Source organism: Pseudomonas sp. GW821-FHT09D08 (assembly GCF_059416305.1).
The window spans coordinates 342,316-453,941 of record NZ_JBWKOX010000004.1 but is presented as its reverse complement, the minus strand read 5'-3'; the positions used below and the strand labels follow the sequence as shown (position 1 = coordinate 453,941).

Genomic DNA, 111,626 nt, shown 5'->3' with positions numbered 1-111,626 from the left:
AGCGGCGTGCCGTTCGACAAGCACTATGGCGACCAGGCCGAGACCTATATCGAAGGGGGTTACGAGCAGGCGCATTTCAGTGATGAGGAAGTCACGGCCAATACCCGCGGCACGCTGAAACTGCTGCCGGCGCGATAGCTCCTTGGAAATCGGTCAACCTGTGGAAGGGGCTTAGACCGGTGCCGCAAAATTGAGCCGGAACTGTTGCGGCGTCACACCCAGCCGGCGGTTGAACACGCTGCGCATGTGCTGGGCATCGCGAAACCCGCATTGATAGGCCACGGTTTTCAGCGGCGCATGCGTGCTTTCGAGCATCACCCGCGCGGCATCCACCCGCGCCCGTTCGACAAACTCCGCTGGCGTAATCCGCGCCTCACGGGCAAACACCCGGGAGAAGTTGCGCGCGCTCATGTTGGCGGCCTTGGCCAGGTCGGCGATGGTCAGGTCGCCCGTCAGGTTCGCCAATACGTATAACTGCACCAACGCCACCGCCGAGGTGGTTTCGGTGTGGGGTGTGAGGAACGGACTGAACTGCGACTGCCCGCCGGAGCGCTGGGTGAACACCACCAGGCGCTTGGCCACGCTCAATGCCACTTCCGGGCCGTGGTCCTGGGCCAGCAGGTACAGCGACAGATCGATGCCTGCGGTGACGCCCGCCGAGGTGTAGAGATTGCCATCCTGTACGTAGAGGCGGTCGGCTTCGACCTGCGCGCGCGGGCACAAACGCGCCAGGCCTGCCGCATCATTCCAATGGGTCGTGACGGTTTTTCCATCCAGCAACCCGGCGCGCGCCAGCATGAAGGCGCCGTTGCAGATCGAACCAAAGCGCTGCGCCCGGGCGGTTGCGCCACGCAGCCAATCATCGAACGGCGCGCCGAGATCTTCGAAGGGCAATTGCGGGCCGCCGGCAACCAGCAGCAGGTCATAGGCTTGCAGGGCTTCGCTGTAATGCCGGTGGGCTTGCAATGCCAAACCGTTGGAGGCGGCCATGGTGCCATGGGCAAGCCCGATGACCTCGATCCGGTAGTGATCCTGAGGCGGCAGAAATCGGTTGGCTTCGCAGAACACATCCATGGGGCCGCTCACATCCAGTGACTGGACGCCGGGGAAGATCAGGATGGCGACGGTTTTGTGCATGCTCACGGACACCTTTTTCAGCTGAATAAAATGCAAACCCTGTGGGATTTTCCCAGGCTTCGAGAGTGATATCGCCGGCTACACCCTAGCTGATTTTGCCTTGGCACGATGTCGCGGCAGATTGGCCGGGATCGCACCCTCGTGACCATGGCCGCTTAGCGGGCGCGCGACCAGACTGAAGGCTTTCCAGAGGAGAACCACCATGACCACCACCATCGCCGGTATCAAGATCCCGGACAGCGCCCTGGCCAGGGCCACCACCGACTACATCCGCGACATTGAGTCCGACCTGCTCTACCACCATTCCCGCCGGGTGTTCCTGTTCGGCGCATTGAGCGGTGAACGCAAGCAACTGGCCTACAACCCGGAGCTGCTCTACGTCGGCGCCATGTTCCATGACCTGGGCCTGGTGGCAGGCCATCGCAGTGATGACCAACGCTTCGAAGTGGACGGCGCCAACGCCGCCGCGGCCTTCCTCAAGCCTTACGGGCTGAGCGACGACGATATCGAACAGGTGTGGCTGTCTATCGCCCTGCACACCACGCCGGGCGTGCCGCAGCACCTGCGCCCGACCGTGGCACTGGTGACCGCCGGTGTGGAAATGGACGTGCTGGGCATGGACTACGCCGCGCTCAGCAGCGTGCAGCGCGAAGCCGTGGTGCATGCGCATCCACGCGGTGAAGGGTTCAAGGAGTGCATCATCTGCGCGTTTGCCGACGGCTTGCGCCATCGCCCGCAGACCACGTTCGGCAACGTGAAGACCGATGTGCTGGTGGATCAGGAACCGGGGTTCAAGCCGATGAATTTTGTCGAGGTGATTCGCAAGTCGCCGTGGTTGGCGTAGCGGAGTTGAAATGCGATCAAATGTGGGAGAGGGCTTGCCCCCGATTGCTGAGTGTCAGTCACTGCATCTATTGACTGATCCACCGCCATCGGGAGCAAGCCCCCTCCCACATTTGGACCGCACAGACCTTTAGACCGGCGCTGGAGCCCGACGCTTGTCCGGCTGCTGCCAGCCATCGGCGGCGGCTTCTTCAATCGCCTGCTGGATCGCCTTCTTGCGCATTTCTTCGGCACGCCGGCTGAAGAACCACACCAGGAAGGTCACCAGCGACACTGCCAGCAGAATCAGGCTGGCCACGGCGTTGATCTCGGGTTTAACCCCAAGGCGCACGGCCGAGAACACTTCCATCGGCAACGTCGTCGAACCCGGCCCCGAGACGAAGCTGGCCAGTACCAGGTCATCCAGGGACAGTGCGAACGACATCATGCCGCCCGCCGCCAACGACGGCGCGATCATCGGGATGGTGATCAGGAAGAACACCTTCCACGGCCGCGCCCCCAGGTCCATCGCCGCTTCTTCGATCGACAGGTCCAGCTCACGCAGGCGCGCCGATACCACCACCGCCACATAAGCGGCACAGAACGTGGTGTGGGCGATCCAGATGGTGACGATGCCACGCTCCTGGGGCCAGCCGATCATCTGCGCCATGGCCACGAACAGCAGCAGCAGCGACAGACCGGTGATCACTTCCGGCATCACCAACGGCGCGGTCACCAGGCCGCCGAACAGCGTGCGGCCCTTGAACTGGCTGATGCGCGTCAGCACAAACGCCGCCAACGTACCCAGGGCCACGGCGGCCACCGCCGTGTAGCAGGCGATTTCCAGGGAACGTGCCACCGAGCCCATCAACTGGGTATTGTCCAACAGGCCCACGTACCACTTGATCGACCAACCGCCCCACACCGTCACCAGCTTGGATTCGTTGAACGAGTAGATCACCAGGATCAGCATCGGCAGGTAGATGAACAACAACCCCGCCACCAGCATGAAGCTTGAGAAACTGACGCGCTTCATATCTTGCCCTCCATCTCTTTGGCTTGGCTGCGGTTAAACAGAATGATGGGCACGATCAGGATCGCCAGCATCACTACCGCCAGGGCAGACGCCACCGGCCAGTCACGGTTGTTGAAGAATTCTTGCCACAACACTTTACCGATCATCAGGGTTTCCGGGCCGCCGAGCAGTTCCGGGATCACGAACTCGCCCACCACCGGGATAAACACCAGCATGCAGCCGGCGATGATGCCGTTCTTGGACAGCGGCACGGTGATTTTCCAGAAGCTGTTGAAGGTGCTCGAACCCAGGTCCGATGCGGCTTCCAGCAGGCTCTGGTCATGCTTCACCAGGTTGGCGTACAGCGGCAGGATCATGAACGGCAGGTACGAATAGACCACGCCGATATACACCGCGATGTTGGTGTTGAGGATCTGCAGCGGTTCGTTGATCAACCCCATGGACATCAGGAAGCCATTGAGCAGGCCGTTGTTGCTGAGGATGCCCATCCACGCATACACGCGGATCAGGATCGCGGTCCAGGTCGGCATCATGATCAGCAGCACCAGCACGGTCTGCATCTCTTTGCGCGCGGTGGCAATGGCATAGGCCATCGGGTAGCCGATCAGCAGGCACAGCAGCGTGCTGAAGAACGCCATCTTCAGCGAGCCCAGGTACGCCGCGATGTACAGCTCATCACCTGCCAGCAGACTGTAGTTGGCCAGGTTCAGCACCACCTGCAGCTTCTGCTCGACGTAAGTGTAGATCTCGGTGTACGGCGGAATCGCCACGTCGGCTTCGGCGAAGCTGATTTTCAGGACGATGAAAAACGGCAGGGCGAAAAACAGGAACAGCCACAGGAACGGAATCCCGATGACCACCTGCTTGCCGCTGGGGACGATGCGGTGCAAGCGCCGCTTGAGCTTCTTCATGTTCATGTGCGCAGTACCACGCCGCTATCGTCTTCCCACCACACGTAGACCTGGTCACCCCAGGTTGGGCGCTGGCCACGGCGTTCGGCGTTGGCGACGAAGGACTGCACCAGCTTGCCGCTTGGCAGCTCGACGTAGAACACCGAGTGGCCGCCCAGGTAGGCGATGTCGTGCACCTTGCCGCTGGACCAGTTGTGCTCGCAGGTCGGCATTTCGGTGGTGACCAACAGTTTTTCCGGGCGGATGGCATAGGTCACCGACTTGTCTTCCACCGAGGTGGCGATGCCGTAGCCCACGTAGATGTCGCGGTCCAGGTCCGGGCACTTGAGCACCGCGTGACCTTCGGCGTCATCCACCACCTGGGTGTCGAAGATGTTGACGTTACCGATGAATTCGCACACCAGGCGGCTGGTCGGCGTCTCGTAGATGTCGATCGGGCTGCCGATCTGGGCGATCCAGCCCAGGTGCATGATCGCGATGCGCTCGGCCATGGTCATGGCCTCTTCCTGATCGTGCGTCACCATCACGCAGGTCACGCCGACGCGCTCGATGATCTCCACCAGTTCCAGCTGCATCTGCGAGCGCAGCTTCTTGTCGAGGGCGCCCATGGGCTCATCGAGCAGCAGCAGTTTCGGGCGCTTGGCCAGTGAGCGGGCCAGCGCCACCCGCTGACGCTGGCCACCGGACAACTGGTGCGGCTTGCGTTTGGCGTACTGGCTCATCTGGACCAGCTTGAGCATTTCGGCCACGCGGGCATCGACTTCGGCCTTGGGGATCTTGTCCTGTTGCAGGCCGAACGCGATGTTCTGCGCCACGGTCATGTGGGGGAACAAGGCGTAGGACTGGAACATCATGTTGATCGGCCGCTCGTAGGGCGGCATGTCGGTGATGTCCACGCCGTCGAGGTAAATCCGACCTTCTGTCGGGCGCTCGAAGCCTGCGAGCATGCGCAGCAGGGTGGACTTGCCCGAACCCGAACCGCCGAGCAAGGCGAAGATCTCGCCTTTCTTGATTTCCAGGGACACATCGTCCACGGCAATCGTCTCGTCGAACTTCTTCGTGACCCGGTCGATTTTGACCAGCACCTTTTTCGGTGTCTGGTCGCCCTCGAGGGCTTTCTTATAGGCGCCGGAGGCAACTGCCATTTACGAAACTCCCAAAAAAAAGAGTGCGGTTCGCCCGAGGCGGGCGAACCTTGGATAGTTTGAGCCTTACTTGCCCGTCTTGACCTTGGTCCAGCTACGGGTCATTAAACGTTGCACTTTCGGGGGTAGCTCGAAGTTGACGAATGTCCGGTCGAGAACCGCCTGCGGTGGGTAAACCGCTTCGTCGGTGCGTATCGATTGCTCCATCAGTTTGTCCGCCCCTGGGTTAGGGTTGGCGTAACCGACGGTGTCACTGACCTGGGCGATCACCTCAGATTGCAGTAAATAGTTGATGAAGGCGTGGGCTTCCTTGATGTTGGTGGCGTCCTTGGGGATCGCCAGCACGTCAAACCACAGGTTGCCGCCTTCCTTCGGAATTGCGTAGGCGATGTTCACGCCTTTGCCCGCTTCGCTTGCACGAGCCTTGGCCTGGAACACATCGCCGGAGAACCCGGCGGCCACGCAGATGTTGCCGTTGGCCAGGTCCGAGATGTATTTGGAAGAATGGAAGTAGGTCACGTAGGGCCGCACTTTGAGCAGCTTTTCCTCGGCCTTCTTGTAGTCTTCAGGGTTGGTGCTGTTAGGGTCCAGGCCCATGTAGTTGAGCACCGCCGGCAGCATTTCATCCGCCGAGTCCATGAACGACACACCACAGGTGGCCAGCTTCTTCATGTTTTCCGGTTCGAACAGCACGGCCCAGGAGTCGATCTTGTCGACACCCAGCACTTCCTTCACTTTGTCGACGTTGTAACCGATGCCGTTGGTACCCCACAGGTACGGCACGGCGTACTGGTTGCCCGGGTCGTTCTTCTCCAGGCGCTTGAGCAGCACAGGGTCCAGGTTGGCGTAATGAGTCAGCAGCGACTTATCGAGTTTCTGGAACGCCCCGGCCTTGATCTGCTTGCCAAGGAAGTGGTTGGACGGCACTACCACGTCATAGCCGGTACGCCCGGCCAGTAACTTGCCTTCCAGGGTTTCGTTGGAATCAAACACGTCATACACGGGTTTGATGCCGGTGGCCTTTTCGAAGTTGGCCAGGGTGTCGGGACCGATGTAATCCGACCAGTTATAAATATGCACGGTCGGTGCGGCCTGCACGCTGACAGCCAGCGTGAGACCTGCACCTACCAGCAAGGCTTGGCGAAACAAAGAAATTGGCAAGTGGAGGTCCTCTTAAATAGTTGGGCCCAAAGTTGTTGCCCGGCAACAAAACCGGCGCGCAACTTACCCTCGATAAACCGATCCGGCAAAACTTTCTGTCATTTATTTGTTTCATTAACCACCGCGGGGTGCGCGGTGGTTAATGAAGGCCGGTTTATTTACCGGATTTGATCTTGGTCCAGCTGCGTGTCATTTCACGCTGGGTCGCAGCCGGCAAGTCCGCAATGGCGTAGAGCTTGGCTTGCACATCCGCTGGCGGGTAGATGCCCGGGTCATTGGTGATGTCTTTGTCGACCAGTGCGGTGGCCTTCTCGTTACCGTTCGGGAAACGCACGCTGTTGGTGATCGAAGCCATGACTTCCGGCTTGAGCAGGTAGTTCATGAACTTATAAGCGGCATCGACGTTTTCGGCATCTTTAGGGATAGCGACCATGTCGAAGAAGCTACCGGCACCTTCTTTCGGAATGTCGTAGGCCACCTTGACCTTGCCACCGGCTTCAGCCGCACGGGACTTGGCCTGCTGGATGTCACCCGAGTAACCCACGGCTACGCAGATGTTGCCGTTGGCCAGGTCGGAGATGTACTTGGACGAGTGGAAGTAGCCGATCGAAGGCCGGATTTTCAGGAACAGGTCTTCGGCTTGCTTGAGGTCGGCCTTCTTCTGGCTGTCGGTTGGCAGGCCCAGGTAATGCAGCGCGACCGGCAGCATTTCGGTCGGCGAGTCGAGGAAGCTCACGCCGCAGCTTTTGAGCTTGGCGATGTTTTCCGGCTTGAGCAGCACGTCCCACGAATCGATCTTGTCCACGCCCAGCGCGGCCTTGACCTTGTCCGGGTTGTAGCCGATGCCGATCGAACCCCACATGTACGGGAAAGCGTGCTTGTTGTCCGGGTCGCTGACCGACACGGCTTTAAGCAGGGAGGTGTTCAGGTTGCCGTAGTTGGGCAGCTTGGACTTGTCCAGCTCCTGATAGACACCGGCCTTGATCTGCTTGGCGAGGAAGTTGTTCGACGGTACGACGATGTCGTAGCCGGACTTGCCTGCCAGCAACTTGGCTTCGAGTGTCTCGTTGCTGTCAAAAACGTCGTACACCACTTTAATGCCCGACTCTTTTTCAAAGTTGGCGATGGTGTCCGGTGCAATGTAGTCGGACCAGTTGTAGACGTGCAGCACTTTATCGTCGGCCTGGACCGCGCCCGCCATTGCGCCCATCAGGGACAAGGCGAGGAGGGTCTTGCCAGCGTTCTTCAAACCTAATGCCTTCATTTGGTGATGCTCCAATTTTTCTTTTTTGGGCCACGTTCTTTTATGTTCAGCGACCCTTCCAGAGGGCAGCAAAACAGGGCGACAGTCTGGCAAGTTCAGGGGCCGGCTTTCAACCAAAGCCCCTGCATTTATAACTGCCCGGTGCGCTGCGCACTGAGCCTAGCACTTAGCCCTGCAATGCCGCCAAAGTCAGGTCCAGGCACTGACGAGCCTTGGTCACCAGCTCGTCGATTTCAGTCTTGCTGATCACCAGAGGCGGCGAAATGATCATGGTGTCGCCCACGGCGCGCATGATCAGGCCATTCTCGAAGCAGAAGGTTCGGCAGATCATGCCTACGCCACGGCCCTCGTAACGCTTGCGCGTCGCCTTGTCCTGAACCAGCTCAATTGCACCAAGCATGCCGACACCGCGCACTTCACCCACCAACGGGTGATCCGCCAGCTCCCGCAGACGTTTCTGCAAATACGGTGCCGTTTCGTCGTGGACGCGGTTAACGATTGTTTCATCGCGCATGATGCGGATGTTTTCCAGGGCCACGGCCGCCGCCACCGGGTGACCGGAGTAGGTGAAACCGTGGTTGAAATCACCGCCTTCGTTGAGCACGGCCACCACGTCGTCGCGCACGATCAGGCCGCCCATGGGGATGTAGCCCGAGGTCAGGCCCTTGGCGATGGTCATCATGTGGGGCTTGAGGTCGTAGAAATCGCTACCGAACCACTCACCGGTACGGCCGAAACCGCAAATCACTTCGTCGGCCACAAACAGGATGTCGTACTTGGCGAGGATTTCCTTGATGCGCGGCCAGTAGCTGTCCGGCGGCACGATCACGCCACCGGCGCCCTGGATCGGCTCGGCAATAAAGGCACCGACGTTGTCCACGCCCAGCTCGAGGATCTTCTCTTCCAGTTGGTTGGCGGCCCAGACCCCGAACTCTTCGGGGCTCATGTCGCCGCCTTCGCCGAACCAGTACGGCTGGGCGATATGGACGATGCCCGGGATCGGCAAGTCGCCCTGCTCATGCATATAGGTCATGCCGCCCAGGCTGGCGCCAGCCACGGTGGAGCCGTGGTAGCCATTCTTGCGGCTGATGATGGTTTTCTTGTTCGGCTGGCCCTTGATCGCCCAATAGTGGCGGACCATGCGCAACATGGTGTCGTTGCCTTCGGAACCGGAACCGGTGAAGAACACGTGGTTCATGCCGGCAGGCGCGATGTCGGCAATCGCCTTGGCCAGCTCCAGCACCGGCGGGTGAGCGGTCTGGAAGAACAGGTTGTAGTACGGCAGTTCTTTCATCTGCCTGGCGGCGGCGTCGGCCAGTTCATCGCGACCGTAACCGATCGCCACGCACCACAGGCCGGCCATGCCGTCGAGGATCTTGTTGCCTTCGCTGTCCCACAGGTACACGCCGTGGGCTTTGGTGATGATCCGTGGGCCTTTCTCTTTCAATTGCTTGAAGTCGCTGAACGGCGCCAGGTGGTGATCACTGCTCAAGGCTTGCCATTCACGGGTTTGCGGGTTGTTGCTGGACATACCAATCTCCTAGACTTTTCAGTGAGGGGCGCGCGGGTTGCCCCGTGTGCCCGGCGCATCAGACGGCGAAGAGCAGGAATTCCCGCTCCCACGAACTGATCACGCGCTTGAAGTTTTCATGCTCGGCCCGCTTGACCGCGACGTAGCCTGTGATGAATTTCTGACCCAGGTATTTCTCGATGGTCTTGCTGTTTTCCATGCGTTCCAGGGCGTCTTCGATGGTCAACGGCAGGCGCAGGTTGCGGCGCTCGTAACCACGCCCCACCACCGGGGCGCTCGGGTTATGGCCTTCGACCATGCCGATGTAGCCACACAGCAGGCTGGCGGCAATCGCCAGGTACGGGTTGGCGTCGGCGCCCGGCAGGCGGTTTTCGACGCGACGGTTCTGCGGGCCGGCATCCGGTACGCGCAGGCCGACGGTGCGGTTTTCTTCGCCCCATTCCACGTTCACCGGCGCCGAGGTGTCGGGCAGGAAGCGGCGGAACGAGTTCACGTTGGGGGCAAACAGCGGCAGCAACTCAGGGATGAACTTCTGCAGGCCGCCAATGTGGTTGAGGAACAGCTGGCTCATGGTCCCGTCTTCATTGGAGAAGACGTTCTTGCCGGTGGCGATGTCGATGATGCTCTGGTGCAGGTGCATGGCGCTGCCGGGCTCGCCGGTCATCGGCTTGGCCATGAAGGTGGCCGCCACGTCGTGCTTGAGCGCGGCTTCACGCATGGTGCGCTTGAACACCAGGATCTGGTCCGCCAGGGACAGGGCATCGCCGTGACGGAAGTTGATTTCCATCTGCGCCGTGCCGTCTTCATGGATCAGGGTGTCGAGGTCCAGCTCCTGCAGCTCGCACCAGTCGTAGACGTCTTCGAACAGCGGGTCGAATTCGTTGGCGGCTTCTATAGAGAAGGACTGGCGGCCGGTCTCCGGGCGCCCGGACCGACCGATCGGCGGTTGCAGCGGGAAGTCCGGGTCTTCGCAGCGTTTGGTCAGGTAGAACTCCATCTCCGGCGCCACGATGGGCTGCCAGCCTTTGTCGGCGTAGAGCTTGAGGACTTTCTTGAGCACGTTGCGCGGCGACAGCTCGATCGGGTTGCCTTGCTTGTCGTAGGTGTCGTGGATCACCTGGGCGGTCGGCTCGATGGCCCAGGGCACCAGGAACACCGCGTTCTGGTCGGGGCGGCAGATCATGTCGATGTCTGCCGGGTCGAGCAATTCGTAATAGATGTCGTCTTCGACATAGTCGCCGGTCACGGTCTGCAACAGAACGCTCTCGGGCAGGCGCATGCCTTTTTCGGCGATGAACTTGTTGGTCGGCGAGATCTTGCCCCGGGTGATACCGGTCAGGTCGCCAATCATGCATTCGACTTCTGTGATCTTGTGGTCTTTCAACCAATCGGTGAGCTGGTCGAGGTTGTTACTCATAAATGCCTCTGGGCTGGGTTTCCTGGCATCCATTAAAGGCCAGGCGTTGGTTGACGCAGCATCCGCGTCGTTTTTTCGTTCAGGGTAGGAGCTTACCTGCCATTTGCTGCAGCGTTGCATTCCTCAAGCCAAAGTCGTGCAGAATCATGAGCGGCCGCGCGGATGGCAGCCGGTCAGTGGCAGTCGAGGAGGCAAAAAAGAGAGCGGATGGGCCGTCAAGAATATTGGCCGGTGCGTGGGCATTCACGCGGGACGAACGGACTGCGGACAAAGCCTGGCTGAAGCAGGCTGAGACGCCGATTGGCGGCAGGCGAGACATGAAGCACCCCGGTATTATTGCTGTTATGGGTTTGAATCGAGCTTAGCCTTGTTCATTTTTTTACACAACACCCCCGTAAAAAATACAACACGGCCCGCTCAAGCCTGCGAGTCCCAAGCCGGTCAAACCGAAAAAACCGCCCCAAAAAGCCCCAAAAGTGCGGTCACGGCGCTTTTTTAGGGCAAAAAAGGCCTCGCTTGACTTCGGCATGCCGTTCGGGTTGACTGAAACCAGAAAAGATCAATGATTGATATTTTTAACAACAAAGGTGTTGCATCATGTCGGTACCCCCGCGTGCCGTTCAGCTTAACGAAGCGAACGCGTTCCTTAAGGATCATCCTGAGGTTCTGTACGTAGACCTTCTAATTGCGGATATGAATGGTGTGGTGCGCGGTAAGCGCATCGAACGCACCAGCCTCCACAAGGTTTACGAGAAGGGCATTAACCTGCCTGCCTCTTTATTTGCCCTGGATATCAATGGCTCGACGGTGGAAAGCACCGGCCTGGGCCTGGACATCGGTGATGCTGACCGAATCTGTTATCCGATCCCTGACACCCTGTGCAATGAACCCTGGCAAAAGCGCCCTACCGCGCAACTGCTGATGACCATGCACGAACTTGAAGGTGAACCTTTCTTCGCCGATCCGCGCGAAGTGCTCCGCCAAGTTGTAAGCAAGTTTGACGACCTCGGTCTGACCATCTGCGCCGCCTTCGAGCTTGAGTTCTACCTGATCGACCAGGAGAACGTGAACGGCCGCCCACAACCGCCCCGCTCGCCGATCTCCGGCAAACGCCCGCACTCGACACAGGTCTACCTGATCGACGACCTCGACGAATACGTCGACTGCCTCCAGGACATCCTGGAAGGTGCCAAAGAGCAAGGCATCCCGGCCGACGCCATCGTCAAGGAAAGTGCCCCGGCGCAGTTCGAAGTGAACCTGCACCACGTGGCCGACCCGATCAAGGCCTGCGACTACGCGGTACTGCTCAAGCGCCTGATCAAGAACATCGCCTACGACCATGAGATGGATACCACCTTCATGGCCAAGCCTTACCCAGGCCAGGCAGGCAACGGTTTGCACGTACACATCTCGATCCTGGACAAGGACGGCAAGAACATCTTTGCCAGCGAGGATCCCGAGCAGAACGCCGCATTGCGTCACGCGATCGGCGGTGTGCTCGAGACCCTACCCGCCCAAATGGCGTTCCTGTGCCCTAACGTCAACTCCTACCGTCGTTTCGGCGCACAGTTCTACGTGCCGAACTCGCCGTGCTGGGGCCTGGACAACCGCACCGTGGCGATTCGCGTACCGACCGGCTCGTCCGACGCCGTACGTATCGAACACCGTGTGGCCGGTGCCGACGCCAACCCTTACCTGCTGATGGCTTCGGTCCTTGCAGGCGTGCACCACGGCCTGACCAACAAGATCGAGCCGGGCGCACCCGTGGAAGGCAACAGCTACGAGCAGAACGAACAGAGCCTGCCGAACAACCTGCGCGATGCCCTGCGCGAGTTGGACGACAGCGAGGTGATGGCCAAGTACATCGATCCTAAATACATCGATATCTTCGTCGCCTGTAAGGAAAGTGAGCTGGAAGAGTTCGAACACTCCATCTCCGACCTTGAGTACAACTGGTACCTGCATACCGTCTAAACGACGGCTGCATTGACTGTGGTGCGGGCTTGCCCCGCGCTGGGCTGCGTAGCAGCCCCCAACACAGGCGCCGAGTTCTTTCTGAAGGAACTCGGCGTTTTTTATGGGGGCCGCTTCGCAGCCCAGCGCGGGGCAAGCCCGCTCACCACAACAAGCGGTATGGATCATCCCCAGGCTCTGCGTACAATGCCCGCTGCCTTGTAGGAGACTTCCATGCCCACCCGCCCCGCCGCCCCTCGCAAACCCCGCGCCCGCAGCCAGGCACGGATCGACGCGATTCTCGATGCAGCCCGCACCTTGCTGGCCGCCGAAGGCGTGGCGAGTTTGTCGATCTACAGCGTGGCCGAGCGCGCGCAGATCCCGCCGTCGTCGGTGTATCACTTTTTCGCCAGTGTGCCGGCGCTGCTGGAGGCACTGACCGCCGATATACATGCAGCCTTCCGCTGCGCCATCCAGGCCCCCATCGAGCATGATTCACTCAAGCATTGGCGCGACCTGTCCTACATCGTCGAACAGCGCATGCTGACCATCTACAGCAACGACGCCGCCGCGCGCCAGTTGATCCTGGCCCAGCACGGGCTGACCGAAGTGACCCAGGCGGACCGCCAGCATGATCTGGAGCTGGGGGATTTGATGCTGGAAGTGTTCGACCGCCACTTTGAAGTGCCGAGTTTGCCAACCGATGTGGATGTGTTTGCGCTGGCGTTGGAATTGAGTGATCGCGTGTATGCGCGTTCGGTGCATCAGCATGGGCTGATTACGCCGCGTATGGCGGAGGAAGGGATGCGGGTTTTTGATGCGTATGTGGGGCTGTATTTGCCGGCTTACCTGCCCAAGCGCTGAGTTTTGTGCTGGCCGGACTGGCCTCATCGGGGGCAAGCCCCCTCCCACAGTTTGATCTGTGAACACATTCAGAATGTGGGAGGGGCGGTGCGACGATTCGACTTGCCCCCGATGACGGCCTCAAGAGCGACGCAAATCACAACTTGGCGATCGACACCTCAGTCGACTTCACAAAGGCAATCACTTCGCTGCCAATCACCAGCTCCAGCTCTTTGACCGAGCGGGTGGTGATCACGGACGTGACGATACCGGATGCAGTCTGCACGTCGATTTCCGACAGCACGTCGCCGACGACGATTTCCTTGATGGTGCCTTTGAACTGGTTACGCACGTTGATGGCTTTAATAGTCATGGTGGACTTCCTTCGTAGGACAAGTGAGTTATTGAGCCCAACGCAATTGCGTAGGCAGCGGTGAAACAGGTTCGGGTTCCGGCGGCGTGCCGGGCAACGACAGCACACGGTTAAGTACTTGCGCTTCCAGTGCGGCCAGGCGATGTGAGCCTCGGGCCCGTGGGCGCGGCAGGTCGACGATCAGGTCGAGGCCGATTTCGCCGTCTTCGATCAGGATCACCCGGTCGGCAATGGCCACGGCTTCGCTGACGTCATGGGTCACCAGCAACACGGTGAAGCCGTGTTTTTGCCAGAGGTTTTCGATCAGTTGCTGCATCTCGATACGGGTCAGGGCGTCCAAGGCGCCCAGCGGTTCATCGAGCAGCAGCAGGCGCGGCTGGTGGATCAAAGCACGGGCCAGGGCCACACGCTGCTTCTGGCCACCGGACAAGGCCGCCGGCCACTCATTGGCACGCTCGGCCAGGCCTACCGCTTCCAGGGCTTCCAAGGCTTTAGGGCGCCAGTTGCCTTTGAGGCCCAGGCCGACGTTGTCGATGATCTTTTTCCACGGCAGCAGGCGCGCTTCCTGGAACATCAAGCGCGTGTCTTCAATCGCCTCGCTCAGCGGCGCCGAACCGGCCAGCAGCTCGCCGCCGCTGGCTTTGTCCAGGCCGGCCAACAGGCGCAGCAAGGTACTTTTACCGCAGCCACTGCGACCGACCACGGCCACGAACTGGCCCGCCGGAATGTGCAGATCGATTTCCTTGAGTACTTCCCGCGCGCCGAAGGCCTTGCGCAATTTGCGCACCGCCAGGGGAATCCCCTTCAGCAGGCGCGGAGGTTGTTGAGCCGTCATGCCGCACCTCCTTTATTCACTTGGTAAGCCGGGTGCCAGCGCAGCCATACACGCTCCAGACCGCGCGCGGCCAAATCGGCCAGCTTGCCGAGGATGGCGTACATCACGATGGCCAATACCACCACGTCGGTTTGCAGGAATTCGCGGGCGTTCATCGCCAGGTAACCAATGCCGGAGCTGGCAGAGATGGTTTCCGCCACGATCAGCGTCAGCCACATAAAGCCCAGGGCAAAGCGCACACCCACCAGGATCGACGGCAGAGCACCCGGCAGGATCACTTGCCAGAACAGGCTGAAACCGGACAAGCCGTAGCTGCGCGACATTTCCACCAGCGCCGGGTCGACGTTGCGGATGCCGTGGTAGGTGTTCAGGTAGATCGGAAACAGCGTGCCGAGGGCCACCAGGAAAATCTTCGCGGTCTCGTCGATGCCGAACCACAGGATCACCAGCGGAATCAGCGCCAGGTGCGGCACGTTGCGGATCATCTGCACCGAGCTGTCCAGCAGGCGTTCACCCCACGTCGACAGGCCGGTGATAAACCCCAGCGCCAGGCCGATGCTGCCACCGATCACAAAGCCCAGGCCGGCACGCCAGCCACTGATAGCCAGGTGCGTCCAGATTTCGCCGCTGCGCACCAGGTTGACCCCAGCCTCAATCACCGCGCTGGGCGCCGGCAGGATGCGTGTCGACAACCAACCCGCCGACACCGACAACTGCCACACCGCCAGCAATAGAATCGGCAGCACCCAGGGCGCCACGCGATGGCTCAATTTTTCAAGGTTCATGGCGCCGCCTCAGCTCTGTGACGCAGCTTTGGGAAGGATGTCGTTGGCGACCATTTCGCCGAACGGGCTTACGTAACCGGCGCTTTTCGGCAACTCGGGACGTTCGATATCCAGATGCGGGAACAGCAGCTCGGCGACCCGATACGATTCTTCCAAGTGTGGATAACCGGAGAAGATAAAGGTGTCGATGCCCAGCGCTGCGTACTCCTTGACCCGCTCCGCAACCGTCGGGCCATCGCCCACCAGCGCGGTGCCCGCACCGCCACGCACCAGGCCGACGCCGGCCCACAGGTTGGGGCTGACTTCCAGGTTGTCGCGGTTGCCGCCATGCAAGGCCGCCATGCGCTGCTGGCCGACGGAATCGAAGCGCGCCAGGGAAGCCTGGGCACGGGCGATGGTGTCGTCGTCGAGATGGGAGATCAGTTTGTCGGCTGCTTTCCAGGCCTCTTCGTTGGTTTCGCGCACGATCACATGCAGACGAATGCCGAAGCGCACGGTGCGCCCGAGTTTCGCCGCCTTGGCCCGCACCTGCTCGATCTTCTCGGCGACGGCGGCCGGTGGCTCGCCCCAGGTCAGCACCATCTCCACCTGTTCGGCGGCGAGGTCCTGGGCCGCTTCGGAGGAACCGCCGAAGTACAGCGGCGGGCGCGGTTGCTGGATCGGCGGGTAGAGCAACTTGGCGCCTTTGACGCTGATGTGCTCGCCGTCGTAATCCACGGTTTCGCCTTCCAGCACGCGGCGCCAGATGCGGGTGAACTCCACCGAAGCCTGGTAGCGCTCTTCGTGACTGAGGAACAAGCCATCGCCGGCCAGCTCTTCCGGGTCACCACCAGTCACCAGGTTGAACAGCGCGCGGCCGCCGGACAGGCGGTCCAGGGTCGCGGCCTGACGCGCCGCCACCGTCGGGGAAATGATCCCGGGGCGCAGCGCGACAAGGAATTTCAAACGCTGGGTCACCGGGATCAGCGAGGCGGCCACCAGCCACGAGTCTTCGCAGGAGCGACCGGTGGGGATCAGCACCCCGCCGAATCCCAGGCGGTCAGCGGCCTGGGCCACTTGCTGCAGATAACCGTGGTCGACGGCGCGAGCGCCTTCGGCGGTGCCAAGGTAATGGCCGTCGCCGTGGGTAGGCAGGAACCAGAAAATAGTGAGGCTCATGGAGTTGTCTCCTGAAGAAATCGGATTACGGCGCTTTAGCCACGGCAGCCGGTGGCGTCCAGATCACGTCCTTGATGCTCAAGGGCTTGGGGATCAATTTGAGTTGGTAGAAGCTGTCGGCGATTTTCTGCTGGGCCGCCACCACTTCCGGGGTCAGGAACAGCGCGCCGTAGCCCTGGCGTTTCACCGAGGTCAGGGTGATGTCTGCCGGCAGGCCCAGCAGCGGCGCGACTTGTTCGGTCACTTCCTGGGGGTTGGCCTTGGACCACTCGCCCACCGCGCGCACCTCTTCGATCAGCGCCTTGACCACTTCCGGATGCTTTTCGGCGTACGGCTTGGTGGCCAGGTAGAACTGGTGGTTGTCGGCAATGCCGGTGCCGTCACGCAGGGTGCGCGCTTGCAGTTGTTTCTCGGCGGCGGCCTGGTACGGGTCCCAGATCACCCACGCATCCACACTGCCACGCTCGAAGGCGGCACGGGCATCGGCGGGCGGCAGGAACACGGTCTGCACGTCGGTGTATTTCAGGCCGGCATCTTCCAGGGCACGCACCAGCAGGTAGTGCACGTTGGAGCCTTTGTTGAGCACGACTTTCTTGCCCTTGAGCTCGGCCACCGATTTGATCGTCGAGTCTTTCGGCACCAGGATCGCTTCACTGGTTGGCGCTGGCGGCTCGTAGGCCACGTAGAGCAGGTCGGCACCGGCGGCCTGGGCGAAGACCGGCGGGGTTTCGCCGGTGACACCGAAGTCGATGGAGCCCACGTTCAGGCCTTCGAGCAATTGCGGGCCGCCGGGAAACTCAGTCCATTGGACGTTGACGCCTTGGGCCGCCAGGCGTTTTTCCAGGGTGCCCTTGGCCTTGAGCAGCACCAGGGTGCCGTATTTCTGGTAACCGATCCGCAGGGTCTCGGCAGCTTGGGCCTGAACAATGGCGCCGAAGGACACAGCCGCAGCAAACAGTGCGACCAGACCACGACGCAAGATGACAGTGCGCATGGCGCTCTCTCCAAATAATGCGATGAGGGGGTTGGCTGCACCTGCTTGGCCGTTGGCGGCTGAGTAAGGTGAGTACATCTCTATAACGGTGAGGCTGACTTAAATGCTCCAGCGAGCACTCAACAAACGTTCATTCAACACATGCGGGTCCAGCGGTTTCGGGCGACGGGCCATGGCGCCATAAAGCGTCTCCAGGGCCTCGTGCAAACGGTGTTCGAGGACCGGTACCAGTTGTGCCTGGGCACTGCCTTCGCCGTAGGCGATCTGGCTGTCTTCGGCAAAGATGCCGTGGAGCAGCTCCTGGGCTTTGAGGGCCGACAATACCGGCTTCAGGGCGTAATCCACCGCCAGCATGTGGGCGATGCTGCCGCCGGTCGCCATCGGCAACACAACCTTGTGGGCCAAGGCGCGCTCGGGGAGCAGGTCGAGCACGGTTTTCAACGCCCCGGAGAACGACGCCTTGTACACCGGCGTGGCGATCACCAGGCCATCCGCGTTAGCCACCTGTTGCAGCAGGTCGATGACCTTGGGGCTGTCGAAGCGTGCATGCAGCAAGTCTTCAGCCGGGAACTCCCGTATCTGGTAACTCACCACTTCAACGCCTTTGTCTTGCAACCACTGACGGGTTTTTTCCAGCAAGACCCCGGAGCGGGAACGCTGGCTGGGACTGCCTCCAAGTGTTACGACCAACATGCAGGAATTCCTTGAGCAAGTGCCGGCGGTTCGCTGTGTGGCGATGGCGCCAAGATGGAACAGACCTTATCAGCAGATTCATATATCTATAAATCTTATTTTTTCATTTGTTTATTCTTTAAATGCATATGAGGTTTGTAGGTCCCCAGGCGAAAAAAAAGGCCGTAGAAACGGCCTGAAAACCCCTGCTGTGATTCAGTTTCAACGATTGGGCTGTGGAGTAAGCCGCAAATACGGCTTCACCGCCCGATAACCCTTCGGAAAGCGCTTCTTGATCTCTTCCTCATCCTTGAGCGACGGCACGATCACCACTTCATCACCGTCCTGCCAGTTGGCGGGGGTGGCGACTTTGTAGTTGTCGGTCAGTTGCAGCGAGTCGATGACCCGCAGGATTTCATGGAAGTTACGGCCGGTGCTGGCCGGGTAGGTGATGGTCAGGCGGATCTTCTTGTTCGGGTCGATCACGAACAAGGAACGCACGGTGAGGGTGTCACTGGCATTCGGGTGGATCAGGTCGTAGAGGTCCGAAACCTTGCGGTCGGCGTCAGCCAGGATCGGGAAGTTGACGACGGTGGTCTGGGTTTCGTTGATGTCTTCGATCCACTTGTGGTGCGAGTCCACCGGGTCCACCGACAGGGCAATGGCCTTGACGCCGCGCTTGGCGAACTCGTCCTTGAGCTTGGCGGTGAAGCCCAGCTCCGTGGTGCACACCGGGGTAAAGTCCGCCGGGTGGGAAAACAACACACCCCAGCTGTCGCCCAGCCATTCGTGGAAACGAATCTTGCCGGCGCTGGAATCCTGTTCGAAGTCGGGGGCGATATCGCCCAGTCTTAGGCTCATGGTGTGGCTCCTGGTGAGTGCTTATGGAGCCCACTGTGCATGGATTGCGGATTATTTAAAAAGAATAAATATCGATTTATCTAGACGATAAAGGAATATTAAAAATCTGTTCATTGGACGCGGGAAAGGGCGAGGCGCAACATCGTTTCCAAGGTTCGAGAAGGCCTTGAGACGCTGTACAAAGAGGGGTTCAGGAAGGGCTTGCGGGGGTTTAGCCCGACTTGAAAAGCAAGACACCTTGCCCGGCATGCGCCGGGCAAGATTTTACGGTCTTACAACAGCTTCACGCGACTAGAACAGTGGCAGCGAGTAGCTGACGATCAGGCGGTTTTCGTCCTGGGAACGGGTGTTCGCCAGGTCGGTGCGCCACATAGCGTTTTTCCAGGCAACGCCGAGGTTTTTCAGCGGACCTTCTGGAATCACGTAGGCAACGGTGATGTCGCGTTCCCACTCGGACTGGCCGGTGGTTTCAGCACGCCCGTTGTTGTTGGCGATAGTGTCGATGTCGCTACCTTTCAGGTAAACAACACCAGCAGTCAGGCCAGGTACGCCAACTTTGGCGAAGTCATACGCGTAGCGAGCTTGCCAGGTACGCTCGCCGGCACGGGCGAACTTTTGGATCTGCATGTCGGTAGTCAGGTAAGCCGACGAACCGTCACCCTGGTTCAGCCAAGGGAAGTCGCTGCTGCCGTTGCTGACTTGATAACCACCACCGAAGGTGTGGCCAGCAACGGTGTACAGGAACAGGCCGCTATACAGGTTGTTGTCGACTTTGCCTTTGCCGGCGTTGAAGCCGTTGTAGTTACCGTTGGTGTAGTAAGCGGGAGTGTTGCCGTTCAAGCCATCATCAGTGCTGTGGAAGTAACGCAGGTCAGACTTCAATACGCCCGGGCCGATCGACCAGTTGTGGGTCAGACCGAGGAAGTGCTGCTTGTAGAAGTCTTCCAGATTGCCGTAGTAGTACTGGGCAGTCAGGTCCTTGGTGAGTTTGTAGTCACCACCCGCGTAGTAGAACTTATTGACGAACTTGCCTGCACTGTAATTAGAGCTACCGTTGGCACCGCCGAGCGACAGATTTTCGTTGTTGCTGGAGTTACGGCCTTTGGCCTTTTCGACCTGACCAGCAACCAGAGTCAAATCCTTGATGTCGTTGGTAGTGATCTGGCCACCTTGGAAAGTTTGCGGCAGCAGACGACCGTCGTTAGTCACGATAACCGGCAACTTAGGCTGCAGAGTACCCAGCTTCAGCTCGGTTTGGGAGATCTTGACCTTGCCGGTCACGCCCAGGCTGGCGAAATCGTTAACCGCAGTATCGCCATCGCTTGGGAACACAGTACCGCCAGATGCGGTGCCGTTGTAGTTACCGTGATCAGCACGGCTCGAATCCAGGCGAACGCCGTACAGACCGATTGCATCAACACCGAACTGAACAGTGCCTTGGGTGTAACCCGAGATGAAACGCAGATCGAAGCCTTGGCCCCATTCAGCATTTTTGCTACGCGTGTTAGAGGCGCTACCAGTAGCAGGTGCATGCCCATCACGGTTATCAGTGTTGATGTAGAAGTTACGCAGACCCAGTGTGGCCTTGCTGTCTTCGATGAAACCGGCAGCGCCTGCTTGCTGAGCGATTACGCCCAAAGCTACAGACAGTGCCAAGGTGGACTTCTTCATGTACCGCTCCTCTCGTTTCTAATTTTTGTATTTCTTTGGTCTCGGGTCTGACGCCCTCGATCCACAGATGCGCGATTAGCACCGGATAGTGACTGACAAGTCAATCGTAACCTTGTGTGTCTACTACCTTCGTCTAACCACCGTTGATTTGGTCCCTGCAGGGTAATGAGTTTTTCATACACCCAAAAAGAATTATTTCATTCTTTTTCATACGATTCAGGAATAAGACTTTCCGTGACGTGGACAGGCCAGCATAGACCACTCGCCACACAAGCTAATTCCTAAAGGGTATTTGTTAGAGCTTTTTTAGATCGATTAGTGTGCCCACGCTGTTGCATACGTCACCCACGATCAAAAAGGCGACGCCATCATGGCCAAAGGCACATCCTCCCGTCAATTTGTTACAGTTTTTGTGTCACTAATCGTTTCTTTTGCTGTCCAAGCCGCCCATTCGACGATTCAGGTGTTTGTAAGCGCCCACACTCTATCCATAGCCGCCCACCTGTTATCGGCGTCAGATCAAGAATGCTTAAACTTTAGTCGTGCGTGACGGCAGGCTCTTACACGAGCCTGCCCGGTGAATTGGGGGTAGGGTTCTACAAGGCCTTCTCGAAAATCTTCGAGTTACGCTGGTAGTTGTACAGCGAGGCCCGTGCCGAGGGCAGGCGATCCACGCTGCTCGGCACAAAGCCACGCTCACGGAACCAGTGGGCAGTCCGCGTGGTAAGCACGAACAGCGTCTTCAACCCCTGCGCCCGCGCGCGGGTTTCGATACGCTCCAGCAGCTCGTCACCCCGCCCGCCGTGGCGGTACTCCGGGTTCACCGCCAGGCATGCCAGCTCACCCGCGTCCGAATCGGCGATCTGATACAACGCCGCACAGGCGATGATCATGCCTTCGCGCTCCACCACGCTGAACTGCTCGATCTCACGCTCGAGCACTTCCCGCGAACGGCGCACCAGGATGCCCTGTTCTTCCAGCGGGCTGATCAGGTCGAGCAAGCCGCCGACGTCTTCAATCGCCGCCTCGCGCACCCGTTCGAATTGCTCCTGGGCCACCAGCGTGCCGCCGCCATCGCGGGTGAACAGTTCGGTGAGCAAGGCACCGTCTTCGGCGTAGCTGACGATGTGGCTGCGCCCTACCCCGCCGCGACAGGCCTCGGCAGCCGCATCGAGCAATTCGGACTGGTAGTTGCTGCTGCCCAGGCGTTGCAGGTGTGCCGGTACTTGTTGCGGGCGCAATTCGCGGACCAGGCGGCCATTTTCATCGATCAGGCCGAGATCAGCGCCGAACAGCAGCAGTTTGTCCGCCCCCAGGTCGATGGCGGCGCGGGTGGCGACGTCTTCGCAGGCCAGGTTGAAGATCTCCCCCGTAGGCGAATAGCCCAGGGGCGACAGCAGCACAATGGAGCGCTCATCCAGCAGGCGATTGATGCCCTTGCGGTCGACCCGGCGCACTTCGCCGGTGTGGTGGTAATCCACGCCTTCAAGCACGCCGATAGGCCGCGCCGTCACCAGGTTGCCGCTGGCCACCCGCAGGCGCGAGCCCTGCATCGGCGACGAGGCCATGTCCATCGACAGGCGCGCTTCGATGGCGATACGCAGGTGGCCGACCGCGTCGATCACACACTCCAGCGTCGCGGCATCGGTGATGCGCATGCCTTCATGGTAAGTCGGGACCAGGCCACGCGCTTCAAGGCGCGCTTCGATCTGTGGGCGCGAACCGTGCACCAGCACCAGACGCACGCCCAGGCTGTGGAGCAGCACCAGGTCGTGGACGATATTGCCGAAGTTCGGATGATCCACACCGTCGCCGGGCAACATGACCACAAAGGTGCAGTCGCGGTGGGCGTTGATGTAGGGCGAAGCGTGACGAAGCCAATTAACGTAGTCGGGCATGGAACCTGGGCCTGTAATAAAAAGCAGCCGAAAAAGGATGAGTCGTGAAAACGCACAGCGGGCTGATGGTTATCGTCGGAACAGGCTTGGCGACACGCTCGCTCTCCTTATGTACGAATGGACAGGGGTTAATTTACGCAGGTTTCAGGCAGTAATGTTCGATCAGTTCCCGCAATAGACGCACTGTAGGCGTCAAGCGTGACATTTCGAGGTATTCGCCCGGTTGGTGGGCACAGGCGATGTCGCCAGGGCCGAGCACCAGGGTTTCACAACCAAGGCGCTGAAGATAAGGCGCTTCGGTGCCGAACGCTACTGCTTCGGCACGATGCCCGGTCAATCGTTCCGCGACCCGCACCAACTCGGCGTCTTCGACCTGCTCGAACGGCGGCACTGCGGGGAATAACGGCGCGTAGTCGATCTTGACCTTATGGCGCTCGGCCAGGGGTTCGAGCTTTTGCCGGATCGCCGCACGCAGCACTGCGGGGTCCATGCCCGGCAAGGGCCGCAGGTCGAATTCCAGGGAGCATTGGCCACAGATGCGGTTGGGGTTGTCGCCACCATGGATACAGCCGAAGTTCATGGTCGGTTGCGGCACGCTGAATTGCGCGTTGCGGTACTCGCGCTGCCAGGCCAGGCGCAGGCCGCGCAGCTCGCCGATGGCGTCATGCATGGCTTCCAGGGCGCTGTGGCCCAGGCTTGGGTCCGACGAATGGCCGCTTTGGCCGAGAATGTCGATGCGCTCCATCATCACGCCTTTGTGCAGGCGGATCGGCTTGAGGCCGGTCGGTTCACCGATTACCGCCGCCCGGCCCAGCGGGCGCCCGGCTTCGGCCAATGCCCGGGCACCGGACATGGAGCTTTCTTCATCGCAGGTGGCGAGGATCAGCAACGGTTGCTTGAACGGTTGGCCCAGCAGCGGCAACACCGCTTCAATCGCCAGCGCGAAAAAACCCTTCATGTCGCAACTGCCCAATCCTACCCAGCGGCCGTCGACTTCCGTCAGCTTGAGCGGATCGGTCTTCCACAACGCAGCGTCATAAGGAACGGTGTCGCTATGGCCGGCCAATACCAGGCCCCCGGGGCCGGTGCCAAAGCTGGCCAGCAGGTTGAATTTGCCGGCGCTGACCGGTTGGATGTCAATGGAGAACCCCAGGTCGCCCAACCAACCGGCGAGCAAATCGATCACCGGTCGGTTGGTCTGGTCGAGAGACGCCTGGGTGCAACTCACCGAAGGCGCGGCAATCAGCGCGGCGAACTGCTCTTTCATGGACGGCAACGGCATACGCGGTCTCCCTACTTCCCGGATGAGCCCCACTATAGAGGCATCTGCACGAGACAATAAACCGTTGCGGCGCGTTGCCGGGCTCAGTCCTGTACACTGCACGACCTTGGCAGCCACTCTTTTCCCCGGCTGCGCTCCCGATCCTGGATTTTCCGGCCATGCAGAAAGAAACCGAAATCAAGCTCCGCGTCAGCCGCGAAACACTCGCCGCGCTGCGTGAGCACCCGCTACTGAAAAAACGCAACAAAAGTGGCTGGGAACGCCGTGAGTTGATGAACCAGTACTTCGACACCCCCGAGCGTGACCTGGCCCAGGCCAAAGTCGCCCTGCGCCTGCGCAAGGACGGTGACGAGATTATCCAGACCCTCAAGACCCGTGGCCAAAGCGTCGCCGGCCTGTCGGAACGCAATGAGTACAACTGGGACCTGCCCAAGGCCAAGCTCGACGTGAAGAAACTCGACGGCGATTGCTGGCCCGAGCAACTGGCCGAGCTGGACAAAAAGACCCTCAAGCCGATCTTCACCACCGACTTCGTGCGCGAGCGCGCCGAAATCGCCTGGGGCCGTGGCAAGGCCAAGGTGGTGATCGAAGCCGCCCTGGACCTGGGCCATGTGGTCGTGGGTAAGCAGAAAGAAGAAATCTGCGAGCTGGAACTCGAACTGCGCGAAGGCGAGCCGGCTGCGCTGCTGGAGTTGGCCGCCGAGCTGGCCGCCACCCTCGCACTGATGCCGTGTGACATCAGCAAGGCCGAGCGCGGCTACCGCCTGTACGACGCCAGCAGCTACTCCCTGAGCCTGCCGGCGCCGCAGATCCACGCCGAAATGCCGCTGGACGACGCCTTCGCCGCAATCATGTGGCACCTGCTCGGCAGCAGCCAGCGCCTGGCCGAGCAATACCGCTTCAATGGCCACTGGCGTCTGCTGCAGGACTGGGTCGACAACCTCGGCGAACTGCGCGCCCTGATCGGCAGCCTCGGCCAGGCAGCACCGCGTCAATCCACCAGCGAACTGCGCAGCGCACTCGATGCACTGCTGGAAGACTGGCGCCCGCTGGTCCAGGCCGGTGACGACGACGAAGACATCCGCAAAGCCGCACCCGAGCAGTTTGCCGAAGAATTGGACGACGTGCGCTGGGGCTTGTTCTCGCTGAGCATGTCACGCTGGCTGATGGCCCGCACCTGGACTGCCGACCGCAACGTGCGCGGCAACCGCCAGGGCGCCGCGCAAATCACCAACTGGCTGCCGCGCCTGCTGGCCGACGATGCCGTCGCCCTGCAACTGCCGCGCTACCAGCAGCAACCGGAAGACCTGGCCGAGCAACTGCCGCGCATCGAACGCATCCAGGCCTGGCTGCACCATGCGCGTAACGTGGTGGACATTGCGGAACTGGATCGCTTGTACGGCGAGTTGAACAAGCTGGCGCAACTGGCCAACCAGCCGATCACCGACGAGTCGCTGGATGCGCGCATGCATCAGGCGATTGCGGTGTATCAGAACCGTGCCTGGAAGACCCTGCTGCGCCTGTAATATCGCCATCGGGGCCTAGCCCCCGATGAGGCCGATCCTGTCAGCGCAATACTGGCAGGCTGGTGGTCGACTTGATCTCGGACAGCGCCACTATCGAGTTGACCTCCTGAATCCCCGGCACCATGGATAACTTCTCGAAGAAAAACCGCTCGTACGCCTCAATGTCCGACGTCACGATGCGCAGCAGAAAATCCACCGCCCCCATCAGCACATAGCACTCCAGCACTTCCGGAAACCCACGAATCGCGTCGGTGAACTCGGTGAAGTTGGATCGGCCGTGGGCGTTGAGTTTGACCTCGGCAAAGATCTGCGTATTCAGGCCGATCTTCTTGCGATCCAGCAGAGTGACCTGGCCGCGAATCACTCCTTCTTCCTTGAGCCGCTGGATGCGTCGCCAGCACGGCGACTGGGACAGGCCGACCTGTTCGGCGATCTGCGCGCTGGACAGCGAGGCGTCCTCTTGCAGCAGGGCCAGGATGCGGCGGTCGTAGGCGTCCAATTCGCTGTGCATAAAAATACCTTGAAGGCTGTCTTTTCTGAATTGAACGATTCGATTAATCGCAAATTATGCCCATCTTAGATAAGAAATCTCCCGAAGCGAATGTAAAAATTTCTCCAATCGAATCTGGAGAGGCAGCATGCATGCCGTCGAAACCACCTACCCCATGACTCGCGTCGATGCGTGGGCTGCCAGCAGCGCCCATTGCCAGGCGCATTACCGGATCGTCGCCGAGGCGGAGCCCGATGTGTTGTGTCGGGTCCTCAACTATTTTGCGTTGCAGTTCCTGACACCGAGCCAGGTCAACGTGAGCCGCCAGGAAGACCTGCTGAACATCGATATCGTGATGGATAGCCTGAGCTGGCATCGCGCCCAAGTGATCGCCGAAAAGATTCGAAACCTGATCAGCGTGTGCACGCTGCATGTATGGCGCGCTGATTCCGTGGGGCCTGCGGCCGTGGCGGCAGCAGCTCGGTAAAGGCCTGCAACATACGCTGGGAGGAAGATATTCGGCGGCTGGCTAGCCTGAAATGTCGTCCGAGGCTACCCAGGAACACCTTCATGTCTGCTGATCACCGATTGGAATTGCATCAGTTGCTCCCGGCGCTGGTCGAGGGAGGGCTGATTGCTCCCGACATCGCGCAGCGCTTATCAGCGCTGCCCGCCGGCAATGCCCAGCACCCGTTGGAGTGCATCGCCGCCCATGGGCCTTCCCTGGAAACCCTGACCCAGTGGCTTGCCCAACATGTGGGGCAACCTTATTGGCGCATCGACCCGCTGAAGATCGATGTTGCAACGGTCGTGCCGCTGATGTCCCACGCATTTGCCCAACGCCACGCCATCCTTGCGGTAGCCGTGGACGCGCAGACCGTCACCGTTGCCAGCGCCCAGCCCCATGTCACCAGTTGGGAATCGGGACTGGCACAAGTGCTCCAGCGCTCGATCAGGCGCGTGGTTGCCAACCCCCAGGACATTCAGCGTTGTATCAGCGAATTTTACCGGCTGGCGAAGTCCGTCAGCGGTGCGGATCAAAAGGTCGCGGGGCCTGGCAACGTCGAGTTGCTCAACCTCGGCGCCAGCGACCAGGAGCCGGACGCCAACGACGCGCATATCGTCAATATCGTCGACTGGCTGTTGCAATACGCGTTCGCCCAGCGGGCCAGTGATATTCATATCGAGCCGTGCCGTGAGCAAGGCCGCGTGCGCTTTCGCATTGATGGCCTGTTGCACGACGTCTATCAATTTCCTCCCCAGGTGACGATGGCGGTGGTCAGCCGCCTGAAAAGCCTCGGGCGGATGAACGTCGCGGAAAAACGCAAACCCCAGGACGGTCGGGTCAAGACCAAAAGCCCTGCCGGCACAGAAGTCGAGTTGCGGCTGTCGACCCTGCCCACCGCCTTTGGCGAAAAGCTGGTGATGCGGATTTTCGATCCGCAGGTGCTGCTCAAGGACTTTGACGAGCTGGGTTTGTCGGCCGAAGACCAGCAGCGATGGCACGACATGACGCGCCACACCAACGGCATCATCCTGGTCACGGGGCCTACCGGTTCAGGCAAGACCAGCACCCTCTACACCACGCTCAAACACTTGGCGACCCGAGAGGTCAATCTTTGCACCGTGGAAGACCCGATCGAGATGGTCGAGCCGGCGTTTAACCAAATGCAGGTACAGCCCAATATCGACCTGACGTTCGCCAGCGGCATCCGAGCCCTCCTTCGCCAGGACCCGGACATCATCATGATCGGCGAGATCCGCGACCAGGAAACCGCCGAGATGGCGATCCAGGCCGCATTGACCGGGCATTTGGTGCTCTCGACGCTGCACACCAACGATTCGCCCAGCGCCATCAGCCGCTTGCAGGAACTGGGCATTGCTCATTATTTGATCAAAGCCACCTTATTGGGCGTAATGGCGCAGCGCTTGGTGCGCTTGCTGTGCCCTCATTGCAAGCGGGTGGCGGGCGATGCTCACGAAGCGGTAGGGTGTGCTGAATGTCGAAACAGCGGGTTTCGCGGGCGCGCCGGGGTGTACGAGCTCATGGTGCTGAATGACTCGCTCAAGGCGCTGATCACCCCAGGCGCCGACGTGCAGTCCCTGCGCAGGGAGGCGGCTGCACAAGGCATGAGCAGCCTGCGCATGGCCGGCGTGGGTAAAGTAAAGGCGGGGCTGACCACGATGGCCGAGGTGTTGCGAGTGACGCCTGGGGATTCGGTAACAAATGCGTTGATTACCCCGGGCTGAAACCGTTCTTATCGGTGACAAGACCGTTACAATCCGCCGAACGTCGTTTAACTGACACCACCAGATAGGGAATCGCTATGCAGATCGGAACCGTACTGCTTCTTTTCGTGGGCTTGGCCATCGCCATCCTGTTCATGGGCTTCAAGGTGGTACCTCAGGGCTATCAGTGGACCGTCGAGCGCTTCGGCCGATACACCAACACCCTCAAGCCGGGCCTGAACATCATCATCCCGGTCATGGACCGCATTGGCCGCAAGATCAACGTGATGGAAAGCGTGCTGGATATTCCGCCCCAGGAAGTCATCACCGCCGACAACGCCACCGTGCAGATCGACGCCGTGTGCTTCTTCCAGGTGGTCAATACCGCCCAGGCCGCCTACGAGGTCAACAACCTCGAACACGCTATCCGCAACCTGCTGCAAACCAATATCCGTACCGTGCTCGGCTCCATGGAGCTGGATGCCATGCTCAGCCAGCGCGACGGCATCAACGAAAAACTGCTGCGCACCGTCGATGAAGCCACGGCGCCGTGGGGCATCAAGATCACCCGGATCGAAATCAAGGACATCAGCCCGCCCGCCGACCTGATGGCCGCCATGTCCGGCCAGATGAAAGCCGAGCGGATCAAGCGCGCACAGATCCTGGAAGCCGAAGGCCTGCGGGCATCGGCGATCCTGACGGCCGAAGGCAAGAAGCAGGCACAGATTCTTGAAGCCGAAGGTGGGCGCCAGGCCGCGTTCCTGGAGTCTGAAGCCCGTGAGCGTCAGGCAGAGGCTGAGGCCCGCGCGACCCAGGTCGTGTCCGAAGCAATCGCCACCGGTAACGTGCAGGCCATCAACTACTTCGTCGCGCAGAAATACATCGATGCCCTTGGCAAATTGGCGTCGGCCAATAACAGCAAAGTGATCCTGATGCCGCTGGAAGCCAGCCAGGTGATCGGCGCTGTCGGCGGCATCGGCGAAATCGTCAAAGCAACCTTCGATAACAAGAAAGCCTGAGGCGATCGCCATGTGGGATTTCCTTCAGCATCTTTCGTTCTGGGATTGGCTCGCACTGGGTACGGTGCTATTGATTCTTGAGGTCTTCGGCGCCGGTGGCTACCTGCTGTGGATGGGCATAGCTGCGGCAGCCGTGGGCGTGATCAAGTTTCTGGTGCCGCCGCTCGGGCTGGAGTGGCAACTGTTGCTGTTCGCTGTGCTGTCGATATTGACAGCGGTGTACTGGTGGAAACGCCAGCGCAGCAGTGCCAAAGCCAGTGACCAGCCGGGGCTCAACGAGCGTGGCTCGGAGCTGATCGGCCGCGTGTTCGTGGTGCATCAGGCGATTGTGGAGGGTCGGGGCAAGGTAAAAGTCGGTGACGGCGTCTGGATGGTGACCGGCCCTGACAGCCCTGTCGGCGCTCAAGTGCGTGTGGTGGGCCTGGAGGGCGTGATCTTGAAGGTAGAAACTGTTTAGTCAGTGATGGAACTCGGTTGGGCTAACTACAATCAAACGGTACAGATCACCCACCCGGAGTCACCCATCATGCGTCTTAAATATGCTGTCGCTACCCTCGCTGTGCTTTCCCTCCCTGTCGGTTCAGCCATGGCCGACAGTTTCTGGCGCAATGTCATCTCGTCGGGCGCCACGACCGGCTCGACCTACCTGACCTTCAAGGACCACAAGCTGGTGGTTGCCGCACAAGACGACGCAGGCAGCTTCGTTGCCAGCGACGGCGGTATCCGCGGCCCGTACCTGGAAGCCGCCATGCAGAAAGTCCGCGCCGACAACCCTGGCCTGCAGGCCACGGATATGGAGCTGGCCAACGCTATCCTGGCGAAAAACGCTATCGCCGCCGAGTAAAACCGCCGGTTAAAACAGCCGCTCCTTGGGAGCGGCTTTTTTGTGCCACTTTTCTTCCTACAGCAAAGACTGTTGAGTTGACGATTGAACAGGAGAAATCCTCTACTTCACTGCTCTCCACCGACGACAAGCTATCGATTCCATCCTTCCCTCAGTGAATGAATCGATAACCATGCGAAAACTCTCTTCCTTTGTGTTCCTCACCGCTATTGCAACGCCTTATGCACAGGCAGATGCCTGGTACGGCTCGGCAAAGTTCAACAGTGCACGCCAGAATCTATCCAGCGCACTGTTGACCAGCCCGCGAGTCACCGAACGAGTGGAGGCGCCTGATAGCACTAAAACATTCACCGGATCCTACTCGGTAGGTTATGCCTTCACCGATGGCTGGCGCGCAGAAGGGGAATACACCCGCTCCGGCAACTCGACCTTCGACTCCTTCTGGTCGCCTTTCAATGCCAACGTCAACCGTCTTGAAGTGAACAGCCAGCGCTTGATGGTCAATGGCTATAAAAACATACCGCTCACTCATTGGCTGTCGTTCTACGGCATGGCGGGGGTGGGCGTCGCGCAAATTGATGCCGAGGGTTATCAGAGCAATGACACCCGCCGCTTTGCCAGCCACCGCCAATATAATTTTACCTACAGCGTAGGCTTGGGCCTGGATGCCAAGGTCAACGACCGCATCACCTTTGGCACAGGTTGGCGTTACGTGGACATGGGCCGTATCGAGACCGGCTACAACACCTTCACCAACCGGATAAACGCTCGTGATGAACAGCTCAAGGGCAAGCTCAGGGAGCAGAACGTATTCTTTGAAACCCGCGTTTCCTTCTGACCGGTAACAGGACATGCCACCGTTCAAGCGGCACTTCCGTGTCCGTGGCATGACGATTCATTCACAGGCGACAGGCTATATTCAGTCTAACCGTGCCACCATGCCGGGACTGAACCCTCGCTTACTCATCGCCAATCTGAAACGGATGCCTTCGTCGTCATGAGCCAACAGCCCTTTCTGCCGTTTTCCAAACCTACCATCGATGAAGCCACCATCTCGGCGGTCGGCGATGTACTGCGCTCGGGCTGGATCACCAGCGGACCGAAAGTGCAGGCGTTCGAGGCGCAGCTGTCGGAATACTTTGGCGGCCGGCCAGTGCGCACCTTCAACTCAGGCACTTGCACAATGGAGATCGCCTTGCGCATCGCCGGTATCGGGCCTGGCGATGAAGTCATCACCACACCGATCTCATGGGTCGCAACAGCCAACGTGATCCTGGAAGTAGGCGCCACGCCGGTGTTCGCCGACATCGACCCGGTCACCCGCAATATCGACCTGGCACAGGTGGAAGCCGCAATTACTCCGCGCACCAAGGCGATCATCCCGGTGTACCTGGCCGGCCTGCCCCTGGACATGCCGATGCTGTACGCACTGGCCAACAAGTACAACCTGCGCATCGTCGAAGACGCCGCCCAGGCCCTGGGCTCCAGTTGGGATGGCGAACGCATCGGTTCCACCGGGGACTTTGTATCCTTCAGCTTCCAGGCCAACAAGAACATCACCTCTTCCGAGGGCGGTTGCCTGGTGTTGAACAATGCCGAAGAAGCCCGCCTGGCGGAAAAATACCGCCTGCAGGGCGTCACCCGCACCGGCTTCGACGGCCTGGACGTGGATGTACTGGGCGGCAAGTTCAACATGACCGACATCGCTGCAGCTATCGGCCTGGGGCAGTTTGCCCACATCGAGAAGATCACCGCCCATCGCCAGCATCTGGCACAGCACTACTTCAAATGTTTCGGCAGTGATTTCGAAGAAAAGTACGGCGCGCAACTGCCGCCGGCCGACTTCGAAAACAGCAACTGGCACCTGTTCCAGTTGGTGCTGCCGGAGCGCCAAGACGGGCTGCCCGCCCGCGCGACCTTCATGGAGAAAATGCAGGCACAGGGTGTTGGCATTGGCTATCACTACCCACCGATTCACCTGCTGAGCCTTTATCGGGCACAGGGGTTCAAGGAAGGTATGTTCCCGGTTGCGGAAAAGGTTGGACGTTTGATCGTGTCGTTGCCGATGTTCACGGCGATGACAGAGGCAGATGTGGAGCGGTCGGTGGCGGCGGTAAAGGCGGTCCTGAAGGCGGACTGAACACTCACGGCCCAGCACGATTGAATGTGGGAGGGAGCAAGGCCCCTCCCACAGGGGGCTCGCGCTTACTCGCCGATGACTGCTTTGTAGCCAGCCGCATCCAGCAGCTTTTCCAGATCAGCCGGGTTGCTTGGCTTGAGCTTGAAGATCCACGCGCCGTAAGGGTCGGAGTTCAGCAGCTCAGGGCTAGCACCCAGCTCCTCGTTGACGGCAATCACTTCACCGGCAACCGGGGCGTAGATATCCGAAGCAGCCTTCACCGACTCAACCACACCTGCCTGGCCTTCGGCTTCAAACGTAGCGCCGACTTCGGCCAACTCAACAAACACCACATCACCCAAAGCTTCCTGAGCATGGTCGGAGATCCCGACGGTCACCGTACCGTCAGCTTCCAGACGGGCCCATTCGTGACTTTCGGCAAAACGCAGGTCGGCAGGGATATCGCTCATAGTCTGTGTCCTCAAGAAGAAATGTCAGCAGCCATTGGCCTGCCGGAAATAGTTAGATCAAGGTTTTGCCATGGCGCACGAAGGTCGGTTTGACCACTCGAACCGGGTACCACTTGCCGCGGATTTCCACTTCGGCCCGATCGGCAGTCGCCGTCGGTACACGCGCCAGGGCAATGGATTTGCTCAGCGTAGGAGAGAAACTACCACTGGTGATCTCCCCTTCGCCAACATTGGCGATGCGAACCACCTGGTGAGCGCGTAAAACCCCACGTTCTTCCAGTACCAGCCCGACCAGTTTGAACTGCACACCGGTGGCCAACTCTGCTTCCAGCGCCGCTCGCCCAATGAAATTGCGCTCGGCAGGTTCCCAGGCAATGCTCCAGGCCATGTTGGCCGCCAGGGGCGAAACGTCCTGGTGAATATCCTGGCCGTACAGGTTCATGCCGGCTTCCAGCCGCAGGGTGTCCCGCGCGCCGAGGCCAATGGGGGAAATACCCGCACCGACCAGATCGTTGAAAAACCCCGGCGCCTGATCGGCAGGCAGGACAATTTCCAGGCCGTCTTCGCCGGTGTAACCCGTGCGGGCGATAAACCAATCGCCGTCGGCATGCCCTTCAAAGGGCTTGAGCTGGTGGATCAGGGTACCGCGAGACTGGGTGACCAGCTCGGCAATCTTCTGCCGGGCATGGGGACCTTGAATGGCGAGCATGGCTAACTCGGGCCGCTCATGCAGGTGCACCTGATAGCTGCCAAGTTGCGCCTGGATCCAGGCCATGTCTTGGTCTCGGGTGGCGGCGTTGACCACCAGCCGGTATCCGGTCTCGGTGCGATAGACAATCATGTCGTCCACCACGCCACCCTGCTCATTGAGCATGGCGCTGTACAACGCACGGCCACAGCCATGCAAACGCTCGACATCATTGGCCAGCAGGTGCTGGAGCCATTCCTTGGCCTGGGGGCCGGTGATATCGATCACGGTCATATGAGATACATCGAACACCCCGCAGTCGCGCCGCACCTGATGGTGCTCCTCAACTTGCGAGCCGTAGTGCAAAGGCATATCCCAACCGCCAAAATCGACCATTTTCGCGCCGAGGGCGAGATGCAGGTCATACAGAGGCGTACGCTGTCCCATGGGTTTCTCCTTCCGGGCTTGGCGAAGGTGCGCAGCGCCGTTGCCCGTGCCGGACACCTTGAATGACAAGGCCTGCAGCCACGTACAGCGACTCGATCCGAAGGACGGACCGCACCGAATGCCGCGCATTGTAGCCGCAAGCCGTAGGACTGGCACCTAACCGATTGGTCGGGCGGAGCGTCGGATCAGCCCGATGACCGGCAGCAGCCCCACCAGCACCAGCGTCAAGGCCGGCAGAGAAGCCCGCGCCCACTCGCCTTCGCTGGTCATTTCAAAGATCCGCACCGCCAGGGTGTCCCAGCCGAACGGGCGCATCAGCAGGGTTGCGGGCATTTCCTTGAGCACGTCGACGAACACCAGCAGTGCTGCACTCAGGGTGCCGGGCAGCAACAGCGGCAGATACACTTTGCAAAACAGTCGCGGCCCACTCACGCCCAAACTGCGGGCAGCTTCCGGCAACGAAGGCCGGATGCGCGCCAGGCTGTTTTCCAGCGGCCCGTAGGCCACGGCTAGAAAGCGCACGAGATACGCCAGCACCAGCGCCGACAGACTGCCCAGCAACAATGGCTTGCCCGCCCCGCCAAGCCAGCCGGACAGCGGCACCACCAGCTCACGGTCCAGGTAACTGAACGCCAGCATGATCGACACCGCCAGCACCGAGCCCGGCAAGGCATAGCCGACATTGGCCAGGCTGATACCGGAGCGAATCGTCCGGGTCGGCGCCAGGCGGTTGGCGAAGGCCAGTACCAGCGCCACGCTGACCGTGATCAGCGCCGCGATACCACCCAGGTACAGGGTATGGACGATCAGGCCCGAATAGCGCTCATCCAGGTCGAACCGGCCGCGCTGCCAGAACCAGGCGACCAATTGCAGCATCGGGATGACAAAAGCACAGGCAAACACCAATCCACACCAGGCACTGGCCGCCGCCGCCTTGAACCCGCGCAAGTGGTACAGCGCCTTGCCCCGTGGCCGTTCATTGCTAGCCCGACTGGCGCCCCGGGCACGCCGTTCGCCATACAGCACCAGCATCACCACCAACAGCAACAGGCTGGCCAGTTGGGCCGCGCTGGACAGGCTGAAAAAGCCGTACCAGGTCTTGTAGATAGCGGTCGTGAACGTATCGAAGTTGAACACCGACACCGCACCGAAATCCGCCAGGGTCTCCATCAGTGCCAACGCCACCCCGGCCCCTATCGCCGGTCGCGCCATGGGCAGGGCCACATGCCAGAACGCCCACAAGGGCGACTGTCCCAGCACCCGCGCCGCTTCCATCAGGCCCTTGCCCTGGGCCAGGAATGCGCTGCGCGCCAACAGATACACGTAGGGATAGAACACCAGCACCAGCACAATGATCACGCCGCTGGTGGAGCGCACCCGTGGCAGGCGCAAGCCGGTGCCGAACCACTCGCGCAGCAGGGTCTGCACGGGGCCTGAAAAATCCAGCAGGCCCACAAACACGAAGGCCAGCACATAGGCGGGAATGGCAAAGGGCAGCATCAACGCCCAGTCGAGCCAACGCCGGCCGGGGAATTCGCAGAGGCTGGTGAGCCAGGCGAGGCTGACGCCCAACAGGGTTACACCGACGCCGACGCCCAGCACCAGGGTCAGGGTGTTACCCAGCAGGCGGGGCATCTGGGTTTCCCACAGGTGGGACCAGATTTGCGCGTCGATGCTTTGCCAGGACAGCAACAGCACGCTCAGCGGCAGCAGCACCAGGGCGGCGACGCTGAAGACCGGCAGGTACCAGCGGCGTTGGGCGGGGTGGGCCAAGGGTGGGTTCTCAATAATGAAATCTTCAAATCACCACAATCCAATGTGGGAGGGGCTTGCCCCCGATGGCGGTGGATCAGTCAACGATGAGTAGACTGACACTCCGACATCGAGGGCAAGCCCCCCTCCACATTTGGATCTGCGGCGTCCTACAAATTGTACTTAGTTCCAGCCCGCCCGATCCATCAGGCGAATGGCTTCAGCCTGGCGCTTGCCCGCCACTTCCACCGGCAATGTATCCGCCACGAACTTGCCCCAGGTCGCCACTTCAGCCGACGGCGGTACCGCCGGGTTGGCCGGGAATTCCTGGTTCACGTCGGCAAAGATCTTCTGCGCCTCAGGCGTGGTCATCCACTCCACCAATGCCTTGGCGGCTTCCGGGTGTGGCGCGTGTTTGGTCAAGCCGATGCCCGACAGGTTCACATGCACGCCACGGTCGCCCTGGTTCGGCCAGAACAGCTTCACCGCCAGGTCCGGCTTCTGCTTGTGCAGACGGCCGTAGTAGTAGGTATTGACGATACCCACGTCGCATTGCCCGGCGTTGATCGCCTCCAGCACCGCGATGTCATCGGAGAACACGTCGGTAGACAGGTTATTCACCCAGCCCTTGACGATTTCTTCGGTCTTCGCCGCGCCGTGGGTTTCGATCAGGGTGGCCGTCAGCGACTGGTTGTAGACCTTTTTCGCCGTGCGCAGGCACAGGCGGCCTTCCCACTGTTTGTCGGCCAGGGCTTCGTAGGTGGTCAGGTCACCCGGTTTGACCCGGTCGGTGGAGTACGCGATGGTCCGCGCGCGCAGGCTCAAACCGGTCCAGGCATGCGCCGAAGAGCGGTATTGCAGGGGAATGTTCTTGTCGATTACCGGGGAGGTGAACGGTTGCAGAATGCCCATTTGCTCGGCCTGCCAGAGGTTGCCGGCATCCACGGTGAGCAGCAGGTCGGCGGTGGCGTTTTCGCCCTCGGCCTTGATGCGCTGCATCAGAGGCGCTTCCTTGTCGGTGATGAACTTCACCTGTACGCCGGTCTTTTGGGTGTAGGCATCGAACACCGGTTTGATCAGTTCGTCGATACGCGAGGAGTAGACCACCACTTCGTCGGCTGCCTGCACGGTGGTGCTGCCGATCAGGGTGAGTGCCAGGGCAGTCAGGAGGCGCTTGGGTGCCAACATGGGTGCGGTCTCTCATTTGCAAAATAAGCGCAAATGATAGGGACTCACATTTGGTAACGCTCGGCGGAGCCGTTACCAAATGTTGCACAAACCTGTCAGGGCTTGGCCAGGTCCGGCAGATCCCCGCTCAACCCGAGGGCCTGGCGCACAAACACGGCCTTGGCCTCGGGCATCTGGTCGACCATCTTCAACCCGGCATTACGCAACCAGCGCAGCGGCAGTTGATCGGCCTGGAACAAGCGCTCAAAGCCTTCCATCGCCGCCATCAGGGCCAGGTTATGGGGCATGCGTCGGCGCTCGTAACGGCTGAGCACCTTCACATCGGCCAGACGTTCACCGCGCTCGGTGGCCGACAACAACACTTCGGCCAGCACCGCCGCATCGAGGAAACCCAGGTTGACGCCCTGCCCGGCCAATGGATGGATGACATGGGCGGCGTCGCCGATCAATGCCAGGCCCTCGGCCACATAGCGTTTGGCGTGGCGCTGACGCAAGGGTACGCACACACGCGGATCGGCGCTGACCACGCTACCGAGGCGCCCTTCAAAGGCGCGCTCCAGTTCACGGCAGAAGCTTTCATCATCCAGCGCCATCAGGCGTTCGGATTCAACCGGCGTAGTCGACCAGACGATCGAGCACCAATCTTGCTGCCCGTCCCGCTCCAGCGGCAAAAACGCCAGCGGGCCGGTGTCGGTAAAGCGTTGCCAGGCCGTGCGCTGGTGCGGCTGGCTGCTGCGCACGCTGGTAACGATGGCGTTATGCAGGTAGTCCCATTCACGGGTCGCGGTGCCGGTCAGGCGGCGCACGGCGGAGTTGGCGCCATCGGCGGCCACCACCAGCGGCGCGCGCAATTTTCGGCCATCGGCCAGGGTCAGCAGCCAGTCATCGCCGGAGCGGCGCATCTGCTCCAGGCGCGCATTCGCCAGCAGGCCCAGGTCGCAGTCGTGCAGACGCTCGAGCAAGGCATCCTGGACCACGCGGTTCTCGACGATATGCCCGAGCACTTCGGCATGCACACTGGCCGCCGAAAAGTGAATCTGCCCGGTGCCGCTGCCATCCCACACCTGCATCTCGCCGTACGGGCTGGCGCGTCGTTCAACGATGCCATCCCACACACCGAGGCGCTCGAGGATGCGCTGGCTGGCCGCCGACAAGGCACTCACACGGGGTTCGAAGGCCGCCTCGCGGTCGAACGGCTTGACGCTCAGCGGGCTGCCGTCGAGCAGCAGCACTTGCAGGCCGCTGCCTTGCAATGCCAGCGCCAGGGCGCTTCCGACCATTCCGGCCCCGACAATCAGCACATCTGCGCGCATGTCCATGCTTTAAGCCTGTCTCGCTGGCGGCTTGCACCGCACGTAAAAGGATTGATGAGTCTCACGCATCGGGACGCGTCCCCAGGCCCATGGCCTGACGGGCGAACCAACGCTTGGCCGGTGGCAGCAGGTCCAGGCCCAGCAGGCCCATATTGCGGCCCAGGGCGACCAGCGGTTGCGCGCTGCCAAACAGCCGCGTGACCTGGTCGGAGAAACCCACGGTCAACTTCTGATCCATGCGCTGACGCTCGCGATAAGCCTGCAACGTCGCCAGGTCGCCCGGCACCGCCGGCCCGGCCAACAGGGCCTCGGCCAAGGCGTGCGCATCACGCAGGGACAGGTTGAACCCCTGCCCGGCAATCGGGTGCAGGCTGTGGGCAGCATTGCCGAGGATCGCCAGGTGCGAGCGCACTTGCTCTTCGGCTTCCACCAGGGTCAACGGATACAGATGACGGGCGCCGACTTGCTTGAGGGTGCCCAGGCGGTAGCCGAACACGCCCTGCAACTCGCTCAGGAAGCTGCGTTCATCGAGATTGGCCAGGCGCTGTGCGTCCATGCCGATACGGGTCCATACCAGTGCGCAACGGTTGTCCGGCAGCGGCAGCAGGGCCATCGGGCCTTCATCGGTGAAACGCTCGAACGCTTCGCCGTTGTGGGCTTCGCTCGGGGTGATGTTGGCGATCAGTGCGCTCTGGTTGTACGGGCGGGTTTTCACGCCAATGCCCAGTTGCTCGCGCAGGCCGGAGCGGCCGCCGTCGGCGAGCACCGCGAGGTCGCATTCCAGCACGGTTTCATCGTTGAGGGTCAGGCGGTAGCCATCGGGCAGCGGCTCCAGGCGTGTGACTTCCGCCGGGCAGCGCCAACTCACCACGTCCTTGTCCAGGCCTTGCCACAGGCATTGGCCGAGCCAGGCGTTTTCCACCACGTAACCGAGGGCTGGCACGCCCTCCTCCATGGCGGACAGTCGCGCAGTGGAGAAGCGCCCACGGTCCGACACATGGATCTGCTTGATCGGCTCGGCGCGGCGCGAGATCTGCTGCCACAGGCCCAGGCGCTGATAAATCTGCCGGGCGCCGTAGGACAGCGCCGAAGACCGCGCATCGTAGCTCGGCTGGTAGCTGTCGCCGGGCGCGAAGGGTTCGATCAGCACGATCTTCCAGCCACGCGCCTTGGCACCGGCCTGCAACGCCAGCGCCAGGCTCGCGCCCACCAGGCCGCCACCGATAATCGCCAGGTTGACCCGGCTCATCGGGCGGCCGCCATCAGGGCTTCGATTTCAACGACGCTCTTGGGGGCGCCGCCGGTCAGGATTTCACAGCCTTGCTTGGTCACCACCACGTCGTCCTCGATACGTACACCAATGCCACGCCATTTTTTTGCGACGGTCTGGTTATCCGGCGAGATATAAATGCCCGGTTCCACCGTCAGCGCCATGCCAACTTCCAGTACACGCCATTCGCCGCCCACCTTGTACTCGCCCACATCATGCACATCCATCCCCAGCCAATGGCCGGCGCGGTGCATATAGAAGGGTTTGTAGGCTTCACTGGCGATCAGCTCGTCGACGTCGCCCTTCAGCAACCCCAGCTTCACCAGTCCGGCAGTGATGACCTGCACCGTCGCCTCGTGGGCCTGGTTCCAATGTTTGTTCGGCGCGATCTCGGCAAAGGCGGCTTCCTGGGAAGCCAGCACGATTTCATAGATCGCCTTCTGTTCCGGCGAAAATTTGCCATTGACCGGCCAGGTGCGCGTGATGTCGCTGGCGTAACAGTCGATTTCGCAACCGGCATCGATCAGCACCAGGTCGCCGTCCTTAAGCACGGCGTCATTCTGCTGGTAATGCAGGATGCAGCTGTTGCGCCCGGTGGCGACGATGGAGCCATAGGCCGGCATCTTCGAACCGCCCTTGCGGAATTCGTAATCCAGCTCGGCTTCCAGGCTGAACTCATGCAAGCCGACGCGGCTGGCCTGCATGGCCTTTACATGGGCCGCGCAGGAAATTCGCGCGGCCTCGCGCATCACCTTCACTTCTGCCGCCGATTTATACAGGCGCATGTCGTGGAGCAGATGATCCAGGGCAACAAACTCGTTCGGTGGCTGGGCGCCAAGGTGCGCTTTGGAGCGGATGACGTTGATCCACTCCATCAGGTGCCGATCGAATTCGGCGTTGCTGCCCATGGCCGAATACACCCGGTCGCGGCCTTCGATCAGGCCGGGCAGGATGTCGTCGATATCGGTGATGGGGAAGGCATCGTCGGCGCCAAAGTCACGGATGGCGCCTTCGGTACCGGCACGCAGGCCGTCCCACAATTCGCGCTCGGCATTGCGTTCGCGGCAGAACAGCACGTACTCGCCATGCTGGCGACCGGGCATCAGCACGATCACCGCTTCCGGCTCGGGGAAGCCGCTCAGGTACTGGAAGTCGCTGTCCTGGCGATAGACGTGCTCCACATCGCGATTGCGGATCGCCACGGCGGCAGCCGGCAGGATCGCGATGCTGTTGGGTTCCATCTGCGCCATGAGCGCCTTGCGACGCCGGGTGTATTCCGCTTTGGGGATATGGATCATGGGCAGATGGGCTTCCTTTTCTTAGTGCAGCGAAGGCTTGGGTGCAGCAGGCTCAGCGGACTTCCTGGTCTCGGTGAACAGCAGCAATGGCGCGACGCGCAGGTATTCCATGACTTCCATGTAGTCGCCTTCGCCGTCTTCGGACTCTTCCAGGGCATCTTGCACCTGGGAGATGGCCGCCAGGTCCTGCAGCACTTCCTTGGCGTCGGTGCTCAGTTCCAGGCCGCCGGCGTTCACGCCGAAACCGTGGAGGAAGCCCTGGCACCATTGGCCCAGTGCGGCGGCGCGTTCGGGGAGCGGTGCATCGTCGGTCGGCAGCAGCAGGACCACGGTGACGTCATCACCGGTCAGTTCGCCCTTGACCATCTCTTGCAGGCCGATCAGCGCGTTACGCACGTTGTCGGTCGGTTCGGTTTCCAGCAGCTCGGCCACATCGGCCAGCCAGTTGTCGGCATCAAAGCCAACACCGGTGCAACTGCGGCCGAGCAGCACGCCATGCAGCTCGGCGGGCGAGCAAGGATGGCCGCTGGTGCTCAGCAGTTTGGAAAAAGCATCGTACGGGGAGTTCTGAATGGGCATGGTGAGCTAGGCGCCAAACGGCGCAATGTCTAGAATGGAGCGCTGTATCCTAGCACCGGCAGACGTACCAAGACTATCGAGGGCGTCAGATCGTTTATCCTGCAGTTGCCATTCATCAGACAAATCCAGTGGAACCCAATGGAAGACACCGACCTGCAAGCGCTGATGGCCAGACTCGAATTGCTAATTACTCGGGTCGAGCAACTTAAGAGTCAAAACGGACTCCTATTAGCTCAGGAAAAGACCTGGCGCGAGGAACGCGCTCACCTCATTGAAAAAAACGAAATCGCCCGGCGTAAGGTCGAATCGATGATTTCGCGCCTGAAGGCCCTGGAGCAAGACTCATGAGTTCAAGCAATAGCGTCACCGTGCAGATCCTCGACAAAGAATATTCGATCATCTGCCCCCAGGAAGAGCGCAACAACCTGGTGAGCGCCGCCCGCTACCTGGACGGCAAGATGCGTGAAATCCGTAGCAGCGGCAAAGTCATCGGTGCCGACCGCATCGCCGTTATGGCCGCCCTGAACATTACCCACGACCTGCTGCATAAGCAGGAGCGCCCTGACGTACAGGCCAGCGGCTCGACGCGCGAGCAGGTGCGCGACCTGCTCGAACGCGTCGACCTGGTGCTTTCCAGCGACACAGAGCAACCCAAGGGCTGATTGCCGCGACTGTTTAAGGTATACTCGCCCCACTCCCTGGCGTGCTTGCCAGTCGGCGATGTCCCGGAGCCGATTCGCACTACCCTGGAAGTTGCACGTTGGGCTGGTGTGCATGTCCGCTAGACGGAAAGCCTTAAAGCCTACTGCTTCTTCCACCTTGAACTTTCGGGTTCAAGGGCTGAGTCGACAGCGGCTCTGTCGGGGAGCCTGAATTCCAGAACTCAATGCCAGTCCCCGGACTGGCATTGTTTTATGAGCCGAAAAACCATGAACGAACCTGCGCCGCTTTCCCGTCCGCACCTTCGACGCATGTTGCGCAAAGCCCGCCGCGCCCTCACGCCGAGCGAGCAGCGCCAGGCCGCCCATGGCCTGTATCGGCAACTGGCACAGCACCCGCTGTTTCGCCGGGCCAAACATATTTCCCTGTATCTACCGACGGACGGTGAAATCGATCCGCGCCTGCTGCTGCGTGCGGCACAGCGCCGGGGCAAGGCCACTTACCTGCCGGTGCTCAGCGCCTGGCCACGGACCAAGATGGTGTTCCAGCGCGTGAAGCCTGGGGAAACGCTGCTGCCCAATCGCTTTCGCATTCTGGAGCCACGGGTCAATGCCAGGCGCCAGCGCAAGGTATGGGCGCTGGATCTGGTGTTGCTGCCGTTGGTGGGGTTCGATGATACCGGTGGCCGCCTGGGCATGGGCGGCGGTTTCTACGACCGCAGCCTCGCCTATCTGGCACGCCGCAAAAGCTGGCGCAAGCCGGCGCTGCTGGGCCTGGCCCATGAATGTCAGAAGGTCGATCGATTGGCACAGGCCAGCTGGGATGTGCCGTTGGCTGGCACCGTTACCGACAGGCAGTGGTATGTCGCAGAAACGCCGCAGGAAGCTACGGCGTCTTGAAGAAGGGTCAGCGCTTGAAGGGTTGCGGCTGCTGCTGAGTCAGTTCAACTGGCGCATCGGTCTTGTTCGACCACAAGCTTTGCGCATACCCGGTGGTCACGACGCCCAGACCAAACAAAATCACCAATATCCATAGTAAATCCGGTTTACGTTGCATCGATTGCCCCCCTTCAGGCATCTCGTACACGATGACAACAACGTTCCAAAGTAGTCCGTTGCAGCTGCGTCAAGCTTAAAATCCCGGCATTCTGCGATAACGTGAACCAACACGCAAACCTTGACGCCAACCGACTGTCGGTTTGTCATCAAATTGCCTGACAACTTGCCCACCGCCTTTTTCAGGAGCGCAAAAATGGCCTACTGGCTGATGAAATCCGAGCCCGACGAACTCTCCATCAACGGCCTGGAAACGCTGGGCGAAGCGCGCTGGGACGGGGTACGCAACTACCAGGCACGCAACTTCCTGCGCGCCATGGCGGTGGGTGACCAATTTTTCTTCTACCACTCCAGTTGCCCCGAGCCCGGCATTGCCGGCATCGGCAAGATCATCGCGGCCGCCTATCCGGACCCTACCGCGCTGGAGCCGGACAGCCACTACTTCGACGCCAAGGCCACCCCGGAGAAAAACCCGTGGAGTGCGATCAACGTCGCGCACGTCCAGACCTTTCCCAAGGTGCTGGGGCTGGGCTACCTGAAACAGCAAACCGCCCTCGCCGAATTGCCCCTGGTACAAAAGGGCAGTCGCTTGTCCGTGATGCCGGTCACGGCAGAACAATGGGCGGCGGTGCTGGCACTGCGCTGACCAGAACCCTGCGGTCACGCTCCCGGCGCATGCATCTGCACCTGAACCGGGTTAGGCTTGCGCTTCATTTGACCGGTATCAACGCCCCTCGGGCTGCCTCGGTCAAACTAGGACGCTAACGCCGCAGGATGCACCCATGTCGATCACGCCCCGCTCCTCCCACTTGTTTGCCGCTTTGTTGATTGCCTTGTTGCTCGCCGCCGGCGGCTTCGGTTACTGGAAGTCCACCCAGGATCGCCTGCCCGAAGGCTTGGGCATGGGCAACGGCCGCCTGGAGTCCACCGAAGTGCAGATCGCCGCCAAGATCCCCGGTCGCCTGGCGGAGGTGCGGGTGGATGAAGGTGACAAGGTGCTCAAGGGCCAGTTGCTGGCGCGCATGGACACCCGCACCCTGGAAGCCCAGCGCGCCCAGGCCGAAGCCGAAGTGCTGCGCGCCAGGGAAAACTTCGCCGCCGCCGAGGCCAATGTGCAACTGCGCCAAAGCGAGCAACTGCTGGCCAACCAGGAACTCAAGCGTACCCAGGAACTGTACAAGCGCGGCTTTGCCAGCAGCCAGTTGATCGACCAGCAGCAGGCCCGCCAGAACACCGGCAACGCTGCCGTGATCGCCGCGCAAGCCCAGGTCAATTCGGTCAAGGCCGCCATCGGTGCCGCCCAGGCCCAGGTCGCCCAGTTGACCAGCGAAATCGATGACAGCAGCCTGCGCGCGCCCATCGACGGCATTATCCAACTGCGCCTGGCCGAGCCCGGCGAGGTCCTCGGTGCCGGCGGACGCGTGCTGTTGTTGATCGACCCCGAGGATCAGTACATGAACCTCTACCTGCCCGCCTCCGTCACCGGGCGCCTGACGGTGGGCAGTGACGCACGCATCCTGCTCGATGCCCTGCCCCAGCAACCGCTGCCGGCGAAAATCAGTTTTGTTGCCGCCAAGTCGCAGTTCACCCCCAAGGAAGTGGAAACCCGCGATGAACGCCAGAAACTGGTGTTTCGCGTCAAGCTGCGCCTGACCCAACCCAGCGCCGTGCCCCAGGCCAAACCGGGCATGCCCGGCGCCGGCTACGTGCGCATGGCTGACATCGACTGGCCGGCCAACCTGCAATGACCGGCCTGGCGCTGCACGCCACCGCCATCAACCACCGTTACGGCAAGCAGCAGGCCTTGATCGACATCGCCTTCAGCCTGCCCACCGGCACGCGCTGCGGACTGATCGGCCCGGATGGTGCAGGCAAGTCGAGCCTGTTGGGGTTGATCGCCGGGGTTAAAAAGCTCCAGGACGGCCAACTGGAGGTGCTCGGCGGCTCCATCCAGGACCGCCGCCACCGCAACAGCCTGTACCCGCGCATCGCCTTCATGCCCCAGGGCCTGGGCGGCAACCTGTACCCCGAACTGTCCATCAGCGAAAACATCCGCTTCTTCGCCACGCTGTTCGGCCTGTCCAACGCCGACTGCGACCAGCGCATGCACAACCTGCTGTTGGCCACCGACCTTGCACGCTTTGCCGAGCGCCCGGCCGGCAAGCTCTCCGGTGGCATGAAGCAGAAGCTCGGCCTGTGCTGCGCGCTGATCCACGACCCGGACCTGTTGATCCTCGACGAACCCACCACCGGCGTCGACCCACTGTCGCGGCGGCGCTTCTGGGAACTGGTCGAGACCGTACGCAGCGAGCGCCCGCAACTGACGCTGCTGGTGGCCACCGCCTACATGGAAGAAGCCGAACAGTTCGAACACTGCCTGATGCTCGACCGTGGCAAGCTGATCGCCGACGGGCTCAGCAGCGAACTGGCGGCAGCGACCCCCAGCGGCAAACTGGATGAGGCCTTCACCCACTTCCAGGGCGACAGCGCCCACGGCAACCAACCACTGGTGATCCCGCCAAGGGAAAACGCCAACACCGATATCGCCATCGAAGCCCACGACCTGACCCTGCGCTTCGGCGACTTCACGGCGGTGAACAAGGTCAGCTTTGCCATCGGCCGTGGCGAGATCTTCGGCTTCCTCGGCTCCAACGGCTGTGGCAAGACCACCACGATGAAAGTCCTCACCGGGCTGATGCCCGCCACCGAAGGCAGCGCCACGCTGCTGGGCAACCCGGTGAACGCCAAGGACCTGGCCACCCGCAAGCGCGTAGGGTTCATGTCGCAAAGCTTCTCGCTGTATGGCGAACTCAGCGTGCGCCAGAACCTGGTGCTGCATGCGCAACTGTTCGATTTGCCCAAGGCCGACAGCGGCCCGCGCATCGATGAGCTGATCCAGCGCTTCGACCTCGGTGAAGTGGCCGAGCAGCCGTCCGGGGAACTGCCCCTCGGCCTGCGCCAACGCTTGTCATTGGCCGTGGCGGTGCTGCATCGCCCGGAAGTATTGATCCTCGATGAGCCCACCTCGGGCGTCGACCCGGCAGCCCGGGATGATTTCTGGCGGCTGTTGATCGAGTTGTCCCGCGAGCAAGGGGTGACGATCTTCCTGTCTACCCACTTCATGAATGAAGCCCAGCGCTGCGACCGCATCTCCTTGATGCATGCCGGCAAGGTACTGGCCTGCGATACACCGGACGCACTGCAAAGGCAATTCAACGGCGACACCCTGGAAGCCGCGTTCGTCACCTGCCTTGAGCAAGCCCAAGGCGATGCCGAACCCGCCACGTCGGCCAAAACCGTCAGCGAAACCCATGCGCCGCCCATCAGCAAGCGTGGTTTCAGCCTGTCTCGCCTGCTGGCCGTGGCCAGCCGCGAAGGCAAGGAATTGCTGCGCGACAAAGTGCGCATGGCCTTCGCCCTGCTCGGTGCGATGTTCATGATGGTGATCTTCGGCTACGGCATTTCCCTGGACGTGGAAAACCTCGCCTTCGCCGTCTACGACCAGGACCAGACGCCGCAAAGCCGCGCCTATCTGGAAGCCTTCCGCAGCTCGCGCTACTTCGCCGAGCAGGCGCCGATCCAAAACGCCCCCGAATTACACCGACGCCTGCAACGCTCGGAAATCAAACTGGCCCTGGAGATCCCGCCCGGCTTTGGTCGCGATCTCTATGCCGGGCGCCAACCCACCGTGGCCGCGTGGCTCGATGGCGGCATGCCGTTTCGTGCGGAAACCAGCCGCAACTATGTGGAGGCGGTGCACCAAGGCAACCTGCAGCAACTGGCCGAACTGAGCAGCCTGCCGCGCAGCACCCAGGCAGCCGCCAAACTGGAAACCCGTTTTCGCTATAACCAGGACGTGGTCAGCGTGAATGCCATCGGCCCCGGCGTGATGGCACTGATCCTGGCGTTTATCCCGGCGATGCTCACCGCCCTGGGCATCGTGCGCGAGAAAGAACTGGGTTCAATCACCAACTTCTACGCCACACCCCTGACGCGCCTGGAGTTCCTGTTGGGCAAACAGGCGCCTTACCTGGCCGTGAGCCTGGTCAACCTGGCGCTGCTGGTGGCGATGAATCGCTGGCTGTTCGGCGTGCCGTTCAAGGGCAGCGGCCTGACGCTGGCGTTTGGCGGGCTGCTGTATGTGCTGGCCACCACCAGCATGGGCCTGCTGATTTCCGCGTTCACCCGCACCCAGATCGCGGCGATCCTCGGCACCATGATCATCACCAGCCTGCCAACCATCCAGTTTTCCGGGCTGATCGTGCCGCGCTCGTCCCTGGAGGGCGCCGCCGCCTTGATGGGCGCACTGTTTCCGGCCGGGCACTTTTTGGATATTGCCGTGGGCACCTTCACCAAGGCCCTGGATCTGCGCCAGTTGTGGCCGCAATGCCTGGCGCTGTTCGGCTTCTTTATCGGGTTCACCGGGTTGAGCCTGGTCATGCTCAAGAAGCAGGAGGCCTGATGCACAAGCTCGCACACATCTTCCGGCTGGGCATCAAGGAACTCACCAGCCTGCGTCACGACAGCGTCTTGCTGCTGTTTCTGTTCTACGCCTTCACCGTCGCCATCTACATGCCCGCCGCCGGCTCGGTGATCGGCGTGCACAACGCCAGCGTGGCGTTTGTCGATGAAGACCACAGCGCGCTCTCCCGGCAGATGGCCGAGGCGCTGCAACCGCCCGAATTCCAACCACCGGCACCGTTGGCCTATGACCAGCTGGACAAGGTGATGGACAGCGGCCAGTACACCTTCGTGATCAACGTACCGGCCAACTTTCAGGCCGACCTGTTGGCCGGTCGCCAGCCTGGCGTGCAGGTGAACGTCGACGCCACGGCGATGAGCCAGGCGTTCATGGGCGCGGGCTATATCGGGCGGATCTTCCAGCGCGAATTGCTCAGCTACAGCGGGCAAACCGACGCCACCCGCCAGGCGCCCGCGCTGCTCACGACCCGAGCACTGTTCAACACCAACCTGGAGGGCGGCTGGTTCCTGGCCGTGATCCAGATCGTCAACAACATCACCATCCTGGCCATCGTGCTCACCGGCACCGCATTGCTGCGTGAGCGCGAGCACGGCACCCTCGACCACCTGCTGGTACTGCCGCTGACCGCACTGGAAATCATGCTGGCGAAAATCTGGAGCAATATGCTGGTGGTGGTGCTGTGCACCTGGCTATCGCTGGAGGTGGTGGTCAAAGGGCTGCTCGGCGTGCCGCTGGCCGGGTCGCTGGGGTTGTTCCTGTTTGTAACCGCCCTGTATCTGTTTGCCAGTACGGCACTGGGGATCTTCCTCGCCACCCTCGCCCGCTCCACGCCGCAGTTCGGCTTGCTGGCGATCCCGGTGATTATCCCGATGCTGCTGTTGTCAGGCGGCAGCACGCCGCTGGACAGCATGCCCGAGTGGTTGCAGTGGGTGATGCAGGGCTCGCCGTCGACGCACTTTGTGAGCCTGAGCGCAGCGATTTTGTTTCGCGATGCGGGGGTGAGTGTGGTGTGGCCGGACTTGCTGGCGCTGGCGGGGATCGGGCTGTTGTTTTTTGCGGTGGCGTTGGCGCGGTTCAGGAAGAGCCTGGCTTCCTGAACCGCAAGCCAGGCTGATTACTGAATGATCAGGTTATTGAACAGCAGGTCTTCCACCATGGGCTTGCCCGTCTCGTCGCTCATTACTTGCTGGGTTTGCTTGAGGGCTTCCTGGCGCAGCTTTTCCTTGCCGTCGACCGTGCTCATGGTCTCGTTGGTCTGCTGGGTGAACAACGCGACCAACTGGTTACGAATCAATGCGTCGTTGGCCTTGACCGCTTTGGCGGCTTCTTCGCCGGTCACGCGCAGGGCGATGTCGGCCTTGAACACTTTGAGCTTGGCTGTGCCATCCAGGCCGTAGTTACCCACGAACGGTGGGCTCAGGCTGATGTAACTGACCTTCGGCGCCTCGCCTTCTTTGGCTTCTTCGGCCTGGGCTGCCATCGGCAAGGTCAGGGCCAGCATCAATAGGATCCACGCTTTCACAGTTCATTCCTCACATTCGGTTGCCGGGTAGCATAACGCTAGCAAGGCAGAGCACAAGCTTATGGCGACTTATCAGGGCCGAGCATGCTCGTTGACCCGCAGGCCTACCCTCCTACACTTATCGGCCACGACACCAAAAGGAATAGCCCGATGAAAGCTGTGCTGTGCAAAGCCTTCGGCCCCGCCGAAACCCTGGTGCTGGAAGACGTCGCAAGCCCCACGATCAAGAAGAACGAAATCCTGCTGGACGTGCATGCCGCCGGGGTCAACTTCCCCGACACCCTGATCATCGAGGGCAAATACCAGTTCAAGCCGCCCTTCCCGTTCTCGCCGGGTGGCGAGGCATCGGGGGTGGTCAGCGAAGTGGGGGAAAAGGTCAGCCACCTGAAAGTCGGTGACCGGGTCATGGCACTCACTGGCTGGGGCAGCTTCGCCGAACAGGTCGCGGTGCCGGGCTACAACGTGTTGCCAATCCCGCCGACCATGGATTTCAACACCGCCGCCGCCTTCAGCATGACCTACGGCACCTCCATGCACGCGCTGAAACAACGCGCCAACCTGCAACCCGGCGAAACCCTGCTGGTGCTCGGCGCTTCCGGCGGCGTGGGCCTGGCCGCCGTGGAAATCGGCAAGGCCATGGGGGCGCGGGTGATCGCCGCCGCGAGCAGTGCCGACAAACTCGCCGTGGCCAAGGCCGCCGGCGCCGATGAACTGATCAACTACAGCGAAGCCAGCCTCAAGGATGAAATCAAGCGCCTGACCGACGGTAACGGCGCCGATGTGATCTACGACCCGGTGGGAGGCGACCTGTTTGACCAGGCCATCCGCGCGATTGCCTGGAACGGCCGCCTGCTGGTGGTGGGTTTTGCCAGCGGGCGCATCCCGGAGCTGCCGGTGAACCTGGCACTGCTCAAGGGTGCGGCGGTGGTCGGGGTGTTCTGGGGTTCGTTTGCCCAGCGCCAGCCCCAGGACAATGCGGCGAACTTCCAGCAACTGTTCACTTGGTACGGTGAGGGCAAGCTCAAGCCGTTGGTGTCGCAGGTGTATCCGCTGGAGCAGGCTGCCCAGGCGATTAATGACCTGGGCCAACGCAAGGCGGTGGGCAAGGTGGTCGTTCGAACCCGCTGACCGACCTGAAATGCAATCAAATGTGGGAGGGGGCTTGCCCCCGATGGCAGTGGGTCAGCTACAGATAAGCTGACTGACCTACCGCTATCGGGGGCAAGCCCCCTCCCACATTTGTTCTCCATTGGTCTGATAAACGCTGAGCGACCACCATTTATCTATTAGCGACATGTTCATAAGAGAACATGCAATTGCTCTCATTTCCTGTGTTTGCGCATAAGAGGCAATGCTATTTTCGGTAACGAAACTGTAACATTCGCATCCGCAGTCAAAACAAGAAATTTGGAGCTCTTGAATGTTTGCTTTCTTTCGTCCTGCCGCACACCAGGCGTCTCTGCCTGAAGAAAAAATCGACAGTACCTACCGACGGCTGCGCTGGCAGATCTTCGCCGGTATTTTCTTCGGTTATGCAGGGTATTACCTGCTGCGCAAAAACTTCTCCCTGGCCATGCCCTACCTGATCGACGAGGGTTACACCCGGGGTGAGCTGGGCCTGGCGATGTCGGCCATCGCGATCGCCTATGGCCTGTCCAAGTTCCTCATGGGCCTGGTGTCCGACCGCTCCAACCCGCGTTACTTCCTGCCCTTCGGCCTGCTGGTTTCAGCCGGGGTGATGTTCATTTTCGGTTTCGCGCCTTGGGCGACGTCCAGCGTGACCATGATGTTCATTTTGCTGTTCATCAACGGCTGGGCCCAGGGCATGGGCTGGCCGCCCAGTGGCCGGACCATGGTGCACTGGTGGTCGCAGAAAGAACGCGGCGGCGTGGTGTCGGTGTGGAACGTGGCGCACAACGTCGGCGGCGGCCTGATCGGCCCGCTGTTCCTGCTGGGCATGGCCTGGTTCAACGACTGGCATGCGGCGTTCTATGTACCGGCCACGGTGGCCTTGGCGGTGGCGGCGTTTGCCTTCATCACCATGCGCGACACCCCGCAATCGGTGGGCCTGCCGCCAATCGAGCAGTACAAGAACGACTACCCGGAAGGCTACGACGCCAGCCACGAAGACGAATTCAGCGCCAAGGAAATCTTCGTCAAGTACGTGCTGCGCAACAAAATGCTCTGGTACATCGCCTTCGCCAACGTGTTCGTCTACCTGCTGCGCTACGGCGTACTGGACTGGGCACCGACCTACCTCAAGGAAGCCAAGCACTTCACGGTGGATAAATCGTCCTGGGCGTACTTCTTCTACGAGTGGGCAGGTATTCCGGGCACGCTGCTGTGCGGCTGGATGTCGGACAAGATCTTCCGTGGCAACCGTGGCCTGACCGGCATCGTGTTCATGGCCCTGGTGACCGTGGCGACCCTGGTGTACTGGCTCAACCCGCCGGGCAACCCGATGGTCGATATGATCGCGCTGATCTCGATCGGCTTTTTGATCTACGGCCCGGTGATGCTGATCGGCCTGCAGGCGCTGGAACTGGCACCGAAGAAAGCCGCCGGTACGGCTGCGGGCTTCACCGGTCTGTTCGGCTACCTGGGCGGTTCGGTGGCAGCCAGTGCGGCCATGGGCTACACCGTGGACCATTTTGGCTGGGACGGCGGTTTCGTGCTGCTGATCGGCGCGTGCCTGCTGGCCATCGCTTTCCTGATCCCAACGCTGTGGCACACCAACAGCGTCAGCTCGGCGCGTTAATCGCCTGAGCAATCCTTGGCACAACGCTTGAGCCGCGCCTCCAGATTCTTGTCTGGCATGGCGTGGCTACGCAGGGCGTTGACGGTCTGCTCGACGTAATCGCGAGTAGTGCCGTAACGCCCGCAAGCGCTTTGCAGCACGTGGTTCAGCACGATATCGGGCAGGTTGCCGGCGTAGCTGGGCAAGTGCCGTTCCAACACAAACCCCAACGCCTGCACCTGGCTGCCATCTTCAAGGCGGCAACTGAGCCAGTGCGGCCGGTAGGACGGGTAAGGCATCTCGCGCTGCCACAAGGCGTAAAGCGAAGCCTCCAGTTGATCTTCCGGCAAGCGGTAGGCAAAGCCGCTGCACGAGCCTCCGCGATCCAGGCCAAAGACCAGGCCCGGCAACTCCGGCGTGCCCCGATGCTCGTGGGACCACAGGTACAAACCCCGGTGATAACCGTGGACCCGTGCCCGCACCCGCTCAGTCGACGAACATTCCGGGCGCCAGATCAGCGAACCATATGCAAATAGCCAGACCGGCCCACCCTTGTGCCGGCCCATGGTGGCCTGCATCGAGCTCATTAACTGTTCGTGAGTGAGTTGCGGCCCCAGATCGAGCCGCGGAGGGTAAGCCAATTGCAAAAGATCGGATTCAATGGCGGTCATGGCGAAAAGCGGTGCGCCTCCTGTGTGTTACCAGTTGTAAGCAACTTTACCGTAATAAAACGCGCCGCTGTAACCGTACGGCGAAAAAGTGCTATAGGCCAGGTTGCCCCCACTGCTGGCGAAGGCGTTGACCTTCTCCGGGTATTTATCGGTGACGTTGTCGCCGCCCAGGGTGAAGGTCCAGTTCTTCAGCCTGTAGTCCGCCGACAGGTCCAGCACCCAGGCGGCCTTGAAGGTCTGGTCGTTGACCTTGTCTGCCTGGTAGCTGGTGAATTCACCATAGCGCACCAAGTTGCTATGCAGCGCCCAATGACCGTAAGTGAAGTCGTTACCCAGGCTCAGCTTGTGCTGCGGCGTGGTATCCCCCAGCAAACCGATGCGTTCGCGGCGGTCCACGCGCACCAGGTTCGCGCCCAGGCTGTCGAGGATGGCCGGGTTGGCCTTCACGTCCGTCACCTTGGTGTGGTTGTAGTTGTAGCCCACGGTGCTGTTCCAGCGGATGCCGCTGTCGAACTGGTAACGATAGTTGGCGACCAGGTCGACGCCGTCGGTGCTGGTGTCGGTGGCGTTGGTGAAGTAGCGGGCGGTGGTGTAGTCGATATTGCCAACACCGTTGGCCTGCAAATAGGCGCGCGTCGCCGCGTTTATGCCGAGGTTGGACGACAGGCTGATACGGTCACGGATGTCGATGCGGTACACATCCACCGTCACCGTCAGGTCATCGGCCGGCTCCAGCACCAGCCCAAGGCTGTAGTTGCGCGACTTCTCGGCCTTGAGGTCTTCGGCGCCGAGCAAACGCGCCACCTGGCTGTTGGCCGGGAACGTACCGGCTTCCTGGATGGTGCTGCCGATCAGCTGCGATGAGGTGTAGGCGAAGTTCTGCTGGGCCAGGGATGGCGCGCGGAAACCGTTGGAAACACTGCCGCGCACGGCCACCTGCGGGGTGAAGTCATAACGGGCCGACAGCGAGCCACTGACATTCGAGCCAAAATCGCTGTAGTCCTCGTGGCGCACCGCCGCCGAAGCACTGAGTTTTTCGGTGAAGTTGGTTTCCAGGTCCAGGTACTGGGCCCAGTTGTGGCGCGTGCTGGTGCCCGCGTCGGCATCACGGAAACCACCCAGTCCGGAACTGCCGGTCTGGAAGTAGGAGGCCGGCTCGCCCGCCTCGATTTCATAACCCTGGTGCAGGTATTCACCGCCAAACGCCACGGACACCGGGTAAGGCAGCCAGCCCACGTCGAACTCGCGGGACAGGTCCAGGCTGACTTGCTTCTGGTCGTTGCTCAGGGTGCCATTGTCGAATTTGCGCGGCGTGGCCAGGCCCAGGGAGGTGTTGATGGTTTCGGTGCTGAGTGCGTACTGGTTCTTGCCATAGTTGGCCGACAGGTCGTAATGCCAGTCGTAGGCCAGCAAACCGCGCAAGCCCACCACCAACGAGGTGTCTTCAAGGTTGCCCTTGATCAGAGGCAGGTAACCGTTGGGGTTGAGCGCCGGGATGTTGTTGGACGCATTGCTCGCCCGGTAGAACGCCGCCGTCTCGCCGCGCCGCTTGCTGTAGCCGCCGAAGGTGTAGAGCTCAGCCGCATCGTTGAAGGCGTATTCGGAGTTGAACTGGAACTTGCCTTCATTGGTGGCCGGCTCACCCTGGCGGAACACCTGCTGGCCGTAAGTGGTAGAGCCAACGCTGCCAGGCCGGAAGTCTTTACCGGCACGGTTGGTGTAATCGTTATCGGCCCCCTCGGCCGACAGGTTGATAAAACCGTTGTCGCCCAGTGCCAGGCCGGTATTGCCGCTGACATTGCGCTGGATACCATCGCCCTTCTTGTATTCGCCGAATTTGGTGGAGATCGAACCGCCATGGTCGGCGTGCTTGAGGATCACGTTGATCACCCCGGCAATCGCATCCGAGCCGTAGCGGGCGGAAGCACCGTCACGCAGCACTTCGATATGGTCCACCGCCGACAGCGGGATCGCGTTCAGGTCCGCCGGTGCCGACCCACGGCCCACCGCGCCGCCCAGGTTGACGAAGGCACTGGTGTGGCGGCGCTTGCCGTTGACCAGCACCAGCACCTGATCGGGTGACAGGCCGCGCAACTGCGCGGGGCGCACCAGCTCGGCGCCATCCACCAGGCTTGGGCGCGGGAAGTTGATCGACGGAATCAGGCGCGCCAGCACCGCCCCCAACTCATCAGAGCCCGTGCTGCGCAGGCTATCGCCGGAAATCACATCGATCGGAGACAGCGAAGCACTGGCGGTACGCTCCTGGGCGCGGGTGCCGGTGACGATCACGGTGTCGAGTTTGGGTGCATCGGTGGCGGGCGCTTCGGCCGCCAGGACAGGATTGAAGCCCACAGCGGCCAGCAAATTGGCCGACAAAATCGCTGTGTACAGCGCGTGTTGCGTGTAGCTCCCCATACCGCTCCCCTTTGAATCAAGAATCAGAACGTCAGTGTTCTGAGTTCGCAAGATCGATCCGGCTGGCGGGCGGTGGCGGTCAGTTAATGGTTATTGGAAGAAAATCGGTAGTCCGTTGAGATATAGCTTAAAGATATTTATGTAACAAATTAAATACCTTTAAAGCATAAGCGAATGCATAAGCCCGATGCCCCTTTCGTCAGGATTGCACAGGGCAATCCCGCTACTTTCAGGCCCGGTTCAGCCTGGGAGCACGCCAAACCGTCAAACTGGCGCGCACATCACGACCCACCTAGCCGCCCATCAAACCGCCTATCGAGGTCGCACCCATGAAGAAATTTCGACTGCCTGGCCTGCTGTTCCTGGCCCAGGCCACCACCGCACTGGCTGGCGAAACACCGCCTGCCGAGGATGACAAAGGCTTCTGGTACGCGCAGACCAGCGTCTATACCCGGCACTTCGCGCCGGACAAAGACCACAACAACAACCAGGACCTGATCGGCCTGGAGCGCAATGAGGCATCAGGCTTTGTGTATGGCGGGGCGACGTTTCGCAACTCGTTCAGCCAGCGCTCCTACTACGTCTACGCAGGCAAGCGCTATGACATGGCCGACTCTGCGGTGTACCTGAAGGTCACAGGCGGGGCGATCCAGGGCTATCGCGGCAAATACCGCGACAAGATCCCCCTGAACCGTTTCGGTGTGGCGCCGGTGATCATCCCGTCGGTAGGCACCCATTACGGGCCGGTGGCGGCGGAACTGGTGCTGCTGGGGTTCAATGCGGCGATGGTGACGACCGGAGTACGTTTCTGAGCGGGCGCAAGCCCCGTTCCACCGTTCGGTTGCGTCAGGGCCGCGGGGCGTAGGCGAATACGTCGGCGCGCATCTGGTGCGCATCCATGCCGGCATCGACCAGAGCATCCAGCGTGCCGTAGATCATCGCCGGTGAACCGCTGGCGTAGACATGCACCGCCTTGAGGTCGGCAATGTCTTCGCACACCGCTTCATGCAGCAGGCCGCAGCGCCCTTCCCAGCCACACAGGTCGCTGACCACCTTGTGCAGGAACAGGTTGGGCAGTTGCAACCATTGGTCCCAGTGCTCGATCTCGTAGAAATCTTCCGGGCGACGCACGCCCCAGTACAGGTGCACCGGGTGCTTGAAGCCGGACGCGCGGCAATGCTCGATCAGGCTGTGCATCTGCGCCATGCCGGTACCGGCGGCGATCAGCACCAATGGCCCGTCCGGCAGCTCGGCCAGGTGGGTGTCGCCAAAGGGCAGCTCGATGCGCGCCATCTGGTTGCGCTGCAATTGCTCCAGCAAGTTGCGCGCGCTGTCCTCGCGGGCCAGTACATGCAGTTCCAGCTCGCGACCGGCGTGGGGCGCCGACGCCAGGGAAAATGCCGACTTCTCGCCATTCTCCCGCTCGATCATCAGGTATTGCCCGGCGTGGTAACGCACCGCCTTGCCGGCCGGGGCCCGCAGGCGCACGCGCCACACATCGCCGCCCACTTCCACGCACTCACTCAATTGGCACGACACCTTGCGCAACGGCAACTCTCCCGGCGCCAGCACGCCATCCCACAACACAATGCAATCTTCCAGCGGCTCGGCGATACAGGTGTAGAACTCACCATGGTCGCGCACTTCACCGGCTTGCTGCACCCGGCCTTCCACCAGCAGTGCGGCGCACACGTGGCACACGCCATTGCGACACGCCTGGGGGCATTCGTAGCCCAGGCGGCGCGCGCCTTCGAGGATTCGCTCGCCGGGGACCAGCTCCAGCACGGCGCCGGAAGGTTGCAGGGTTACACGCATCAATCTATTCCCAATTCTTTCCAAATCGCATCGACACGTGCCGTGACGGCCTCATCCTTGACGATCACCCGGCCCCACTCGCGGGTCGTTTCACCCGGCCATTTGTGGGTAGCGTCCAGGCCCATCTTCGAGCCCAGCCCCGACACCGGCGACGCGAAGTCGAGGTAGTCGATCGGCGTGTTGTCGATCATCACCGTGTCGCGCTTGGGGTCCATGCGCGTGGTGATGGCCCAGATCACATCGTTCCAGTCCCGGGCATTGATGTCGTCGTCGGTGACGATAACGAACTTGGTGTACATGAACTGTCGCAAAAACGACCACACACCCAGCATGACCCGCTTGGCATGGCCAGGATACGACTTCTTCATGGTCACGATGGCCATGCGATACGAGCAGCCTTCCGGCGGCAGGTAGAAGTCGGTGATTTCCGGAAATTGCTTTTGCAGGATCGGCACGAACACTTCGTTCAGCGCCACACCCAGAATCGCCGGCTCATCTGGCGGACGGCCGGTGTAGGTGCTGTGGTAGATCGGTTTGATCCGATGGGTGATGCGCTCCACGGTGAACACCGGAAAGCTGTCGACTTCGTTGTAATAGCCGGTGTGGTCGCCGTAAGGGCCTTCATCGGCCATCTCGCCGGGGTGAATCACGCCTTCCAGGATGATTTCGGCGGTGGCCGGCACTTGCAGGTCGTTGCCACGGCACTTCACCAGCTCGGTGCGGTTGCCACGCAACAGGCCGGCGAAGGCGTATTCGGACAGGCTGTCGGGCACCGGGGTCACGGCGCCGAGGATGGTCGCCGGGTCGGCGCCCAGGGCCACGGACACCGGGAACGGCTTGCCGGGGTGCTTCTCGCACCATTCACGGAAGTCCAAGGCACCGCCACGGTGGCTCAGCCAACGCATGATCACCTTGTTGCGGCCGATCACTTGCTGGCGATAGATACCCAGGTTCTGGCGGTCCTTGTTCGGGCCCTTGGTGACGGTCAGGCCCCAGGTGATCAGCGGGCCGACATCGCCGGGCCAGCAGGTTTGCACCGGCAGCATGGCCAGATCGACGTCATCGCCTTCGATGACCACTTCCTGGCATACCGCGTCCTTGACCACCTTGGGTGCCATGGCAATGATCTTGCGGAAGATCGGCAGCTTCGACCAGGCATCCTTCAAGCCCTTGGGCGGCTCGGGTTCCTTGAGGAACGCCAGCAGCTTGCCGATCTCGCGCAACTCGCTGACCGACTCGGCGCCCATGCCAAAGGCCACGCGCTCGGGAGTACCGAACAGGTTGCCGAGCACCGGTATGTCAAAACCGGTCGGGTTCTCGAACAGCAGCGCCGGGCCCTTGTTACGCAAGGTGCGGTCGCAAATCTCAGTCATTTCCAGCACCGGTGAAATCGGCATCTGGATACGTTTCAACTCTCCGCGCTGCTCAAGTTGCTGCACGAAATCCCGAAGATCCTTGAATTTCATTAACCATGCCACCCGTAAAATAGGCGTACATCCTACCTGCTCTGAGGGCTGCTGGCAGCTTATCGAGGTGCATTTGGCCGTTGCAGGGACCGAAAAACCGACACAAAAAAAATGGCGCCCCTGGGGGCGCCATTTTTTCGGACCTGAAACGTCGTGATTACTTACGTTTCATCGACAGGAAGAACTCGTCGTTGGTCTTGGTGGTTTTCAGCTTGTCGATCAGGAACTCGATGGCCGCTACTTCGTCCATCGGGTGCAGCAGCTTGCGCAGGATCCACATGCGCTGCAGTTCGTCGTCGGCGGTCAGCAACTCTTCGCGGCGGGTGCCGGAGCGGTTGATGTTGATCGCCGGGAACACGCGTTTTTCCGCGATGCGACGGTCCAGGGGCAGTTCCATGTTGCCGGTACCCTTGAACTCTTCATAGATCACTTCGTCCATCTTCGAACCGGTTTCAACCAGTGCGGTGGCGATAATGGTCAGCGAGCCGCCTTCTTCGATGTTCCGCGCGGCGCCGAAGAAACGCTTCGGTTTCTCCAGGGCGTGGGCATCGACACCACCGGTGAGGACCTTGCCGGAGCTCGGGATCACGGTGTTGTAGGCACGGGCCAGACGGGTGATGGAGTCGAGCAGGATCACCACGTCCTTCTTGTGTTCGACCAGGCGCTTGGCCTTCTCGATCACCATTTCGGCAACCTGCACGTGGCGGGTCGGCGGCTCATCGAACGTCGAGGCAACCACTTCGCCGCGCACGGTGCGCTGCATTTCGGTGACCTCTTCCGGACGCTCATCGATCAGCAATACGATCAGGTGAACTTCAGGATTGTTACGTGCGATGTTCGCTGCAATGTTCTGCAGCATGATGGTCTTACCGGCTTTCGGCGGTGCGACGATCAGGCCACGCTGGCCTTTGCCGATCGGGGCGCACAGGTCGATCACGCGACCGGTCAGGTCTTCGGTGGAACCGTTACCGGCTTCCATCTTCATGCGCACGGTCGGGAACAGCGGCGTCAGGTTCTCGAAGAGAATCTTGTTTTTCGCGTTCTCGGGACGATCGAAGTTGATCGTGTCGACCTTGAGCAGGGCGAAGTAACGCTCGCCTTCCTTCGGTGGGCGGATCTTGCCAACGATGGTGTCACCGGTGCGCAAGTTGAAGCGACGGATCTGGCTCGGCGAGACATAGATGTCGTCTGGGCCGGCGAGATAGGAGGCGTCTGCAGAGCGGAGGAAGCCGAAGCCGTCCTGGAGAATCTCCAGCACGCCATCACCGGAGATTTCCTCGCCGCTTTTCGCGTGCTTTTTCAGCAGGGAGAAAATCACGTCCTGCTTGCGCGAACGGGCCATATTTTCTATGCCCATTTCTTCGGCCAGTTGGAGCAGGTCGGTAATCGGCTTTTGCTTGAGTTCAGTCAGATTCATATAGGAATGACGTAATCATTTATGGAGGGGGGGAAATTAAGCTTTTGGCTTAATGAGGCCGCGCCGCGGAGAAGGCGACAGGATCGCGTACTAATCGAAAAGGAATGCGTCGGCGACGGCTTGCAGGGGGCAGTGGAGAAACCAGTGCGGGGCCGAATGTACCACCTGAGTTTCGGAGCGTCTAGCCCTGTTTCACGAAAAAGCCCCGCTATTTGCGGGGCTTTTTGACGACGCTTAGATGTTGGCGTCGAGGAAAGCTTGCAGCTGGGACTTCGACAGCGCGCCCACCTTGGTGGCTTCGACGTTGCCGTTCTTGAACAGCATCAGCGTAGGAATACCGCGCACGCCATGCTTGGCCGGGGTTTCCTGGTTGTCGTCGATGTTCAGCTTGGCAATGGTCAGCTTGCCTTCGTAGGTGGTTGCAATGTCGTCCAGGACCGGAGCGATCATTTTGCAAGGGCCGCACCATTCAGCCCAGTAGTCAACCAGCACCGGGCCAGCAGCCTTGAGTACTTCGGCCTCAAAGGTCGCGTCGGTGACGTGCTTGATAAGATCGTTGCTCATGGATGTCTCCGGATTGTAAGCAAAAAAAACGTTGCCCATCATAGCCGCCCTTCCCCCGTTCAGGAAGCCGCCTCTGATTGAGTCTTCCTATGATGGTGCATGAGTTTGGATATAGCCCAACTCAGGGCGCAACAGGAGTCACGAAGGCAATCCCCGTGCGCAACGCCGCATTGCGTACGTGCTCCTGCATGGTTTTCTGCGCCGACGCACTGGCCCGCCGGGCCAGGGCACGCAGGATCTTGCGATGTTCCTGCCAGGTTTCCATGGCCCGCTCCGGGCGGATGAACGGTAGTTTCTGGCTTTCCAGAAACACCTCGGCACGGGCACTCAGGATGCTCACCATCGCCTGGTTGCCGCTGGCCAGCAGGATGCGCTGGTGGAATTCGAAGTCCAGCCGTGCGGCCGCTTCGAAGTCGCCGGCCTTGAGCACCTTGCGCATGGCCTCGACGTTGTCTTCCAGGCTGTCCAGCTCATCGATCGTCAGCGTGACCGCCGCCAAACCCGCCGCAAACCCCTCCAGCGCATAGCGCAACTGGAAGATATCGAGCGGCGTGGCCTGGGCCGCAAAAGGCCAGACAAAGCCCGGCGCATCCTCCACCGCCTGCACGAACACACCTTTGCCCGGCTGCACACTGACCACACCCAAGGCGCTCAAGGACGACAGCGCCTCGCGCAGCGACGCCCGGCTGACGCCCAATTGCACCGCCAGGTCGCGCTGGGACGGCAGTGCATCGCCCGGCCCGAAGCCTTGCTCCTTGATCAGTTTGCGGATGGCCTGCAGGGCCGCTTCCGGTACGGCTTGGGCGATGGAATTCATAAAAAACTCAAGGTTTGCGTCAACAGAGCGGCTAGTTGTAAAGCTATTCAGGAGCCACGGCAAGCCATGCCCCAAAGGGGCTCGCGCAGTTTTACCGACGCTCGAAAAGGGTGCGAAAACCCGCACAACTGTTCAGACCAGTAAGACCACGGCATCTCAACAAACTCGCGCCTCGCAGACGATCCGCGCAGTACTGGCATGGGCTGTGCACTGAGCAAATCCAGAAAATTCCTTCGCCCTTCTCGGAGAGTTGCCATGACCAAGCGCTACAGCGCCCTGCTCACTGCCCTGTTTGCCAGCCTGATGCTGAGCCAGGCACCCGCCCAGGCCAACGGTCTGGACGATATCGTCGCCCGTGGCACCCTCAAGGTCGCCGTGCCCCAGGACTTCCCACCGTTCGGCTCGGTCGGCCCCGACATGAAGCCCCGCGGCCTGGACATCGACACCGCCAAACTGCTGGCCGACCAACTCAAGGTCAAGCTGGAGCTGACCCCCGTCAACAGCACCAACCGCATCCCGTTTCTCACCACAGGCAAGGTCGACCTGGTGATCTCCAGCCTGGGCAAGAACCCCGAGCGCGAAAAGGTCATCGACTTCTCCAAGGCCTACGCACCGTTCTACCTGGCCGTGTTCGGCCCGCCTGATGCCGCCATCAGCAGCACCGACGACCTCAAGGGCAAGACCATCAGCGTGACCCGTGGCGCCATCGAAGACATCGAGCTGACCGCCGTAGCACCGAAGGAAGCCATCATCAAGCGCTTCGAAGACAACAACTCCACCATCGCGGCCTACCTGGCCGGCCAGGTCGACCTGATCGCCAGCGGCAACGTGGTCATGGTGGCGATCAGCGAGCGCAGCCCGAAACGCGTGCCGGCGCTGAAAGTGAAGCTCAAGGACTCGCCGGTGTACGTGGGCGTGAACAAGAACGAGCCGGCGCTTCTGGAGAAGGTCAACCAGATCCTGGTCGCGGCCAAGGCCGATGGCAGCCTGGAAAAGAACGCGATGCAGTGGCTCAAAGAGCCATTGCCTGCTGATCTCTGAAGCGGAGCTGATTGATGGCCTATCAATTCGACTTTGTGCCGGTGCTGGCCAATACCGATCTGCTGTTGCGCGGCGCGCTGTTCACCCTTGAGCTGACGGCCATCGGCGCAATCCTGGGCGTCGCCCTGGGCACTGTCGGCGCCGTGGTGCGGGCGTGGAAGATCCAGCCCTTTGCCTGGTTCTTCGGTGTGTATGTCGAGTTGATCCGCAACACGCCGTTCCTGGTGCAGTTGTTCTTCATCTTCTTCGGCCTGCCCTCCCTGGGATTGAAAATCACCGAGTGGCAAGCAGCCGTATTGGCGATGGTGATCAACCTGGGGGCCTACTCCACGGAGATCATCCGCGCCGGCATCCAGGCCATCCCGCGCGGGCAACTGGAAGCCGCCGCCGCGCTGGCGATGACGCGTTTCGAAGCGTTTCGCCATGTGGTGCTGCTGCCGGCGCTGGGCAAGGTGTGGCCTGCCTTGAGCAGCCAGATCATCATCGTGATGCTCGGTTCGGCGGTGTGTTCGCAGATCGCCACCGAGGAGCTGAGCTTTGCCGCCAACTTTATCCAGTCACGCAATTTCCGCGCGTTCGAAACCTATGCCCTGACCACCCTGGTGTACCTGTGCATGGCGTTGATGATTCGCCAGTTGCTCAACTGGATCGGCCGCCGCTTTGTGATGAGGAACAGCCGATGAGTGATTTTTCCTTCTGGGACATCGTGCGCAACCTGCTTACGGGCCTGCAGTGGACGCTGTTGCTGTCGCTCGTGGCGTTTATCGGCGGCGGCCTGATCGGCTTGCTGGTGATGACCCTGCGCATCAGCCGCAAGGCATTCGCGCGCAATCTTGCGCGTACCTATATCGAGCTGTTCCAGGGCACGCCGCTGCTGATGCAGCTGTTCCTGGTGTTCTTCGGCATCGCCCTGCTGGGGGTGGATATTTCACCCTGGCTGGCAGCGGCGATTGCCTTGACGTTGTTTACCAGCGCCTACCTCGCCGAAATCTGGCGCGGCTGCGTCGACTCCATCGCCCATGGCCAGTGGGAAGCATCGGCCAGCCTGGCGCTGAACCCGCTTGAACAACTGCGCTACGTGATCCTGCCACAAGCCCTGCGCATTGCCGTGGCGCCCACCGTTGGGTTCTCGGTGCAAGTGGTCAAAGGCACCGCCGTCACTTCAATTATCGGCTTTACCGAACTGACCAAGACCGGCGGCATGCTCGCCAACGCCACCTTCGAGCCCTTCATGGTCTACGGCCTGGTGGCCCTCGGTTACTTCCTGCTCTGCTACCCCTTGTCCCTCAGTGCGCGCTACCTGGAAAGGAGACTGCATGCCTCTGCTTAGAATTTCCGCCCTGCATAAGTATTACGGCGATCACCACGTCCTCAAGGGCATCGACCTGACCGTTGAAGAAGGCCAGGTCGTGGCAATCATCGGCCGCAGCGGCTCGGGCAAGTCCACCTTGCTGCGCACCCTCAACGGCCTGGAATCGATCAACGACGGCGTGATCGAGGTGGATGGCGAATACCTCGACGCCGCCCGGGCCGACCTGCGCAGCCTGCGGCAGAAAGTCGGCATGGTGTTCCAACAGTTCAACCTGTTCCCGCACCTTACAGTGGGTGAGAACGTCATGCTTGCACCGCAAGTGGTGCAGAAAGTGCCCAAGGCCAAGGCCGCCCAATTGGCCAGGCAAATGCTGGAACGCGTGGGCCTGGGCGAGAAATTCGACGCGTTCCCCGATCGCCTGTCCGGCGGCCAGCAGCAACGCGTTGCCATCGCCCGCGCACTGGCCATGTCGCCCAAGGTGCTGCTGTGCGATGAAATCACCTCAGCCCTGGACCCGGAGCTGGTCAATGAAGTACTCAGCGTGGTGCGCCAACTGGCCAAGGACGGCATGACCTTGATCATGGTGACGCACGAAATGCGCTTCGCCCGGGAAGTCGGCGACAAGCTGGTGTTTATGCACCAAGGCAAGGTGCACGAAGTCGGCGATCCCAAGGTACTGTTCGCCAACCCGCAAACCCCTGAGTTCGCCAACTTCATCGGCTCGGTGGAACAGCCGGACTGACCAGTTCGAAACTGCCACGCCCCTCCAGCACCACTTGATTGGTGACTTGCAGGGCGTTGGCGGGCAGGTCGGTGTCGACTTCAACCTGGGCAGTCAATCGCTTTCCCACCGCCCGAGCGACCAGGACCTGGCCCGGCAACAACTGCCCGTCGAAGGCCTTACCCGGAAGGTGGGCCTGCGCCCATTCGACGGCACGCCCATCCACCTGGGCGTGCTTGAGAGTCAGGCTGAACCGCCCATGACGCCCAAACCGATAACCTTGCCCGTCGGCCACGCCGGTAAATCGCAATGCGATGGCTGCCGGCTCTGCGCACAGTACGCTCAGGTGCACCCTGCGCGTACCCAGCGCGATTGAACGGCTCTCGACAAGCGCCTCCCGGCGAATGACGCCATAGTCGATATACGGCTGGCTGACGGACAGTTGGCAGTTTTCGGCGCGGACTCCACCGGCCATCGACAGCGTGCAGAGCAATGCGAAAAAACCCGCGATTTTCAGCTTAACGACCATGGCACACCGCCGATGTTGTCTCATAGAACTTGTCATGGTCGACCTTGGTCTCGGGAGCAAGGTTGAGCAGGCAAGAAGAAGAGTCAGGCAATGCAACGCGCAGGTGTTGCGAGTCATTGAAGTCGTTCAGAAAGATCATGCCGTCACCCACCACACTGGTCAGGAAGCGATTGTTTTTGTCGAACACCGAAGCGCCCTGAGGCAGTGTTCGCCCTTGTTGATCAGTGGCCGTGACTAACACACGACGCACTGTCACCACATCGAATGCGACGGTATTGACAGACCCCCGCCCTGGGGCAAGCACCCGGGTGCCGTTCTTCAGGTCAACGCGCTTGGGCAAGGACTGGGTCTGCACTTCGATGCGGCTGTTCGTGTAGGCGGGCAAGCCTGGGATCACGGCCTGCCCGCTGAAGTCGGTCCACACCGGACCGTAGGGCGTGTCGAGTTTGGCAGAGCCGATATCCCCTACCGATGCGATGCCATAGGTGTCCTGGATGGCGTACGGCGAGAAAGTCACGCCGCCCGCGTGGGCCACAACACCACCTTGCAGTTGCCCCGTGTAACTGGTGCCCGATGGGTCGCGACTGACCCCCAGGCCCACGCGGGTGTAACGTGGCATCAGGTCCACCTGGCCGCGTATCGCTTGTTCCCGGACGCTGAGGTCGCGCTCGACACCGACCTCGTAATTCACATATTCATTGACTCGCTCACTGAGCGCCGTACCGGCTCGGGACTGATTGCCACGCCGGCTGACATAGCTGTTCACCCGCCGGTCGCTGCCCAGGGGTACGCTGACCTGCAGCCGCACGGAAAGATCACTGTCCTCGACCGTATCGCGCCGATGGCCCTCACGCAGGGCATCGCGGCGTGCCGAAGTACCGCCTACCTGAGAGTCAGCGACCAATGCGACGTCCGCATAGCGGAACGACTTGTTCCATGCCGCAAACACATGGTCGGCCGATTGCCCATCAAACTGGGAACTGCGGGTATAACCCACGGAAAATGCACCCAGCGTGTTGTCGACCCAGCTCACACCCGCCGTGTACTGCCTCTTGAAGCGTGCGTCCAACTCGTCGGCCCTGGCCGATCGGCCCGCTTCAAGGACCTCGCGATAACCACGGCTTTGCGTAGTGGCACTGAGGTTAAGATCGATATTGGCGTACACCGGGCTGCTTGCGGACACGCTGCTGCGTGATCCGGACACCGCATTACGGCTGTCCCGGGACACGTTGTGACGTGCGCCAACAGACACCCGTTGGAAAAACACGCTGCCCAGGGTGCCTCCTGCCGCCCCATACTCATCGGCGCTCAACAAGCCGAAGCCCGCCGAGGAGTCTCGTCCCAAGCCCCAGGTGCCGCTGCCCATGGCAACGACCGGACTCGGGCCTTCCTCATGCGCATTTCTACGCACCTTGCCCAGGGAGAAATAGTAGCCAGGCTCCGCCGGCGCGCTCCCGGCAAATGAAGCCGCAGGTACCACGAAGCTGCGCTTGGCACCTCGCACATCGATGACGCTGACCTCCAGGTCGCTGGTGCCGTTGAGCAATGGCAGGCCCGTCAGCCGGAACGGTCCCTCGGGCACCAGTGTGCTGTGGATCAACACTCCCGATTGACGGACTTCAATCCGCGACTGACTCTGCGCCAGCCCCTCCACCACAGCATTGTTACTGCCCGCCGGCGTGCGCGACTGACCGTCAGGAAAAAACTGCACACCGGACAGCTGAACACCGCCAAACAGTGGGTTGTTGCTGGAGAGCTGGCCTACCTGAAAGGTCGATTGCAACGCGGCAATATCCCGCTGCGCATAAGCATAAAGATGCTCGTTGCGGGTCACGCCGTTGTCGGACACATAAAACTGGCGACTGCGGACAATCCAATCGCCCAGGTTGAACCCAGCCTCGGTGTAAGCCGAAACAAAACGATTGCTTCCACTGTTCGAATAACTGTCGAATCCCTGCACGTCATAGTTGAACAACGCCGCCGCCCCGCCCCGGGCAAACTGGCCAGCCTCCCACTGCGGTTCACGCAGTGATCCGGTCGGCACTACCAGCGCCACTTCGTCATTGCCTGGGCGCAGCCGCACCATCGTGGCCGGGAAAGCCCCCAGGAAGTCATGGCAGGCCTGGTCTGCAGTAGCCCCCTTGCGGATAATGCCTTCGGGCTTCACCAATCCGGCTTTATCAAGCAGCCCCGGGGTGAAACACAGCTGCCCTTGTGAGTCGAACCGGGCATCGACCAACCCGAGCGGGTTGCCATTGACCCGCAACCCCACCACATGGACACCTTCGCGAAAGCGCGCCGCACTGCGAAAGTAATCGGAGACCTTCGGATCAATGCCGTGGGTAGTCAGGGCCGCCAGGTCGAAACCCTCCCCCAGCTCAATCGCGGGGGCCAGGCAAGGCAAGCCCCACAGTGTCGCCACCCCCATCAGCAGAGTGGGCCGACACGGCCACAAAGGGGCCACTCGTTTGTTATTCGACAGGTTGGCCATGGGTCGATCAACCCCTGTCGGCATTGATCGGGGCCCGGAAGCTGTCCGCCGAAAAGCCGTAAAGTGTAGCCGGCTGGATCTCGACGCCTGTTACCCCTTCCATCACGCCATCCACCTTCAGCGTCAGCGTTTCCCCCGGCAACACGTAAGTGCGCGGCAAGGTTGCCAGGGCGCCTTGTGGCAACAGCCGCACCTCCGGAACCAGGCGCACTACATAGGCACTGTCGTTGTGAACCGTCAGCCCCGCCCCTGCGCGCGTCCACTTCAGCAGTTCCCAGGGCGTGTGATGAACCGGCAGATCTTTCGGGTGAAGGATCAACGGCAAATTCTGCCGCAGCGTGATGCCGATAGTCGCACCGCCTGCGGCGCGCGCCTGGGGGATGCCTTCGAAAGACACGCGTTTCAACCGCTGGGTCTTCAGTGGCTCCTTCAAGGTGCTGATGAAACGCACCAATTGGGTTTCCCCCGCCTCCACGCGGGTAATGGGTGGCGTCACAATTAACAGCGACTCCATATCCTCGGGCACATTCTCTACGACCGAGTGAAGCAGCGCTGGCGCCGCGTCGGTATTCTTGATGTTCAGCGTGGCTTCGCCCTGGGCTTCATAAAGCACAACTACCGTAGTTTCGGGCAACATACCGTCGGCGAATGCAATACCGGTAAAACACAGACACGCGCCCACACAAAACAACCGTGCATTATTTATTAATGAAAGACTAAGCACTCAGTGTTCCCCACGACCTTTAAGTTGTTTTTATCCAGACATCCACATAAAAACAGCCGACAAGAAGCACACAGCTTCTTTATCGGCTGTAGTTCGAGCGCTTAGATGTAACTCAACTCAAGTGTCGCGCGCCCATCCAGGGTAATGTCACGACTCAGGTCCAGATCCTGCCCCCTGTTGATCACCGCCCGCACCGCGATGGTTCCGGTCAATTGAGCGATTGAGGCCGGGGTGATGGTTGTGCCGCTGCGCCATGAATACTGAGTGGGCGATTGGGCGACCTTACCATCGCTGTTCTGCCAGGCACCGCTACCGATACGCATGATGGGAGACAGTACTGTACTCGACGACCTGAGGTCCCTGAGGGTGACCGCAAAGCCTCCGGTTCGCCGGCCGTTCGCAGTGCCCAGGCCATAGTTGTGCACCTCGGTATAGCCTGCGCCGAGCACATTGAGGATGCCCGGGACCTTGCTGGCCGCCTGCAGGTCGACGAATTTCAGTCCGAACGTGGCAGGCGTGGTGCCGCAAGTGACGGTCAACGGGGCGGTTCTTTCCGCCAGTGGGTTGAACGCGGTTGGCAGCAGTTGGCCAGAGGGAATGTCGCCGTAGTTGATGATGCCACCACCGGTCATGCTGAGGTTGCAGGCGGCTGGTTTGATCGTCCCCCTGACGATCAGCTCGGCACTGGTGGATGCATGGACGTTGAGGGCGGCGGCCAGCCAAGCAATACCGAGAGTCAATCCAACAATTTTTTTCATAGTCGACCTGTCACTTAAAGTTGTCAGGCGTACTTATTTTTGCCTTGAAGACGCAAGCCATAAATAAATAACACCACGGCACGATTGCCGAATGACAGTCTGTCGCCTCAAGGCCCGAATGAAGAATAAGGCAATACCGTGTTTAGTGTGGGAGCGATAAAAACAAATTGTCGGCACAACCCACCACGGCAGTAGTCCTGAACATAAAAACCAATAGCGCTCCGTCTCAAAAGTTGTAGGCGAAATCAAATATCGCCTTATAAAAATCCGAAGTTATATTCCCCTACAGAACTACGCGTATGCGCCAACAGAACCATGGAAAGACACCCTACACTTTCCACAAAAATCCCCTACAGACGAGCGCAGAGAAATTCACGGAGCACTACGCGTTGGCGTCAGCGGTCGATCGTGGCACGATGGTAAGGTTATCGACCGAGACCCCCTAACCATGCCGCAATCCCAAGCCAAGAATCTGTCCCTGATCGCCGCCATCGACCTGGGCTCCAACAGCTTTCACATGGTCGTGGCCAAGGCCCAGAACGGCGAAATCCGCATCCTTGAGCGGCTCGGCGAAAAAGTGCAGCTGGCTGCCGGGATCGACGACGAGCGCCAGCTCAATGAAGAATCCATGCAGCGCGGGCTCGATTGCCTCAAGCGTTTTGCACAGCTGATCAACGGCATGCCCCTCGGCGCCGTGCGAATCGTCGGCACCAACGCCCTGCGCGAAGCCCGTAACCGGGGCGAATTCATCCGTCGCGCCGAGGAGATCCTCGGTCACCCGGTGGAAGTCATTTCCGGCCGTGAAGAAGCACGCCTGATCTACCTCGGCGTGTCGCATACCCTGGCCGATACCCCTGGCAAGCGCCTGGTGGCGGACATCGGCGGCGGCAGTACCGAGTTCATCATCGGCCAGCGCTTCGAACCGCTGCTGCGCGAAAGCCTGCAGATGGGCTGTGTCAGTTATACCCAACGCTATTTCAAGGACGGCAAGATCACCCCGGCGCGCTACGCCCAGGCCTACACGGCAGCGCGTTTGGAGATCATGAGCATCGAGCACGCCCTGCACCGCCTGACCTGGGATGAAGCCATCGGCTCGTCCGGCACCATCCGTGCCATCGGCCTGGCGCTCAAGGCCGGCGGCCATGGTACCGGTGAAGTCAACGCCGAAGGCCTGGCCTGGCTCAAGCGCAAGCTGTTCAAGCTGGGGGATGCCGAGAAGATCGACTTCGACGGCATCAAGCCCGACCGTCGCACCATCTTCCCGGCCGGCCTGGCGATTCTCGAGGCGATCTTCGACGCCCTCGAACTGCAACGCATGGACCACTGTGACGGCGCCCTGCGCGAAGGCGTGCTGTATGACCTGCTGGGCCGCCATCACCATGAAGACGTGCGAGAGCGCACGCTCACCTCGCTGATGGAGCGCTATCACGTCGACCAGGAGCAGGCAGCCCGCGTGGAGCGTAAAGCCCTGCATGCGTTCGACCAGGTCGCCGAAGACTGGGACCTGGAAGACGGCGTATGGCGCGAACTGCTCGGCTGGGCGGCCAAGGTGCATGAAGTGGGCCTGGATATCGCCCACTACCACTACCACAAGCACGGCGCCTACCTGATCGAGCACTCCGACCTGGCGGGTTTCTCCCGGGAAGACCAGCAGATGCTCGCACTGCTGGTGCGCGGCCATCGTCGCAATATTCCCAAGGACAAGTTTGCCGAGTTCGGCGATGAAGGCATCAAGCTGATCCGCCTGTGCGTGCTGCTGCGCTTTGCGATCCTGTTCCACCACATTCGCGGCACCCAGCAGATGCCCCAGGTGACCCTGCGCGCCAATGGCGACAGCCTGGATGTCGTGTTCCCGAAAGGCTGGCTGGATGAGAACCAGCTGACCCAGGCGGACTTCGCCCAGGAAGCGGAGTGGCTGACGCGGGTGGGGTTCAGCCTGAACCTGCGCTAACCCGATCTCATGAACACTGCAAAAACAAATGTGGGAGGGGGCTTGCCCCCGATTACGGTGTGTCAGTCGCGAATACTTTGACTGAACCACCGCAATCGGGAGCAAGCCCCCTCCCACATTTTCAGAGCGTGTTGTCTGTTAGTTCACCGACAGAATCGGGCTACCCAACTTTTCCAGCAACGTCGCCTGGGCGCTGCGCGGATTCTGGTTGCCGGTCGGCGTGTTACGCACGTAACGGCCATCCGACTGCAGGCTCCAGCTGTGGGTGTTATCGGTGAGGTAGCTTTCCAGCTCCTTCTTGACCCGCATGATCAGCTTCTTGCCCTCGACCGGGAAGCAGGTCTCCACACGCTTGTCGAGGTTGCGCTCCATCCAGTCGGCACTGGAGAGGAACATCTGCTCCTCGCCGCCGTTGAGGAAGTAGAACACCCGCGTGTGTTCCAGGAAGCGGCCGATGATCGAGCGCACATGGATGTTATGCGACACGCCGACAATGCCCGGACGCAGGCAGCACATGCCGCGCACCACCAGGTCGATACGCACGCCGGACTGGCTGGCCTTGTACAGCGCGCGGATGATCTTCGGGTCGGTCAGCGAGTTGAACTTGGCGATGATGTGCGCCGGTTTGCCCTCGAGGGCGAACTGGGTCTCGCGGGCAATCATGTCGAGCATGCCCTTCTTCAGGGTGAACGGCGCGTGCAGCAGCTTCTTCATGCGCAAGGTCTTGCCCATGCCGATCAATTGGCTGAACAACTTGCCGACGTCCTCACACAAGGCGTCGTCGGAAGTCAGCAGGCTGTAGTCGGTATAGAGCTTGGCGTTGCCGGCGTGGTAGTTGCCGGTACCCAGGTGGGCGTAACGCACGATCTCACCGGCTTCGCGGCGCAGGATCAGCATCATCTTGGCGTGGGTCTTGAAGCCAACCACGCCGTAGATCACTACCGCGCCGGCCGCTTGCAGGCGGCTGGCCAGTTGCAGGTTCGACTCTTCGTCAAAGCGCGCCCGCAACTCGATCACCGCAGTGACTTCCTTGCCGTTGCGCGCAGCGTCTACCAGCGCGTCGACGATTTCCGAGTTGGCACCGGAACGGTACAGGGTCTGGCGCACGGCCAATACGTGCGGGTCCTTGGCGGCCTGGCGCAGCAGATCGACCACCGGGGTGAAGGACTCGAACGGGTGCAGCAGCAGGATGTCCTGCTTGCTCACCACGCTGAAGATGTTCTCGCTGTTTTGCAGCAGTTTCGGGATCTGCGGGGTGAACGGGGTGTATTGCAGCTCCGGATGGCTGTCCAGGCCGGTGATGCTGAACAGGCGCGTGAGGTTCACCGGGCCATTGACCTGGTACAGCTCGGTCTCGCCCAGGTTGAACTGCTTGAGCAGGTAGTCCGACAGGTGTTTCGGGCAGGTGTCGGCCACTTCCAGGCGTACCGCATCCCCGTAGCGCCGCGAGAACAGCTCACCGCGCAGGGCACGGGCCAAGTCTTCGACGTCTTCGGAATCCAGCGCCAGGTCGGCGTTACGGGTCAGGCGGAACTGGTAGCAGCCCTTGACCTTCATGCCTTGGAACAGGTCATCGGCGTGGGCATGGATCATCGACGACAGGAATACATAGTTGTCGCCAGCGCCCCCCACCTCTTCGGGTACCTTGATAATCCGTGGCAGCAAGCGTGGCGCCGGGATGATCGCCAGGCCCGAATCGCGACCGAAGGCGTCGATCCCTTCCAGCTCGACGATGAAGTTCAGGCTCTTGTTCACCAGCAGCGGGAACGGGTGCGTCGGGTCCAGGCCGATCGGCGTGATGATCGGCGCGATTTCGTCGCGGAAGTAGCGACGCACCCAGGTCTTGATCTTGGTGGTCCAGTGGCGGCGACGGATGAAGCGAACCTGATGTTTTTCCAGCTCCGGCAGCAGGATGTCATTGAGGATCGCGTACTGGCGATCCACATGACCGTGCACCAGCTCGCTGATGCGCGCCAGCGCCTGGTGCGGCTGCAGGCCGTCCGCGCCAGCTTGTTCACGGGCGAAGGTGATCTGTTTCTTGAGGCCGGCGACGCGGATCTCGAAGAACTCATCCAGGTTGCTGGAGAAAATCAGCAGGAATTTCAGGCGTTCCAGCAACGGGTAGGACTCATCCAGTGCCTGTTCAAGCACGCGGATGTTGAATTGCAGTTGTGACAGCTCGCGGTGGATGTACAGGCTGCTGTCATCCAGGTTGGTCACCACGGCGGCCACCGGCGCCGGGGCTGGCGCTTCGGCGACCACCACAGGCGCGGCCGGCTCGTGCTCCGGCGGGGTCTCGGTGACTTGTTCCACCACCGGGTGAGCGTCTTTTACGGCAACTTCGGAGAGTCCTTCGGTATTCATCGAATGTTCCTGTGAGGGCTATTGTTGCTCTCTAAGCAATTGGGCGGCGCGGGCGGCGAAATAGGTCAGGATGCCATCAGCCCCGGCACGTTTAAAGGCCGTCAAGGATTCTAGGATTACCCCTTCACTCAACCAGCCATTTTGTATTGCAGCCATGTGCATGGCGTATTCGCCACTGACCTGATACACAAAGGTCGGCACTTTGAATTCCTCTTTGACCCGGTAAAGGATGTCCAGGTACGGCATCCCCGGCTTGACCATCACCATGTCGGCGCCTTCGGCCAAATCGGCCGCCACTTCGTGCAAGGCTTCATGGCTGTTGGCCGGGTCCATCTGGTACGAAGCCTTGTTGGCCTTGCCCAGGTTCAGCGCCGAGCCCACCGCATCGCGAAACGGGCCGTAGTAGGCGCTGGCGTACTTGGCCGAGTAGGCCATGATCCGCACATTGACGTGGCCGGCCAGTTCCAGGGCTTCGCGAATCGCCTGGATGCGGCCGTCCATCATGTCCGACGGCGCAACCACCTGGGCGCCTGCTGCCGCATGGGACAAGGCCTGCTTGACCAGCGCATCGACGGTAATGTCGTTCTGAACATAGCCGTCTTCGTCAAGAATGCCATCCTGCCCGTGGGTAGTGAACGGGTCCAACGCCACGTCGGTGATCACCCCCAGCTCCGGGAAACGCTCGCGCAGGGCGCGGGTGGCGCGCTGGGCGATACCGTCCGGGTGCCAGGCTTCGGCAGCATCAAGGGACTTGAGTTCAGACGGCGTGACCGGAAACAACGCCAACGCCGGAATCCCCAGGTCGACCCAGCCCGCCGCCTCTTCAAGCAGCAGATCAATGGTCAGACGCTCTACACCCGGCATCGACGATACCGCTTCCCGGCGATTTTCGCCGTCGAGCACAAACACCGGCAGGATCAGATCATCCGTAGTCAGTACGTTTTCACGAACCAGGCGGCGAGAAAAATCATCACGACGATTACGACGCAGGCGGGTAGCAGGGAACAGGCGATTGGCAGGGGTAAAGCTCACGACAGACTCCTGAGCCCGGGTTCACGGGCGAGCGTTGCAGTTATAAGCGGGCATTATGACGAAGGTATGACAGTTGTGCTTAACGATGCGACCTGTAGTCGCATTCGTCGCCCAATGTAGGAATTGTTCACTTCGTGACACATCTCGATACTTTCATGAATGTTCACGAAGGCGTAGGCTGCGCGTTCATTTCGCCAGCACCCAGACCATGCTTCAACAATTTCTGCATGACTTCGGCTACTTTGCCCTCTTCCTAGGCACGTTCTTCGAAGGCGAAACCATCCTGGTTCTCGCAGGCTTCCTGGCGTTCCGTGGGTACATGGATATCAACCTGGTGGTGGTCGTTGCCTTCTTCGGCAGCTACGCCGGCGACCAGCTTTGGTATTACATGGGGCGCAAGCACGGCCGCAAACTGTTGGCGCGCAAGCCGCGCTGGCAATTGATGGGCGACAAGGCCCTGGAACATATCCGCAGGCACCCGGATATCTGGGTGCTGAGCTTCCGCTTTGTCTATGGATTACGCACGGTGATGCCGGTGGCCATTGGTCTTTCCGGTTACCCACCGATGCGCTATCTGATCCTCAACGGTATCGGCGCCGCGATTTGGGCTGCCGCGTTGGGGGCTGCGGCTTATCACTTTGGCGCGGTGCTGGAAGGCATGCTTGGCAGCGTCAAGAAATACGAGTTGTGGGTACTGGGCGCCTTGCTGTTGCTGGGCTTTGGCCTGTGGCTGCGCCGCCGCTTCAAGAACGCACGCATCGCCCGCCAGGCCTGTGCCGATGCCAAGGCGCGGCTTGCCGCCGCCGAGCCCGTCCCGTTAGAAGCGCCTAAGACACCAGTCGAGTAAGCCGGCCCCTGCAACAGTAGAGGCCAATCACGCTGAGCAGGCTGTAGCTCACCAGGCCCAGCCAGCCCAGGTTGCTGGCCGGCCACAGCCCGACCAGCGGCGCCAGCCATACCAACGGCACATTCAGCGCCAGGCGCATCAGCTCTGCCTTTAACGCCCACGGGCGATTCTCCAGGGCCACCCCTAGGGTAAACAATCCAAGCGCCATCGCCCCCCAGCCGACAACCAGCGCTGCGCTGGGCAGGCCCTCGCCGAAATTCATCAAGTAGCTGCCAAACCCCACATACGCCGCGAACTGCAGGGCGATATAGACCTGTTGGCGCGTGTCCAGCGGCACGTCGAATTTGCGGAACTGGCTCAAGTCGGGCTTGGCCAATGGATACTTGGCCTTCACGTCCGCCGGGCGCCAACCGGTACGCATGAACCAGATGCGCAGCTTGTCCCACTTACTTTCGGTACGCCGTGCATCACGCCAAAGCTGTGCATAAAACTGCAGGTTGGCCCATAACGGGTTCCAGCTGGCCAAGGGTGTGGTCACGCCGAAAATCACCGGTTCGTTGTCGTCTTCTTCCTGGAAGGTGCCGAACAGCCGGTCCCAAAGAATGAACACACCGCCGTAGTTGCGATCCATGTAGAGAGCGTTCTGTGCATGGTGGGCCCGATGATTGGAGGGCGTGACGAAAAACCACTCGAACCAGCCAAGCTTGGGCACGTGCCGGGTATGCACCCAGAATTGATACAACAGGTTGAGGGACGCCACGCTGATAAACACCACCAGCGGTACGCCAAGCACGGCCAGGGGCAGGTAGAAGATCCAGCTCAGCAGGAAGCCGGTGCTGGTCTGGCGCAGGGCGGTGCTGAGGTTGTAGTCCTCGCTCTGGTGATGCACCGAGTGCGCGGCCCACAGGATGTTGCGCTCGTGCCCCATCCGGTGCAGCCAGTAGTAGCAGAAGTCGTAGAACACAAAGGCGAATACCCAGGTCCAGACACTCTGGGCAGGCAGTTCGATCAACGCCAGGTGCTTGAGGGCGAACGCGTAGGTCAGCAGCCCCACCCCCTTGGTCAACAGCCCGGTGGTGGTGGACAGCACGCCGGTGCTGAGGCTGTTGATGGCGTCCGCCACCCGGTAGTTGCGCTGGCCACGCCAGCGGTCGGCGAGCAGCTCCACCACAATCAAGGCAATGAAAAACGGTACCGCGTAAGGCACGAAGTCCATGGTCTGGTCCGGTCTATTTTTGTTACATCAAGATTAGGTGCAGCGGCGCGAGATCCCATTGGCAACAGGTTACAAATTAGTAGACATTTAACGCCAAGACTCCAGGAGAAATGCCCATGAGCAAAAAGATTGCAGTGATCCTTTCCGGCTGCGGCGTGTACGACGGCGCAGAGATCCACGAAAGCGTGATCACCCTGCTGCGCCTGGATCAGCGCGGCGCTCAGGTCCAATGTTTTGCACCCGATATTGCCCAGTTACACGTGATCAACCACCTGACCGGCGAGGAGATGCCCGAGTCGCGCAATGTGCTGGTGGAGTCGGCCCGCATTGCCCGGGGCGAGGTCAAGGATATTCGAGACGCCAACGCCGACGAGTTCGATGCGCTGATCGTACCCGGTGGGTTTGGTGCGGCGAAGAACCTGTCGAACTTTGCCGTCGAGGGCGCGGGTTGCAGCGTCAACCCGCAGGTGCTGGAACTGGCCGAAGCCTTTGCCGAAGCGGGCAAGCCGGTGGGGCTGATCTGCATTTCTCCGGCCCTGGCCGCGAAGATCTACGGCCCGGGCGTGACCTGCACCATCGGCAATGACACCGACACTGCCGCAGCCCTGGACAAGATGGGCGCCACCCATCAGGAATGCAGCGTGGAAGACATTGTCGAGGACACCGCACGCAAGTTGGTCAGTACGCCCGCCTATATGCTCGGCAAAAACATCAGTGAAGTGGCTTCAGGCATCAACAAGCTGGTGGACCGTGTGCTGGAGCTGACCCACGAGAACGATTAGTGGCGATGCCGGGCTCCCTCTCCACCGGATCAGGACTGGCGCATTAACCGCGTCAGTATCCTGTCGAGTGCGTTGGCAAACGCCTGCTTGTCCTTCTCCCCATGGGGCGGTGGTCCACCGCCCATCTGGCCCTGCTCGCGCAGGTCGGTAAAAAGGTTGCGCACCGCCAACCGCTCACTCATGTTTGCCGGGCTGAACTCCTTGCCCCGTGGGTCGAGGGCCGTGACGCCCTTCTTCACCAGGCGGTCGGCCAGGGGCACATCGCTGCAGATCACCAGTTCACCGGGCACGGCGTGCTCCACCAAATAGTCATCTGCTGCGTCCGGGCCGCTGGGCACCACGATCAACTTCACGCACGAGAAGCTCGGCTTGATCTGGCTCTGCCCCGCCACCAATACAACTTCGAACTGGCGCTTGAGGGCGAACTTCACCACCTGGTCCTTGGCGGCCCGGGGGCAGGCGTCCGCATCGATCCATACGCGCATTTTATGCCGCCACTCGCTGCTTTTCTGCCAGCCGGCTGCGGCCGTAGAGCACCACAATGGCCAGGATCGCCACGGCCTGTGCGCTCAACGAGTACGCATCGGCGTGGATGCCCAGCCAGTCGAAGTCAAAGAACGCCACTGGCCGCGTGCCGAAGATGCCGGCTTCCTGCAACGCCTTGACGCCATGCCCGGCGAACACCACCGACAACGCGCACAACAGCCCCGCATTGATGCCGAAAAACAGCGCCAGCGGCAGTTTCGCCGAACCGCGCAGGATCACCCAGGCCAGGCCCACCAGCAGCACCAACGCCGTGGCACCACCCGCCAGCACCGCGTTGTGCCCGGCCGGGCCCGCTTGCAGCCACAGGGTTTCGTAGAACAGGATCACTTCGAACAGCTCACGGTAGACCGAGAAGAACGCCAATATCGCAAAACCGAAACGTCCACCACCGCCCACCAGGCTGCTCTTGATGTAGTCCTGCCACGCCGCGGCATGGCGACGGTCGTGCATCCACACGCCAAGCCACAGCACCATCACACTGGCGAACAGCGCCGTGCAGCCTTCGAGCAATTCGCGCTGGGCGCCGCTGACATCAATCACATACGCCGCCAGCGCCCAGGTGGCCAAGCCGGCCAAGAGCGCCAGGCCCCAGCCGACGTTGACGCTGCGCACCGCCGATTGCTGGCCGGTGTTGCGCAGGAACGCGAGGATCGCCGCCAGCACCAGGATGGCTTCCAGGCCTTCACGCAGCAGGATCAGCAGACCGGAGATGTAGCTCAACGACCAGCTCAAGCCATCGCTGCCCAGCAAGCCTGCGGACTCGGTGAGCTTGCCCTTGGCCACGTCCAGGCGCTGCTGCACCTGCTCGATCGGCAGACCGTCCTGTAACGACTGCCGGTAAGCCATCAGGGCCTTCTCGGTGTCCTTGCGCACGTTGGCATCGACGTTATCCAGTGAGCTTTCCACCAGCTCAAAGCCTTCCAGGTACGCCGCCACCGACAAGTCATAGGCTTGCTCGTGGTCACCGCTACGGAACGCCGCGAGGCTCTTGTCCAGGGTGCTGGCGGTGTAATCGAGCAACTGCGCCGGGCCGCGCTTGACCTGCGGCGGTTGCGCACGCTGGGCGCGGAAGGTCGCGGCAGCGGTTGGGCCGCTTGCGGCCAGCATTTCATTAGGCGTCTGGCGGGCCAGGTCGGCAAGGTTGAAGGGCTGCTCGCTTTTCGCCGCAGCCGGGTCGGCGGTGAAGCCGGCAATGTAGGTGGCCAGGTCCCAGCGCTGGCGGTCGTCCAGTTGGTCGGCGAAGGACGGCATGTCAGTGCCTTCGACACCCAGACCCAGGGTGTTGTAGATCGCGTAGAGGCTCAGGCGATCCAGGCGCGCAGCATCCGTCAAATTGGCCGGAGGCGGCGTCATCCCCACGCCGGCCGGACCATCGCCGGCACCGGCAGTGCCGTGGCACACCGAACAGTGCTGGGCGTAGAGCGGTGCGCCGCGCGTCGGGTCGGGCGTGATGGCCGGGGCTTGGCTGACTTCATACGCGACTGCCAGCTTGGCGCCCAACTGGCGGGCCTGGCGAGCGACGGTCGCGCCGTCTGCATGGGCGGTGACAGCCGCCAGCAGTTCCTCGACCCCCTTCACCAGCTCCGCGCGCTCGGGCTTTTGCGGCAAATCCGCCACCAACCCCTGCAATACCCCGAGAAACTCTACCTGCTCACGGTATTCCGAATCATCCACCACCTTGCCCGCCGCCACCGTCGGTGGGTAGTCGGCACCAATGTAGTCCAGCAGATGCAGGGCTTGTGGCGCGCCCTCGGCCGTCGCGGCCAGCAGGTTGAAGCTGCACGACATCAAGGCCGGCAACAGCAGCCAGGCGAGAAAACGGAAGGGCGCAATCATGAACGAATCTCAAGTGGAAATACGAAGTAACACATTGTTAAGCGTTAAAGGGTTTGACTCAAGGCGTTAGTGATTTGTCGTTTGGGAGAACGGGCATTTGAGAGATACGTTAGTGGCATCTTGGCCAGCTCATATGAGGCAAAAAGCCATTGTTTTGCCAGTAACGATGCTTATAATGCCGCGCCCTGTTAGTGCGAAAGGGAATTTCGTTCCTCTGCTTTATGAGGAATCACCATATTGGTTGACTACTTTCAGGGAAGAAGTGACATGGCTTTTCGCGCCTTACCTCCGCTCGCGCTCGCGGCAGTCACTTTGCTCAGCGGCTGTTCAATGTTCCGCAGCTACGACGCCGAGCTGCAAGCCACCAACCAGCAACTGGCCACCGGCAATGTCGACGCCGCCCTGACCTTGTTGGAAAAGAACAACACCGGCGAAGACAAAGACCTGCTGTATTTCTTCGAAAAGGGCGAGTTGCTGCGGGCCAAGGGCGACCTGACAGGCAGCCAGGCCGCCTGGCGCAGCGCCGACCTGCAAGTCTACAAGTGGGAAGAGTCGGTCAAGTTCGACAGCGCAAAATACCTGTCCCAGTTCGGCAGCTTCCTGGCCAATGACAAGGTGCGTCGCTACGAAGGCTATGACTACGAAAGAGTCATGCTGACCACGCAGATGGCCCTGAACCTGCTGGCCTTGAATGACTTCAACGGCGCACGCACCGAAATCAAGAAGACCCACGAACGCGAAGCGGTGATCGCCGACCTGCGCGACAAGGAATACCTCAAGCGCGAAGACGAAGCCGAGCGCCAGGGCGTGACTACCCAGATCAAGGACCTGCACGGCTACCCGGTGCAAGCCCTCGACGCGCCGGAAGTGGTCGGCCTGAAGAACAGTTACCAAAGTGCGTTCAGCCATTACCTGGCCGGCTTCGTCTACGAAGCCCTGGGCGAAAAAGACCTGGCCGCCCCCGGTTATCGCAAGGCCATCGAGCTGCGTCCTAACACGCCACTGCTGGAAAAAGCGCTGCTCGACCTGGACAAATCCAAGGTCGGCAGCGATGAAACCGACGTGCTGATCGTGGTGCAGAGCGGCCTCGCACCCGCCCGCGACTCGGTCCGCCTGCCGCTGCCGATCCCGATCAATGGCAACCTGGTGATCACCCCACTGTCGTTCCCGGTGATCAAGGCCGACACCTCCACGGCGACCTTCGCCCAGATCGGTGTCGACGGCCAGCAACAGAACCTCACGGTGCTCAACAGCACCACAGCCATGTCCCGCCGCGCCCTGCGTGACGACATGCCGGGGATCATTCTGCGCACCACCGTGCGTGCGGTAAGCCGTGGTGTGGCGCAGAACAACCTGAACAAGACCAACCCCATGGCAGGCCTGGTACTGGGTATCGCCTCGGCCGTGACCGAAGGCGCCGACACCCGCACCTGGCGCACCCTGCCGGACATGACCCAAGTCACGCGCCTGCGCCTCAAGCGCGGTGAACACCAGGTCAGCCTGCCCAACGCCCTGGGTGGCACGCTGGTAACGATCAAGGCCGACCAGCCCTACCAGGTGATCACCCTGCGCATGGTCGGCAACCAAGTGTTCGCCGGTGGCCTCGCCGCCCATGTGCTGCCCGGTTCGACAACCCAGGCCATCGCCCTCAAACAACCTTAAGGAGCACCCTATGCGTCACTTTATCCTCGGCGCACTGGCGCTGGTCCTGCTTGTCGGCTGTGCCACCCCGCCACCACCGGAACCTGGCAGCGCTGCGAGCAAGATCGTGGTGATGGGCAAGTTCAAGGGCATCGCGGTCGGCGCCATTCGTGTGGCCCGCGAGAACGGCTTCCTCACCGCCAAGGTGCAACTGAGCAACATCACCAGCAGTAACCAGATGATGTATTACCGTTTCGCCTGGCTGGGCGCCGATGGTTTCCCGGTGGGCGATGAAGAGACCTGGAAGGTGCTGAACCTGTACGCCAACCAGGCGACCTTCCTGCCCGCCATTGCCAATGTGCCCCAGGCCGCAGACTTCCGCCTTGAAGTCAAAACCCCTTGAGCCGTTCATTCTTTTTGCTGCCGAGAGATTTCCCCATGCTTGCACGCTTCTCGATTCTCGCCGTGGTTGCCGTCCTGGCCAGCGGCTGCGCGAATACCTCCCCGGTACTGGGGGGTAAAAATATCAGCTACGGCGACACCAAGGCGGTGGAACTGGTGACCAACGAGTTCGGCTCCACCGACCTGCAGATGATCGCCGAAAGCATGACCCGCTCCCTGGCCCAGTCCGGCATCCTGCAAGGCCGCCCGGTGGTGCAGGTGTATGACGTGAAGAACAAGACCAGCGAGTACATCGACACCCGTGAGATCACCACGTCGATCAAGACCCAGCTGATGAAGACGGGCACCGCACGCTTCGCCAGTGACAACACCGACATGCAGAGCCAGGTCGACCAGCTCAAGCTGCAGAACCAGAGCGGCTTGTACAAGAAGTCCAGCGTCAGCAAGACCGGCAACATGGTCGCCGCCAAGTACCGCCTGGAAGGCTCCATCAGCTCCATCGTCAAGCGCAGCTCGGACTACAAGGACGTGTTCTACAAGTTCAGCCTGCAGCTGATCGACGTCGAGAGCGGCCTGGCTGAATGGATGGACGAAAAAGAAATCCGCAAGACCACGGAGCGCTAGGCAATGCGTGCATGGATTGGTTTGATCGGCCTGTTGTGTGCCTTTGGCGCCTCGGCCGCCCCCAAGATCGCGGTGACCGACCTGGCCTACCAGGCGCAGGTCGAGGAATACATCCACCAGGTTTCGGCCAGCAACAACTTCCAGGCAAGCAGCTACAACGCCAGCGGTGCATCGAACTACAGCGAGTACGAGAGCCGTAGCAGCTACATCGAGCAGATCGAGCTGCGCAAGTTCAGCGGTGATATCAAGGGCGAGATTCTCAAGTCCCGCCAGTTCCAGCTGGTGCAGGGCACGCCCTACACCGCTGATGCCAAGGGTGACGTCTATGACGTGATCAAGCGCATCAAGGCCGGTCACTTCAAGGGCGCGGACTATGTGCTGTTCGGTACGCTGTCGGACATCGACTTCACCCAGGACATCAACGCCCTGGACCACACCAACAGCTACTCGGCGGTGCTGGGCCTGACGCTGGTGGCGGATTTCAGCCTGATCAATACGCGCACCTACGAAATCACCTCGGCGTTTACCGCCATGGGCGAAGGCCAGGACACCAAGCTGGTGAACAGCCGCGACATACGCGTGAGCCTGAACCGGCCGCGGGTGGTGAAGGAAGTGTCGAAGGCGCTGGGTGAGGACGTCGCCAGGCAGTTGGCGGAACAGTTGGGCGGCGGCTATCAGGACCCGGGCCAGCCGGTGCCGCGCAACCACCTGCCACGGGATGAAGCGCCGAAGATCTTGCACTGAACGGTAATCCTCAAGGCAACACAAAACCAATGTGGGAGGGGGCTTGCCCCCGATAGCAGGGTGTCAGTCAGCCTAGCTGTAGCTGAGACACCGCCATCGGGGGCAAGCCCCCTCCCACACGTTTAAGTACCGAGGTTTACGCTGTTGCGCGATGCAAGCTGGCCAGGAAACCCGCTGCCCCTACGAACAACCCGGCAAACGTCCGGTTCACGCGTTTCTGCTGCTTGGGCGTGCGCAACAGGCGCAGGACTTTGGACGCCAACCCCGTATACCCGGCCATCACGATCATATCGACGCTGATCATCGTCGCACCGATGATCAGGTACTGCACCAGCAACGGCGCCTGGGGATTCACGAACTGCGGCAGCACCGCCAGCATGAACACCAAGGCCTTGGGGTTGCTGGCGTTGACCAGGAAACCACGGAACATCATCGCCATCGGCTTGCCGAGCGGGCGTATCGCCGCGTCATCGGCCATGTCCATGGGCAAGGCACGCCATTGCTTGACGGCCAGGTACACCAGGTACGCCACGCCAAACCATTTGATCGCATAGAACGCGGTCGACGACGCCGCCAGAATGGCACCCAAACCGCCCGCTACCACGGCAATCTGCATGGCCAGGCCCAGTTGCAGGCCAATGGCGTTCCAGTAACCGCGCAGGAAGCCGTATTGCAGGCCGCTGGACATCGAAGCGATGGCGCCGGCGCCAGGGGAAAGGGAGATGATCCAACTGGCCAGGAAAAAGGCCAGCCACGTGTCGAGTGCCATAGCACACCTCGGGGAAGAGTCAGCGATTGTCGGGCCTTAAGCTAACTCCGCCGACCAGAGGCTGGCTATAGATTTTTACACGCGGTAAATGCTAGCGGTCGCCCGGGAACACATGGGTGCCGGGCCAACGCCGCACCGAGCGCTGGAAGAACAGGCTGTTAGGCACCTGTACGATGGCGCTGTCGGTGCCTGCCGCTTCCACTTCGATCAGTGTGGTGTAGAGCAAGTTGATTGCCACTACCCTGCCCTTCACGCCGGGCTTGTCGACGGTATCCACCAACTCGACGATGTCACCGAGGCGAAACGGTCCGACGGTAAAGATCAGGATCGCGCACAGCAGGTTGGACAACACCGACCACATGGCGAAGAACGCCACTGCCGCCACTGCGACAAACCCCGACAGCGCGGTCCACAACACCGTAGCGGAAACACCCAGCCGGCCCAGCACAAAGATCAACGCACTGCCCATGATCAGCCAACGCAATCCGCCACGCAGGGGCATCAGCAGTTGCGGCGGGAACGGGTAGCGCTCACCCAGGCGCGTCAGGCCCTTGGCGACAAACCGCTGGGCGAGGTAGCCGGCCAGCAGGATCAGCAGGATTTGCACGCCGATCCATACAGGCTCGATCCATTGCGCAGGCAACGGCAGTTGCAAGGCCTCCATCAGGACAGCGCCTCCAGCTCCGCTTGCAGGGTTTCCAGCAGTTCGAGGGCTTCCATCCAGGTTTCCTCCAATTGCCCTTCGCGAACCTTGAGCCTGGCCTGTTCGGCCAGCAGGTCGCGCAGCTCATCCTTACGCGCAGCCTCGTACACGGCGCTGTCGCCCAGGCTGGCTTCGATCTTGGCCAGGCGCTCGTGGACCTTGCCCAACTCGGCCTCAAGCTTGTCGGCTTCGCGCTTGTGTGGCGCCAACTGCTGGCGCAGGGCGGCAGCGGCCTGGCGCTGGGCTTTCTTGTCGGTCTTGTCCGGGTTGACCGGGGTGTTGCTGACCGGCGCATTGCGCAGGCGGTAATCCGTGAGCCAGCGTGCGTAGTCGTCCAGGTCACCGTCGAACTCTTCGACCTTACCATCCGCTACCAGCAGGAAGTTGTCGGTGGTGCTCTTGAGCAAGTGGCGATCGTGAGACACCACCAGGACCGCACCGCTGAACTCCTGCAAGGCCATGGTCAACGCCAGGCGCATTTCCAGGTCGAGGTGGTTGGTCGGTTCGTCGAGCAGCAGCAGGTTCGGGCGGTCCCAGGCGATCAACGCCAGGGCCAGGCGGGCTTTTTCGCCACCGGAGAAGTTCAGCACCGGCTCATCGATGCGCGCGCCACGGAAGTCAAAGCCACCGAGGAAGTCGCGCAGGGTTTGCTCGCGCTCGGTCGGCGCCAGGCGTTGCAGGTGCAGCAGCGGGCTGGCCTTGGCGTCGAGGGAGTCCAACTGATGCTGGGCGAAGTAGCCCACCACCAGGTTCTCGCCACGGGTCAAACGACCGGCCAGGGGTTGCAACTCGCCCGAGAGGTTCTTGATCAGCGTCGACTTGCCCGCGCCGTTCGGGCCGAGCAAACCGATGCGCGCACCTGGGGTGAGCTGCAGCTTGACCTTCTCCAGGATGGTTTTCTCGCCATACCCCAGGCGTGCATCCGAGAGGTCCAGCAACGGGCTGGAGATTTTCACCGATTCACGGAACACAAAGTCGAACGGCGAATCGACGTGGGCCGCCGACAGTTCTTCCATGCGCTCCAGGGCCTTGATCCGGCTCTGGGCCTGGCGGGCCTTGGTGGCCTGGGCCTTGAACCGGGCGATGTAGCTTTCCATGTGCGCGCGCTGCGCCTGCTGCTTCTCGAACGCCTGCTGCTGCTGGGCCAGGCGCTCGGCACGCGCCCGTTCGAACGCGGTGTAGCCGCCACGGTAGAGCGTGATCTTCTTCTGTTCGACGTGGGCAATGTTGTCGACCACGGCGTCGAGGAAGTCCCGGTCGTGGGAAATCAGCAGCAAGGTGCCCTGATAGCTCTTGAGGAAGTCCTCCAGCCACAGGATCGCATCGAGGTCCAAGTGGTTGGTCGGTTCGTCGAGCAGCAGCAGGTCCGAGGGGCACATCAGCGCCTGGGCCAGATTAAGGCGCATACGCCAGCCACCGGAGAAGTCGGCGACCGGACGATCCATCTGTTCGTTGGTGAAGCCAAGGCCGGCGAGCATCTTGCGGGCGCGGGCGTCGGCGGTGTAGCCGTCGGCGCTGTCGAGTTCCGCGTGCAGGCGGGCCTGGGCGGCGCCGTCCTGGGCTTTCTCGGCCTCGGCCAGGTCGTGTTGCACCTGGCGCAGGCGCAGGTCGCCATCGAGCACGTAGTCGATCGCGATGCGGTCCAGGGTGTCGATCTCCTGGCGCATATGGGCGATGCGCCAGTCGGCCGGCAGCAAGCAGTCCCCGGAATCCGGGGTCAGCTCACCCAGCAACAGGGCGAACAACGTGGATTTGCCGGCGCCGTTGGCACCGATCAGGCCGGCTTTGTGACCGGCGTGCAGGGTCAGCTCGGCGTCTTCGAGAAGACGTTGCGGGCCACGCTGTAATGTTAGGCTTTGAAGTCGGATCATAATGGCGGCGGAGTCTACCAGCTTCGTTGGCCGCTGGCTTGGGTGTGAATATGAACGCTGACCTGTGGAGCTTTGCTCTCTCGACTTACGCCCGCCCGGGCGTCGAAGCTGCCTGCCTGCGCTTGCAGGAGCAAGGGGCGGACGTGTGCCTGTTGCTCTGCGGCGCATGGCTGGAACAGCGGGGTGTGGCACTCGAGCCGGAGCGCATGCGCATCCTGCAACAACTGGCGCAACCGTGGCAGGCGCAGGTGATCGAACCCTTGCGGCAGTTGCGTGTGCAATGGCGCGCCATGGTGCAGCAGGATGAGCAACTGGCGGCGCTGCGCGAACGGGTCAAAGCCCTGGAACTGGATGCCGAACGGCAATTGCTGACGCGCCTGGAAGCGTTGACGCAGGCATGGCCGAAAGGGGAGATGACTCAACCGCGGTGGCTGGAAGGACTGGCGGCTGAGGATGCCGCCGACCTTGACCATGACGCGCTGCAGCAGCTGCGCGTCATGGTTACCGGCACTTAGGAAGCGCTGGTTGGGGTGGTGCTTGGCGCTACCGGTGCAGGGGTGCTGCTGGCCGATGCGGTCGGAGCGGTGGTCGCTGCCGGGGTAGCAGCAGGTGCTGCTGGCTTGGCCGGTGCTGGTTTCGCAGCGGCAGGCTTTGCAACTGGCTTGGCGGCTGGCTTTGCAGCAGCAGGCTTTGCAGCAGTAGGTTTGGCGGCTGGTTTGGCGGCAGTGGTTTTAGCAGCTGGCTTCGCGGCCGGTTTTGCAGCAGCGGTTTTAGCAACTGGCTTCGCGGCTGGTTTCGCAGCAGCGGTTTTAGCAACTGGCTTCGCGGCTGGTTTCGCAGCAGCGGTTTTGGCAGCTGGCTTGGCAGCCGGTTTTGCAGCAGCAGTTTTGGCAACTGGCTTCGCAGCTGGTTTGGCAGCAGCGGTTTTGGCAGCTGGCTTGGCGGCTAGTTTTGCAGCAGCGGTTTTAGCAACTGGCTTGGCAGCCGGTTTTGCAGCCGCAGTTTTGGCAACTGGCTTGGCGGCTGGTTTTGCAGCAGCAGTTTTGGCAGTTGGCTTCACAGCGGGTTTTGCAACAGTGGCTTTAGCCGCTGGCTTGGCTGGCGCTTTAGCCGGTGCACGGGCACCCAGCACTTTAGCTACGGCTTCCTTCACACGACCAACGCCCTGGGCCAGCTTCAGGCTTTCTTGAGCATCTTTTTTGAGTTGGGAAATGTAGGTGCGGGTTTCAGCTTGACGATCCTTGAGAGCGTCCAGCAGGTCTTCGAGTTCTTTTACTGCGTCTTTGGCTTTGGCCTGTGCCTTGGCCTTGCCGGCAGTGGCGGCGTCTTGCAGTTTGGTGCGGGATTTGTGCAGTTTTTCTTGCGCTTTACCGCGTTGTTTTTCCAGCTTGGCGAGCAGTTTTTCTGCATCGGCCAACGCTTGGGAACATGCGCTTTCCAGATGTTCGAGCAAGCTGCCCGACAATTGTTGGAGTAAATGCAACGGGGTATTTACAGGCTTCTGTTTGGCCGACATGGTTTACCTCCTGGCTGACGTGGGTGCGGCTCATACTAGCCCTCTGCTCTTACCGCCGCTAGGGCATGTTGACAGTATCGTTTGCGTTGCGTTGCAACGTGCGAAAATTCTTATCGATATAACGAAAACACACGGCACTTTTTACGCACACGCACTGGCATAATCCGTCGCACTTTCGGCAGGAGAATGCCCATGTCGCGTTACCTTTTCCTTGTGCTGTGCCTGGCGATTTCCGCGGCCAATGCGAGCGAGCAATCACCGTCAAAAACTACGCCCCAAGATCAGCACGACCTCGCCTACAGCCTGGGCGCCAGCCTCGGTGAGCGCCTGCGCCAGGAAGTCCCGGACCTGCAGATCCAGGCCTTGATCGACGGTCTCAAGCAAGCCTATCAAGGCAAGCCGCTGGCGTTGGATAACGCGCGCATCGAACAGATTCTTGCCGAGCACGAAGCGCAGACCGAAGCCGATGCCCAAGCGCCTGAAAGTGAAAAGGCACTTGCCGCCGAGCAGCAGTTTTTAGCCAAGGAAAAAGCCGCGAAAGGAGTGCGTGAGTTGGCCGATGGCATCCTGCTCACTGAACTGACACCCGGCACGGGTAACAAGCCTGGCGCAAATGATCAGGTCCAGGTGAACTACGTTGGGCGATTGCCCGATGGCACGGTTTTCGATCAGAGCACACAACCCCAGTGGTTTCGCCTGGACAGTGTGATCAGCGGTTGGAGCAGCGCGTTACAGCAGATGCCGGTCGGGGCCAAATGGCGCCTGGTGATCCCATCGGCCCAAGCTTATGGAGGCGACGGTGCCGGCGAGCTGATCCCGCCATATACGCCACTGGTATTCGAGATCGAATTACTCGGTACCCGTCATTGAGCCAATAAAAAACGGTGCGCCATGCGCACCGTTTTTATCTCGCCCGCAAAGGTCAGGCCTGGGGGGCCGTTTCTTCCTTATGGGCGTTGTGGAGCACTTCGATCAGGCAATCTTCCAGTTCAAAACGCTCATGGAGCAGGCCACCCAACTCCTTGAATTTCTCAGCAACGCACTGGCCGGCATCACACAGATCGGTGAACGCCAGCAGTTTCTCAGTGATGACATCGATACGCGGGTAAAGGGTCTCGGCCAGTTCCAGACCACGCTTATCATCGAAGGCTTCCGCCTCTTTGGTCAGCTGCTCGTAGACACCGAAATGGCCAGCAGACACATAGTCCACCAACACTTCACAGAATTCCTGCAACGGCTTGCGATTCTCAGCCAGGGCCTCGGGCTTGGCGCCAAGAGCATCAAAGGCCCGAACCAGTTCGTGACGTGCTTTCAACCAGCTGTCGATCAGCTTGTGCACCCCACCCCAGCGTTCCTGAGCATTCTGACAACTTTCCAGCATGATGATCTCTCTTCCCTATAGGGGCGCTGCCGCCTGATGCCCGCGCAACACTTCAAGGATAAAACAGCAGCGGGACAAGGCCGCGTCTGACAAACGGTTTCAATAACGCGTGCGGGCCAGATTATGCCCCCATGACTATGGCTTCAAGGTACGCAGGAGAGAAAGTTCATACAAGTGTTTAATCCTGTCCTACAAACTGCGGCCTCCGATCAGCGCCTCGCTGAGCGCAATGGACGGCTCAAAAACAGTCGGGAAAATTGCATGACACCGAGGATCAACATGCTCAGGAAGAACAACAGGCTCCACTCGGGAAGGCTCAGGTCAAATAGCGTCCAGCTTATTTCCATACAATCGACCGTGCCTTTGACCGTCAATTGCAACGCCTGCCACAGCGACAGGTTCTCGAGCATGTGACTGAGACTGGGCCAGCAGTCGGCGGCCTGATCCGCTGCGGTATTTTGCAGCAGCACCTGGCGTACTGCGGTGATGGCACCCAGCAACGCACAGACCATGCTCGTAACCCCATATAGGTAAAAAGTGGAACGCCTGGGGTTGTGGATGGCGGCGACCAGATTAATCAGCGTGAAGGCAGCCAGAAAGGCCCTTTGCATCTGGCACAGAAAACAAGGGCGTAACGAGGCACCGAACTCAAGATAGAAGGACGCACCCAACGTCAGCGCACCCGCCATGAACGCAAGGAAAAACAAGGAGCGTGAAGGGGCCAAAGACATGCTTTATCCGCATCGCGAGAGATAGGTCGTTACGTTAGAGGAAAGGCCTGACCCCTTTCAATACGCGCCAGAGCAGACGATTCCGTGAGAACGTAGGGACATCCCGTCAGAGAATGGAAGACTTGAAGCGCATGAACGTAGGAGTTTGCTTCAAAGCCCCTCAGGGCCGGCATACGCTCAGCATTGAAGGGCTGGCCATCAGAAATATCTGAGCCAACCCTAGACTTCTTCCTACATCAAACTCGGGCAGGAGCTGGCAGCGGAGACGCCAGCAAGCGGTTATCCAATAAGCCCAGGCCTTCCTGGAACAGCTGGTTGCTGCGCTCGGTGTCGCCCAACTGCGCCAACAGCCGCGCCAGTTCGGCACAGGCCTCGGGATTACGCTGCACCTGCAGGCTGCTTTCCAGGTAATCCCGCGCCTTGCCCCACAGGCTGTTTTGCAGGCACAGACGACCCAATGTCAACAACAGGCTGGCATCGCCCGGGTGGTCCTTGAGCCAGCCTTCGGCAAACTTCAATTGCCGGGCAGGGTCGCTGCCGCGCAGCAGGCCGTAGAGACGAATCAGGTGGCTGTCGTAGCCGCGCTTGATGGCACCGCGCAATGCTTCCTCCGCCTTGGCATCGGCCCCCAGTTGACGCAGTTGCTCGGCATAGGCCAGGACCAGCTGCGGCTCCTGGCGCTGGGCGGAAGTCAGTTGTTGCCAGGCCCGCTCAAGAGACTGCAAGCCGGCTTCGCCCTGCTCTTCGCGCTGGGCCGCCAGGCTCAGGTTCTCACCCCAGGCACGTCGCTCCAGTTCGGCCAATTCGCTGGCGGGCAGCACCTTGTCCTTGCGCAGCTCCGGCAACAGGCGGATCACCGACGACCAGTCGCCACGCTGCTGGTGCAGACGCTGTAATTGGCGCAGCACCTGGCCGTTGTGGGGATGGCGCTCGTGCATGGCCTGCAAGGTGGTGAGGGCGCCATCAGTGTCGCCACGGTCCAATTGCAACTGCGCATGGCTCAAGGCAACCGCCAGCTCGGCCTGGGGCTGACGCTCCAGGGCGCGCTCGAGCAAGCCGTCCGATTCTTCATAACGGCCCTGCTCATTCGCCGCCCGGGCCGCGCCCAGGTAGTACAGCAATGGCTGGCGCTCGGCTTCGGCGGCACGATGCAGATGACGTTCGGCACTGGCCCAACGGCCTTCGGCGAGGTCCATCTGGCCCTGTTCGATGGCGATCTGCACGCGGCGACTGCGGTTACGTCGCGACCACGGGTTGACCACATCACCCGAGGTGGTGACCAGGCTCAGCAATACGCGGATCAAGTAGATGGCCAGGCCGAAGACAAACACCGCCACCACGGTAGCCCATAGGCTCGACTCGTAGTGCAGCACATGAGGATAGGTAATCAGCACGTAGCCGGTGTGTTTCGAAATGCCCACAGCCAGTGCCAGGGCGATTGCAATCGCCAGCACCAGGATCACATAGAAACGCTTCATCGGCTCTACTCCTGCTTCGCCGACGGGGCCGCCGGCGTGGCAGCCGCCTTGGCTTCGTCGGCAGACAGATGACGACGTTCGAGGTACGCCTGCACCGCAGCCAGGCTCGCCGCCAGGTCCGGTGTCACCACCGAGACCGCCTTGGGCTCAAGCTCGGCGATACGCGCCAGCATCGCCTTGCTCTGCGGGTTGTCCTGGTTGAAGTTATCCTGCAACACGCTGCGTGCCTCACCCAGGGAGCGGCTGTACACCGCCGATTCACCATTGAGCGCCGCCCATTGTGCTTGCTCCAGGGCCAGGCTGAGGGCCAGGCGTACCTGGTTCAGGCCTTGACCGGCGAGCAGTGGACGAATGTTGTCGTCGGGGTTGAAGTCGATGCGGAAGTACCGGGAAATCTGCTCCCACCACTGGCTCCAGCGGTTGTCCGTATCGGTGCTTGGACGCCCCTGGGATGCGGGTTCAGTCAGTTGGTACTCAGGGGCGATGGCCGCCAGTTGCACGACCTGATCACGCAAGGCTGCCAATTGCAGATACAGCCCGGTGCGATCCGGCTGCTCAGTACTGCGCAACGCAGCAAGGCTCTTGGCCAACTGCTCGCGCGCGGCGTAGGAGCCCGGATCGCTTTGCTCGCGAAGAATCTCATCAGCGCCCTGGACCAACGCCTGGGCGCTGTTGATGTCCTGCAAGGCAGACAAGCGCAAACTCGCCAGGCGAATCAGGTGCTCGGCCTCAGCCAGGCGCCAATCCTTGCGGCTGGCACCCAGCACGGTTTCCAGGCGCTGGCTCAAGCGCTGCTGGTCACCCTGCAACTGGGCCACCAGGCGACGGCGCTCCTCGAGCTCATCCGCACCCGGCAGTTGCGCCAGGCGTGCAGCCAGTTGTTGCTGGCTTTGCTTGAGGGCCTGGGATTGGTCATCCAGGGTCTGCACTTGGCCCAGCTGGTGCTGGCTGCTGGCTTGCAGGGCACGGACCTGCCAGAGACCCCAACCGCCGGCGGCAACACCCGCAGCGCCAAGCAGCAGGGCGACAACTGCCAGGCCATTGCCGCGGCGCGGCGCGGTGACCGGTGACTCAACCGGCGCATCAAGTGCGGGTTGGGTTTCATCTTTAGGCAAGGCTGTTTCGCTCACGTATCCGTCCTTTGCGTATCAGAGAGTGGGAACGGCATGACTCCGTAACGCCACTAACAAAGCCGCGGCACTCGCGCCGCGACAATCCACAACTTTTTCTGCGCCAGCGGCCCGCGCCATCTCGGCGACTCGCGGGCTGGGCACGAACAACGGCAGCTGCGCCACCTGTGGCCAATCGGATCCGGCCAGGGCCTGCAGGTGCAAAAAACCCTGCCCACTGCTGACCACCAGGCCGTTCAAGCGTTCCAACTGGATGCGCCGGGTCAGTACACCGGTGTCGTAGGCCGGAAGGAAACGACGATACAACTCCAAGTAGTCGACACTAGCACCTTGCTCGCGCAAACGCTCAGCCAGCAGCTCCCGCCCCCCCTCGCCGCGCAGGATCAACACCCGCGCACCGGGCCGTGCGATAGCCTCGCGCAACGCAGGCAATTGAAGCAAGGCCTCGCTGTCGTCGCCGGTTTGGGGATAGTGAACGGGAAGGCCGTGATCAGCCAGGACCTGCGCGGTGGCCGCACCGACGCTGAACCACGGCAGTTGCGGCCAGGCTTGATCCAACTGCTGCACGGCAAGCCGCGCGGCCGGTTTACTCACCACGATCACCGCACAGTAGCGACCCAGATCGCCGAAGACGGCCTGTTGTTCAGGGGTAACGGGTAACGGTTCGGTGTCCAGCAAAGGCAAGCTGCTGCTGAAGATACCGGCTTCGGACAACGCCGCCGCCAGGGCCGCCGATTCCTCGGCAGGCCGTGTCAGCAGCACGCGCCAATCGGTCACTGCGGGCCGGCCTCGCCGTAGACTTTTTGCAGAATGGCGCCAGCGCCCTTGTCCAGCAGCTCTTCAGCCACCTGGACACCCAGGGCGATGGCGTCACGTTGCGGGCCACGGATTTCGGCAGTCAGCAGAGTGCCCCCATCCGGATCCCCAACCAGGCCACGCAGCCACAGGTTTTCACCTTCGAACACGGCGTAGCAGGCGATCGGCACCTGGCAGCCACCGTTGAGGTGCTTGTTCAGGGCGCGTTCGGCCGTGACACGCACTTCGGTCTCGTAGTGATCCAGGGGTTTGAGCAGCGCGTGGATTTCACTATCGGCGGTACGGCATTCAATGCCCACGGCGCCTTGCCCGCCAGCAGGCAGGCTGTCTTCGACGCTGATGGCCGAGGTGATGCGGTTTTCGAAGCCCAAACGGATCAGGCCGGCCGCGGCGAGGATGATCGCGTCATACTCACCGGCATCCAGCTTGGCCAGGCGGGTGTTGACGTTGCCGCGCAGGAAGCGAATCTGCAGGTCCGGACGACGGGTCAACAGCTGTGCCTGGCGACGCAGGCTGGAGGTGCCGACAATGCTGCCCAGAGGCAAGTCATCCAAAGACGCGAAGGTATTGGAAACGAAGGCGTCACGCGGGTCTTCACGTTCACAGATGCAAAACAGGCCCAGGCCTTCAGGGAAATCCATGGGCACGTCTTTCATGGAATGCACGGCGATGTCGGCTTCGTTTTCCAGCAGCGCGGTTTCCAGTTCCTTGACGAACAGGCCCTTGCCGCCGATCTTCGACAGCGGCGAGTCGAGCAGCTTGTCGCCGCGACTGACCATGGGCACCAGGGTCACCTTGAGGCCGGGATGGGCCTGCTCAAGGCGTGCTTTGACGTATTCGGCCTGCCACAAGGCCAGGGCGCTTTTACGGGTGGCGATGCGGATTTCGCGAGAGGACATGGATCAATCCGTACTGAATAGATACGGCAGATAATAACAGCTCAGGCAAATACGCCTTGATTTGAATCAGCAAGTGCGGGGCCTCCCTGGCCACGTCGCACCGGGATAATGACTACAGGCTCGCCAAAACCCTCGGGCTAAAGCTGCTGCATCATCTTGCGCACGCCGGCGACATGGCGTCGGCTGACGATCAATGCATCCCCGTTAAGCCCTTTGAGGAATAACTGAAAGTGCCCGAGCGGCGTGCGCTGCAGGCGCTCGATTCGCTCACGGGCCACCAGCGCGTTCCGGTGGATTCGCACAAAGCGGTCACCGAATTCATCCTCAAGGGCCTTGAGCGGCTCATCGAGCAACACTTCGCCAGCCTCATGCCGCAGGGTCACGTACTTGTGATCGGCAATGAAGTAGACCACCTGGTCCAAGGGGATCAACTCGATGCCTTTGCGTGTACGGGCGCTGATATGGCTGCGCGGCCCGTTGCCGCTTTGGGCGGCCGGCTGGGTCAGGGCAGCCAGTTGGGCGCGGTTGGGGCGCTCGGCTTTCTTCAAGGCCCTGAGCAACGCCTCGGCAGTCACTGGTTTGACTACGAAACTGACACCACTGGCTTCCAGTGCCTGCGCGGCAAACTCTTCTTGAGAGGCGCACAGCACCACGGCGGGTGGCGATTCGCGCTCACTCAGGCGAGCAGCAACTTGCAGGCCATCGAGGCCCGGCATGCGGATATCGAGCAACACCACGTCCGGCTTGAGGCTGTCGATCAACGTCAACGCTTCCTCTCCGCTGGTGGCACTCGGTTCAAGGACTGTATAACCCTCGAGTTCACTGACCAAACGGCTCAGTCGCTCGCGGGCTTGGGGTTCGTCATCAACGATCAGGACATTCATATAGCGCTGGATTCCTGCGTGAGTCTCGCACAAGGATAGCGTAGACAGGTGCGGTGACTTGCGTCACAGCGATCCACGCTAAGACTAGCGCGAGCGGCAAAAAGTGCCCTGACAGCGGCACCCATATTTACCCGGACCTGTTCAATAGCGCCCAAGACCTGCTGCCTTCGGGCATCGTCGTAGGGTTTGCTGATACACAATCCGAATACCCCCCTTTTAAATGGATAGTCAGGCTCTGACCGCATTACCCGACTTTGGTGCATTCACACACTATCAGTCCAACTGTAGACGCTCGCCGAGACGATATTGCTCAATCGTCAAATATCGTATCAATAAGCAGCTGCCTCCAGTCTCGTCCCGGACGCGGTCGGCGGCAAGGCACTTAGCCATCCTTTGCACAAATAAAAATGCCGACGACCCGCAGCACCGCCTCCAAGGGCAACCCTGTTATTATCGCCGCCACACTTTCATGCCTCTTAATAAGCAGACCACGAGCGAATCCATGAGCACCGACAAGACCAACCAGTCCTGGGGCGGCCGCTTCAGTGAACCCGTCGACGCCTTCGTCGCCCGCTTCACCGCCTCCGTCACCTTTGACCAGCGCCTGTACCGCCACGACATCATGGGCTCCATCGCCCACGCGACGATGCTGGCCAAGGTCGGCGTGCTGACCGACGCCGAGCGCGACAGCATCATCGATGGCCTGACCACCATCCGCGGTGAGATCGAAGCCGGTACGTTCGACTGGCGTGTCGACCTGGAAGACGTGCACATGAACATCGAGGCGCGCCTCACCGACCGTATCGGTGTGACCGGCAAGAAACTGCACACCGGTCGCAGCCGTAACGACCAGGTGGCCACCGACATCCGCCTGTGGCTGCGCGATGAAATCGACCTGATCCTGGCCGAAATCACCCGCTTGCAGAAAGGCTTGCTGGAGCAGGCCGAGCGTGAGGCGGGCACCATCATGCCCGGCTTCACCCACCTGCAAACCGCACAACCCGTGACCTTCGGCCACCACCTGCTGGCCTGGTTCGAAATGCTCAGCCGCGACTACGAGCGCCTGGTGGATTGCCGCAAGCGCGCCAATCGCATGCCGCTCGGCAGCGCTGCCCTGGCCGGCACCACTTACCCGATCGACCGCGAATACACCGCGCAGCTGCTGGGCTTCGATGCCGTCGGCGGCAACTCCCTGGACGGCGTGTCGGACCGCGACTTCGCCATCGAATTCTGCGCCGCCGCCAGCATCGCGATGATGCACCTGTCGCGTTTCTCCGAAGAGCTGGTGCTGTGGACCAGTGCGCAATTCCAGTTCATCGACCTGCCGGACCGCTTCTGCACCGGCAGCTCGATCATGCCGCAAAAGAAAAACCCCGACGTGCCCGAACTGGTGCGGGGCAAGAGCGGCCGTGTATTCGGCGCACTGATGGGCCTGCTGACCCTGATGAAAGGCCAGCCTTTGGCCTACAACAAGGACAACCAGGAAGACAAGGAACCGCTGTTCGACGCCGCCGACACCCTGCGCGACTCGCTGCGCGCGTTTGCCGACATGATCCCGGCGATCAAGCCCAAGCACGCGATCATGCGTGAAGCGGCCCTGCGCGGTTTCTCCACGGCGACTGACCTGGCGGACTACCTGGTACGCCGTGGCCTGCCGTTCCGCGACTGCCACGAGATCGTTGGCCATGCGGTGAAATACGGCGTCGACACCGGCAAGGACCTGGCGGAAATGAGCCTGGAAGAGCTGCGCCAGTTCAGTGACCAGATCGAACAGGACGTGTTTGCCGTGTTGACCCTGGAAGGCTCGGTGAATGCCCGTAATCACGTGGGCGGTACCGCGCCGGCACAGGTGAAGGCTGCGGTCGCTCGCGGCCAGGCCCTGCTCGCCAGCCGCTGAAAAAGGTGGGAGGGGGGTAACCCCCTCCCACATTTGATCATTTTTTGGCCGCAACCATCGCCATGAACGCCGGCATCGCGGCCTCCCTGTCCGCCGCCACCTTCTGCGCATTAGGCATGGCATGCAGGCGCTCCAGCAACGCTTTGGCCGCCGGCAATTCAGCCAACAGGTCCAGGCCAAACAGCTTCTCGCCCACCGCACAGGCGAGGTTCACGCTGTACATGAAATACAGATCCGCAATCGTAAAGCCCTCCCCCGCCACATAAGGCGCGAACTTGCCGTGACGGCCTAAAGAGCCGATCCCCAACAGCAACTCAGCCCTGGATTTCTCCTTGATCGCCTCCGGCACCGGCATACCAAAAAACGCCTCGGCAAAACACGCACGGGCGGGCAATTCGATATACAGCTCGATTTCCCTGCACAATGCCAGCACTTGGGCACGCTGGAACGGTTCGGCCGGCAACAGCGACGGGCCTACCTGGGTCTGCTCGATGTATTCGAGGATCACACTGGTTTCGTTGACAAAACCCTGCTTCACGCCCAGCACCGGCACCTTGCCACGGGGGCTGACCGCCAGGGCCTCAGGGGTTTGCCCGGCATAAAAGGGCACCTCCTCAAAAGGCAGGCCTTTCTCCAGCAGTGCCAGTTTCACCATGTTGTAGTAGTTGCTGACCGAAAATCCGTAAAGCTTGAGCATCGCAAAGCCTCCAGGCCGTGTGCGGGGTTGGCTGCAGAAGTTATAGATCCCCGGGGCCGGCCTGACCAGCAGCATCACCTGCCTGAATGGGGGTAGACTGGCGCCCTTTCCTTGAGGAGCCTGCCATGAGCGAGCCGACCGATATCGACAGCGACGAAGAAGCGTTCATCGAAAACACCTTGATCGAAGCGATCGAAAACCAAATCGAAAGCGACAACCCGCCTGCCGCCAAGGCCACGTTCAATAAACTGACCCTGGTGGGCTATGAACGTGAAGAGATCCTGAATCTCATGGCTCACGTGTTGGCTTTCGAGATCGACGCGATGCTGGATGAGGACCGCGCCTTCAATACCGAATGGTATGAAACAGCGCTGCGGGCACTGCCTGAGCTGCCGCCCGAAAAGGAATAATCCCGACACACCGCAACACGCTGGACAGTTCGGCAAAGTGCGTTCACCTTATGGCCTGCTAGCCTCTAATAAATTTTAGAAAGTCTGGAGTCCTTATGTCGTATACCCCTGAGTTGGTTGCCGAACTGGAAATCCTTGTACTCTTCCCCTTGGACAGCACCAAGGAAGGTCTGAAAGTCCATCAGACCGCCGCTCCCTCTGCCATCGCCGCTGCCAAGCGTCTCCATGCGAAAGGACTTATCGACCAACCGGACGGAGGCTACCTGACCAGCCTTGGCCGGGACGCTGCAGAGCAGGCCCAAACCCTGCTGACCATCCTGAGCACCGCCAACACCAAAGAAGCTGCCTGATACCGTATACCGCCCATGGAGTCCGCCTCTCGCGGATTCCGAGGGCGCTGCTGTGGAATGGCCCGGTTTTTGACGTCAAAAACCATTTCCCTCTAAACCTCCTGCGCGACTGGCTGTAAACTCCCACATGGCCGCCCACGTCGGGCCCTGCGAGCCACCGAGTTCGACATGACCCGCACCCATGAAATCCGCCCTGACCTGGACGAAGGCATCGACCGCAAGGTGCTGGCCCAATTGCGCGCGCGCTTCATGGCTCTCAATGAAGGTCGCATGGCTCGCGCCATCGAAGGGCTGACGCCGCGCCAGCAAAGCGTGCTGACCCTGCTGCCGCTGTTTTTTCACGTCAATCATCCGCTGTTGCCGGGTTATGTATCGGGCAGTACACCGGCCGGGCTGTCGAATTTCGAGCCCGACGCCCTGGCACTCACGGAAGCCCAGCGCCTGACCCGCTCGTTCTCCTACAAGCCGCGCCCGGTCAATCAACCCAAACCGATCCACGGCCTGTTCCTGATGGGCAGCCTCGGCACCCTCGCCCAGGCCGACCAGAGCGACATGGATGTGTGGGTGTGCCACGCTCCCGACCTGGGCGAAAACGCGCTCGCCGAACTGCGCAAAAAATGCCAACTGCTGGAAGCCTGGGCCCTGGGCATGGGCGCAGAAGCGCACTTCTTCCTGATCGAGCCGATGCGCTTTGTGCTTGGCGAGCGCGATACCCAACTCAGCTCGGACGACTGCGGCACGACCCAGCACTACCTGTTGTTGGACGAGTTCTACCGCACAGCGATCTGGCTGGCCGGGCGCACGCCGATCTGGTGGCTGGTGCCGGTGTATGAAGAGACCCGCTATGCGGAATTCACCCACACACTGATCTCCAAGCGCTTCATTCGCGCCGATGAAACCCTCGACCTCGGCCACCTGGCGCGCATCCCTCCCGGTGAATTCATCGGCGCCGGGCTGTGGCAACTGTTCAAGGGCATCGAATCGCCCTACAAGTCGGTACTCAAGCTGCTATTGACCGAGGTCTACGCCAGCGAACACCCGAACGTGCACTGCCTGAGCCTGCGCTTCAAGCGCGCGGTGTTCGCCAACCACATGGACCTGGATGAGCTGGACCCGTACATCGTGGTGTACCGCCGTATCGAGGAATACCTCAAGGCCCGCAACGAACCGGAGCGCCTGGAGCTGGTGCGTCGTGCCCTGTACCTGAAGGTCAACCGCAAGCTCAGCACCGGCCAGCGCGCCACCGGCTGGCAACGCCTGCTGCTGGAGCGCCTGGCCCACGAATGGGGCTGGGACCAACGCCAACTGGCGCTGCTGGACAGCCGCAGCCAGTGGAAAGTGCGCCAGGTGGCCTCCGAGCGCCGCGCCCTGGTCAGCGAGCTGAACTACAGCTATCGCTTCCTGACCCAGTTCGCCCGCACCGAACAGACGGTCAGCCTGATCAACAAGCGCGACCTCAATGTGCTGGGGCGGCGCCTGTATGCCGCCTTTGAACGCAAGGCCGGCAAGGTTGAATTCATCAACCCCGGCATCGCCCCGGACCTGGCCGAAAACACCCTGACCCTGGTGCAATCGCCCAACCGCAAGGAGCCCGGCCAGCACCACTGGGGCCTGTACAACGGTAACCTCACGGCCCTGGAATGGGAGCACTTCGCGCCGATCAAGCGCAGCCGCGACCTGTTGGAGATGCTCACCTGGTGTCACCGCAACGGCGTCATCGACAGCAGCACACGCCTGGCGCTGCACCCCGGCACCAGCGACATGACCGAGTTCGAGCTGTTCAACCTGCTGGGCAGCTTGCAACAGGCTATCGCCCTGCCCCTGGCGAGCGTGGATGAAGCGCGCCTGCTGCGCTCGGCGGTGCCCGAGGAAGTGTTGCTGCTGATCAACGTCGGGGTCGACCCGCTCAAGCATCATCGCGACCTGAATATCCTGATGACCACCGAGCGCACCGACTCCCTGAGCTATGCCGGTGTGCGCGACAACCTCGTACTGACCCTCGATCAGGTCACGCTCAACAGCTGGAACGAGGTGATGGTGAGCCGCTACGACGGCCCCCATGCCCTGCTCGACTGCCTGCGCGACTACCTCAACCAATTGCCGTCGGATCATCTGCCTCGCCTGCGGGTGCGCTGCTTCTGCCACAACCGTGCGCAGTTCATTGCCCAGCGCGTGGAAGAAATCTTCAACACCGCGCAGCACCTGTTGTTGGGACAAGGCAATCACCGCTACGTGCTCCAGGTGCAGCAGCACTATCACGTGATGGAGTTGATGCCCGGCCAAGCCACCCACGTATCACTGGCGACCCAGGATGCGTTGGTTGCCTACCTCAGCGAAGAACTGGCCAGCTACAGCCCGCTGCATCTGGACGCCATGGCCCTGGAAGACCACGACCTGGCGCTGTTGCTGCCCATGGGCATGGCCGATTGCGTGCAGGTGTTCTACCGGGTCAACGAAGGCGTCGCCGAGCTGTATGTGCTGGATGAATTCAACGCGCTCTGGCAGCAGAGCTTGCCGTTTCATGATGAGCAGAGCCTGTTGGCACCGCTGCAGCGCTTTTTGCAGTCGATCATCTATCGCCGGGAAGCGCTGTCGCCTTTGGATACGCAACAACCGTTGGGCGAGGTGCAAACCTTGTACTACCAACTGTTGCCATCGGGAGGCACGCGCGCGCGCGGCGTCGAGCCGCGGCCGGCCCCGCAAAATCCCGCCAACAAACCGTTTTATGACGTGCAGGCGATTATCGGCAAGGCGGCGCAGGGCCAGGTGAGCATTACCCTGTACTGCAATCAGCGGGAGTTTTCCGAACTGGAATTCGGCGACCAGCTCTTTGCCGTGGTCGCCCAGGAGATCGTCGGTCAACGCCGGGAAACCGAACGCTATCGCTGCTACATCACCGACCTCGACCTGTCGGGCCTGCTCGGTGATGTGCAAAGCCCGAGCAACCTGTACCTGCGCTACAAGGCCGAGCTGGAACAGGCACTCAATGCGGCGTTGAATCAGGTTTAGAGCGGGAAGGCACCGCCGTCTTTGGGCTGACCTTCAACGCTGAGCAGTTCAAGCTTGAGGGTCTTGCCGCCGGGTGCTGGCCAATCAATGTGTTGACCCACCTGCAAGCCGAGCAAGGCACTGCCCACCGGGGCCAGGATCGAGATCTTGCCTGCATCGGCATTTGCATCCTTCGGATAGACCAGGGTCAGGTGGTAGTCCTTGCCGCTGCCTTGCTCACGGCAATGCACGCTGGAGTTCATGGTCACGACACCCGCAGGTACTTCATCGTGACCAACCACGTCGTCGGCGCGGTCGAGTTCGGCTTGCAACGCTTCGACGCCGGGAGACTCGTCGCCCAAGCGGTCGATCAGTTGCTCCAGACGCTGCACGTCAAGACGGGTAAGAATGATGGAAGGTGCGGTGGTCATGATTCAGGCAGACTCCTTTTTTCTGCACAAAAAAGCAAAACCCCGCCAGGAAAAGGCGGGGTTCTCACAGGCCTCGATGAGTTGAGGCGTATCCGGACACTACCACAGCACCGTAAATAAACAAGACGGGCTCAAAGCGTGGCCTTGCGTTGCTCGGCCTGGGCCACGATCACTCGGCGCCGCTGATCATCGGCGGAGCGCCATTCACGGATGTCTTCCACATGGCGGAAGCAGCCGAGACAGACTTTTTGCTCGTCAAGGCGACACAAACTGATACAAGGTGACGGCACCGCCGGGCTGACATTACTGAACAGCGGCTTGGGCGGGCGTACGGGCGCAGGCTGGGTCACGGTCAAATCTCGTCGAAATCCAGCTCGGCGCCGGTATATTCGTGGACCAGGCGCGCGAGCATCTCGCCCAGCAACTCCTCACTTTTGTCGCACTGCCATTTGCCGCTTTCTTCGTCGTAGTCGAAGTGAACGCCCCCGGAGCGCGCCGCCAGCCACAGCTGACGCAGCGGTTCCTGACGACTGAAGATCAGTTGCTGGCCGCTCTCGAACTTGACGGTCAGCACCCCGGCCGAGTTTTCCAGATCCACATCCAGGTCGCTGTCGTCGAAAATATCTTCCAGCTTCTCTTGGGTGGCATCCACCAGGTCGTGAAAACGGGCTTCGGTCAAACTCATTGTGGCAACCTCAAAAGTGTCTGGTTTTGCTCAAGCGCCGCACGATACGGGCGAGCCCCGCCGATTGCAAAGGATACCGATTTCAACGCGATTGACGGCGTGAAATATCCTCAACCAGCGTAGTCCGCTTCCCTACCATCTCGGCAAACCCCCGCCGGACGGGTATTTCAGCGCATAGGCAAGCTGGCGGGTGGTCGGTATACTCGGGCGCAATTAATGCATATTCAAGGATTTCGCCATGAAGCGCCTGATCTCTTCCCTTGCTGCGCTCGTCGCGGTCGCTTGCCTCGTTAGTGCCTGTGGTCAAAAAGGCCCGCTGTACCTGCCCGATGACAGCAAAGACCCGAATGAACAGGCGCAATCGTCGCAAAAGCCCTCCAAAGCGCATAAGCACGACACCTACGAATAAGGGAACTCCATGGACGCTTTTAACTACCGGGACGGCGAGCTGTTCGCGGAAGGCGTGGCGTTGTCCGCGATTGCCCAGCGCTTTGGGACCCCGACCTACGTGTACTCCCGTGCGCATATCGAAGCCCAATACCGCTCGTTCACCGACCCTCTCGATGGCGTACCGCACCTGGTGTGCTACGCCGTCAAGGCCAACTCCAACCTGGGTGTACTGAATGTCCTGGCGCGTCTGGGCGCCGGTTTCGACATCGTCTCCCGTGGCGAGCTGGAACGGGTCCTGGCCGCCGGCGGCCAGGCTGACAAGATCGTGTTCTCCGGCGTCGGCAAGAGCCGCGAAGACATGCGCCGAGCCCTGGAAGTCGGCGTACATTGCTTCAACGTCGAATCCACCGACGAGCTGGAGCGCCTGCAAGTCGTCGCGGCCGAGATGGGCGTTCGTGCGCCGATCTCCCTGCGCGTCAACCCGGACGTCGATGCCGGCACCCACCCGTACATTTCCACCGGTCTCAAAGAGAACAAGTTCGGCATCGCCATTGCCGACGCCGAGGACGTGTACATCCGCGCCGCCCAGCTGCCGAACCTGGAAGTGCTGGGTGTCGACTGCCATATCGGCTCGCAACTGACCACACTGCCGCCGTTCCTGGATGCCCTCGACCGCCTGCTGGCATTGATCGACCGCCTGGGCGAATGCGGCATCTACCTGCACCACATCGACCTCGGTGGTGGCGTGGGCGTGCGTTATCGCGATGAAGAGCCACCGGCGATCGCCGACTATATCCAGGCCGTGCGCGAGCGCATCGAAGGCCGCGACCTGACGCTGATGTTCGAGCCGGGCCGCTATATCGTCGCCAATGCCGGCGTGCTGCTGACCCAGGTCGAGTACCTCAAGCACACCGAGCACAAGGACTTCGCCATCGTCGATGCGGCGATGAACGACCTGATCCGCCCGGCGCTCTACCAGGCCTGGATGAATGTCACCGCCGTGACGCCTCGCAACAGCGAAGCGCGCGCCTATGACATCGTCGGCCCGATCTGCGAGACCGGCGACTTCCTGGCCAAGGATCGTCAACTGGCCCTGGAAGAAGGCGACCTGCTGGCCGTGCATTCGGCCGGTGCCTACGGGTTTGTCATGAGTTCCAACTACAACACCCGCGGGCGTACCGCCGAGGTGCTGGTGGACGGTGATCAAGCGTTTGAAGTGCGTCGCCGCGAGACGGTAGCCGAGTTGTATGCTGGCGAAAGCCTGCTGCCGGAGTAAGCCATGCTGCTGCGTTTTACCAAGATGCACGGGCTGGGCAATGATTTCATGGTCCTCGACCTGGTCAGCCAGCACGCGCACATCCTGCCCAAGCACGCTAAACAGTGGGGCGACCGGCATACCGGGATTGGCTTCGACCAATTGCTGATCGTCGAGGCGCCAAGCAACCCGGAGGTGGATTTCCGTTACCGGATCTTCAACTCCGACGGTTCCGAAGTGGAACAGTGCGGCAACGGTGCCCGCTGCTTCGCCCGCTTTGTGCTGGACAAGCGCCTGACCGCCAAGCGGCAGATTCGCGTCGAGACCAAGAGCGGCGTGATCGAGCTGGATATCCGCAGCGACGGCCAGATCAGCGTCAACATGGGCGCGCCGCGCCTGGTGCCGGCGGATATTCCGTTCCAGGCGACCGAGCAGGCCGCCAGCTACCCGCTGGACGTTGACGGCCAGACCGTCGACATCGCTGCCGTGTCCATGGGCAACCCCCATGCGGTGCTACGGGTCAACGACATCAACACTGCCCCCGTGCATGAACTGGGGCCGAAGATCGAACACCACCCGCGCTTTCCGGCGCGGGTCAATGTGGGTTTCCTGCAGGTGATCGACCGTTCCCGTGCGCAATTGCGCGTGTGGGAACGTGGCGCCGGCGAAACCCAGGCCTGCGGTACCGGTGCTTGCGCCGCTGCCGTGGCCGCGATCAGCCAGGGGTGGATGGATTCGCCACTGTTGATCGACCTGCCCGGTGGACGCCTGTCCATCGAGTGGGCAGGCCCTGGCCACCCGGTGATGATGACCGGGCCGGCCTCGCGCGTATACGAAGGACAGGTCCGTCTATGAGTGAGCCAAGCCAATGACCGATAAGCCTCAAGTACCCGCACAAGCAACCCCGAGCGAAAGTCTGGAGGCCGCTGCCGTCGCGGCGTACCTTGAGGCTAATCCGGACTTCTTCGTCGAACACGAAGAACTGCTCCCGGCCCTGCGCATCCCCCACCAGCGCGGCGACACCGTGTCGTTGGTGGAGCGACAGATGAAGATCCTGCGCGAGCGCAATATCGAAATGCGCCACAAGCTCTCGCACCTGATGGATGTCGCCCGCGACAACGACCGCCTGTTCGAGAAAACCCGCCGCCTGATTCTTACCCTGATGGACGCCGGCAGCCTGGAAGAAACGGTGATTGCCGTGGAAGACAGCCTGCGCCAGGACTTCCAGGTGCCGTTTGTCAGCCTGATCCTGTTCAGCGACAACCCGATGCCGGTGGGTCGCTGGGTCAGCGGCAGCGACGCGCAAACCGCGATTGGTGGCCTGCTTTCCGAAGGCAAGACCATCAGCGGCACGCTGCGCGAGCACGAGCTGGACTTCCTGTTCGGCGCCGAACAGCGCAAGCAGATCGGCTCTACCGCCGTGGTCGCTCTCAGCCATCAAGGCCTGCACGGCGTCCTGGCCATCGCCAGCCGCGATCCCGCGCACTACAAGAGCTCGGTGGGCACTTTGTTCCTCACCTATATCGCCGAAGTACTGGGCCGCGTCCTGCCGCGCCACACCAGCGCCCTGCGCGCGGTGCGCTAGCCATGGAACGGCAACTGGACGCTTACTGCGCTCACCTGCGTAACGAGCGCCAGGTGTCACCCCATACCCTGGAGGCTTACCGACGGGACTTGAACAAGGTCCTGGCGTATTGCGAAAAGCAGCAGGTCACCAGCTGGAAGGCCCTGGATATCCAGGGCCTGCGCAGCCTGATCGCACGGCTGCACCAAGCGGGCCAGTCCTCGCGCAGCCTGTCGCGCCTGCTGTCGGCGGTGCGCGGTCTCTATCACTACCTCAATCGCGAAGGCCTCTGCGACCACGACCCGGCCAATGGCCTGTCCCCGCCGAAAGGCGAACGACGCCTGCCCAAGACCCTGGATACCGACCGCGCCCTGCAATTGCTCGATGGCGCCGTGGAGGACGATTTCCTCGCCCATCGCGACCAGGCGATCCTCGAACTGTTCTACTCTTCGGGCTTGCGCCTATCGGAGCTGACAGGCCTGAACCTCGATCAACTGGACCTGGCCGACGGCCTGGTGCAAGTGCTCGGTAAAGGCAGCAAGACCCGGGTGCTGCCGGTCGGCAGGAAAGCCCGCGAAGCCTTGCAACTATGGCTGCCACTGCGCGCCCTGGCCAACCCGGTGGACGACGCAGTGTTTATCAGCCAGCAAGGGCGGCGCCTGGGGCCACGGGCCATCCAGGTACGGGTCAAGGCTGCCGGCGAGCGCGAGCTCGGGCAGAACCTGCATCCACATATGCTGCGGCACTCCTTTGCCAGCCATATGCTGGAATCGTCCCAGGACCTGCGCGCCGTGCAGGAACTGCTTGGCCATTCCGACATCAAGACCACGCAGATCTATACCCATCTGGACTTCCAGCACCTGGCAACGGTCTACGACAGCGCCCATCCACGGGCCAAACGCATCAAGGACGGCGACTCATGAGCATCAAGCTGATCACCTTCGACCTGGACGACACGCTCTGGGACAACGTACCCGTCATCATCAGCGCCGAAGCGTCGATGCGCGAATGGCTGGCCACCCATGCCGCCAAGGTGGGCGACCTGCCCCTGGAGCATTTCGCCAGCCTGCGCCAACAGGTGCTGCAACGGCATCCCGAACTCAAACACCGCATCAGTATCCTGCGCCATCGGGTGTTGATACATGCGTTTGAAGAGGCCGGTTATCCACAGCCTGAGGCCACGGAAATGGCCGATGTGTGTTTCGAAGCGTTCATTCACGCCCGCCATCAGCTCACGCCCTTCCCTGAGGCCGAGCCGATGCTGCAAGCGCTGCGCCAGCACTTTCTGCTGGGTGTGATCACCAATGGCAATGCCGATGTGCAGCGTGTTGGCCTGGCGGACTACTTTCACTTTGCGCTACGCGCTGAAGATATTGGCATCGCCAAGCCGGATGCGCGGCTGTTCCACGAAGCGCTGCAGCGCGGCGGTGTGGATGCCAGTGCGGCGGTGCATGTTGGCGACCACCCCGGGGATGACATTGCCGGGGCGCAGCAGGCGGGGCTGCGGGCGGTGTGGTTCAACCCGTCGGACAAGGTGTGGGAAGGGGATAAACTCCCGGACGCACAGATTCGCAGCCTGACGGAGTTGCCGGCGCTACTTCGTAGCTGGCAGTAATACGGGTGAGAAAAATGTGGGAGGGGGGGTGACTTGTAGCCGGTTATTACAGGCATGAAAAAACCCGCAGCGACGGCGGGCTTTTTCTTACAAGCAGGTGGCTGACCTTAGATAGGTCGGCTGCCGTACTTGTTATCCGGCTTCTTGGGCGGGTCTGCAACCACATTCGGCTCGACTTCGACCACTTTGCCGCCTTTGGCAAGAAACTCTTCCATCGCACGGGCCAGGGCATCGCGCTCTTTGTTCTTGGCCTCAACGCTCGGCAATTCGTCTACCGAAACAGCAGCCTTGGCTTTGCCTTTGGCAGCTGGAACAGGAGCGTCATCACCACCGTCGTCCTCAGCAACGTCTTCCGCCGCCGCTTCAAGACCTTCTTCGGTGTCGTCTTCGTCACCTACTTCGAGTTCGTCGTTTTCCAGATCATCGTCGCTCATGTTCTACCTCATGACTTGCGAAAAGCAGATTAGTTATAGCCCAGCTTCATCCTCTGTCGAGGTCACCGGGAAAAAATCAACATCCACCGGATAACCAGTGGCTTATGCCCCATCACCGTGCAGGGTGGCGAGGACTTTACGAGCACCGCCATGATCACGGTGCTCGCCCAGATAAACACCTTGCCAGGTCCCTATCGCCAAGCGGCCGGCCTTGACCGGCAAACTCAGCTGGCAGCCCAGGAGACTGGCCTTGAAGTGCGCCGGCAGATCATCCGGACCTTCGTCGTTGTGTTCGAACCCGGCGCGGCCTTGTGGCACCAGCGAGTTGAAAAAACGCTCGAAGTCACGACGAACCGCCGGATCGGCATTCTCGTTGACGGTCAACGAGGCCGAGGTGTGCTGCAGCCACAGGTGCAACAGGCCCACGCGGCAGGCCTTCAGTTCAGGCAAACCGGCAAGCAACTCGTCGGTCACCAGGTGAAAGCCCCGGGGCTTGGCCCGCAGGGTAATCAGGGTCTGTTGCCACATACAGTTCTCCGCCCATCGGCGCGCATTCTAGCGCGCTCTGGGAAAAAACAAAGTGCCGAATACGCCTACATGCCTGTAAGACATTCGCACGCTGGAAAGTGCATGACAAACTCTGCGCAAAAACCGGCACAGCTTGTTATGACTGACAAACGCCAGGCAAAAAAATGCCCGGCAAGCCGGGCATCTTTTTTTCGCGTACTTACAGGTTGTAGCCGCGTTCGTTGTGTTGCGCCAGGTCGAGGCCGACAGCCTCTTCCTCTTCGGTAACCCGCAGGCCCATGACCGCATCCAGCACCTTGAGGATGATGAAGGTGACGATGGCGGTATAGATCACGGTGAAGCCGACACCTTTGCACTGGACCCAGACTTGCGCGGCGATGTCAGTCACGGTGCCGAAGCCGCCCAATGCAGGGGCTGCAAACACACCGGTGAGGATCGCACCGACGATACCGCCGATACCGTGCACGCCGAATGCGTCCAGGGAGTCGTCGTAGCCCAGCTTGCGCTTGAGGCTGGTAGCGCAGAAGAAGCAGATAACACCGGCCACCAGGCCGATCACCAGGGCGCCCATCGGGCCAACAGTACCGGCGGCCGGTGTAACGGCGACCAGGCCAGCCACTACACCCGAGGCGATGCCCAGTGCGCTTGGCTTCCCATGAGTAATCCACTCGGCGAACATCCAGCCCAGGGCTGCAGCAGCGGTAGCAATCTGAGTCACCAGCATCGCCATGCCGGCGGTGCCGTTGGCCGCAGCCGCAGAGCCGGCGTTGAAGCCGAACCAGCCGACCCACAGCATGGCCGCACCCACCAGGGTGTAACCCAGGTTGTGAGGCGCCATTGGAGTGGTCGGGAAGCCTTTACGCTTGCCGAGCACGATGCACGCCACCAGGCCAGCGACACCGGCATTGATGTGCACCACGGTGCCACCGGCGAAGTCCAGCACGCCCCAGTCCCACAGCAGGCCACCGTTGCCGCTCCACACCATGTGGGCGATTGGCGCATAGACCAGAGTGAACCAGATAGCCATGAAGATCAGCATGGCGGAGAACTTCATGCGTTCGGCGAACGCACCGACGATCAGCGCCGGGGTGATGATGGCGAAGGTCATCTGGAAGGTGATGAACACGGCTTCCGGGAACAGCGCAGCCGGCCCGGTGATGCTGGCCGGGGTCACGCCCGCCAGGAACGCCTTGCCCATGCCGCCGAAGAAGGAGTTGAAGTTGACCACACCCTGTTCCATACCGGTGGTATCGAACGCGATGCTATAGCCGTAGACAACCCACAGGATGCTGATCAGGCCGGTGATGGCGAAGCACTGCATCATCACCGACAGAATATTTTTGGAGCGCACCATGCCGCCGTAGAACAGCGCCAGGCCTGGAATGGTCATGAACAGCACCAGCGCGGTGGATGTGAGCATCCAGGCGGTGTCACCGGAGTTGAGGACTGGAGCAGCCACTTCGTCTGCCGCCATAGCCAGGCTTGGCATTACGATGGACAACAGGGCTCCGAGCCCTGCGAATTTACGCAGAGTCATATTGTTTTCTCCTGGGGCGTTGGGGTTTGGCGGCTTAGATTGCGTCGGTATCGGTTTCGCCGGTACGGATGCGAATAGCCTGTTCCAGATTGACCACGAAGATCTTGCCGTCACCGATCTTGCCGGTGTTGGCGGCCTTGGTTATCGCCTCGATAACCCGGTCAAGATCCTTGTCGTCAATGGCGACATCAATCTTCACCTTCGGCAGGAAATCGACTACATATTCCGCGCCGCGATACAGCTCGGTGTGACCCTTCTGCCGACCGAAGCCCTTGACCTCAGTAACGGTAATGCCCTGCACGCCGATCTCGGACAACGACTCGCGTACATCGTCCAACTTGAACGGCTTGATGATGGCAGTGACTAGCTTCATGAAAACTCTCTCCCGAATTGGTGGACTTGCCCCAGGAAAACAAACCCGTCTCAAGTCTAAGCGCAGTGCCTGGCTTTGTAACGCATCGTCGCAAGGGCAGTTGCCATTGCGACGCCAGCGAACCACTGGTGACGAAACCTGTACCCCTGATCCGTCGGCGCACTGCATTCGTCACAGCGACTGCATCAGTGCATGGGTCATGATCGTCTAAGCAGAAACCTTGCCAGCTCCGTAAAAATCACTGAAATCAGTCCTTTGCTCACCTAGGCCCACCAACGGGGCCATCCGGCGCCTGCAATGCGCACGAAAACGGTGCATCACCGCCCGGCCTGATGCGCGAAAAGCGTGCGACCCAGGCCGTGAAAAAGACTATAGACGCTGCGTGATACACTGCCCGCCAACAGTTTTCCGGAATATTTCCCATGCTCGCGCCCAAAGACCTCCTCGACGCCCTGAGCGGCCACGCCTCTCGCCTGTTCAGCGGCGACACCCCGCTGCCCCGCAATGAAATCGAAAGCCAGTTCAAGGCCTTGCTGCAAAGCGGTTTCAGCAAGCTCGACCTGGTGAGCCGGGAAGAGTTTGATAGCCAGATGGTAGTTCTCGCCCGCACCCGTGCGCGGCTGGAGAGCCTGGAAGCGAAAGTGGCAGAGCTGGAAGCGCGGTTGACCCCTCCTGCCGAATAAATGCGCTCAGTGTGGGAGGGGGCTTGCTCCCGATGGCGGTGTGTCAGCCGGTATCAATGCTGACTGACCCCCGCTATCGGGAGCAAGCCCCTCCCACATTCGCTCTACCTTTTGCTCTGGATACGTTCTGTAAAACCTCCCCGCCTCGCTCTTCCCTACCTCGTCTACCCTTGAAAAACCGCAGGAAGCGGCCTCCCCTTTCAAGGAACGAGCATGTCCCTCGCCATCGTCCACAGCCGCGCCCAGATCGGCGTCGAAGCCCCTGCCGTCACCGTTGAAGTGCATATGGCCAATGGTCTGCCGTCCCTGACGCTGGTGGGCCTGCCCGAAACCGCGGTCAAGGAAAGCAAGGACCGGGTGCGCAGTGCCATTCTCAACTCTGCGCTGCAATACCCCGCTCGCCGGATCACCCTCAATCTCGCGCCCGCCGACCTGCCCAAGGACGGCGGGCGTTTTGACCTGGCGATTGCCCTGGGGATCCTGGCGGCCAGTGTGCAGGTGCCGGCGTTGACGCTCGATGACGTGGAATGCCTGGGGGAGTTGGCGCTGTCCGGCGAGGTGCGGGCGGTAAAAGGCGTGTTGCCGGCCGCGCTGGCGGCGCGCAAGGCCGGGCGCACCGTGATAGTGCCGCGAGCGAATGCCGAAGAGGCGTGCCTGGCGTCGGGGTTGAAGGTGATTGCGGTGGACCACCTGTTGCAAGTGGTGGCGCACCTGAATGGACATGTGCCGATCGAGCCTTACACGTCCGATGGCCTGCTGTACTTGAACAAGCCCTATCCGGACCTGAGTGAAGTCCAGGGCCAGCTCGCGGCCAAGCGAGCGTTGCTGATCGCGGCAGCGGGCGCGCATAACCTTTTAATATTGTATTACAATACACCCACCAAAATTCTTCAGTATTTGACCAATGTCCAACAGACCGAAAGCCTACAGTTATGTCCGTTTTTCAACGCCAGAGCAGGCAAAAGGGGACAGTCGTCGACGCCAATACAAAGCGGCTATCGAATACGCAGACAAACATAATTTGGAGCTCGTAAAAGACAGTAACTACGCATTCTTGGATGCGGGTGTAAGCGCATATAGAGGAAGTAACGTGAATCGGGTTTCAAGCAGTCTTGGCCGATTTTACGACTACGTGAAAGAAGGCGTGATTGCTCCTGGCTCTTACTTGCTGGTTGAGTCACTTGACCGCCTAAGTCGAGAACAGGTCACAGAGGCATTACCGCGTTTTCTGGACCTTTTGAATAGCGGAATTATTGTCGTTACGTTCGGCGATGGCACTGTCTACAAAAAGTCTGCCGAAACGATGCAGTTGGTCATGTCTATATTCCATATGTCCCGCGCTCATTCCGAATCCTCGATAAAAGGGCAAAGGGTTTCGGACGCATGGCGGCAGAAACAAGCTATGGCGCGCGCAGAGGGTGTCCCCCTTGGTGCTGCGTGCCCGCAA

The 111,626-nt window shown here is 61.0% G+C and carries 111 protein-coding genes, 1 other RNA gene and 2 pseudogenes (2 of these 114 only partly in view); 49 read left to right on the top strand and 65 right to left on the bottom strand.

The window, feature by feature from the left end; all coding sequences use genetic code 11:
- On the top strand, nt 1-138 hold the end of the coding sequence (locus AC07OP_RS11105; RefSeq protein WP_495100871.1) for a penicillin acylase family protein. It extends 2,217 nt beyond the left edge of the window; the window shows 138 of its 2,355 coding nt (coding positions 2,218-2,355); its start codon lies off the left edge, out of view; its stop codon occupies nt 136-138.
- A 33-nt stretch (nt 139-171) separates the two neighbouring features.
- On the opposite strand, the gene AC07OP_RS11100 is transcribed toward AC07OP_RS11105, so the two are convergent.
- Nucleotides 172-1,137, bottom strand: coding sequence for a GlxA family transcriptional regulator (locus AC07OP_RS11100; RefSeq protein ID WP_495100870.1), 966 nt, complete (start codon nt 1,135-1,137; stop codon nt 172-174).
- A gap of 202 nt (nt 1,138-1,339) precedes the next feature.
- Here AC07OP_RS11100 and AC07OP_RS11095 point away from each other — a divergent pair, with 202 nt between their 5' ends.
- Complete coding sequence (locus AC07OP_RS11095; protein ID WP_495100869.1) at nt 1,340-1,981, top strand: HD domain-containing protein; 642 nt, start codon at nt 1,340-1,342, stop codon at nt 1,979-1,981.
- A 129-nt stretch (nt 1,982-2,110) separates the two neighbouring features.
- Here AC07OP_RS11095 and AC07OP_RS11090 read toward each other — a convergent pair whose 3' ends face one another.
- The 7 genes from AC07OP_RS11090 to AC07OP_RS11060 form a co-directional block, all read right to left on the bottom strand.
- Entirely contained in the window at nt 2,111-2,995 is an 885-nt protein-coding gene (locus AC07OP_RS11090; RefSeq protein WP_015886412.1) for an ABC transporter permease subunit, read from the bottom strand.
- Nucleotides 2,992-3,912: an ABC transporter permease subunit gene (locus AC07OP_RS11085; RefSeq protein ID WP_027608406.1), complete on the bottom strand. Its 921-nt coding sequence runs from the start codon at nt 3,910-3,912 to the stop codon at nt 2,992-2,994. Before AC07OP_RS11085 ends, AC07OP_RS11090 begins: the two co-directional genes overlap by 4 nt.
- Nucleotides 3,909-5,051 carry an ABC transporter ATP-binding protein gene (locus AC07OP_RS11080; protein ID WP_027608405.1) on the bottom strand — a complete coding sequence of 381 codons (1,143 nt, stop codon included), beginning with the start codon at nt 5,049-5,051 and terminating at the stop codon, nt 3,909-3,911. Before AC07OP_RS11080 ends, AC07OP_RS11085 begins: the two co-directional genes overlap by 4 nt.
- 66 nt (nt 5,052-5,117) lie before the next feature.
- Nucleotides 5,118-6,212 (bottom strand): polyamine ABC transporter substrate-binding protein, encoded by a 1,095-nt coding sequence (locus tag AC07OP_RS11075; protein WP_027608404.1) that lies wholly within the window; start codon nt 6,210-6,212, stop codon nt 5,118-5,120.
- Nucleotides 6,213-6,366: 154 nt separating this feature from the next.
- Nucleotides 6,367-7,461: a polyamine ABC transporter substrate-binding protein gene (locus AC07OP_RS11070; RefSeq protein WP_115485701.1), complete on the bottom strand. Its 1,095-nt coding sequence runs from the start codon at nt 7,459-7,461 to the stop codon at nt 6,367-6,369.
- Between the two features lie 181 nt (nt 7,462-7,642).
- Nucleotides 7,643-9,007, bottom strand: a complete 1,365-nt coding sequence (locus tag AC07OP_RS11065; RefSeq protein ID WP_495100868.1) for an aspartate aminotransferase family protein — start codon at nt 9,005-9,007, stop codon at nt 7,643-7,645.
- Between the two features lie 58 nt (nt 9,008-9,065).
- Nucleotides 9,066-10,424 carry a glutamine synthetase family protein gene (locus AC07OP_RS11060; protein ID WP_003176780.1) on the bottom strand — a complete coding sequence of 453 codons (1,359 nt, stop codon included), beginning with the start codon at nt 10,422-10,424 and terminating at the stop codon, nt 9,066-9,068.
- Nucleotides 10,425-11,021: 597 nt separating this feature from the next.
- On the opposite strand from AC07OP_RS11060, the gene AC07OP_RS11055 reads away from it, so the two are divergent.
- Together AC07OP_RS11055 and AC07OP_RS11050 are read left to right on the top strand one after the other, a co-directional pair.
- Nucleotides 11,022-12,398, top strand: a complete 1,377-nt coding sequence (locus tag AC07OP_RS11055) for a glutamine synthetase family protein (RefSeq protein WP_003213894.1) — start codon at nt 11,022-11,024, stop codon at nt 12,396-12,398.
- 213 nt (nt 12,399-12,611) lie between these two features.
- Nucleotides 12,612-13,241, top strand: a complete 630-nt coding sequence (locus AC07OP_RS11050; RefSeq protein ID WP_065924363.1) for a TetR/AcrR family transcriptional regulator — start codon at nt 12,612-12,614, stop codon at nt 13,239-13,241.
- Nucleotides 13,242-13,377: 136 nt separating this feature from the next.
- Here AC07OP_RS11050 and AC07OP_RS11045 read toward each other — a convergent pair whose 3' ends face one another.
- From AC07OP_RS11045 to argE, 10 genes are all read right to left on the bottom strand, one after another.
- Nucleotides 13,378-13,593 (bottom strand): TOBE domain-containing protein, encoded by a 216-nt coding sequence (locus AC07OP_RS11045; RefSeq protein WP_003176783.1) that lies wholly within the window; start codon nt 13,591-13,593, stop codon nt 13,378-13,380.
- Between the two features lie 28 nt (nt 13,594-13,621).
- Nucleotides 13,622-14,428, bottom strand: coding sequence for an aliphatic sulfonates ABC transporter ATP-binding protein (gene ssuB, locus AC07OP_RS11040; RefSeq protein WP_027608400.1), 807 nt, complete (start codon nt 14,426-14,428; stop codon nt 13,622-13,624).
- Nucleotides 14,425-15,213 carry an aliphatic sulfonate ABC transporter permease SsuC gene (gene ssuC / locus AC07OP_RS11035; RefSeq protein ID WP_027608399.1) on the bottom strand — a complete coding sequence of 263 codons (789 nt, stop codon included), beginning with the start codon at nt 15,211-15,213 and terminating at the stop codon, nt 14,425-14,427. Before ssuC ends, ssuB begins: the two co-directional genes overlap by 4 nt.
- Before the next feature lie 9 nt (nt 15,214-15,222).
- Nucleotides 15,223-16,371 carry an FMNH2-dependent alkanesulfonate monooxygenase gene (gene ssuD / locus AC07OP_RS11030; RefSeq protein ID WP_027608398.1) on the bottom strand — a complete coding sequence of 383 codons (1,149 nt, stop codon included), beginning with the start codon at nt 16,369-16,371 and terminating at the stop codon, nt 15,223-15,225.
- Between the two features lie 25 nt (nt 16,372-16,396).
- Nucleotides 16,397-17,365 (bottom strand): sulfonate ABC transporter substrate-binding protein, encoded by a 969-nt coding sequence (locus AC07OP_RS11025; RefSeq protein ID WP_053127861.1) that lies wholly within the window; start codon nt 17,363-17,365, stop codon nt 16,397-16,399.
- Nucleotides 17,366-17,464: 99 nt separating this feature from the next.
- On the bottom strand, nt 17,465-18,058 hold the full coding sequence (gene ssuE, locus AC07OP_RS11020) for an NADPH-dependent FMN reductase (RefSeq protein WP_495100867.1): 594 nt from the start codon (nt 18,056-18,058) through the stop codon (nt 17,465-17,467).
- Nucleotides 18,059-18,259: 201 nt separating this feature from the next.
- Nucleotides 18,260-18,898, bottom strand: coding sequence for a peroxiredoxin (locus AC07OP_RS11015; RefSeq protein WP_495100866.1), 639 nt, complete (start codon nt 18,896-18,898; stop codon nt 18,260-18,262).
- A 291-nt stretch (nt 18,899-19,189) separates the two neighbouring features.
- Nucleotides 19,190-20,569, bottom strand: coding sequence for an OprD family porin (locus AC07OP_RS11010; protein WP_495100865.1), 1,380 nt, complete (start codon nt 20,567-20,569; stop codon nt 19,190-19,192).
- A 596-nt stretch (nt 20,570-21,165) separates the two neighbouring features.
- Entirely contained in the window at nt 21,166-22,467 is a 1,302-nt protein-coding gene (gene argA, locus AC07OP_RS11005) for an amino-acid N-acetyltransferase (protein WP_027608393.1), read from the bottom strand.
- A gap of 133 nt (nt 22,468-22,600) precedes the next feature.
- Nucleotides 22,601-23,749, bottom strand: coding sequence for an acetylornithine deacetylase (gene argE, locus AC07OP_RS11000; RefSeq protein WP_495100864.1), 1,149 nt, complete (start codon nt 23,747-23,749; stop codon nt 22,601-22,603).
- Between the two features lie 158 nt (nt 23,750-23,907).
- Here argE and AC07OP_RS10995 point away from each other — a divergent pair, with 158 nt between their 5' ends.
- On the top strand, nt 23,908-25,275 hold the full coding sequence (locus AC07OP_RS10995; RefSeq protein WP_115485534.1) for a CYTH domain-containing protein: 1,368 nt from the start codon (nt 23,908-23,910) through the stop codon (nt 25,273-25,275).
- A gap of 40 nt (nt 25,276-25,315) precedes the next feature.
- Here AC07OP_RS10995 and AC07OP_RS10990 read toward each other — a convergent pair whose 3' ends face one another.
- Nucleotides 25,316-25,786, bottom strand: coding sequence for an Lrp/AsnC family transcriptional regulator (locus AC07OP_RS10990; RefSeq protein ID WP_010207358.1), 471 nt, complete (start codon nt 25,784-25,786; stop codon nt 25,316-25,318).
- 127 nt (nt 25,787-25,913) lie between these two features.
- Between AC07OP_RS10990 and AC07OP_RS10985 the strand changes: the two genes are divergently transcribed.
- The 7 genes from AC07OP_RS10985 (at nt 25,914) to AC07OP_RS10955 (ending at nt 31,997) form a co-directional block, all read left to right on the top strand.
- Nucleotides 25,914-26,252 (top strand): ACT-like domain-containing protein, encoded by a 339-nt coding sequence (locus tag AC07OP_RS10985; protein WP_115485533.1) that lies wholly within the window; start codon nt 25,914-25,916, stop codon nt 26,250-26,252.
- 83 nt (nt 26,253-26,335) lie between these two features.
- On the top strand, nt 26,336-28,015 hold the full coding sequence (locus tag AC07OP_RS10980; RefSeq protein ID WP_495100863.1) for a GspE/PulE family protein: 1,680 nt from the start codon (nt 26,336-26,338) through the stop codon (nt 28,013-28,015).
- A 77-nt stretch (nt 28,016-28,092) separates the two neighbouring features.
- On the top strand, nt 28,093-29,013 hold the full coding sequence (locus AC07OP_RS10975; RefSeq protein WP_027608388.1) for an SPFH domain-containing protein: 921 nt from the start codon (nt 28,093-28,095) through the stop codon (nt 29,011-29,013).
- Nucleotides 29,014-29,023: 10 nt separating this feature from the next.
- Nucleotides 29,024-29,470, top strand: a complete 447-nt coding sequence (locus AC07OP_RS10970; RefSeq protein WP_495100862.1) for an NfeD family protein — start codon at nt 29,024-29,026, stop codon at nt 29,468-29,470.
- A gap of 69 nt (nt 29,471-29,539) precedes the next feature.
- A complete protein-coding gene (locus AC07OP_RS10965) occupies nt 29,540-29,857 on the top strand; it encodes a DUF2388 domain-containing protein (RefSeq protein WP_027608386.1) in 318 nt (105 codons plus the stop codon).
- Nucleotides 29,858-30,029: 172 nt separating this feature from the next.
- Complete coding sequence (locus tag AC07OP_RS10960; RefSeq protein WP_193603506.1) at nt 30,030-30,695, top strand: outer membrane protein; 666 nt, start codon at nt 30,030-30,032, stop codon at nt 30,693-30,695.
- 159 nt (nt 30,696-30,854) lie between these two features.
- The gene (locus AC07OP_RS10955; RefSeq protein ID WP_115485530.1) at nt 30,855-31,997 is read left to right on the top strand and encodes a DegT/DnrJ/EryC1/StrS family aminotransferase; all 1,143 of its coding nucleotides are present in this window, start codon (nt 30,855-30,857) and stop codon (nt 31,995-31,997) included.
- 65 nt (nt 31,998-32,062) lie between these two features.
- Here AC07OP_RS10955 and gcvH read toward each other — a convergent pair whose 3' ends face one another.
- The 8 genes from gcvH to AC07OP_RS10915 form a co-directional block, all read right to left on the bottom strand.
- On the bottom strand, nt 32,063-32,446 hold the full coding sequence (gene gcvH, locus AC07OP_RS10950) for a glycine cleavage system protein GcvH (protein WP_027608383.1): 384 nt from the start codon (nt 32,444-32,446) through the stop codon (nt 32,063-32,065).
- Nucleotides 32,447-32,498: 52 nt separating this feature from the next.
- A complete protein-coding gene (gene gcvT / locus AC07OP_RS10945) occupies nt 32,499-33,581 on the bottom strand; it encodes a glycine cleavage system aminomethyltransferase GcvT (RefSeq protein WP_495100861.1) in 1,083 nt (360 codons plus the stop codon).
- A 156-nt stretch (nt 33,582-33,737) separates the two neighbouring features.
- Entirely contained in the window at nt 33,738-35,354 is a 1,617-nt protein-coding gene (locus AC07OP_RS10940) for an ABC transporter permease (protein ID WP_495100860.1), read from the bottom strand.
- Between the two features lie 162 nt (nt 35,355-35,516).
- Nucleotides 35,517-36,521, bottom strand: coding sequence for an extracellular solute-binding protein (locus AC07OP_RS10935; protein WP_053127831.1), 1,005 nt, complete (start codon nt 36,519-36,521; stop codon nt 35,517-35,519).
- Between the two features lie 95 nt (nt 36,522-36,616).
- The gene (locus AC07OP_RS10930) at nt 36,617-37,834 is read right to left on the bottom strand and encodes a 2-octaprenyl-3-methyl-6-methoxy-1,4-benzoquinol hydroxylase (protein ID WP_495100902.1); all 1,218 of its coding nucleotides are present in this window, start codon (nt 37,832-37,834) and stop codon (nt 36,617-36,619) included.
- 61 nt (nt 37,835-37,895) lie between these two features.
- Entirely contained in the window at nt 37,896-39,083 is a 1,188-nt protein-coding gene (gene ubiH, locus AC07OP_RS10925; protein ID WP_092355782.1) for a 2-octaprenyl-6-methoxyphenyl hydroxylase, read from the bottom strand.
- Complete coding sequence (pepP, locus tag AC07OP_RS10920) at nt 39,080-40,402, bottom strand: Xaa-Pro aminopeptidase (protein WP_027608377.1); 1,323 nt, start codon at nt 40,400-40,402, stop codon at nt 39,080-39,082. Before pepP ends, ubiH begins: the two co-directional genes overlap by 4 nt.
- 21 nt (nt 40,403-40,423) lie before the next feature.
- Nucleotides 40,424-40,981: a YecA/YgfB family protein gene (locus AC07OP_RS10915; RefSeq protein ID WP_065938043.1), complete on the bottom strand. Its 558-nt coding sequence runs from the start codon at nt 40,979-40,981 to the stop codon at nt 40,424-40,426.
- 138 nt (nt 40,982-41,119) lie between these two features.
- On the opposite strand from AC07OP_RS10915, the gene AC07OP_RS10910 reads away from it, so the two are divergent.
- The 4 genes from AC07OP_RS10910 (at nt 41,120) to AC07OP_RS10895 (ending at nt 42,540) form a co-directional block, all read left to right on the top strand.
- Complete coding sequence (locus tag AC07OP_RS10910) at nt 41,120-41,329, top strand: TIGR02449 family protein (RefSeq protein WP_007982902.1); 210 nt, start codon at nt 41,120-41,122, stop codon at nt 41,327-41,329.
- A complete protein-coding gene (locus AC07OP_RS10905) occupies nt 41,326-41,643 on the top strand; it encodes a cell division protein ZapA (RefSeq protein WP_027608375.1) in 318 nt (105 codons plus the stop codon). Before AC07OP_RS10910 ends, AC07OP_RS10905 begins: the two co-directional genes overlap by 4 nt.
- A 30-nt stretch (nt 41,644-41,673) precedes the next feature.
- Nucleotides 41,674-41,852, top strand: a non-coding RNA gene (ssrS, locus tag AC07OP_RS10900) — 6S RNA.
- Between the two features lie 58 nt (nt 41,853-41,910).
- The gene (locus AC07OP_RS10895; RefSeq protein ID WP_495100859.1) at nt 41,911-42,540 is read left to right on the top strand and encodes a 5-formyltetrahydrofolate cyclo-ligase; all 630 of its coding nucleotides are present in this window, start codon (nt 41,911-41,913) and stop codon (nt 42,538-42,540) included.
- 7 nt (nt 42,541-42,547) lie between these two features.
- Here AC07OP_RS10895 and AC07OP_RS10890 read toward each other — a convergent pair whose 3' ends face one another.
- The gene (locus AC07OP_RS10890; protein WP_092355790.1) at nt 42,548-42,697 is read right to left on the bottom strand and encodes a hypothetical protein; all 150 of its coding nucleotides are present in this window, start codon (nt 42,695-42,697) and stop codon (nt 42,548-42,550) included.
- A gap of 195 nt (nt 42,698-42,892) precedes the next feature.
- On the opposite strand from AC07OP_RS10890, the gene AC07OP_RS10885 reads away from it, so the two are divergent.
- The 4 genes from AC07OP_RS10885 (at nt 42,893) to AC07OP_RS10870 (ending at nt 48,276) form a co-directional block, all read left to right on the top strand.
- Nucleotides 42,893-43,342 carry an EVE domain-containing protein gene (locus AC07OP_RS10885; RefSeq protein WP_027608373.1) on the top strand — a complete coding sequence of 150 codons (450 nt, stop codon included), beginning with the start codon at nt 42,893-42,895 and terminating at the stop codon, nt 43,340-43,342.
- 136 nt (nt 43,343-43,478) lie between these two features.
- Nucleotides 43,479-44,444: an HlyD family secretion protein gene (locus AC07OP_RS10880; protein WP_027608372.1), complete on the top strand. Its 966-nt coding sequence runs from the start codon at nt 43,479-43,481 to the stop codon at nt 44,442-44,444.
- A complete protein-coding gene (rbbA, locus tag AC07OP_RS10875; RefSeq protein WP_495100858.1) occupies nt 44,441-47,158 on the top strand; it encodes a ribosome-associated ATPase/putative transporter RbbA in 2,718 nt (905 codons plus the stop codon). Before AC07OP_RS10880 ends, rbbA begins: the two co-directional genes overlap by 4 nt.
- On the top strand, nt 47,158-48,276 hold the full coding sequence (locus tag AC07OP_RS10870; RefSeq protein WP_027608370.1) for an ABC transporter permease: 1,119 nt from the start codon (nt 47,158-47,160) through the stop codon (nt 48,274-48,276). The genes rbbA and AC07OP_RS10870 overlap by 1 nt, the downstream gene beginning before the upstream one ends.
- A gap of 17 nt (nt 48,277-48,293) precedes the next feature.
- Here the strand turns inward: AC07OP_RS10870 and AC07OP_RS10865 are convergent, their stop codons facing one another.
- Complete coding sequence (locus tag AC07OP_RS10865) at nt 48,294-48,701, bottom strand: flagellar basal body-associated protein FliL (RefSeq protein ID WP_115485524.1); 408 nt, start codon at nt 48,699-48,701, stop codon at nt 48,294-48,296.
- Between the two features lie 150 nt (nt 48,702-48,851).
- Here AC07OP_RS10865 and AC07OP_RS10860 point away from each other — a divergent pair, with 150 nt between their 5' ends.
- Together AC07OP_RS10860 and glpT are read left to right on the top strand one after the other, a co-directional pair.
- Nucleotides 48,852-49,829: an NADPH:quinone oxidoreductase family protein gene (locus AC07OP_RS10860; protein WP_495100857.1), complete on the top strand. Its 978-nt coding sequence runs from the start codon at nt 48,852-48,854 to the stop codon at nt 49,827-49,829.
- A gap of 292 nt (nt 49,830-50,121) precedes the next feature.
- The gene (gene glpT, locus AC07OP_RS10855) at nt 50,122-51,459 is read left to right on the top strand and encodes a glycerol-3-phosphate transporter (RefSeq protein WP_141156271.1); all 1,338 of its coding nucleotides are present in this window, start codon (nt 50,122-50,124) and stop codon (nt 51,457-51,459) included.
- Here the strand turns inward: glpT and AC07OP_RS10850 are convergent.
- Together AC07OP_RS10850 and AC07OP_RS10845 are read right to left on the bottom strand one after the other, a co-directional pair.
- Nucleotides 51,456-52,109: a gamma-glutamylcyclotransferase gene (locus tag AC07OP_RS10850; protein ID WP_065926652.1), complete on the bottom strand. Its 654-nt coding sequence runs from the start codon at nt 52,107-52,109 to the stop codon at nt 51,456-51,458. The two genes, glpT and AC07OP_RS10850, sit on opposite strands and share 4 nt — an antisense overlap.
- 27 nt (nt 52,110-52,136) lie before the next feature.
- Nucleotides 52,137-54,524 (bottom strand): TonB-dependent receptor plug domain-containing protein, encoded by a 2,388-nt coding sequence (locus AC07OP_RS10845; RefSeq protein ID WP_495100856.1) that lies wholly within the window; start codon nt 54,522-54,524, stop codon nt 52,137-52,139.
- Nucleotides 54,525-54,853: 329 nt separating this feature from the next.
- On the opposite strand from AC07OP_RS10845, the gene AC07OP_RS10840 reads away from it, so the two are divergent.
- Nucleotides 54,854-55,336 carry a sn-glycerol-3-phosphate transporter gene (locus AC07OP_RS10840; RefSeq protein WP_495100855.1) on the top strand — a complete coding sequence of 161 codons (483 nt, stop codon included), beginning with the start codon at nt 54,854-54,856 and terminating at the stop codon, nt 55,334-55,336.
- A gap of 34 nt (nt 55,337-55,370) precedes the next feature.
- On the opposite strand, the gene AC07OP_RS10835 is transcribed toward AC07OP_RS10840, so the two are convergent.
- The 5 genes from AC07OP_RS10835 to AC07OP_RS10815 form a co-directional block, all read right to left on the bottom strand.
- Nucleotides 55,371-56,339, bottom strand: a complete 969-nt coding sequence (locus tag AC07OP_RS10835) for a CDP-6-deoxy-delta-3,4-glucoseen reductase (RefSeq protein WP_115485521.1) — start codon at nt 56,337-56,339, stop codon at nt 55,371-55,373.
- Nucleotides 56,339-57,805: a 4-hydroxy-3-polyprenylbenzoate decarboxylase gene (gene ubiD / locus AC07OP_RS10830; protein ID WP_003176824.1), complete on the bottom strand. Its 1,467-nt coding sequence runs from the start codon at nt 57,803-57,805 to the stop codon at nt 56,339-56,341. The genes AC07OP_RS10835 and ubiD overlap by 1 nt, the downstream gene beginning before the upstream one ends.
- Nucleotides 57,806-57,962: 157 nt before the next feature.
- Complete coding sequence (gene rho / locus AC07OP_RS10825; RefSeq protein ID WP_003176825.1) at nt 57,963-59,222, bottom strand: transcription termination factor Rho; 1,260 nt, start codon at nt 59,220-59,222, stop codon at nt 57,963-57,965.
- Between the two features lie 234 nt (nt 59,223-59,456).
- On the bottom strand, nt 59,457-59,786 hold the full coding sequence (gene trxA / locus AC07OP_RS10820) for a thioredoxin TrxA (RefSeq protein WP_015886460.1): 330 nt from the start codon (nt 59,784-59,786) through the stop codon (nt 59,457-59,459).
- 121 nt (nt 59,787-59,907) lie between these two features.
- Complete coding sequence (locus tag AC07OP_RS10815; RefSeq protein ID WP_065938034.1) at nt 59,908-60,603, bottom strand: FadR/GntR family transcriptional regulator; 696 nt, start codon at nt 60,601-60,603, stop codon at nt 59,908-59,910.
- Nucleotides 60,604-60,858: 255 nt separating this feature from the next.
- Between AC07OP_RS10815 and AC07OP_RS10810 the strand changes: the two genes are divergently transcribed.
- From AC07OP_RS10810 to AC07OP_RS10795, 4 genes are read left to right on the top strand one after another with little or no spacing between them, the layout of a single operon-like run.
- The gene (locus AC07OP_RS10810; protein WP_092355803.1) at nt 60,859-61,644 is read left to right on the top strand and encodes a transporter substrate-binding domain-containing protein; all 786 of its coding nucleotides are present in this window, start codon (nt 60,859-60,861) and stop codon (nt 61,642-61,644) included.
- A 14-nt stretch (nt 61,645-61,658) separates the two neighbouring features.
- The gene (locus tag AC07OP_RS10805) at nt 61,659-62,327 is read left to right on the top strand and encodes an amino acid ABC transporter permease (protein ID WP_017736949.1); all 669 of its coding nucleotides are present in this window, start codon (nt 61,659-61,661) and stop codon (nt 62,325-62,327) included.
- Nucleotides 62,324-62,974: an amino acid ABC transporter permease gene (locus tag AC07OP_RS10800; protein ID WP_027608359.1), complete on the top strand. Its 651-nt coding sequence runs from the start codon at nt 62,324-62,326 to the stop codon at nt 62,972-62,974. The genes AC07OP_RS10805 and AC07OP_RS10800 overlap by 4 nt, the downstream gene beginning before the upstream one ends.
- The gene (locus tag AC07OP_RS10795; protein ID WP_065938032.1) at nt 62,961-63,698 is read left to right on the top strand and encodes an amino acid ABC transporter ATP-binding protein; all 738 of its coding nucleotides are present in this window, start codon (nt 62,961-62,963) and stop codon (nt 63,696-63,698) included. Before AC07OP_RS10800 ends, AC07OP_RS10795 begins: the two co-directional genes overlap by 14 nt.
- Here the strand turns inward: AC07OP_RS10795 and AC07OP_RS10790 are convergent.
- The 4 genes from AC07OP_RS10790 to AC07OP_RS10775 form a co-directional block, all read right to left on the bottom strand.
- Complete coding sequence (locus AC07OP_RS10790; RefSeq protein ID WP_495100854.1) at nt 63,670-64,206, bottom strand: DUF1120 domain-containing protein; 537 nt, start codon at nt 64,204-64,206, stop codon at nt 63,670-63,672. The two genes, AC07OP_RS10795 and AC07OP_RS10790, sit on opposite strands and share 29 nt — an antisense overlap.
- Nucleotides 64,196-66,697 (bottom strand): fimbria/pilus outer membrane usher protein, encoded by a 2,502-nt coding sequence (locus AC07OP_RS10785; protein ID WP_495100853.1) that lies wholly within the window; start codon nt 66,695-66,697, stop codon nt 64,196-64,198. The genes AC07OP_RS10790 and AC07OP_RS10785 overlap by 11 nt, the downstream gene beginning before the upstream one ends.
- Nucleotides 66,698-66,704: 7 nt before the next feature.
- Entirely contained in the window at nt 66,705-67,421 is a 717-nt protein-coding gene (locus AC07OP_RS10780) for a fimbria/pilus chaperone family protein (protein WP_495100852.1), read from the bottom strand.
- Nucleotides 67,422-67,522: 101 nt separating this feature from the next.
- A complete protein-coding gene (locus tag AC07OP_RS10775; RefSeq protein WP_065938028.1) occupies nt 67,523-68,179 on the bottom strand; it encodes a DUF1120 domain-containing protein in 657 nt (218 codons plus the stop codon).
- A 448-nt stretch (nt 68,180-68,627) separates the two neighbouring features.
- Here AC07OP_RS10775 and ppx point away from each other — a divergent pair, with 448 nt between their 5' ends.
- Nucleotides 68,628-70,130 (top strand): exopolyphosphatase, encoded by a 1,503-nt coding sequence (gene ppx, locus AC07OP_RS10770; protein WP_027608352.1) that lies wholly within the window; start codon nt 68,628-68,630, stop codon nt 70,128-70,130.
- A 138-nt stretch (nt 70,131-70,268) separates the two neighbouring features.
- Here the strand turns inward: ppx and ppk1 are convergent, their stop codons facing one another.
- Nucleotides 70,269-72,494, bottom strand: a complete 2,226-nt coding sequence (gene ppk1, locus AC07OP_RS10765) for a polyphosphate kinase 1 (protein WP_027608351.1) — start codon at nt 72,492-72,494, stop codon at nt 70,269-70,271.
- Between the two features lie 18 nt (nt 72,495-72,512).
- A complete protein-coding gene (gene hemB / locus AC07OP_RS10760; protein WP_495100851.1) occupies nt 72,513-73,526 on the bottom strand; it encodes a porphobilinogen synthase in 1,014 nt (337 codons plus the stop codon).
- Nucleotides 73,527-73,734: 208 nt separating this feature from the next.
- Between hemB and AC07OP_RS10755 the strand changes: the two genes are divergently transcribed.
- Complete coding sequence (locus AC07OP_RS10755) at nt 73,735-74,373, top strand: DedA family protein (protein WP_495100850.1); 639 nt, start codon at nt 73,735-73,737, stop codon at nt 74,371-74,373.
- On the opposite strand, the gene AC07OP_RS10750 is transcribed toward AC07OP_RS10755, so the two are convergent.
- The gene (locus AC07OP_RS10750; RefSeq protein WP_495100849.1) at nt 74,354-75,589 is read right to left on the bottom strand and encodes a sterol desaturase family protein; all 1,236 of its coding nucleotides are present in this window, start codon (nt 75,587-75,589) and stop codon (nt 74,354-74,356) included. The genes AC07OP_RS10755 and AC07OP_RS10750 overlap by 20 nt on opposite strands.
- Nucleotides 75,590-75,705: 116 nt before the next feature.
- Here AC07OP_RS10750 and elbB point away from each other — a divergent pair, with 116 nt between their 5' ends.
- Nucleotides 75,706-76,371 (top strand): isoprenoid biosynthesis glyoxalase ElbB, encoded by a 666-nt coding sequence (elbB, locus tag AC07OP_RS10745; RefSeq protein WP_495100848.1) that lies wholly within the window; start codon nt 75,706-75,708, stop codon nt 76,369-76,371.
- Nucleotides 76,372-76,400: 29 nt separating this feature from the next.
- Here the strand turns inward: elbB and AC07OP_RS10740 are convergent, their stop codons facing one another.
- Both AC07OP_RS10740 and AC07OP_RS10735 read right to left on the bottom strand, forming a co-directional pair.
- Nucleotides 76,401-76,856, bottom strand: a complete 456-nt coding sequence (locus AC07OP_RS10740) for a YaiI/YqxD family protein (protein WP_115485510.1) — start codon at nt 76,854-76,856, stop codon at nt 76,401-76,403.
- A gap of 1 nt (nt 76,857) precedes the next feature.
- Complete coding sequence (locus tag AC07OP_RS10735; protein WP_495100847.1) at nt 76,858-78,753, bottom strand: FTR1 family protein; 1,896 nt, start codon at nt 78,751-78,753, stop codon at nt 76,858-76,860.
- Between the two features lie 267 nt (nt 78,754-79,020).
- Here AC07OP_RS10735 and AC07OP_RS10730 point away from each other — a divergent pair, with 267 nt between their 5' ends.
- From AC07OP_RS10730 to AC07OP_RS10715, 4 genes are read left to right on the top strand one after another with little or no spacing between them, the layout of a single operon-like run.
- Nucleotides 79,021-80,415, top strand: coding sequence for a COG3014 family protein (locus AC07OP_RS10730; protein WP_495100846.1), 1,395 nt, complete (start codon nt 79,021-79,023; stop codon nt 80,413-80,415).
- A 10-nt stretch (nt 80,416-80,425) separates the two neighbouring features.
- Nucleotides 80,426-80,797 carry a YcfL family putative periplasmic lipoprotein gene (locus AC07OP_RS10725; RefSeq protein ID WP_495100845.1) on the top strand — a complete coding sequence of 124 codons (372 nt, stop codon included), beginning with the start codon at nt 80,426-80,428 and terminating at the stop codon, nt 80,795-80,797.
- A gap of 35 nt (nt 80,798-80,832) precedes the next feature.
- Entirely contained in the window at nt 80,833-81,420 is a 588-nt protein-coding gene (gene lpoB / locus AC07OP_RS10720) for a penicillin-binding protein activator LpoB (protein ID WP_027608342.1), read from the top strand.
- A 3-nt stretch (nt 81,421-81,423) separates the two neighbouring features.
- A complete protein-coding gene (locus tag AC07OP_RS10715) occupies nt 81,424-82,164 on the top strand; it encodes a penicillin-binding protein activator LpoB (protein WP_495100844.1) in 741 nt (246 codons plus the stop codon).
- 136 nt (nt 82,165-82,300) lie between these two features.
- Here the strand turns inward: AC07OP_RS10715 and AC07OP_RS10710 are convergent, their stop codons facing one another.
- From AC07OP_RS10710 to AC07OP_RS10700, 3 genes are all read right to left on the bottom strand, one after another.
- Entirely contained in the window at nt 82,301-82,933 is a 633-nt protein-coding gene (locus AC07OP_RS10710; RefSeq protein WP_027608340.1) for a LysE family transporter, read from the bottom strand.
- A 91-nt stretch (nt 82,934-83,024) separates the two neighbouring features.
- Nucleotides 83,025-83,597: a mechanosensitive ion channel family protein gene (locus tag AC07OP_RS10705; RefSeq protein WP_003176850.1), complete on the bottom strand. Its 573-nt coding sequence runs from the start codon at nt 83,595-83,597 to the stop codon at nt 83,025-83,027.
- Nucleotides 83,597-85,507: an ATP-binding cassette domain-containing protein gene (locus AC07OP_RS10700; RefSeq protein ID WP_065926670.1), complete on the bottom strand. Its 1,911-nt coding sequence runs from the start codon at nt 85,505-85,507 to the stop codon at nt 83,597-83,599. The genes AC07OP_RS10705 and AC07OP_RS10700 overlap by 1 nt, the downstream gene beginning before the upstream one ends.
- Nucleotides 85,508-85,557: 50 nt before the next feature.
- On the opposite strand from AC07OP_RS10700, the gene AC07OP_RS10695 reads away from it, so the two are divergent.
- On the top strand, nt 85,558-86,022 hold the full coding sequence (locus AC07OP_RS10695) for a TIGR02444 family protein (protein WP_495100843.1): 465 nt from the start codon (nt 85,558-85,560) through the stop codon (nt 86,020-86,022).
- On the opposite strand, the gene AC07OP_RS10690 is transcribed toward AC07OP_RS10695, so the two are convergent.
- A complete protein-coding gene (locus AC07OP_RS10690; RefSeq protein WP_495100842.1) occupies nt 86,019-87,023 on the bottom strand; it encodes an AlgP family protein in 1,005 nt (334 codons plus the stop codon). The two genes, AC07OP_RS10695 and AC07OP_RS10690, sit on opposite strands and share 4 nt — an antisense overlap.
- 192 nt (nt 87,024-87,215) lie before the next feature.
- Between AC07OP_RS10690 and AC07OP_RS10685 the strand changes: the two genes are divergently transcribed.
- Entirely contained in the window at nt 87,216-87,893 is a 678-nt protein-coding gene (locus AC07OP_RS10685; protein WP_115485503.1) for an FKBP-type peptidyl-prolyl cis-trans isomerase, read from the top strand.
- A 52-nt stretch (nt 87,894-87,945) separates the two neighbouring features.
- Here AC07OP_RS10685 and rsd read toward each other — a convergent pair whose 3' ends face one another.
- The 8 genes and pseudogenes from rsd to AC07OP_RS10645 form a co-directional block, all read right to left on the bottom strand.
- The gene (gene rsd, locus AC07OP_RS10680; protein WP_141156287.1) at nt 87,946-88,404 is read right to left on the bottom strand and encodes a sigma D regulator; all 459 of its coding nucleotides are present in this window, start codon (nt 88,402-88,404) and stop codon (nt 87,946-87,948) included.
- A 209-nt stretch (nt 88,405-88,613) separates the two neighbouring features.
- On the bottom strand, nt 88,614-89,135 hold the full coding sequence (locus tag AC07OP_RS10675; protein WP_495100841.1) for a disulfide bond formation protein B: 522 nt from the start codon (nt 89,133-89,135) through the stop codon (nt 88,614-88,616).
- 236 nt (nt 89,136-89,371) lie between these two features.
- Nucleotides 89,372-90,613 (bottom strand): heme biosynthesis protein HemY, encoded by a 1,242-nt coding sequence (locus tag AC07OP_RS10670; protein WP_495100840.1) that lies wholly within the window; start codon nt 90,611-90,613, stop codon nt 89,372-89,374.
- A 5-nt stretch (nt 90,614-90,618) separates the two neighbouring features.
- Nucleotides 90,619-91,743 (bottom strand): uroporphyrinogen-III C-methyltransferase, encoded by a 1,125-nt coding sequence (locus AC07OP_RS10665; protein WP_141156289.1) that lies wholly within the window; start codon nt 91,741-91,743, stop codon nt 90,619-90,621.
- Between the two features lie 18 nt (nt 91,744-91,761).
- Complete coding sequence (locus AC07OP_RS10660; protein ID WP_495100839.1) at nt 91,762-92,520, bottom strand: uroporphyrinogen-III synthase; 759 nt, start codon at nt 92,518-92,520, stop codon at nt 91,762-91,764.
- Nucleotides 92,517-93,458, bottom strand: coding sequence for a hydroxymethylbilane synthase (hemC, locus tag AC07OP_RS10655; RefSeq protein WP_495100838.1), 942 nt, complete (start codon nt 93,456-93,458; stop codon nt 92,517-92,519). The genes AC07OP_RS10660 and hemC overlap by 4 nt, the downstream gene beginning before the upstream one ends.
- 137 nt (nt 93,459-93,595) lie before the next feature.
- Nucleotides 93,596-94,342, bottom strand: a complete 747-nt coding sequence (locus AC07OP_RS10650; RefSeq protein WP_115485499.1) for a LytR/AlgR family response regulator transcription factor — start codon at nt 94,340-94,342, stop codon at nt 93,596-93,598.
- Nucleotides 94,339-94,455 (bottom strand): annotated as a pseudogene (locus AC07OP_RS10645) (sensor histidine kinase); the annotation flags it as partial. The pseudogene AC07OP_RS10645 and the gene AC07OP_RS10650, both read right to left, overlap by 4 nt.
- Nucleotides 94,456-94,844: 389 nt before the next feature.
- Between AC07OP_RS10645 and argH the strand changes: the two are divergent.
- On the top strand, nt 94,845-96,239 hold the full coding sequence (gene argH / locus AC07OP_RS10640) for an argininosuccinate lyase (protein ID WP_141607570.1): 1,395 nt from the start codon (nt 94,845-94,847) through the stop codon (nt 96,237-96,239).
- A gap of 37 nt (nt 96,240-96,276) precedes the next feature.
- On the opposite strand, the gene AC07OP_RS10635 is transcribed toward argH, so the two are convergent.
- On the bottom strand, nt 96,277-96,936 hold the full coding sequence (locus tag AC07OP_RS10635) for a glutathione S-transferase family protein (protein ID WP_495100837.1): 660 nt from the start codon (nt 96,934-96,936) through the stop codon (nt 96,277-96,279).
- Nucleotides 96,937-97,061: 125 nt separating this feature from the next.
- Here AC07OP_RS10635 and AC07OP_RS10630 point away from each other — a divergent pair, with 125 nt between their 5' ends.
- The 3 genes from AC07OP_RS10630 to AC07OP_RS10620 all read left to right on the top strand — a co-directional run bounded on the left by AC07OP_RS10630 (nt 97,062) and on the right by AC07OP_RS10620 (nt 100,705).
- Nucleotides 97,062-97,346 (top strand): hypothetical protein, encoded by a 285-nt coding sequence (locus tag AC07OP_RS10630; protein ID WP_495100836.1) that lies wholly within the window; start codon nt 97,062-97,064, stop codon nt 97,344-97,346.
- Nucleotides 97,347-97,441: 95 nt separating this feature from the next.
- Entirely contained in the window at nt 97,442-97,696 is a 255-nt protein-coding gene (locus AC07OP_RS10625) for a TIGR02647 family protein (RefSeq protein ID WP_027608325.1), read from the top strand.
- A gap of 168 nt (nt 97,697-97,864) precedes the next feature.
- Nucleotides 97,865-100,705, top strand: a complete 2,841-nt coding sequence (locus AC07OP_RS10620) for a class I adenylate cyclase (RefSeq protein ID WP_495100835.1) — start codon at nt 97,865-97,867, stop codon at nt 100,703-100,705.
- Here AC07OP_RS10620 and rnk read toward each other — a convergent pair.
- The 3 genes from rnk to cyaY all read right to left on the bottom strand — a co-directional run bounded on the left by rnk (nt 100,702) and on the right by cyaY (nt 101,800).
- Nucleotides 100,702-101,115 (bottom strand): nucleoside diphosphate kinase regulator, encoded by a 414-nt coding sequence (gene rnk, locus AC07OP_RS10615; RefSeq protein ID WP_115485496.1) that lies wholly within the window; start codon nt 101,113-101,115, stop codon nt 100,702-100,704. The genes AC07OP_RS10620 and rnk overlap by 4 nt on opposite strands.
- A 131-nt stretch (nt 101,116-101,246) precedes the next feature.
- Nucleotides 101,247-101,465, bottom strand: coding sequence for a DUF1289 domain-containing protein (locus AC07OP_RS10610; protein ID WP_115485699.1), 219 nt, complete (start codon nt 101,463-101,465; stop codon nt 101,247-101,249).
- Between the two features lie 2 nt (nt 101,466-101,467).
- Nucleotides 101,468-101,800: an iron donor protein CyaY gene (gene cyaY / locus AC07OP_RS10605; RefSeq protein ID WP_065926683.1), complete on the bottom strand. Its 333-nt coding sequence runs from the start codon at nt 101,798-101,800 to the stop codon at nt 101,468-101,470.
- A gap of 238 nt (nt 101,801-102,038) precedes the next feature.
- On the opposite strand from cyaY, the gene lptM reads away from it, so the two are divergent.
- The 6 genes from lptM to AC07OP_RS10575 are packed head-to-tail and all read left to right on the top strand — an operon-like array spanning nt 102,039 to nt 106,624.
- Complete coding sequence (lptM, locus tag AC07OP_RS10600; RefSeq protein WP_010207449.1) at nt 102,039-102,209, top strand: LPS translocon maturation chaperone LptM; 171 nt, start codon at nt 102,039-102,041, stop codon at nt 102,207-102,209.
- Nucleotides 102,210-102,218: 9 nt separating this feature from the next.
- Complete coding sequence (gene lysA / locus AC07OP_RS10595) at nt 102,219-103,466, top strand: diaminopimelate decarboxylase (RefSeq protein ID WP_092355839.1); 1,248 nt, start codon at nt 102,219-102,221, stop codon at nt 103,464-103,466.
- A 3-nt stretch (nt 103,467-103,469) separates the two neighbouring features.
- Nucleotides 103,470-104,300 (top strand): diaminopimelate epimerase, encoded by an 831-nt coding sequence (gene dapF / locus AC07OP_RS10590; protein WP_065926685.1) that lies wholly within the window; start codon nt 103,470-103,472, stop codon nt 104,298-104,300.
- Nucleotides 104,301-104,313: 13 nt separating this feature from the next.
- On the top strand, nt 104,314-105,030 hold the full coding sequence (locus AC07OP_RS10585) for a DUF484 family protein (protein ID WP_495100834.1): 717 nt from the start codon (nt 104,314-104,316) through the stop codon (nt 105,028-105,030).
- A gap of 2 nt (nt 105,031-105,032) precedes the next feature.
- Entirely contained in the window at nt 105,033-105,932 is a 900-nt protein-coding gene (gene xerC / locus AC07OP_RS10580; RefSeq protein WP_495100833.1) for a tyrosine recombinase XerC, read from the top strand.
- Nucleotides 105,929-106,624 (top strand): HAD family hydrolase, encoded by a 696-nt coding sequence (locus AC07OP_RS10575; protein ID WP_495100832.1) that lies wholly within the window; start codon nt 105,929-105,931, stop codon nt 106,622-106,624. Before xerC ends, AC07OP_RS10575 begins: the two co-directional genes overlap by 4 nt.
- Nucleotides 106,625-106,731: 107 nt before the next feature.
- Here AC07OP_RS10575 and sutA read toward each other — a convergent pair whose 3' ends face one another.
- The 4 genes from sutA to glnK form a co-directional block, all read right to left on the bottom strand.
- Entirely contained in the window at nt 106,732-107,058 is a 327-nt protein-coding gene (sutA, locus tag AC07OP_RS10570; RefSeq protein ID WP_027608315.1) for a dormancy-specific transcriptional regulator SutA, read from the bottom strand.
- Nucleotides 107,059-107,160: 102 nt separating this feature from the next.
- The gene (locus AC07OP_RS10565) at nt 107,161-107,586 is read right to left on the bottom strand and encodes a secondary thiamine-phosphate synthase enzyme YjbQ (protein WP_065938004.1); all 426 of its coding nucleotides are present in this window, start codon (nt 107,584-107,586) and stop codon (nt 107,161-107,163) included.
- Nucleotides 107,587-107,785: 199 nt separating this feature from the next.
- Nucleotides 107,786-109,123: an ammonium transporter gene (locus AC07OP_RS10560; protein WP_495100831.1), complete on the bottom strand. Its 1,338-nt coding sequence runs from the start codon at nt 109,121-109,123 to the stop codon at nt 107,786-107,788.
- A gap of 34 nt (nt 109,124-109,157) precedes the next feature.
- On the bottom strand, nt 109,158-109,496 hold the full coding sequence (gene glnK, locus AC07OP_RS10555) for a P-II family nitrogen regulator (RefSeq protein ID WP_002555808.1): 339 nt from the start codon (nt 109,494-109,496) through the stop codon (nt 109,158-109,160).
- A 422-nt stretch (nt 109,497-109,918) separates the two neighbouring features.
- Between glnK and AC07OP_RS10550 the strand changes: the two genes are divergently transcribed.
- The 3 genes and pseudogenes from AC07OP_RS10550 to AC07OP_RS10540 all read left to right on the top strand — a co-directional run.
- Entirely contained in the window at nt 109,919-110,179 is a 261-nt protein-coding gene (locus AC07OP_RS10550) for an accessory factor UbiK family protein (protein WP_027608312.1), read from the top strand.
- A gap of 213 nt (nt 110,180-110,392) precedes the next feature.
- A pseudogene (locus AC07OP_RS10545) lies at nt 110,393-111,040 on the top strand (magnesium chelatase domain-containing protein); the annotation flags it as partial.
- Nucleotides 111,041-111,083: 43 nt separating this feature from the next.
- A protein-coding gene (locus AC07OP_RS10540; protein ID WP_495100830.1) for a recombinase family protein crosses the window boundary here: on the top strand, nt 111,084-111,626 show its start. 1,251 nt of this gene lie beyond the right edge of the window; the window shows 543 of its 1,794 coding nt (coding positions 1-543); it begins with the start codon at nt 111,084-111,086; its stop codon lies off the right edge, out of view.

Coding starts and splice junctions, on each gene's coding strand:
- AC07OP_RS11100 (WP_495100870.1), bottom strand. CDS start 1,137: ATGCACAAAACCGTCGCCATCCTGATCTTCCCCGGCGTCCAGTCACTG.
- AC07OP_RS11095 (WP_495100869.1), top strand. CDS start 1,340: ATGACCACCACCATCGCCGGTATCAAGATCCCGGACAGCGCCCTGGCC.
- AC07OP_RS11090 (WP_015886412.1), bottom strand. CDS start 2,995: ATGAAGCGCGTCAGTTTCTCAAGCTTCATGCTGGTGGCGGGGTTGTTG.
- AC07OP_RS11085 (WP_027608406.1), bottom strand. CDS start 3,912: ATGAACATGAAGAAGCTCAAGCGGCGCTTGCACCGCATCGTCCCCAGC.
- AC07OP_RS11080 (WP_027608405.1), bottom strand. CDS start 5,051: ATGGCAGTTGCCTCCGGCGCCTATAAGAAAGCCCTCGAGGGCGACCAG.
- AC07OP_RS11065 (WP_495100868.1), bottom strand. CDS start 9,007: ATGTCCAGCAACAACCCGCAAACCCGTGAATGGCAAGCCTTGAGCAGT.
- AC07OP_RS11060 (WP_003176780.1), bottom strand. CDS start 10,424: ATGAGTAACAACCTCGACCAGCTCACCGATTGGTTGAAAGACCACAAG.
- AC07OP_RS11055 (WP_003213894.1), top strand. CDS start 11,022: ATGTCGGTACCCCCGCGTGCCGTTCAGCTTAACGAAGCGAACGCGTTC.
- AC07OP_RS11050 (WP_065924363.1), top strand. CDS start 12,612: ATGCCCACCCGCCCCGCCGCCCCTCGCAAACCCCGCGCCCGCAGCCAG.
- AC07OP_RS11045 (WP_003176783.1), bottom strand. CDS start 13,593: ATGACTATTAAAGCCATCAACGTGCGTAACCAGTTCAAAGGCACCATC.
- ssuB (WP_027608400.1), bottom strand. CDS start 14,428: ATGACGGCTCAACAACCTCCGCGCCTGCTGAAGGGGATTCCCCTGGCG.
- ssuC (WP_027608399.1), bottom strand. CDS start 15,213: ATGAACCTTGAAAAATTGAGCCATCGCGTGGCGCCCTGGGTGCTGCCG.
- ssuD (WP_027608398.1), bottom strand. CDS start 16,371: ATGAGCCTCACTATTTTCTGGTTCCTGCCTACCCACGGCGACGGCCAT.
- AC07OP_RS11025 (WP_053127861.1), bottom strand. CDS start 17,365: ATGCGCACTGTCATCTTGCGTCGTGGTCTGGTCGCACTGTTTGCTGCG.
- ssuE (WP_495100867.1), bottom strand. CDS start 18,058: ATGTTGGTCGTAACACTTGGAGGCAGTCCCAGCCAGCGTTCCCGCTCC.
- AC07OP_RS11015 (WP_495100866.1), bottom strand. CDS start 18,898: ATGAGCCTAAGACTGGGCGATATCGCCCCCGACTTCGAACAGGATTCC.
- AC07OP_RS11010 (WP_495100865.1), bottom strand. CDS start 20,569: ATGAAGAAGTCCACCTTGGCACTGTCTGTAGCTTTGGGCGTAATCGCT.
- argA (WP_027608393.1), bottom strand. CDS start 22,467: ATGCCCGACTACGTTAATTGGCTTCGTCACGCTTCGCCCTACATCAAC.
- argE (WP_495100864.1), bottom strand. CDS start 23,749: ATGCCGTTGCCGTCCATGAAAGAGCAGTTCGCCGCGCTGATTGCCGCG.
- AC07OP_RS10995 (WP_115485534.1), top strand. CDS start 23,908: ATGCAGAAAGAAACCGAAATCAAGCTCCGCGTCAGCCGCGAAACACTC.
- AC07OP_RS10990 (WP_010207358.1), bottom strand. CDS start 25,786: ATGCACAGCGAATTGGACGCCTACGACCGCCGCATCCTGGCCCTGCTG.
- AC07OP_RS10985 (WP_115485533.1), top strand. CDS start 25,914: ATGCATGCCGTCGAAACCACCTACCCCATGACTCGCGTCGATGCGTGG.
- AC07OP_RS10980 (WP_495100863.1), top strand. CDS start 26,336: ATGTCTGCTGATCACCGATTGGAATTGCATCAGTTGCTCCCGGCGCTG.
- AC07OP_RS10975 (WP_027608388.1), top strand. CDS start 28,093: ATGCAGATCGGAACCGTACTGCTTCTTTTCGTGGGCTTGGCCATCGCC.
- AC07OP_RS10970 (WP_495100862.1), top strand. CDS start 29,024: ATGTGGGATTTCCTTCAGCATCTTTCGTTCTGGGATTGGCTCGCACTG.
- AC07OP_RS10965 (WP_027608386.1), top strand. CDS start 29,540: ATGCGTCTTAAATATGCTGTCGCTACCCTCGCTGTGCTTTCCCTCCCT.
- AC07OP_RS10960 (WP_193603506.1), top strand. CDS start 30,030: ATGCGAAAACTCTCTTCCTTTGTGTTCCTCACCGCTATTGCAACGCCT.
- AC07OP_RS10955 (WP_115485530.1), top strand. CDS start 30,855: ATGAGCCAACAGCCCTTTCTGCCGTTTTCCAAACCTACCATCGATGAA.
- gcvH (WP_027608383.1), bottom strand. CDS start 32,446: ATGAGCGATATCCCTGCCGACCTGCGTTTTGCCGAAAGTCACGAATGG.
- gcvT (WP_495100861.1), bottom strand. CDS start 33,581: ATGGGACAGCGTACGCCTCTGTATGACCTGCATCTCGCCCTCGGCGCG.
- AC07OP_RS10935 (WP_053127831.1), bottom strand. CDS start 36,521: ATGTTGGCACCCAAGCGCCTCCTGACTGCCCTGGCACTCACCCTGATC.
- AC07OP_RS10930 (WP_495100902.1), bottom strand. CDS start 37,834: ATGCGCGCAGATGTGCTGATTGTCGGGGCCGGAATGGTCGGAAGCGCC.
- ubiH (WP_092355782.1), bottom strand. CDS start 39,083: ATGAGCCGGGTCAACCTGGCGATTATCGGTGGCGGCCTGGTGGGCGCG.
- pepP (WP_027608377.1), bottom strand. CDS start 40,402: ATGATCCATATCCCCAAAGCGGAATACACCCGGCGTCGCAAGGCGCTC.
- AC07OP_RS10915 (WP_065938043.1), bottom strand. CDS start 40,981: ATGCCCATTCAGAACTCCCCGTACGATGCTTTTTCCAAACTGCTGAGC.
- AC07OP_RS10910 (WP_007982902.1), top strand. CDS start 41,120: ATGGAAGACACCGACCTGCAAGCGCTGATGGCCAGACTCGAATTGCTA.
- AC07OP_RS10905 (WP_027608375.1), top strand. CDS start 41,326: ATGAGTTCAAGCAATAGCGTCACCGTGCAGATCCTCGACAAAGAATAT.
- AC07OP_RS10895 (WP_495100859.1), top strand. CDS start 41,911: ATGAACGAACCTGCGCCGCTTTCCCGTCCGCACCTTCGACGCATGTTG.
- AC07OP_RS10890 (WP_092355790.1), bottom strand. CDS start 42,697: ATGCAACGTAAACCGGATTTACTATGGATATTGGTGATTTTGTTTGGT.
- AC07OP_RS10885 (WP_027608373.1), top strand. CDS start 42,893: ATGGCCTACTGGCTGATGAAATCCGAGCCCGACGAACTCTCCATCAAC.
- AC07OP_RS10880 (WP_027608372.1), top strand. CDS start 43,479: ATGTCGATCACGCCCCGCTCCTCCCACTTGTTTGCCGCTTTGTTGATT.
- rbbA (WP_495100858.1), top strand. CDS start 44,441: ATGACCGGCCTGGCGCTGCACGCCACCGCCATCAACCACCGTTACGGC.
- AC07OP_RS10870 (WP_027608370.1), top strand. CDS start 47,158: ATGCACAAGCTCGCACACATCTTCCGGCTGGGCATCAAGGAACTCACC.
- AC07OP_RS10860 (WP_495100857.1), top strand. CDS start 48,852: ATGAAAGCTGTGCTGTGCAAAGCCTTCGGCCCCGCCGAAACCCTGGTG.
- glpT (WP_141156271.1), top strand. CDS start 50,122: ATGTTTGCTTTCTTTCGTCCTGCCGCACACCAGGCGTCTCTGCCTGAA.
- AC07OP_RS10850 (WP_065926652.1), bottom strand. CDS start 52,109: ATGACCGCCATTGAATCCGATCTTTTGCAATTGGCTTACCCTCCGCGG.
- AC07OP_RS10845 (WP_495100856.1), bottom strand. CDS start 54,524: ATGGGGAGCTACACGCAACACGCGCTGTACACAGCGATTTTGTCGGCC.
- AC07OP_RS10840 (WP_495100855.1), top strand. CDS start 54,854: ATGAAGAAATTTCGACTGCCTGGCCTGCTGTTCCTGGCCCAGGCCACC.
- AC07OP_RS10835 (WP_115485521.1), bottom strand. CDS start 56,339: ATGCGTGTAACCCTGCAACCTTCCGGCGCCGTGCTGGAGCTGGTCCCC.
- ubiD (WP_003176824.1), bottom strand. CDS start 57,805: ATGAAATTCAAGGATCTTCGGGATTTCGTGCAGCAACTTGAGCAGCGC.
- rho (WP_003176825.1), bottom strand. CDS start 59,222: ATGAATCTGACTGAACTCAAGCAAAAGCCGATTACCGACCTGCTCCAA.
- trxA (WP_015886460.1), bottom strand. CDS start 59,786: ATGAGCAACGATCTTATCAAGCACGTCACCGACGCGACCTTTGAGGCC.
- AC07OP_RS10815 (WP_065938034.1), bottom strand. CDS start 60,603: ATGAATTCCATCGCCCAAGCCGTACCGGAAGCGGCCCTGCAGGCCATC.
- AC07OP_RS10810 (WP_092355803.1), top strand. CDS start 60,859: ATGACCAAGCGCTACAGCGCCCTGCTCACTGCCCTGTTTGCCAGCCTG.
- AC07OP_RS10805 (WP_017736949.1), top strand. CDS start 61,659: ATGGCCTATCAATTCGACTTTGTGCCGGTGCTGGCCAATACCGATCTG.
- AC07OP_RS10800 (WP_027608359.1), top strand. CDS start 62,324: ATGAGTGATTTTTCCTTCTGGGACATCGTGCGCAACCTGCTTACGGGC.
- AC07OP_RS10795 (WP_065938032.1), top strand. CDS start 62,961: ATGCCTCTGCTTAGAATTTCCGCCCTGCATAAGTATTACGGCGATCAC.
- AC07OP_RS10790 (WP_495100854.1), bottom strand. CDS start 64,206: ATGGTCGTTAAGCTGAAAATCGCGGGTTTTTTCGCATTGCTCTGCACG.
- AC07OP_RS10785 (WP_495100853.1), bottom strand. CDS start 66,697: ATGGCCAACCTGTCGAATAACAAACGAGTGGCCCCTTTGTGGCCGTGT.
- AC07OP_RS10775 (WP_065938028.1), bottom strand. CDS start 68,179: ATGAAAAAAATTGTTGGATTGACTCTCGGTATTGCTTGGCTGGCCGCC.
- ppx (WP_027608352.1), top strand. CDS start 68,628: ATGCCGCAATCCCAAGCCAAGAATCTGTCCCTGATCGCCGCCATCGAC.
- ppk1 (WP_027608351.1), bottom strand. CDS start 72,494: ATGAATACCGAAGGACTCTCCGAAGTTGCCGTAAAAGACGCTCACCCG.
- AC07OP_RS10755 (WP_495100850.1), top strand. CDS start 73,735: ATGCTTCAACAATTTCTGCATGACTTCGGCTACTTTGCCCTCTTCCTA.
- AC07OP_RS10750 (WP_495100849.1), bottom strand. CDS start 75,589: ATGGACTTCGTGCCTTACGCGGTACCGTTTTTCATTGCCTTGATTGTG.
- elbB (WP_495100848.1), top strand. CDS start 75,706: ATGAGCAAAAAGATTGCAGTGATCCTTTCCGGCTGCGGCGTGTACGAC.
- AC07OP_RS10740 (WP_115485510.1), bottom strand. CDS start 76,856: ATGCGCGTATGGATCGATGCGGACGCCTGCCCCCGGGCCGCCAAGGAC.
- AC07OP_RS10735 (WP_495100847.1), bottom strand. CDS start 78,753: ATGATTGCGCCCTTCCGTTTTCTCGCCTGGCTGCTGTTGCCGGCCTTG.
- AC07OP_RS10730 (WP_495100846.1), top strand. CDS start 79,021: ATGGCTTTTCGCGCCTTACCTCCGCTCGCGCTCGCGGCAGTCACTTTG.
- AC07OP_RS10725 (WP_495100845.1), top strand. CDS start 80,426: ATGCGTCACTTTATCCTCGGCGCACTGGCGCTGGTCCTGCTTGTCGGC.
- lpoB (WP_027608342.1), top strand. CDS start 80,833: ATGCTTGCACGCTTCTCGATTCTCGCCGTGGTTGCCGTCCTGGCCAGC.
- AC07OP_RS10715 (WP_495100844.1), top strand. CDS start 81,424: ATGCGTGCATGGATTGGTTTGATCGGCCTGTTGTGTGCCTTTGGCGCC.
- AC07OP_RS10710 (WP_027608340.1), bottom strand. CDS start 82,933: ATGGCACTCGACACGTGGCTGGCCTTTTTCCTGGCCAGTTGGATCATC.
- AC07OP_RS10705 (WP_003176850.1), bottom strand. CDS start 83,597: ATGGAGGCCTTGCAACTGCCGTTGCCTGCGCAATGGATCGAGCCTGTA.
- AC07OP_RS10700 (WP_065926670.1), bottom strand. CDS start 85,507: ATGATCCGACTTCAAAGCCTAACATTACAGCGTGGCCCGCAACGTCTT.
- AC07OP_RS10695 (WP_495100843.1), top strand. CDS start 85,558: ATGAACGCTGACCTGTGGAGCTTTGCTCTCTCGACTTACGCCCGCCCG.
- AC07OP_RS10690 (WP_495100842.1), bottom strand. CDS start 87,023: ATGTCGGCCAAACAGAAGCCTGTAAATACCCCGTTGCATTTACTCCAA.
- AC07OP_RS10685 (WP_115485503.1), top strand. CDS start 87,216: ATGTCGCGTTACCTTTTCCTTGTGCTGTGCCTGGCGATTTCCGCGGCC.
- rsd (WP_141156287.1), bottom strand. CDS start 88,404: ATGCTGGAAAGTTGTCAGAATGCTCAGGAACGCTGGGGTGGGGTGCAC.
- AC07OP_RS10675 (WP_495100841.1), bottom strand. CDS start 89,135: ATGTCTTTGGCCCCTTCACGCTCCTTGTTTTTCCTTGCGTTCATGGCG.
- AC07OP_RS10670 (WP_495100840.1), bottom strand. CDS start 90,613: ATGAAGCGTTTCTATGTGATCCTGGTGCTGGCGATTGCAATCGCCCTG.
- hemC (WP_495100838.1), bottom strand. CDS start 93,458: ATGTCCTCTCGCGAAATCCGCATCGCCACCCGTAAAAGCGCCCTGGCC.
- AC07OP_RS10650 (WP_115485499.1), bottom strand. CDS start 94,342: ATGAATGTCCTGATCGTTGATGACGAACCCCAAGCCCGCGAGCGACTG.
- argH (WP_141607570.1), top strand. CDS start 94,845: ATGAGCACCGACAAGACCAACCAGTCCTGGGGCGGCCGCTTCAGTGAA.
- AC07OP_RS10635 (WP_495100837.1), bottom strand. CDS start 96,936: ATGCTCAAGCTTTACGGATTTTCGGTCAGCAACTACTACAACATGGTG.
- AC07OP_RS10630 (WP_495100836.1), top strand. CDS start 97,062: ATGAGCGAGCCGACCGATATCGACAGCGACGAAGAAGCGTTCATCGAA.
- AC07OP_RS10625 (WP_027608325.1), top strand. CDS start 97,442: ATGTCGTATACCCCTGAGTTGGTTGCCGAACTGGAAATCCTTGTACTC.
- AC07OP_RS10620 (WP_495100835.1), top strand. CDS start 97,865: ATGACCCGCACCCATGAAATCCGCCCTGACCTGGACGAAGGCATCGAC.
- rnk (WP_115485496.1), bottom strand. CDS start 101,115: ATGACCACCGCACCTTCCATCATTCTTACCCGTCTTGACGTGCAGCGT.
- cyaY (WP_065926683.1), bottom strand. CDS start 101,800: ATGAGTTTGACCGAAGCCCGTTTTCACGACCTGGTGGATGCCACCCAA.
- lptM (WP_010207449.1), top strand. CDS start 102,039: ATGAAGCGCCTGATCTCTTCCCTTGCTGCGCTCGTCGCGGTCGCTTGC.
- lysA (WP_092355839.1), top strand. CDS start 102,219: ATGGACGCTTTTAACTACCGGGACGGCGAGCTGTTCGCGGAAGGCGTG.
- dapF (WP_065926685.1), top strand. CDS start 103,470: ATGCTGCTGCGTTTTACCAAGATGCACGGGCTGGGCAATGATTTCATG.
- AC07OP_RS10585 (WP_495100834.1), top strand. CDS start 104,314: ATGACCGATAAGCCTCAAGTACCCGCACAAGCAACCCCGAGCGAAAGT.
- xerC (WP_495100833.1), top strand. CDS start 105,033: ATGGAACGGCAACTGGACGCTTACTGCGCTCACCTGCGTAACGAGCGC.
- AC07OP_RS10575 (WP_495100832.1), top strand. CDS start 105,929: ATGAGCATCAAGCTGATCACCTTCGACCTGGACGACACGCTCTGGGAC.
- sutA (WP_027608315.1), bottom strand. CDS start 107,058: ATGAGCGACGATGATCTGGAAAACGACGAACTCGAAGTAGGTGACGAA.
- AC07OP_RS10565 (WP_065938004.1), bottom strand. CDS start 107,586: ATGTGGCAACAGACCCTGATTACCCTGCGGGCCAAGCCCCGGGGCTTT.
- AC07OP_RS10560 (WP_495100831.1), bottom strand. CDS start 109,123: ATGACTCTGCGTAAATTCGCAGGGCTCGGAGCCCTGTTGTCCATCGTA.
- glnK (WP_002555808.1), bottom strand. CDS start 109,496: ATGAAGCTAGTCACTGCCATCATCAAGCCGTTCAAGTTGGACGATGTA.
- AC07OP_RS10550 (WP_027608312.1), top strand. CDS start 109,919: ATGCTCGCGCCCAAAGACCTCCTCGACGCCCTGAGCGGCCACGCCTCT.